Here is a 109,330-nt window from a genome sequence, read left to right as displayed (position 1 = left end):
GCGCAGGTCGCGCAGCACCAGGCCGGGCGGCGCGGCACGGTCGGCGGGCCGTGGCGCCGGGGCTGCATGATCGGCGCGCAGCTCGTCCAGCCGGCGCCAGGCGAGCGCCGCCAGCGCCCAGTCCTGCCAGGCCGCGGCCAGCCGCGCGACCGGCTGGGTCGCCATGCCGGCCAGCAGCATCGCGGCGATGACGCTGCCGGGGGAGGCCCGGTCCGCCAGGGCCAGCAGCACGCCGGCCACCACCACGGCGCCCTGGGTGAGGTGCGCGGTCAGGGCCATGAGTCCGCGCAGCGCCCGGGCTCGGGTCTCGGCGCGGTCGCTATCCTCCAGCAGCGTCGGCTGCGCCGCCTGCCAGCGCCGCGTGACGGCATCGAGCATGCCAAGCCCGCGCAGAAGGTCCGCCTGCCGCAGCCGGTCCTGCAACGTGGCGGCGTGATGCTGGCGGCCTGCCTCGGCGTCCTGCACCGGGCCGCGCGTGGTGCGGTCCAGCGCCAGGCCGAGCAGCGCCAGCACGATGCAGCCGAGGCCGACCACCAATGCATGGACCGGGTGCAGCAAGGCCAGGACCGTCAGCGCCACGGGCACGGCGGCGAGGTCCAGCAGGTCCGCCGGCGTTTCGCCGGCCAGGAAGCGCCGCAGCGTGGCGAGGTCGCGCAGCGCCGCGAGGCCCGGTGTGCTGCCGCCCGCCACCGCACTACGCAGCACCGCGTGGAGCGTCGCGGGCGCCGCCCGGTCCAGCACCGCATCCGCCAGGGCCGAGACCAGCGCGCCGCGCAGCACGCGCAGCGCGGCGGCCAGCGCCAGGGCCACGAGGAAGGCCAGCGACAGCACCGCCAGCGTGTCGAGGTTGCGGCCTTCCACCACGCCGTCGAAGACATGCATGGTCAGCAGCGGCAGGCCGAGCAGCGCCACCTGCCGCGCGACGGACAGCGCGAGCGCGAGGCCCGCCGCCTGGCGCGGGATGCCGGGAGGCAGGGCGCGGGTGGCGCTCATGCCGGCGCGGCCAGGGCACGGCGGCGTTCGGTGGCCAGGAGCTGGCCGGCCCGCAGCACCACCACGCGATCCGCCGCCGAAAGCAGCGCCGGGCGGTGCGAGGTCAGCAGAACGGCGGTGCCGCGAGAGGCCACCTCACGCAGCATTCGCACCAGCCCGGCCTCGCCCTCCGCCTCGAGGAAGGCGGAGGGCTCGTCCAGCACCAGCAGGCCGGGGTCGCGGTACAGCGCCCGCGCCAGGGCAATGCGCTGCCGCTGGCCGGCGGAGAATTGGGTGCCGACGGGGGTGGCGTAGCCCTGCGGCAGGGAGGCTACCATCGCATGCGCCTCCGCCAGCCGCGCCGCGCGCAGCACGGCGGGCAGGTCCGGCTCCTCGAGCCGCGCGATCGCCTCGGCCACCGTGCCGTCCGTCAGCAGCGGGTCCTGCGGCAGGTAGCCGGCATGGCGGGCGAGGCCAGTGCGCGCCCATTGCGCGGTGGCATGGCCATCGAGGGTGCAGATGCCGGCCGAGGGGCGGACCATGCCGAGCGCGATGCGCAGCAGCGTGGTCTTGCCGGACCCGGCGGCGCCGGCCAGCGCGACGATCTCGCCGGGGGAAACCTCCAGCACCACGTCGCGCAGCAAGGCACGCGCGGCGCCGGGATGGGCGAAGCTGACCCGGTCCAGCACCAGGCGTGGGGTCCGGCAGGGGTAGGCCAGGGTGGGGGTGGCCTCGGCCGCGCCGAGCGCCCCGAGCCGCAGCCAGGCCGCGCGCGCCGCGCCGGCTTCGTGCAGCGCGGCGCCGAGGCGGGCGAAGGGGGCGACGGCCTGCCCGGTGACCAGCATCGCCAGCACCATGCCGAATCCGACCGGCACATCCAGCGCCAGCAGCAGCGCGCCGACCACCAGCGCGCCCCCGGCGCCGAGCGCCTGCAGGCTGCCGAGGCCGGCCGCGATGCGCCGGGCGAGGGTTCGCGCCCGGCGCTGCGCGGCCTCGGCGGGCGCCGACCCGGCCTGCCAGCCGGCGACGAGGCGGTCGCCCATGCCCATCGCCGCCACCGCCTCGGCGCAGCGCAGCCCGTCGGCGACCTGGGCGGCGAGGCGCGCCTGCGCCGCCTCGGCCTCGACCAGGCCACGCCGGGTCAGGCGTTCGCCGAGCAGGCTCAGCAGAGCCGCGACGGTGCAGCAGGCCAGGGCCCAGGTGGCGAAGGCCCAGTGGAAGACCAGCAGCAGCAGGACCAGGACCGGCGCCAGCAGCGCATCGGCGAGGCCCGCCAGCAGCGGCCCGGTGACGGCGCGCCGCAGCGACTCCACATCCCGCAGCGCCTGGCCCGCCGCGCGATCCGCGCCGGGGTCCTGCCGCGCCGCCGCCCGCACCACCGGCCCGGCCAGGCGCCGCGCCAGGCGGTGGGAGACGGCGATCAGGCCGAGCGCGCGGAGATGCTCCAGCCCCAGCAGCAGCGCGACGACGAGGCCGAGGGCGATGGCAAGTCCGGCCAGGGTCCAGCCATTGCCGGTCGGCAGCACCAACTGCCAGATCGCCAGCTTGGCCGCGATGACGCCGAAGCCGGCCAGGCTGATCGCCAGCCCCAGCGCCAGGGCGAAGCGCGCCGCGGCCAGGATCTCCGCGCGCGCCAGCAGCGCCGGGCTTTCGGCAAGGGGGTCCGGGGGCGCGGCCATCACAGTGCCAGCAGCAGCGCGAAGCCGATCAGCGCGCCGAGGCTGACCAGCGCCAGCAGCGTTCCCAGCGCCACCTGCCAGGCATCCGGCCCGCGCGGCGCCGCCGGGGGCGGGGCTGGCAACCGGGCGAGGCGGTCGTCCAGCCGCGCCATCCAGGCTTCCAGGACTGCCAGCCGCTGTTCGGTATCGGGGGCCGCCTCGACCTCGGCGGGGACCACCGCCTGAAGCCGCGCCTCCAGCGCCCGCTGGCCCTGCACGAGCTGGTTGATGGCCTGGACGACCTGCGGATGCGGCGGCTCGGCGCGTCGTAGCGGTTGCAGCAGCACGGCGCCGCCGGACGCGGCGCGGGCAACCACCTGGAGGTCGGGCAGGCGCGCGGCCCAGGCCGGTTGCAGAGCGAAGCGGAAGCCGTGGGCGCCATCGCCGATGCCGGCCTGCATCAGGTCGCCGCGCGGGCGGTCGGCCGGCGCGACGGCGAGGATGCCGCCGTCCAGGCGCAGTTCCACCAGGACGCGGTGACGTGCCTCGCCCGGCTCGAAGGCCCAGCCGGAAATCTCCCCCGGGGCAATCGCCTCGACGCAGCCGCGGATCACCTGCACCGCGCGCGGATCAAGGGCCGCGTTCATGCGCGGGGGCCGGAACGGGCCGGGGAGGTGCGGCGGATCACGCCGCGAAGGTTAGTGTAAAAAACGCCCGGCTCAAATCGCGCCGGGCGCAAGTCGCGCGATCAGGGGTCTTCGCGCGTCAGCAGGCCTTCGAGGTAGGTGCCGTAGCCGCTGTTGCGCAGCGGCGCGGCGAGGGCGCGGAGCTGGTCGCCATCGATGAAGCCCATCCGCCAGGCGATTTCCTCCGGCGCTGCGACCTTCTGCCCGGTGCGCTTTTCGATGGCGCGGACGAATTCACCGGCCTCCAGCAGGCTGTCATGCGTGCCGGTATCCAGCCAGGCATAGCCGCGCCCGAGCCGGACCACCCGCAGCGAGCCCTCGTCCAGGTAGACCCGGTTGAGGTCGGTGATCTCCAGCTCGCCACGCGGCGAGGGTTCCAGCGCCTTGGACAGCGCCGCGGCGCGGCCGTCGTAGAAATAGAGCCCGGTCACCGCCCAGTCGGAGCGCGGCAGGGTCGGCTTCTCCTCGATGGTCAGCGCGCGGCTCTGGCCGTCGAACTCCACCACGCCGTAGCGGTGCGGGTCGGCGACGCGGTAGGCGAAGACGGTGGCGCCGCTTCCGGTGGCGTTGGCCTGCGCCTCCTTCATCCGTTCCTCCAGGTCGTGCCCGTGGAACAGATTGTCGCCGAGCACCAGCGCGCAGGGCTCGCCCCCGAGGAATTCATCGGCCAGGACGAAGGCATGGGCGATGCCGCGCGGCTTGTCCTGCTCGGCATATTCCAGCTTCAGGCCCCAGCGTTCGCCATCGCCCAGCAGGCGGCGGAACAGCGGCAGGTCGTGCGGCGTCGAGATGATCATGATCTCGCGGATGCCGGCCAGCATCAGCACCGACAGCGGGTAGTAGACCATCGGCTTGTCGAACACCGGCAGCAGCTGCTTCGAGACGGCGAGGGTCGCCGGATGCAGCCGCGTGCCCGAGCCGCCCGCCAGGACGATGCCCTTCATGCCGTAGTCTCCAGATCGTGTGGGGATATCAAGACGCCGGCCCGACCAGCGTGTCGAGGCAGGTGGCCAAGGATTGCCGCCAATCCGCCGGGGCGATGCCATGCACGGCGCCGATGCGGCTGCAGTCCAGACGGCCATCGGGCGGACGCACGGCGCGGGTCGGGAAATCCGCGGTGGTGATGGCGGTGACGCGGGGCCGCTTGTGGCCGCGCCGCGCCGCCTCGGCCACGATCGCCTCGGCGAAGCCGTGCCAGGTGGTGTGCGGCGCGCCGGTCAAGTGGAACAGGCCATGGGCGGCATCGCCCGCCGGTGCCGCCAGCAGCCGCGGCGCCATGTGGGCCACCGCCTCGGCCAGGTCGGCGGCGAAGGTCGGCGCGCCGTGCTGGTCGGCGACCACGCGCAGCTCGTCGCGCTCCGCCGCCAGGCGCAGCATGGTCTTCACGAAGTTCGCGCCGTCCGGGCTGCACACCCAGGCGGTCCGCAGCACCACGCTGCGCGGATTTGCGGCCAGCACCGCACGCTCGCCTTCCTCCTTGCTGCGGCCATAGACGCCGAGCGGGGAGGGGCTGTCCGTTTCCAGGTAGGGCGCGCCCTTGCGGCCGTCGAAGACGTAGTCGGTGGAGAAATGCACGAAGGGCGCGCCGTGGGCGGCGGCGGCGGCGGCCAGCCGCGCGGCGCCGGCGCAGTTCACCGCGAAGGCCAGCGCCTCCTGGTCCTCGGCGCGGTCGACCGCGGTGTAGGCGGCGGCGTTGACGACGAGGTCCGGGCGCGCCGCCTTCATGGCAGCGGCGACGGAGGCATCGTCCGTCAAATCCAGCTCCGGCGGTTCCAGTGCCGTGACCTCATGTCCCGCGAGCCGGCGCACCAGCGCCCGCGCCACCTGGCCCTCGCGGCCCGCGACCAGGACGCGCATCAGAAGGCCGGCCCGAGATCGGCGAGGCGCGGCGCGCGTCGGTCCTTGTCGGACAGCGTCGCGGCGGCCGGGTCGAAGCCCCAGTCGATGCCGAGCGCCGGGTCGTCCCAGGCCAGTGACCGGTCGCACTCCGGCGCGTAGAGGGCGGTGACCTTGTAGGCGACCTCGGTCTCCGGCTCCCGCGTGATGAATCCATGCGCGAAGCCCGGCGGCACCCAGAGCATCAGCCCGTTCTCGCCGGACAGTTCGGCCGCGACATGCTGGCCGAAGGTCGGCGAGGCGCGGCGCAGATCGACCGCGACGTCGAGGATGCGCCCGCGCAGGACGCGCACGAGCTTGCCCTGGGCGTGCGGGGGCGTCTGGAAATGCAGGCCGCGTACGGTGCCGACATGAACGGAGACGGATTGATTATCCTGCACGAATTCATCCGGAATGCCGACCGAAGCGAAGTCGCGGCGCGAATAGGTCTCGACGAAGGCGCCGCGGGCATCGGCGAAGCGCCGCACGGAGACCAGCAGCGGGCCCTCGATCGGCAGGGACTGGGACTCGACGTTTCCGGCGCGTCGGGTGGGGAACGGGGCGACCCGATCCGGCATGCAGTGTTCTCCGAGGGCGATGGCGCAGTGCGGGCTTCCTTAGTGCAGGCCGGGGCCCGGGCAAAGTGCACTAGACCGCGAGCGGCTCCGCCTCCGGCTCCCCGCCTGCCGCCAGCTTCTCCACCAGGTCGAGCTGGCGCGGCAGGCATCGGGTGCGAAGGTCGTAGCGGGCGATGATGTCGGCGCGCGCCGTCGCTGCCAGGGCGGCATGGCCGCCGGGGTCGGCCAGCACCGCCAGCACCTGGCGTGCCAGGGCATCCGGTTCGAAGAACGGCACCAGCAGGCCGTTGCGGCCGTGCTCGATCACCTCCGTCACTGGCGCGGTGTCGGAGCCGATGACGAGGGCGCCACAGGCCATCGCCTCCAGCATCGACCAGGACAGCACGAAGGGATAGGTCAGGTAGATGTGCGCCCGGGTGATCCGGAACAGGTTGTGCAGCTCGTCATGCGGCACGCGGCCGGTGAAGTGGATGCGGGACGGGTCCAGTTCGGTGCCGAGTTCGGCCAGCAGCTTCGCCTTCCAGTTCTCCGCGCCCTCCGGCTTCTTGCCGTAGGAGACGTCGTCGCCGCCGACGATGACGGTGTGCAGGTTCGGGCGCTCGCGTTGCAGCCGCGGCAGGGCGCGCATCATCGTGGGAAAGCCGCGATAGGGCTCCAGGTTGCGCGCGACGTAGGAGATCACTTCATCGCCACGGTCGAAGCGGCGGCCCTGCGGGGTGGTGAAGACGGAATGCGGGTCCGGCACGCAGCGCTGGGTGTCCACCCCCTCGTGCAGGCAGGTGATGCGGCGGCGCGCCCAGTCCGGGTAGCGGCTCCATTGCCAGCGGGTCGGGCTGAGGCCCCAGTCGGCGGCTTGCAGCGAGACGAGCTGCGTCGCGTTCAGCATCCGGATGCGCGCGGCATCGTCGAGGCCGACCGCCTGCGAGGGATCGAAGCCGAGGTCCTGGCCCACGGAATTGTAGTAGAACTCCCAGTAGAACAACGTCCGCGCCTGCGGGAAGACGTCCTTCAGGAACAGGCCCTCGCCCCAGCCGGGGTGGCAGACGATGATGTCCGGCCGCATGCCCTTGTCGCGCAGCTGGACCAGCCGGTTCGCCAGATGCTGCCCACGCCGCGTCGCAGCCTCCAGCGAGCGGAGGTAGCGGTGCGTCGCCTCCCCGGCGCCCTTCGGCGCGCCATAGGACAGGTATTCGACGCCGGGGGCGGCATGGCCGGGCTTCTCGCCGATCGCCCAGACCTTCACACCCGCGCGCTGCGCCAGCGCCGGCGCCAGGTGGGCCCACTGGCCGGGAAAGTTCTGGTGGATGAACAGGGCGCGCAACGGGCGGCGGGGCAGCAGCAGGGCCATCATGTCTCCGGGCCGGGAGGGGCCGGGTTTCGTTGCGGATCAGCCTGTGGGGCGGCGCCGTCCGGGTCAAGGCGCCACCCCGCCGGGCGGCCGCCGGGGTGGTCGGGCTGCCCGGCCGATGGCAGGCTGGGCGCCTCAATGGGAAGGAACGCGGCCATGGCCGACACTCGCCGGAAGCCGGAAGACCTGCGCAGCCATCGCTGGTTCGGCGCCGAGGATCTGCGTGCCTTCGGGCACCGGTCCCGCATGTTGCAGATGGGCTTTTCCGAAAGCGATTTCCGCGGCAAGCCGGTGATTGGCATCGTCAACACCTGGTCGGAGCTCAGCCCCTGCCATTTCCACTTCCGCACCCGGGCGGAGGAGGTGAAGCGCGGCGTCTGGCAGGCCGGCGGCTTCCCGGTGGAACTGCCGGCGCATCCGGTGACCGAGCAGTACATGAAGCCGACCAGCATGCTGTACCGCAACCTGCTGGCGATGGAGACGGAAGAACTCGCCCGCAGCCAGCCCTGCGACGGGCTGGTGCTGCTGGGTGGCTGCGACAAGACCCCGCCCGGCCTGGTGATGGGCGCGCTGTCCGCAGGCCTGCCCTTCATTTTCGTCCCCGCCGGGCCGATGAACAGCGGCAACTGGCGCGGAAAATCGCTGGGGTCGGGCTCGGATGCCTGGAAGTACCACGCGGAGCTGCGGGCGGGCACGATCAGCCAGGCGCAGTGGAAGGACATGGAGGGCGGCATGGCCCGGTCCTTCGGCACCTGCATGACCGCCGGCACCGCCGCCACCATGATGCTGGCCGTGGAGGCGATGGGCCTGACCCTGCCGGGTGCGAGTTCCATCCCCGCCGCGGACAGCGCGCATCCCCGGATGGCGACCGAATCGGGCAAGCGCATCGTCGAGATGGTGTGGACCGACCAGACCCCGGCCGCGCTGCTCACCCAGGGCAGCATCGACAATGCCGTGGCGGCGACCATGGCCTTCGGCGGGTCCACCAATGCCATCGTCCACATCATCGCCATGGCGCGCCGCGCCGGGCTGGAGCTGGACCTCGAGCGATTCGACGCGATCAGCCGCCGGGTGCCGCTGATCGCCAACCTGCGGCCGAATGGCGATACCTACCTGATGGCGGATTTCTTCTTCGCCGGCGGTTCGCGCGCCTTCCTGAACCGGCTGTCGCCGCACCTGGACCTGTCCGCGAGGACGGTATCCGGCGCGACGCTGGGCGAGGACATCGCGGATGCGGATGTTTTCAACGAGGAGATCATCCGCCCGCTGGACCGCCCGTTGCAGGCCGAAGGCGGGCTCGCGGTGCTGAAGGGTTCGCTGGCGCCGCGCGGTGCCGTCATCAAGACCAGCGCGGCCGACCCCAGGCTGCTGGTCCATACCGGGCCGGCGGTGGTGTTCGACACCTATGCGGACCTCAAGAAGCGCCTGGACGACCCGGATCTGGAGGTGACGGCCGACAGCGTGCTGGTGCTGCGCTCCTCCGGCCCGCAGGGCGGCCCGGGCATGCCGGAATGGGGCATGATGCCGATTCCGCAGAAGCTGCTGAAGCAGGGGGTGCGGGACATGGTGCGGCTGTCGGATGCGCGGATGTCCGGCACCAGCTACGGCACCTGCGTGCTGCATGTGGCGCCCGAGAGCCATGTCGGCGGGCCGCTGGCGCTGGTGCGGGATGGCGACCTGATTAGGCTCGACGTGCCGAACCGGACGCTGGACCTGCTGGTGGAACCGGCGGAGATGGAACGGCGCCGCGACGCCTGGGTGAAGCCGGCGACCCGCTACGCCCGCGGCTGGACCGCGCTGCACCTGGACCAGGTCAGCCAGGCGGATGAGGGCTGCGACCTGCGCTTCCTGGAGGCGGGGGCGCCCACGCCGGAGCCGGATATCTACTGAGGCACCTCACGCCCCTTGTTGATCACGCCGGCGCCGCGTGCGGGTCGGCGACGCCGGCCATCGCGTTGCGCGGGTTTTCCTGCTGCGCGATGCGGGACAGCAGGGACAGGGCGGCGGAGTAGTAGTCCGGGCTGCGGGCGATGCCGGGCAGCGGGCGTGCCACCCGGCCGTTGACCTCCGCGGCGGTGATCACCTCCGCCACCGCCTCGATGCCGGCGGGCGCGATGTAGGGGGAAAGCTGGCCGTTGCGCAGGTCCGTCCAGGCCGGGCGCGCGGCCATGTTGGGGTCGTTCCAGAACCGGGTGGCGGCGCGGAGCGCCGGTTCCGAGGTCATCCCCGCCCAGGCCAGGTGCAGCGGCACCCGCACCGCGTCGAAGGAAAAGCGGGCCGGCCAGCCGGCGGCGGGCTGCACGATGCCGGCCTGGCGGCCACGGCCGATCTCCACCCAGTCGGCCGGCAGGCCCCAGCGGCCGTAGCGCATGCCGCGCAGCATCTCGACCCCGTCGTCGATCAGGCGTCCCCAGGCGCGATCCGGCATGGCACGGGCCAGGGCACGCAGTGCGGGGAAGGCGTAGTAGGACGGGTTGGTCACCACGCGGTCGGCATGTTCGAAGCCGAAGGCACCCGGCAGCAGCACGGTGCGGCCATCCACCTCCACCACCAGCTCGCGCAGGATCACCTGCGCCATCGCCTGTGCCTCCCGCCGCCAGGCCGGCACCTGCCAGCGATCGGCGGCGCGCAGCAGCGCCCAGGCGATGTAGAGGTCGCCGTCGGTGGCGTTGTTGCGGTCCGCCACAGGGGTGGCGGCGGTGGGGATGAAGCGCCAGGCATGCAGGCCATCGGTGCGGCGCAGCCGGGTGCGGGTCCAGCGATGGATGCGCTCGAAGGCCTGGCGGTCGCCGAAGGATTCCGCGAACAGCATGCCGTAGCCCTGGCCCTCGCTGTGCGAGATGCCGGCATTGCCGGTATCGACCACGCGCCCCTCCGCGGTGACGAAGCGGGCCTGGAAGGCGCGCCATTCGGAGCCCGAATCCTGCACCGCGCGCATCGGCACGCTGGGCGCGGCCGGCTGCGGGTTGCGGGCGGCACTGCCCGCCGGCAGCAGGGCGAGCATCGCGCTCATGCCGCCGACCAGGCGCCGGCGCGTGGCGGAGGCCAGCGGCGCGGTGGGCTCCACCGGCGCGCCATATGGGTTGGTGCGCGACCGCGGTTCGGACCGGAGCAGGGATTCGGCGAGCATCGAGCAGTCTCCATCAGGGCCGCCTGGGGCAGGCGGGCGGGCGGCCGGTTGGGCACGTTCGGTGGGGATCGGCGGTGGGTGTGGGGGTGGCTCAGGCGCTGCGCAGCAGCAGGCGGGCGCGCAGGCCGCGGTCGGGCAGGGTCCAGACATCCAGCCGGCCGCCCTGGAGCGCGACCAGGCGGCGGGCGATCGCGATCCGGAGGCGCTGCTCGGTCTCCGCCACCTCCGGGCGACGCAGCGTCTGGGCGCTCGGGCGGATCACCAGGTCGAGCCGCGCCTGGCCGGCGCCGGCATCCACCGAAAGCTCCGCCGCGCCGGCGGGCAGCGCAGGCTGGCTGCCGGAGGCCTTCGCCGGGACGGGCTGCTGGCCGAGCGTCAGCGCGGCCAGCAGCGCCATGGCGCGCACCAGCCGAGGTCCGTCGAGGTTGAAGGCCGGATCGGCATCCGGCTGCAGGATGAGGCGCCGGCCGCACCGCAGCCCGAGGCCACCGAGGCCGGACGAGACCAGCCCGAGCAGCCCATGCGCCGAGATCGGCGTGCGCTGCGGCTGCGCCGTGCCGTCCTCCAGCTCGGCCAGGTCCATCAACTCGTCGAGCAGGGCCAGCAGGCCCGCGGCCTGGGTCGGGACGCCGCCGCCATTCGTGCGCGGGATGGCGCGCAGCAGGTCCCCGAGCGGGCCGCGCAGGTCCTGCGCCACCGCCTCCACGCCGTTGCCCGCGGCATCCACCCGCTGCGCCAGGGCGTGCAGCAGGGCCTCCGCCGCGCTGGCGGGATCGGCCGAGGTCGCGGCGGCCGGAGCGGCGGGCGCAGGCCCGGCGCGGCGGGAGGGGGCGCGGGCGAAGCGCGGCGGCGGCGCCGGGATCGGCGCCAGGGCCGCGGCGGAGGTCGGCCGGCGCGTCCAGGCGGCCGGGATGGCATTGCCGAGGATGCCACGGCGCAGCGCGGCGCGGGCCAGGGCGTCCTGCACCATCCGTGCCAGTTCGGCGCCGCGCATCGGCTTGTGCAGCATGCCGAAGGCGCCGATGCGCGCCGCCGCCATGCCCTGCGCGGCCGAGGCGTAGCCGGTGATCAGCACCACCTCCAGCGCCTGCGCCTCGGCCCGGCCGCGGAGCGCCGCTTCCGCCAGGGCGAGCCCATCCATGCCGGGCATGCGGATGTCGCTGACCAGGGTCGCGATCTCCGGCCGCCGGCGCAGCACCGCCAGCGCGGCCTCCGCCGATTCGCTCGGCAGCACGTTCAGGCCGCGGCGGCTGAGGTTCGCCACCAGTTCCGCCAGCACCTCGCCCTCGTCGTCGACCAGCAGCACCGAAAGGTCCGATGCGGTGGCCTGGACGATCTGCCGGGCGGGGCGCAGGGCGAGCGCGGGCGCCCCCAATGCGGGCGTCCCCGTGAGGAGCGATCGAACTACGCTGCCGTGGCCTGCCTGGATGTTCATGGTGCGGCTCTGTCTCGCTGGTCTCGTTCCGGGAACGAGGCGGAGGCCGGAGGTCCGGGCCGCCCCGTGGAAGCGGCCCAATGAATGAAAGGTTAACGCGTCGCCGTGTTGTCCCGATTGTTAGGGAAATCACTCGGAACGACGACAAACTGCGCTCGACGTCATCCTGCGTCCTCCGCTAGATGTCTTTGTCGTCGCGCGTCTCCAGCCTGGGAGACAGAAGCCGGCTTGGGAGACATGGCATGACGTTGCGGACGGTGGCCGCCCGCCCGGGTGCCACGGAAACTGCGCCGCGGGCCGAGGAGCCGGTGGGTATGGCCCGTCCGCAGGGCCCGCTCGTGCTGCTGGCCGATGACGAGCGCGAGCTGACGGACGAGATGGCGGCCTACCTGGCGCGCTACGGCCTGCGCACCGTCGTCGCCAATTCCTACACGGCCGCGCTGACCATCATCGAGACGCAGCAGCTGGATGCCATCATCCTGGACCAGCGGCTGGGCCCGGTGGACACGCTGCCGCATCTGCCGGAGCTGCGCGCGCTGACCAGCGCGCCCATCCTGGTCGTCACCGGGAACCGGGAGGAGACGGACCGGGTGCTGGGGCTGGAACTCGGCGCCGATGATTTCCTGGTGAAGCCGGTCTCGGGGCGGGAGCTGGTGGCGCGGCTGCGCGCGCGTATCCGGCGGCCCGCGGGCGCGCCGCCGGCGCCGCGGCGGGACCGCTGGCGGCTGATGCCGGTGGAACGCCGCCTGGTGCGGCCGGATGGCAGCCTGCTGGAGCTGACCGGGGCCGAGTTCGACCTGATGGCCGCACTCGCCGCCATGCCCGGCGAGGTCCAGACGCGGGAGGCGCTGACGCAGCAGGTGTTCCGGCGCAACTGGCGGCCGGGCGACCGCGCGGTGGACAATGCCGTGCTGCACCTGCGCCAGAAGCTGGCACCGGAACTCGGCGAGCGCTGCATCATCACCATCCGCCAGGTCGGCTATGTGTTCATCGGGTTCCCGACTGGCTGATAGGCGCGGGGCCCGGAGTTTGCTTATCCTGGGCGCATGATCGCGACGGATATCGGCTTTCTCCTCAACGGCCAGCCCCAAATGCTGCCGCCGGGGGTCTCTCCCACCACCACCCTGCTGGACTGGCTGCGTGGCGCGGCCGGCGGTCCGGGCCTCACCGGCACCAAGGAAGGCTGCGCGGAGGGGGATTGCGGGGCCTGCACCGTGGTGCTGGAGGAGGCGGACGGCACGCGCACCCCGGTCAATGCCTGCCTGACCCTGCTGGGGCAGGTTCATGGGCGCGCGATTCGCACCGTGGAGGGGCTGCGCGGGCCGGATGGCGCGCCGCACCCGATCCAGCGCGCCATGGCCGAGAGCGACGGCACGCAATGCGGCTTCTGCACGCCTGGCATCGTCATGACCGCCTGGGCGCATGCCCGAGAGGGCGGGGAGGTGCATGAGGCGCTGGCCGGCAATTTGTGCCGCTGCACCGGCTACCGGCCGATCCTGGAGGTCTTCGACGGGCTCGCCGACGACGCCGGGGCACCGCCGGCGTTGCCCGCGCCCGGCGCGGCGCGGTTCGAGGCGCCGGGGCAGGTCTTCCACCTGCCGGCAACGCTGGAGGAATTGCTGGCGCTGCGGGCGGCGCATCCGGACGCCTGGCTGCTGGCCGGCGGCACCGATCTCGGCCTGCGCGTGTCGGACCACCGCGAACGACCGGGCGCGGTCATCTGCCTGCTGAACGTCCCGGAATTGCACGCGATGCGCGCAACGCCGGCGGCGATCGAGGTCGGCGCGGCGGTGTCCTATGCACGGCTGCTGGCGCTGGCGCGGCAGGAGACAGGGTTCGCGCCGCTGGCCTCGCTGCTGGCGCGGCTGGGCTCGCGGCAGATTCGCGGGCTGGGCACGCTGGGCGGCAATCTCGGCACGGCGTCGCCCATCGGCGATGCGCTGCCGCCGCTGCTGGCGCTGGGGGCGGAGGTGGAACTGGCCTCGGTGCGGGGGCGGCGGCGGCTGGCGGTGCAGGATTTCCTGCTCGGCTACCGCCAGGCGGACCTGGCGGCGGATGAGGTGGTGGTCTCCGTCACCCTGCCGCGGCCGGGACCTGCGGACATCTTCGTCTGCGAGAAGGTCAGCAAGCGGCACGACCAGGACATCGCCACCGTCGGCGCCGCCTTCCTGATCCGCATGGCGGGCGACCGGGTGGCGGAGGCGCGGCTGGCCTTTGGCGGCGTCGGCCCCATGGCGCTACGGGCGCGGCGGGCGGAGGCGGCGCTGCTGGGCCACCGGCTGGATGCCGGCAGCATCGCGGATGCGGCGGAGGAACTGGCCGGCGAGATCCAGCCGCTGTCGGATTGGCGCGGCACCGCCGGATACCGCCTGCTCGTCGCGCAGGGCCTGCTGCGCCGCCTGCTGGTCCGCACCCGGCATCCGGGCCTGCCGGCGAGCCTGACGGAGTTGGCACAGTGAATGCCTTGGCCAAATCCGGCGCCGCGCTGCGCCATGACAGCGCGCTGAAGCACACCACCGGCGAGGCCCGCTTCGCCGATGACACGGCGGAGGCTGCCGGCACGCTGCACGCCGCACTGGTGCTGTCCACGGTGGCGCATGGCACGGTCACGTCGCTGGATGTCGCCGCGACGCGCGCCATGCCGGGTGTCGTCGCGATCCTCGGCCCGCGTGATATCCCCGGCGAGAACGACATCGCCGCCGCCGGGCGCGGCGAGCCGTTGTTCGCCGATCCGCTGGTGCAGTTCGCCGGCCAGCCCCTGGCCATGGTGGTCGCCACCAGCCGTGACGCCGCGCTGCTGGCGGCCGCCGCCGTGCGGGCCGAGGTCGCGCCGCTGGAGCCGGTACTGTCGATCGAGGCGGCGCTGGAGCGCCAGCACTACGTCGTCGCGCCGCAGACCATGCGCCAGGGCGATGCGGAAGCGGCCATCGCCGCGGCGCCGCGCCGGATGGAGGCGGAGTTCCGCGCCGGCGGGCAGGAGCATTTCTACCTGGAAGGCCACATCGCCGTCGCGACGCCGGGGGAGGATGGCGAGATCGCCGTGGTGTCCTCCACCCAGCACCCGTCGGAGGCGCAGCACATCGTCGCCCGCGTGCTCGGCGGTGCGTGCCACCGCGTCACCGTCACCTGCCGCCGGATGGGCGGCGGCTTCGGCGGCAAGGAGAGCAATGCGAGCTGGGTCGCCGCCGCCGCCGCGCTGGCCGCGCGCGCCACCGGGCGACCCGTAAAGCTGCGGCTGTCGCGGCGGGCGGACATGGTGGCGACGGGCAAGCGCCACCCGTTCCTGTACCGCTGGACCGCCGGCTTCGACGCGCAGGGCCGCATCCTGGGGCTGGAGGCGCTGCTGGCGGCGGATGGCGGCTGGTCGCTCGACATGTCCGGCGGCGTGGTGTTCCGCGCCATCACCCATGCGCTGAACTGCTGCGACGTGCCGGCCGTTGCGATCACCGGCTGCGCCGTGCGTACCAACACCGTCTCCCACACCGCCTTCCGCGGCTTCGGTGGGCCGCAGGGCGCGCTGCTGATGGAGGATGTGGTGCACCGCGTCGCCGCCGCCTGCGGCCTGCCGCCGGAGGTGGTGCGGGCGCGCAATTTTGCCGGCGCGCCGGGCAATGGGGATGCGACGCCCTATGGCCAGAAGCTGGAGGGCGACCTGATTGCCCGGGTCTGGGCGGAAGCTCGGGAAAGTTCAGAATGGGACCGGCGGCGCGGCGAGATCGCCGCCTTCAATGCCTCCCACCCGACGCTGCGGCGCGGGCTGGGCTCGATGGTGCTGGCCTTCGGCATCTCCTTCGGGATCATGCACCTGAACCAGGCCGGCGCGCTGGTGCATGTGTATTCGGATGGCTCGATCCGGCTGAACCATGGCGGCACGGAGATGGGGCAGGGGCTGTTCATCAAGGTGGCGCAGGTGGTGGCGGATGTGTTCGGCACCGGCATGGACCGCATCGCCATCACCGCGACCAGCACGGCGGAGGTGCCGAACACCGCGCCGACCGCGGCCAGCACCGGCAGCGACCTCAATGGCTGGGCGGCGCACAACGCCGCCACCACCATCCGCGACCGCATGGCGCAGGTCGCCGCCGCGCGCTTCGGCATCGCGCAGGAGGCCGTGGTGTTCGCCGAGGATCGCGTCTGGGCCGGCGATGTCGGCGGCAACCGCTTCCTCGAATTCGGCGAGCTGGCGCGGCTGTGCTTCCTGGAGCGGGTCTCGCTATCCTCGACCGGGTTCTACCGCACGCCGGACATCCACTGGGACCGTGAGGCGATGCGGGGCAACCCGTTCTTCTACTTCTCCTACGGCGCCGCCGTCTCCGAGGTGGTGGTGGACACGCTGACCGGGGAGCACCGGTGCCTCCGCACCGACATCGTGCAGGATTGCGGCCGCAGCCTGAACCCGTCAGTGGATCGCGGCCAGATCGAGGGGGCCTTCGTGCAGGGCATGGGCTGGCTGACCTGCGAGGAGCTGTGGTGGGATGCGGGCGGCCGGCTGCGCACGGTGGGGCCCTCCACCTACAAGATCCCGGGCTCCCGCGACGTGCCGCCGGTGTTCAACGTGCGGCTGCTGGAAGGCGCGCCGGCGCGGTCCGACACCATCTTCCGGTCCAAGGCGGTGGGCGAGCCGCCGCTGCTGCTGGCGATCAGCGTGGCGAATGCGCTGAAGGACGCGATCGGCGTGGAGGCGCTGGACCTGCCGGCGACGCCTGAACGCGTGTTGATGGCGCTGCATCGCCGGGGCTGACATGTGCACGGGGGAGAGCGCTATGCTCCGGAGAAAGCGTCTGGGAGCAAGCCATGTCAGCCGCCATTCGCGCCTTCTTCGACGAGCCGACCAACACCGTGTCCTACCTGGTCTGGGACCCCGCCACGAAGCACGGCGCGGTGGTGGACCCGGTGCTGGATTGGGACAACCGCAGCGGGGAGGCGGATATGTCCTCCGCCCGGAAGCTGCTCGAGGCCGCGGAGGCGGAAGGGCTGAAGCTGGACTGGGTGCTGGAGACCCATGTCCACGCCGACCACCTGACCGCGGCACCCTGGATCCGCCAGCATAGCGGCGCGCGGATCGGCATCGGGTCCGGGGTGAAGCAGGTGCAGACCATCTTCCGGCCGGTCTTCGGGCTGGAGGACATGGCGCCCGGCGGCGGCGATTTCGACCACCTGTTCGAGGATGGCGAGACCTTCCAGATCGGCGCGCTGAAGGTCGAGGTGATGCATGTGCCGGGGCACACGCCGGCCTGCGCGGCCTACCGGATCGGCGACGACATTTTCGTCGGCGACACGCTGTTCATGCACGACTACGGCACCGCCCGCGCCGATTTTCCGGGCGGCGACGCGCGCACGCTGTACCGGTCCATCCAGCGCCTGCTGGCGCTGCCGCCGGAGACGCGGCTGTGGATGTGCCACGACTACAAGGCGCCGGGCCGGGACCACTTCGCCTGGCAATCCACCGTGGCCGAGCAGCGCGCCCGCAACCCGCATGTGAAGGACGGCCAGACGGAGGAGGATTTCGTCGCCTTCCGCACCGCCCGCGACGCGAAGCTGGCGGCGCCGGCGCTGCTGCTGCCCTCGATCCAGGTCAACATCCGCGCTGGCCGCTTCCCGCAGGCGGAGGCGAACGGGGTGCGCTACCTGAAGATCCCCGTGAAGCCGAAGAGCGCCGAGGCTGCCGCCGGCCTGGCCTGACGAACTCTCTCCCCCCTGAAGCGGGGGGAGAGGGCTTTGCGGCCGGCTTGTCCTGACCGCATCCCCCGCCCATCCTGCCGGCTGATTCGGGGGAGGATGGGCGATGCAGATCGGCATGGTCGGGCTTGGGCGCATGGGCGGCAACCTGGTGCGGCGCCTGGCGCGCGCCGGCATCACCTGCACCGTCTGGGACCGCGACCCGGCCGCCGTCGCGGCGCTGGCCGCCGAGGGTGCGGAGGCCGCCACCGACCTCGCGGACCTGGTGGAACGCCTGCCGGAGCCGCGGACGGTCTGGGTGATGCTGCCCGCCGGCGCGGCGACGGAGGAGGCGATCGGACAGTTGGCGAACCTGCTGGCGCCGGGTGACGTCGCCATCGATGGCGGCAACGGGATGTGGAAGGACGCCATCCGCCGCGCCGCCGTGCTGCGCGATGTCGGCGTCGACATGCTGGATATCGGCACCTCCGGCGGCGTCTGGGGCCTGGCGCGCGGTTACTGCCTGATGATCGGCGGCCCGGCCGAGCAGGTCGAGCGGCTCGACCCCGTCTTCAAGGCGCTGGCGCCCGGGGAGGGTGCGGCACCGCCGACGCCGGGCCGCGACCCCGCCGCCGATCCGCGCCCGGCGCAGGGCTACATCCATTGCGGCGCGAACGGCGCCGGGCATTTCACCAAGATGGTCCACAACGCCGTCGAATACGGGATGATGCAGGCGATGGCGGAGGGGCTGGAACTGCTGCGCCAGGCCGACAGCGAGGTGGTGCCGGAGGAATTGCGCCTCAGCCTCGACGTGCCCGACATCACCGAGGCCTGGCGCCGCGGCTCCGTCGTCGCCTCCTGGCTGCTGGACCTGACGGCGCAGGCGCTGGCGGCGGATGGCGAGCTTTCCACCTATTCCGGCCGGGTCGGCGACAGCGGCGAGGGGCGCTGGGCGGTGCAGGCGGCGATCGAGAGCGCGGTGCCGGCGCCGGTGCTGTCGGCGGCGCTGTATTCGCGATTCCGCTCGCGGCAGGAAGCGCCCTTCGCGGACCGGTCGCTGTCGGCCATGCGCAATGCCTTCGGCGGGCATCTGGAGCCGAAATGACGGCGCTGGTTCTGGTGATGGGCGTCTCGGGGGCCGGCAAATCCACGGTAGGTCCGCTGATCGCGGCGGGGCTGGGGGTGGGCTTCGACGATGCGGATGACTTCCACCCGCCGGCCAACGTGGCGAAGATGTCGCGTGGCGAGCCGCTGGACGACGGCGACCGGGCGCCCTGGCTGGATGCCATCGGCGCGCACCTGGCGGCGCATCGCGGGCGTGGCTGCGTGGTGACCTGTTCCGCCCTGAAGCGCGCCTATCGCGACCGGCTGCGCGCCGCGGCGCCGGATCTGCGGCTGGTGTTCCTGCGCGGCGACCGGGAGTTGGTGGCCGCACGGCAGGCGGCGCGAGCCGGGCACTTCATGCCGGCGAGCCTGGTGGCCAGCCAGTTCGCGACGCTGGAAGCGCCAGATGCGGAGGAAGGCGCCATCGTGCTGGACGTGGCGGCGACGCCGCAGGCGCTGGCCGAGGCGGCGCTGGATCAGCTTGGTTGGGCGGCTCCGCCGCGGGTGCGGTAAGGCGCGAAGTCCTCCGGGTTCAGCGCGCCGACGCGGCGCAGCAGCGCCACCCAGGCGGCGAAGCCCTCCGGGATGGCGCTTTCGCGCCAGTTCTCGTCGGGCGCGTGGAAATCCTCGTCCGCCGTGGCGAAGGAGAACATCACCGTCTCCAGCCCCAGCACGCGCTGGACGATATCCGTCAGCGGCAGCGTCGCGCCCATGCGGACGCGGAGCGGCACGGTGCCGGTGGTCTCGGCCAGCGCGGCCTCTGCCGCCAGCAGCAGCGGGTGCGCGGGCGGCACGGCGGTGGCCTGGCTGCCCTCGCGATGCGTGCGGATTTCCAGCGTCGTGCGGGGCGGGCAGTGGGCGCGGAGATGCGCGGCGACGGCGGCCAGCACGCGCGCCGGGTCCTGCCCCGGGACCAGGCGCATCGACAGCTTCGCATGCGCCTCGGCCGGGATGACGGTCTTGCCGCCGGGGCCGGTGTAGCCGCCCCACATCCCGTTCACCTCCAGCGTCGGCTGGTGCCACAGCCGTTCCAGGAATTTTTCCGAGCTCAGCCCGCTGGACGTCGCGCCGATGGCTGCGTCGTGTGCGGCGACATCGTAGGGAATGGCGGCCAGCGCCGCGCGCTCGGCCTCGGTCGGGTCCGTCATGCCGTCGCGGAAGCCGGCGACGGCGATGCGGCCCTCGCCGTCGTGCAGCGTGGCGAGCAGGCGGGCCATGGCCTGCGCGGCATTCGCCACCACGCCACCATAGCGGCCGGAATGCAGGTCCTTCACCGCGCTGCGCAGCGACAGTTCCAGCCCGGTATTGCCGCGCGTCCCGATGGTGATGGTGGGCAGGTCGGCGCGCCAGCGGGCGCCATCGGCGGACAGCGCGGCGTCGGCGGCGAAATCCTCGCGGTGCTGGTCCAGGATTTGCGCGAGAGTCCTGGAGCCGACCTCCTCCTCGCCTTCCAGCAGCAGCGTGACGTTGCAGGGCAGGCGGCCTTCGACGGAAAGGAAGGCCCCGAGCGTCTCGATGGCGAGCAGCGATGGCCCCTTGTCGTCCGAAACGCCGCGCGCGTAGAGGCGGCCGTTGCGGGATGCCAGGGTGAAGGCGGGGGAGGTCCAGGCCGCGACCGGGTCCGGCGGCTGCACGTCGTAATGGCCATAGACCAGCAGCGTCGGCGCCTGCGGCCCGGCGCCGTGCCACCGCGCGGTGACGGCGGGATGGCCGCCGGCCCCAACTTCCCGCGCATCCTGGAAGCCGAGCGCCGTCAGCCGTGCCCGCCACCATCCCCGCGCCGCGGCCATGCCGGCGGCATAGGCCGGGTCGGTGGAGACGGAGGGGCAGGCGACCAACTCGCCCAACCGCGCGACGAAACCGGCGCGATCCGCCAGCAGGTGGTCCAGGACGGGGTCGGTCATGCCAGCAGCGCGGCGAAGGTTTCGGGGGATTGTTCGCGCTTGCCGGATTCGATCTCTGCGATCAGCGCACAGAGTTTTTCGGACATCGGCACCTGCACGCCCTTTTCCGCGGCGAGCGGCGGGATCAGGCCGATCTGCGCATCGGCTTCCGTCCTGCGCTTGCGGACGGCCAGGTCGCGCCAGATGCCGGAATGGGTTTTGGCACCGAGGGCGGTGAAATCGCGCAGCCAATGCACGATACTTTCGCCGGCCGCATCGGGCTGGCCTGGCGCGAAGGCCATCGGGTCGAAGCCGCCGAAGCCGCGCGGCGTGACGCCATGGGCCAGCGCGGTTGCCGCCACCTCCCGCCCCAGCGCCAGCCAGACCGGCATGCGGGCGGGGTCGGCGAAGTTTTCGGTCATGCTGTCGTGGTTCAGGGCGGTGGCGAACAGCATGGCGCCGTAGCTCATCTTGCCCCAGAGGTAGGACCAGATGTCGGGCGTCAGGATCGCGTCGGGCTCGAATTCGCGGGCGAGGGCGAACATCGCCTCCGTCCGCGGGCGGGTCACGCCGTCCAGCTCGCCGATCACCAGGGCGCTGCGGTTGCCGAACAGGATGTGGCCGGGGCCGTGCCAATCCGCGCCGAAATTGACGAAGCAGCCCATCACGCGCTCAGCGCCCAGCGCGCGGGAGAGGGCGATCTCGTTCAGGCCGTTCTGGGCGGAGAAGACGAAGCCGTCCGGCTTCAGGTGCGGCGCCAGCATCGGGATGGCGGCCGCGGTGGCCTGCGCCTTCACCGCCAGCACGATGCGGGAATAGGTGCCGGTGAGTTCGGCGGGCGTCACGGCCGGGATCATCTGGGTGAACTCGGTCACCGGGCCGGTGATGGCGAGGCCGGTGGTGCGGCAGGCCTCGACGTGGTCCGCCACGGTATCCACCAGCAGCACGTCGTGCCCGGCCCGCGCCCAATGCGCGCCGAGCGTGCCGCCGATGGCGCCGGCGCCCCAGATCAGGATCGGGTCGGCCATGGTCCCTCCAGCGCCTCGCGCGTCTCGGCGACGCCGGTGTCCCACAGCGCCTGCATGGTGGCATCGGGCAACTGCCACGGGCCGCCGAAGGACCCATCGCCGAGGATCGCCTTGCAGTCCGCGGGGCCGCCCGCCTTCATCAGCGCGATGTCGGGCTGCGGCTTGCGGCCCTCGGGCGCCGGCGCATGGGCGAGGCGGGTCCAGGGGTAGTTCTCGAACCAGTTGCCGTGGCTGGCGGAGGGATCGGCGGCGAGCGCGGCGGCCCAGGTGCGCGGCGTGTTGTACCAGTTGTGGAACTTCACGCTGAGGCCAGGCTGTTCCGCCATCATCTGCTGCGCCAGCGCGGCGACCGGCGCATTGCCGCCATGGCCGTTGACGATCAGCACCCGGCGGAAGCCGGCGCGGGCGACGCTGTCCACCAAATCCCGCATCACCGCCAGAAGGGTCTCCACGCGCAGCGAGATGCTGCCGGGAAAGGCGGCGAAGTATGGCGCCAGGCCGAAGGGCATCACCGGGAACACCGGCACGCCGAGCGGCGCGGCGGCTTCGCGCGCCACCCGTTCCGCCAGGATCGCATCCGTGCACAGCGAAAGCTGCGCGTGCTGTTCGGTGCTGCCCAGCGGCAGCACGCAGCGGTCATCGAGGCGCAGCCGCGCCTCGACGTCCTTCCAGTTGGACTCGGCGATGTTCATCAGCGTGTCGGCACGATGTCCATGGCCAGCGTGTCCTCATCCGTCCGCGCCCGCACCAGGTTCACCCGGTCCCGCCGCATCGCCCAGGCGCTGCCGACGGAGGTCAGCGGCATGCCGACGCGTTCGCGGGTGAACAGCGTGGCGATTTCCTGGAGAAGCTGCTCGCGCTTCTTCTCGTCGAGTTCCACGCCGGCGGCCTGGATCAGGCGGTCCATCTCCGGGTTGGAATAGCCGTGCCAGTTGAAGGCACCGAGGCGGAGCGCCGGGTTGTTGGTGTGGGCGTTGGACGAATAATAGTAGTTCGCCTCCCCGGTCAGCGTGCCCCAGCCGGCCATGATGTTCGAAAGCTCGCCACGCGCGCGGGCCGGGAAGATGACGGCGGCGGGCTGGCCTGCGGCCTGCACCTCGATGCCGATGCGGGCAAACATCTGGGCCAGCGCGGTGCCGACGCCGTTGTCACCGGGTAGGCGGTTGTTGGTGAAGTTCAGCACCATTCGGAAGCCGTTGGGGTAGCCGGCCTCGGTCAGTAGCGTGCGGGCGCGTGCCAAATTCGGCGTCGGGATCGGGATGGCCGGATTGAAGCCGAAGATGCCGGGCGTCACCATCTGGCCCTGCGGCGCGCCGAGGCCCTCCATGGCGATCTCGGCCAGCGCGCGCCGATCGATGGCGAGGTCCATCGCCTCCCGCACCCGGATGTCGCGGTAGGGGTTGGCGGCGAGGCGGGAGCCGTCCTTGGCCGTCACCTGCGGCGTGGTCTCGCGGTAGTCGAGCTGCAGGTTGAAGACATAGACGGTGTCCGCCTTCACCACCCGCAGCGCCCGGTCACGCTCCAGGGTGGAGACGTCGGCGGCGGGCACGCGCACGATCATGTCCACCTGGCCGGTGCGAAGCTGCGCCACGCGGGCGGCATCGTTCGGGATCTCGCGGCGGATGTGCCGCGCCCAGGGCTGCGCGCCGCCCCAGTAGGCGTCGTTGCGCTCCACCACGAACTGCTCCCGCGGGGTCCAGGAGACGAAGCGGTAGGGGCCGGTGCCGATGGCGGCGCGGCCGGTGTTGAAGGCCTCGTTGCTGGTCTCCGGCGTCAGGCCGGCGGTGGCGCGGGCGCTGGTGATGAAGACGCGGATGAAGTCGTTCGGCAGCGTGGGCGCCGGGCCATCCGTGATGACGTGCAGCGTGTGCGGGTCGACGATCCGCAAATCCTTCACGTTGCGGACGTAGATGCGCGTGGGGTTCGGGCCGGACAGCACCTGCATGCGGCGAATCGAGGCGACCACGTCCTCCGCCGTCATCGGGCTGCCGTCGTGGAAGGTGACGCCCTGGCGCAGCTTGAATTCCCAGGTGGTGGCATCCACCGGGCGCCAGCTTTCGGCGATGCCGGGCAGCAGTTGCAGGTTGTCGCCCGAGGTCACCAGCGTGTCGAAGACATGCTTCAGCGCCTCGGCATGGGTGCCGGTGGCGGTGAAGTGCGGGTCCACGCCCTCCGGCCCCGCGCGGACGCCGAGGTTGAGGGTCTGGCCAATGGCGGCGCCGGAGAGGAGGAACCCGGCGGTGGCCGCCAGGGCGAGGTTGCGGATGTTCTGGGTCATTGCGGGGTCCCCGATTTGAAGCGTCCTGTCCGGATCATGGTAGGAACGGCTTGCGTCCGCTGTCCATGCCCCGATAGTGGGGAGGAATGCTCGGCTTCATCATCCAGCGACTCCTGCAATCCGTCCTCGTCATGCTCGCCATGTCGGCGCTGGTCTTCGTTGGCGTCTACGCCATCGGCAACCCAATCGACGTGCTGATCTCACCGGATGCGACGCAGGACATCCGCGCCGATACCATTGCCCGGTATGGTCTCGACCTGCCGCTGTGGCAGCAGTATTTCGCCTTCGTCGGGCGGCTGCTGTCGGGCGATTTCGGGCGGTCCTTCGTGTTCGACATTCCGGTGCTGGAACTGGTCATGGCGCGGCTGCCGGCGACGCTGGAACTGGCGCTCGCCTCCGTGCTGATCGGCGCCTTCATCGGCATCCCTCTCGGCATCTATGCGGGCTACCGGCCGGAGGCGAAATCCTCCCGCGCCATCATGGCGGTCTCCGTGCTGGGGTTCTCGGTGCCGACCTTCTGGGTCGGGCTGCTGCTGATCCTGACCTTCGCGGTGAACCTCGGCTGGCTGCCGGCCGGCGACCGCGGGCCGGTGGTCGAGGTGTTCGGCGTCGGCTGGTCCTTCCTGACGGCGGAGGGGCTCACCTACCTGGTGCTGCCGGCGCTGAACCTGTCGCTGTTCAAGCTGGCCATGATGATCCGGCTGGCGCGCGCCGGGACGCGGGAGATCATGTTGACGGATACGGTGAAGTTCGCCCGCGCCGCCGGGCTTTCCGAGTTCACCATCCTGCGGCGGCACGTGCTGCGGCTGATCTCGATTCCGCTGGTCACGGTGTTCGGGCTGGAATTCGCCTCGACGCTCGCCTTCGCGGTGGTGACGGAGACGATCTTCTCCTGGCCGGGCGTGGGCAAGCTGATCATCGATTCCATCACATCGCTCGACCGGCCGGTGATGGTCGCCTACCTGGTGCTGGTCGCCTTCCTGTTCGTCACCATCAACCTGGTGGTCGATTTGTCCTATGCGCTGCTGGACCCGCGGCTGCGGCGGGGGCGCGCGGCGTGAGGGCTTTCTGGGGCGAGTACCGGGAGAACTGGGTCGCGGTCGTGGCGCTGGGCGTGGTGGTGCTGGTGGTGCTGGCGGCGCTGACGGCGCCCATCTTCGCGCCGCAGGACCCCTACGACCTGGCGATCCTGGACCTGATGGATGCGCGGCGGCCGCCGGGCTTCGTCGGCTCGGGCGAGTATGTGCACTGGCTCGGCACGGATGCGCAGGGGCGGGACCTGCTGTCGGCGATCCTGTACGGGCTGCGGATTTCCTTGCAGATGGGCTTGGTGGCGGGCGCGGTGGCGATGACGCTGGGCGCCACGCTGGGCATCCTGTCCGCGCATCTCGGCGGCTGGGTGGAGGCGCTGGTGATGCGGGTGGTGGACCTGCAGCTGTCCTTTCCGGCGATCCTGCTGGCGCTGGTACTGGTGGCGGTGCTGGGGCAGGGGAAGTCGCAGCTCATCATCGCGCTGGTCGCGGCGCAGTACGCCTACTTCGCCCGCACCGCCTACGGCGCCGCCACGGCGGAACGGCAGAAGGACTATGTCGAGGCCGCCTCCGCCACGCCGCTGCCGAGCTGGCGCGTGGTGCTGCGCCACATCCTGCCGAACTGCCTGCCGCCGCTGATCGTGGTCGGCACGGTGCAGGTGGCGAACGCGATCGCGCTGGAGGCGACGCTGTCCTTCCTCGGGCTGGGGTTGCCGCCGACGGAGCCTTCGCTCGGCATGCTGATCGCCAACGGCTTCCCCTACATGATGAACGGGCGAAGCTGGATCTCGGTATATCCGGGCATCGCGCTGATCCTGCTGATCGTCGCCATCAACATCGTCGGCGACCAGATCCGGGACCAGTTCAATCCCAGGCTTCGCAGATGAGCCCTCATGCGCCGGGCGGCCGCTCCGCGGCCTTGGCTGCGCGCCTACGCGCTGCTGCGCGAGTTGGAAACCCGCTCTGCGCGCGCCGGCCGCCATGCGGCCGGACGTCGGTCCTCCCTGCATGAGCGATGTGAACCTTCTCGAAGTGCGCGACCTGCGCACGCATTTCTTCACCCGCGCCGGCGTGTTGAAGGCGGTGGAGGGTGTGTCCTTCGACCTGGCGCGCGGGGAGATCCTCGGCCTGGTCGGCGAAAGCGGCTCGGGCAAATCCGTCACGGGATTCTCGCTGATCGGGCTGGTCGATCCGCCCGGCCGCATCGTCTCCGGCTCCATCCGCTTCGATGGGCGGGAACTGGTCGGGATGCCGCAGGGTGAGATGCGGACGCTGCGTGGCAAGCGAATCGCGATGGTGTTCCAGGACCCGGCGGCGACGCTGAACCCGGTGCTGACCATCGGCCAGCAGATGGCGCTCGCCGTGCGCGCGCATGGCGATGCCAGCGAGGCGGCGGCGCGGGACCTGGCGGCGCGGACCCTGGCCCGCGTCGGCATCCCGGACGCGGCGGCGCGGCTGGACGCCTATCCGCATGAATTCTCTGGCGGCATGCGCCAGCGCGTGGCGATCGCGACGGCACTGCTGCACGGGCCGGACTTGATCATCGCGGATGAGCCGACCACGGCGCTCGATGTCTCCATCCAGGCGCAGATCCTGGCGGAGATGCGCAAGCTGGCGAAGGAGACCGGCACGGCGCTGGTGTGGATCTCGCACGATCTCGCCACCGTCTCCTCGCTCGCGGACCGGGTGCTTGTGATGTATGCCGGGCGCATCGTGGAATCCGGCGCGGTGGGGCAGGTGCTGCGCGCGCCACGGCACCACTACACGCGCGGGCTGCTGGACAGCCTGCCGGCGACGGCGCGGCCGGGCGAGCGGCTGAACCAGATTCCGGGCACGACGCCATCCCTGCTGTCGCTGCCGCCCGGCTGCCCGTTCGCGCCGCGCTGCCCGCGTGCGGATGCCGTCTGTGCGACCGACCCGCCGGATGTCGTGACGGGCGACCGGCTGGTGCGGTGCCATCATCCGTTGGGGGAGGGGGCGTGAAGGTGGGCAGCGGGCGCTTCATGCGAGAAAGCCCCCCCTCACCCAACCCTCTCGCCCCCTTGGGGGGAGAGGGCTTTTCGGGTGGCGCGGAGGTGCTGGTGGCGGAGGGGGTGACCAAGCGGTTTGACCCACGGCTTTCGCTTGGCGACCGTATCGCGGCGGTCTTCGGCGCGGCGGTGGAAACCCGCGCGGTGCAGGCGGTGTCGGAGGTTTCGCTCTCCGTCACGGCGGGGGAAACGCTCGGCCTGGTGGGCGAAAGCGGCTGCGGGAAATCCACGCTCGGGCGGATGCTGGCCGGCATCATTGCGCCGACATCCGGGCGCGTGCTGGTCTCCGGCGTCGCGCCGATGGTCGGGCGGCACAAGGCGACGACGCGCATCCAGACAGTCTTCCAGGATCCCTTCGCCTCGCTGAACCCGCGCATGCGCATCGGCGAGACGATCGCCGAAGGCCCGGTGACGCATGGGCTGGTGACGCGCGCGGCGGCGCCGGCGCTGGTGGCGGATTGGCTGACGCGGGTCGGCCTGGACCCGGCCTTCGCCACGCGCTTCCCGCACCAGTTCTCCGGCGGCCAGCGCCAGCGGGTGGCCATCGCGCGGGCGCTGGCGATGCAGCCCGACATGCTGGTCTGCGACGAGCCGGTGGCCTCGCTCGATGTCTCGATCCAGGCGCAGATCCTGAACCTGTTCCTCGACCTGCGGCGCGACCTCGGCCTGACCTGCGTGTTCATCTCCCATGATCTGTCCGTGGTGCGGCATGTCGCGGATCGTGTCGCCATCATGTATCTCGGGCGCATCGTGGAATCGGGCGACACCGCGAAGGTGTATGCGGCGCCGCTTCATCCCTACACGCAGGGGCTGCTCGACAGCGTGCCGAAGCTGCGGCTGGACGCCGACGACATCGCGGATTTCAAGCCGATCGCGGGCGAGTTGCCCTCGCCACTGTCGCCACCTTCCGGCTGCGCCTTTCATCCGCGCTGCCCGAAAGCAACCGCGATCTGCCGAGAGGAACGCCCCCTGCTGACGCCGCGCGACGATGGCGCGCTGGTCGCCTGCCACCACGCGTGAAGCGCCCCGAAGCCGCCTGAAACCGAGTTGCGCCCGCTGCCTGTCTAGAATGTGCCGGCAGCAAGGGGCCGACCATGAGCGGAAGCACGCAGACCGCCACCGCGGATTTCACGCCGCCGGCGGAATCCAACGGCATCACGGACCTGATCAACAACAGCTCCAACGTCGGCAAGGAGGTCTCGCAGACCATCGCCTCCGAGACGATCTCCCGCCTGATCGAGCGCGGTGCCGGCACGGCCGGACGCGCCGGGCTTGGCGGCGCGGTGGGCGGCGGCGTCGGCGCGCTGGTGCAGCCGGCGGTGTGGGTCCTCGGCGGCAAGGCGCCGCAGCCGGGGGATATCGCGCTGTGGGGCCTGGGGACCGCCGTCTCGCTGCTCGGCGGCGCCATTGGCTCCGGCGCCACCGTGGTGACCGGCGCGGTGAAGGCGCTGGTCGAGGATCATGAGGACGGCATCATCGCGACCGCGGTGGCGAACGAACCGGCGCGCTACCGGCCCTTCATCCGGTCCGTCCGCAACTACGGTGCCTCCGGGCGGGGGATCGTCGCCATGACCATCGCCAACCATGGCGGGGTCACCTGGCGTGTCGGGCCGGCAACCTGGGTGTACATCACCGATGCCACCGGCAAGCTGGTCTGCGACTACCGACCGTCCTACGCCATGCAGATCTACGGCCCGGACCTGCCGCTGCGGATCGTCGACCGGCGCCACGGGGAAATCCGCTACCGCTGGTCCGCCCGCAACGGCAACATCCACGGCTGACCGGTCAGAAGTTCACCCGGTCGCCGCCCTTGAGCGACAGGATTTCCCTCGCCTCATCCGGCGTGGCGACGGCGAGGCCCAGGCCCTCGATGATCTGGCGCGCGCTGCGCACCTGTTCCGCGTTGCTCTGCGCCAGGCGACCCGGGCCGCCCCAAAGGCTGTCCTCCAGCCCGACACGGATGTTGCCGCCCATGGCCGCGGCCATCGCCGCGATCGGCAACTGGTTGCGGCCGGCGCCGAGCACGGACCAGCGGTAGTTGTCACCGAACAGCCGGTCCGCCGTGCGCTTCATGTGCATCACGTCCTCCGGATGCGCGCCGATGCCGCCCTGCAGGCCGAACACCGTCTGGACGAACAGGGGCGCCTTCACCAGCCCGGCGTCGAGGAAGTATTTCAGATTGTACAGGTGCGAGGTGTCGTAGCACTCGAACTCGAAGCGCGTGTTGTTCTCCGAGCACGTCGTGAGGAAGTACTCGATGTCGCCGAAGGTGTTGCGGAACAGGATGTCCTTGTTGGCGAGGTAGGGCTTCTCCCAGTCGTGCTGGAAATCCTTGAAGCGGTTCAGCATGCCGAACAGGCCGAAATTCATCGAACCCATGTTCAGCGAGGCCACTTCCGGCGCGAAGCTCGCCGCCGGCTTCACGCGCTGCTCGATGGTCATGGTCGGCGCGCCGCCGGTGGTGATGTTCACCACACAGTCGCTGCGCTGCTTGATGACGCGCAGGAACGGCGCGAAGGCCTCCGGCGACTGGTCCGGGCGGCCATCGGTCGGGTTGCGGGCGTGCAGGTGGACGATGGCCGCGCCGGCCTCCGCCGCGCCGATCGCGGCATCGGCGATCTGTTCCGCCGTGATCGGCAAATGCGGCGACATGCTCGGCGTGTGGATGGCGCCGGTCACCGCGCAGGTGATGATGACTTTGCGGGTCATGTCGTCTCGTTGTCCTGTTTCCGTTTATGGGCGGCAAGCGCGGCCAGCCTGGCATCGCGCCGGGCGCTGCGGGTGGTGATTTCCTCCCGCGCCGGGGTGCCACCCCATTCCTGCATGATCTGCGCGATGCCCTCCGCGCCGAACACGGAAGGCGCGGGCGGGGCGCCAGCGATGCGGGCGTAGAAGGCGGCGTAGCGGGCGCAGTAGTCCGGGATGCCGCCGGGCGCGTTCAGTTCGATGGTGGCGAAGGGGCCGAGGAAGGACCAGCGCAGGCCGAGGCCTTCCGCCACCGTGGTGTCCAGGTCCTGCGGCGAGACATAGCCTTCCTGCACCAGCCGGAACGCCTCCGCCAGCAGGGCGCCCTGCAGGCGGTTGAGGATGAAGCCCTCGATCTCCCGCTTCACGGTGATCGGCGCCTGGCCGATGCCGGCGAAGATGGCCCGCGCACGGTCGATGGTGGCCTGCGCGGTCCAGGGCGCGCCGGACAGCTCCACCACCGGGATCAGGTGCGGCGGGTTCACCGGGTGAGCCACCAGGCAGCGGGCGCGGCCGGCGAGCCCCTCGGTGAAGCTGGAACAGGGGATGGCGGAGGTGGAGGAGGCCAGGATGCAGTCCGGCGCCGCCAGGAAATCCAGCTCCGCGAAGATGGCGCGCTTGGTGGCGGCGTCCTCCGGCCCGTTTTCCTGCACGAAGGCGGCGCCATCCAGCGCCTGGGTCAGGCTGCCGGTGACAGCGATGCGCCGGGCGGCCGCTTCCGCGTTGTCGCACAGCCCGTGCCGCGCCAGTTCTGCCAGCCCCTGCGCGCAGAGCCGCGGCGCGGCTTCCAGCGCCGCCGGCACCGGGTCGTGCAGCGACACGTCCCACCCGGCGCGGGCGAAGATCATGGACCAGGCGCGGCCGATCAGTCCCGCGCCGACGATGGCGACCTTGCCTGTTTCTGCCATGGCCAATCCCCCGGTTGGGGGCAGGATAGGCTCCGGGCGGCGCGGCGCAATCCCGGGCTGCGTCTGGTCAACGTGCCCGGTCGAGCGCCTGCCACAGGCTGACGATCAACTGGCGCGCGGTCGCCTCATCCGTCGGTAGGCGCAGCAGGCGGCCGTCGCGGGCCACCAGGTGAACCTCCGCGCCCTGGTCGGAGGTCAGCAGGGAAGCAGCCACGAAATCGGAAACGCGAGCGGGATGGGCAGCGATCTGCGGCATCATCTGGGGTTGGCCCTCTTGCCTCGGCGCCGCAATTCTTGCGACCTGGGACTCCGGGCGCAGGGCGCCGGACCCGGGCAGCATGGCCCCGATCCGGTTGCCCCTTGATGAATCGCCGCGGCCTATTCGGCGGCCTGGCTCGCCTCGGCCGGCAGCAGCAGCGCCCGCAGGCGTGCCAGCATGGCGGCGGCCGGCTCCCCAAGCTCCTCCTCCGGCCCGGCCACATCGGTGACGCTGTGCAGGGCGCGGCGGCGGCTGTCGGCGTCCGGCAGCAGGGTGGCCAGCGTCTCGAAGGCTTCTTCCGGCGCCATTTCCACGATGACGGTCTGTTCCCGGATCAGCGCCTGGCGGGCGGAGGCGGTGAGCTGGGCGAAGGGCTCCTCCGTCGTCAGCAGCGCATTGGACTTCGCCAGCCGGCTGCGGCGGACACCACCGCGCGCCTTGGCAAGCAGGATCATCATCCGCACCACCGCCTCGGCGTAGCCACCCTCCGCCACCCGGTCCAGCGCGGCGCGCACATCGGGCGTCTCCGGCAGGTCCGCCACCGCTTCCACCGGCACGTCGGACGCCACGTTCAGCGCGGAGAGCGAGCCGTAGACGGCGTGGAAGGCGGTTTCCTGCATCTGGTCGCGCCAGTCGCGCCAGGCATCGATGGCGCGCTCCGTGCTGTCCGCCCAGGCGCGTTCCATCGCCATGAAGGGGTTGTCGGCGGCGACCGGCGCGCGGTTGGCCTTCACCAGCTCCGCCATGTGCGCCAGCGGCTTCATCGCCGGGTTGGCGTCGCTGACCATGTAGCGGCGCGCGCGCATCGGGTTCATCTGGCGCCGCATCTCGGCGCTTTCCTCGGTGACGAACTTGCGGATGATCGGACTCGCAAAAAGGTCGTACAGCATCTGGTTCATGGCGGAGATGCGGGCGACGGCCGGGAAGGCCTCGTTCTCCGCATCGCCGGAGACCTGGCGGATATCCGCCACGGTCTTCTCCACCAGCTCCACCTGGTAGCCCGCATTGAGGCCGCTGCCGGCGGTGCCGGTGATGCGCATCTCGTACAGGCCGGGCGCCACGGACTCGATCAGGTCGAGCGTGTTGGCGATCTCCGTGTGTTCCTTGTTCGCCACCTTGCCGGAGACGAAGATGCCGAGATGGCCGATATCGTCATGCACCAGGTAGACGATGGTCTGGCCGAGCGTCTTGATCTCCTGCTCGTCGCGATAGACGTCGGCAATCCAGCGCAGCGCCTGGCCGGGCGGGGTGATGTTGTCGCCGGCCGAGGCGAACACCACGATGGGCGACTTCACCGAGCGCATGTTGAAAGACGCGCCCTTGCCGGCCGAGACCTCGCCGCGGGCGAATTTGTCGCCGATGAACAGGTTCTCGACGATCCAACGGATCTCGTCGCGGGTCATCAGGAAGTAGCCGCCCCACCAGCGCTCGAATTCCAGGAAGCGCTCGGCCTCGGTGTCCACCTTCTCGTACAGGTTGTAGTACTTGCGGAACTTGGCGTTGCCGGGCGACAGGTTCTCGAAGTTCGAGACCAGGTTGGCGCCGTCGAAGGTGCCGTTGCCGAGGTCCGCCAGCAGCGCCGCGGGCCAGGACCCGCCGGCGAGGCCGCCGGTGTAGCGCATCGGGTTGCGGCCCTTCTCGCCGGCCCAGTAGGACAGGGGGGCGCCGTTGAGGACCAGCGGGCCGGTGAGTTCCGGCTCCGACGCACCGAGCATCATCACCGCCCAGCCGCCCTGGCAGTTGCCGATCACCACGGGGCGCTGGGCGTCGGGGTGCAACTCGTGGATCTTGCGCAGGAAGATCGCCTCGGCCTCGGTGATGTCGAGGATGGTCTGGCCGGGCTCCGGGTCGCGGAAGAAGATGACGAAGTAGACGGGGTGGCCGCGGCGCAGCGCCACGCCCACCTGGCTGTCCGACTTGAAGCCGCCGATGCCGGCGCCGTGGCCGGCGCGCGGGTCGATGATGACGAAGGGCCGCAGCTTCGGGTCGGGCTCCCGGAAGCCGGCGGGCGGCTTGATTCGGACCAGGGCGTAGTTGCAGCGGCGCGGCAGGTGGCGGCCATCCACCACCATGTCCCAGTCGAAGACCAGCACCGGCGGGCAGCCGGCTTTCTCATGCTCCACGAAGGCGTTGCCGGCCTGGCGCATGGTGTCCCAGAACAGGACCGAGCGCTGGCTGGCATCGACCGCATAGGCCATTGCGTCCGACATCAGCGCGAAGGGCGACCGGCCGAGGAAATCGGAGCCGGTCGGGCCGGCGCCGTCCAGGACCTTCGGCCCGATCGGCGGCGTCATCGCCGCGAACTGCCGGCGGGCGACCTCGCCCATGGCATTGGCCTGCTCCATGAAGCGGGTCAGGGTCTGGGCCATCATTTCGCGGGCAGGGGTTTCAGCATTCATCCCGGTCATCCTCGGATCGCCACGTCCTGTCTGGTCGCGGCCTCGCCATGGCAAAGGCGGCTGCAACGGCGGTGCAGCATATCTGGTTATGGTTGACGAGGCACGCAGGGAAAAGTTGCCCGGCGCGGGCGGCGCCTACTCCAGCCGCGCCCCGGCCGGCACCGCCATGCCGCGGCGGACCGCCGGACGCTCCCCCATCCGGGCGAACCAGGCGGCGAGGTGGGGGGTGGCGTCCAGGCTGCGTGCGGCCCAGCCATGCTTCGCGACCCAGGGGTAGGCGGCGATGTCGGCGATGCTGCACGGGCCGCCGGCCAGATGCGGCACCTCCGCCAGACGGGCATCGAGCAGGCGATAGACCCGGTCCACCAGCGCCGTGCTGTGCGCCCGCGCTGGCTCCGGCTTCTCCGGCGCCAGGTCGGTCCAGTGATGCGCCTGGCCGGTGAAGGGGCCGAGCGAGGTCAGGGCGACCATCAGCCAGGACAGCATGGCGGGTCGGTCCTCCCCCAGCAGGATGCCGTGGCGCTCGGCCAGGTGCAGCAGGATGGCGCCGCTTTCGGTGATGGCGCGGCCATCCTCCACCAGGATCGGGATCTTGCCGTAGGGGTTCAGCGCCAGGATCTCGGGCGCGAATTGCTGCCGGGCGCGGATGTTCACGCCGGTCACGGCGTAATCCAGCCCGCATTCCTCCAACATGATGGAGACGCGCTGGGAGTTGGGGGTTGCCCAGCCGTAGAAGTGCCGCATTGTTCGCCTCTCGTAATCACGTCGAGGATGCCAGAACGGCGATGCGCGTGCCATTCCGCCTGCTGCGATTCATCCTGGGGCACGAGTTGGCCGGGCGGCACCGGGCGGCGGCGCTGGGGCGGCTGCTGCGCTGGCAGGTCGGCGGGCGGCTGGGCGGGCTGCCCATGGTCGTGCCGCTGGTGGGGCCGACCCGCCTGGTGCTGCGCCGCGGCCTCTCCTCCGCCACCGCCGCCTGGTATGTCGGGCTGACGGATTTCCGCGAGATGGGGTTCTGCCTGCACCTGCTGCGGCCGGGCGATTTGATGGGCGATATCGGCGCCAATATCGGCGTCTATGCCGTGCTGGCGGCCGGCGTCTCGGGGGCCGGGGTGGTGGCGGTGGAACCCGCGGCGGCGACCCTGCCGCATCTGCACGACAACATCCGGCTGAACGATCTTTCCGGGCGGATCAGCGTGCTGCCGGTGGCGATGGGGGAGGCGCCGGGGCGGCTGCGGATCAGCGCCGGGCGCGGCGCCGCGAACCGGGTGCTGCGGGCAGGGGAGGCGGAGGCGGCCGAGGAGGTGGCGGTGACGACGCTCGATGCCGCCTTCGCCGGGCGGACTCCGATGCTGCTGAAGCTGGATGTCGAGGGGTTCGAGGCGCGCATCCTGGCCGGCGGCGCCCGTATCCTGGCGGACCCGGCGTTGCGGGCCGTCATCGTGGAGACCGCGGGCCATGCCAGCCGCTATGGCGAGGGGCCGGACGCCCCGCTGCGCCGGCATGGCTTCGCGCCCTTCGACTACGACCCGCGCCTTCGCGCCCTGACGCCTCGCGCGGGGCCGGGCGCGCCGAACACCCTTTACCTGCGGGACGCTGGCTTCTGCGCCCTGCGGGTGGCGGCAGCGCCACCCTTCGAAGTGTTCGGCGAGCGGTTCTGAGCCGCTCAGGCCGGCCGCTTCTCCCGCGCATTCCGCAGCAGGGCGATGCCGCGGTAGATGCCGTGCACCATCTTCGAATAGGGCAGCACCACGAACAGGGCGAGCACCAGCCCGAAATGCAGCGCCAGCATGAGGCCCATGGCGCCGGTGTGCCGCACCACCAGCAGCAACAGCCCGGTCGAGCCGATCAGGAACAGCAGGCCGAGCAGCGCGTATTCGCCGCCCATCAGCTTGCGGGCGACCGGTGCCGGGTCCGTGACGGTCTTCACCCAGATCAGCCCCGCCGTGCCGATGCACAGCAGCACGCCGCCCCAGGTGCCGAACTGCACCGGCAGCGACAGGAAGGCATGCGGCGAGTGCCAGCCGAAGACGTGGTGGTAGATGGCGCCGGTGCTGGTGGCGGCGAAGCACAGCATGAAGCCGAAGAACATCGCCTGGTGCAGCCAGCGCCGGTGTTGCGCGAAGCTGTCGTCCAGGTCGTTGCAGCCATGCCCGCCGCCGCCCAGGTTGCGCAGCGTGAGGATGTCCACGGTGGCATCCACCACCGGGGCCGGCTGGAAGGTGCCGCCCATGCCGCCGGTGCCGCGCCAGTAGCGCAGCGCGCCCATCGCCATGGCGAGGATCGCGAAGCCGAAGGTGCCGCCGGCCAGCAGGTTGATGAGCCAGAGCGGGATGATGCGGAAGAAGGCGCCGGTGCCGGTCTGCGCGGAGAACAGCACCTCCGGGTCGCGGATCGCCACCGTCAGCACCAGCGCCAGCGTCACCAGGATCGTGGTCGCGGCGACCAGCAGCGTGCCGTTGCGATCAAACAGGCGGCCCATGCCGGCCGGCCAGGCGTATTCGGCGTAGCTCTCCTGCCGCACCGTGGCGAAGGTCGCCGGGATGTTGATGCCGAAGGCGTGCGGCGGTGCGTACTGGCAGGCGTGGAAGCAGCCCTTGCAGTTGTGGCAGAGGTTCGCGAGGTGGGTCAGGTCCGCCTTCTCGAATTCGCGCCGCGCTGCCATGGCGGGGAAGACGGCGCAGTAGCCTTCGCAGTAGCGGCAGGCGTTGCAGACCGCCATCTGGCGGCGGGCATCCTGGTAGGCGTCCGATTCCAGCGGCGTCGTGCCGGCATCGACGGCCTCCTGCACCAGCAGGTCCAGCTTGCTCATCTCAGTTGCGGACATGGCGCGCGGCCTCCTCGCCGGCCAGCCGTCCGAAGACGGTGCCGAGGGTCATTCCGAAACCGGCGAGATAGCCCTGGCCGAGGATGTTCCCCGACATGATCTCGCCACTGGCAAAGATGTTGGCCGAGGGCTTGCCATCCGCCATCAGCACCCGCGCCCGGTCGTTCACCTTGACGCTGAGGAAGGTGAAGGTGATGCCGGGGCGCAGCGGGTAGGCGTAGAACGGCGGCTTCTCGATGCGCCGCGCCCAGTGGCTTTTGGGCGGCGTCAGGCCTTCGGTCCGGCAGTCGTCGGGCACCATCGGCGTGAAGGTGCCGGGGCGGACCGCGGCGTTGAAATCCGCCATCACCTTTTCCAGCTTCGCCGCGTCGTAGCCGGCCTGCGCCGCGATGCCGGCGATGCTGTCCGCCTTGAAGGGCGGATAGACGCTGGGCAGGAAATTCAGCACCGCCTGGCTGTCGGTGACGGCGAGTGCCGTCTGGCCCGGCTGCTGCGCGATCAGGCGGCCCCAGATGGCATAGCGCTTTGGCCAGACATCCTCACCCTCGTCGTAGAAGCGCTCCACGTCACGGTTCACCACCAGGGAGAACGGCACGCAGTCCAGCCGCATGGCCAGCCCGCCATCCTCCATCGGTGCGCGGGCGTCGTTCGCCACGGCGTGGAACTGCGTCGGGTCGCCTACCTGCTGCACGCCCTGCGCCAGCAGATCCTTCAGGATCGTGCCCTGGGCGTAGGGCGTGCCGCGGATCTGGAAGTTGTCGGCGGCATCGCCCCAATACTCGCGCAGCCAGTTGCGGTTGGCCTGGAAGCCGCCGCTCGCCGCGACCAGCGCCTTGAAGCGGATGCGCTGGGGGAAGCCACAATGCGAAACGATGGCCTCGCTGGCGAAGCCATCCTCCACCTCGATGTGCTGCACCTCGGTATCGGTCAGCGTGACGATGCCGAGCCGCCCCGCCTCACGGTACAGCGCGTTCACCAGCGCCTTGCCGCCGCCGAGGAAGAAGGCGTTGGTGCGGGACAGGGACAGGGTGCCGGACAGCGAGGGCTGGAACACCACGCCGCAGCTCGCCAGGAAATCCGGCGCGTGCTGGCTGGCCCGGATGCACATCCGCGCCAGATCCTCGTTGGTGCGGCCGCCGGTGACGCGGTTCAAATCGTCCCAGTATTCTTCCTCGAGGTAGCTGTCGGTCAGCACCTGGGTGGGGCCGGGATGCAGCGCGCGCAGGTTGCGGGTGTGCCGGGAATTGCCGCCGCGCATCGGCGGGGGCGACGCCTCGCAGAGGATCACCGAGGCGCCGGCCCGCCGTGCGGTGATGGCCGCGCAGAGCGCCGCGTTGCCGCCGCCGACCACCAGCACGTCGTAGACGCGGGCGAAATCCGGCATCTGTCCCATGTCTCCCGAAGCGGAAGCCGGTTGTATCCACTCGTATCCACTGATGTCCAGATGCGCGATGCGTGGTAGGGTCGCCCGCATGGACATGCCGCAGCCATCCAGGGACCTCGGCCAGGAAGCCTATGGCCGGATTCGCGCCGCGATCCGCGAGGGCACGCTGGCGCCCGGCCTGCGCCTGACGGAAACCGACCTCGCCGCCCGCTTCGGCGTCTCCCGCACCCCGGTCCGCCAGGCGATCGCCCGGCTGGAATCGGAAGGTCTGCTGACGCATGAGGCGCGTCGCGGCCTGACCGTGACCCGGCCGGACCACCAGCAGGTGGTCGAGCTGTATGTGATGCGGGAGGTGCTGGAAGGCGCCGCCGCGCGGCTCGCAGCCCAGCACGCCAGCCCGACCGAGATCGGCGCCATGGCGGAGCTGGTGGCGGGCGAGCCGGCGCTGTTCGCCGATGCGCGGGCCTTGGCGGAGACCAACCAGCGGCTGCACGGCCTGCTGTATCTGGCCGCCCACAACCGCTATTTGCTGCGCAGCCTGGAACAGCTTTCCGCCACCATGGCGCTGCTGCCCAGCCTGCTGACCGTCGCCGGCCGTGCCGAGGCCGCGCATGCGGAGCACCTGGCCATTCTCGCGGCCCTGCGCGCGCGGGATGGCGAGGCGGCGGAAGCGGCCTCCCGCGCCCATGCCCAGGCGGCGCAGCGGCATCGCCTGGCCTGGCTGGTGCGCACCGTTGGCGTTCCGTTTGCGGCACCGGGGGCCGACTGACCGCGGCCGCGCTGGCGGAACCCGAAGCCGGGCACCGAGTTGTTACGGCAACCAGGTCCAACGGGAGACACCAGATGAGCCGCGGCTTCCCCTCCATGACCGCCCTGCTGGGCGTCCTCGCCATCGCCGGCTACCAGAACCGCGACAAGATTTCGGAGATGCTGGCCGGTGCGACCGGCGGCAGCGGCGGCGCCGCACGCGCCCCGGGCCAGCCCGACCAGGGCGGCATCGGCAACATCCTCAGCGGCGGCCTGCGCGACCTGGTGGATCGCTTCCGCCAGACCGGGGATGGCGACACGGCGGATTCCTGGGTGGCGCAGGGTCCGAACCGCGAATTGGCGCCGGACCAGCTGGAACGCGCGGTGGGCGCCGACACGCTGGATGAGCTGGCGAAGCAGACCGGCCTGTCCCGCGCCGAAATCCTGGCCCGCCTGACGCGCGACCTGCCGGGCACGGTGGACCACTACACGCCGGATGGCCGCCTGCCAGGGTAATCGCCTCAGGCCATGCAGTCCTGCTTCTCCGTCGCCGGCGAATTCGGGCCGGACGTGGTGGCGCGACGCAGCAGGTCCTCCAGCGTCTGGGCGGCCAGCCTGGCCCGAACCGCCTCCGCCAGCTCCTGCCAGAGCGGGACCATGACCGCGGCGTGAAGCCGGCCCGGAAGGTCCTCCTCCAGCTCGGGCGGCTCGGTCACCGCCTCCACCACGTCCTTCAGACTGATGTGCCGCGGGCTTCGGGCGAGGCGGTAGCCGCCCCGCGGCCCGCGGATGCTGTCCAGCAGCCCGGCGCGTGACAGGGCCTGGAACACCGGCTCGATGCCGCGCCGCGCGGCGGACAGGCGCGCCGCGACCTCGGCGCCGGCCGTCACCTCCGGCCCGGGCCCGGCATGGAAGGCGACGTCGAGCATCACCGCGATGGCGGTCATGGCGCGGTCCTGGCGGATCAGCATCGTTGGTCGTGTCCTCCGGTTGAACCGCTTCTAATGGCGGCTCCCGAAGCATTCCAGCCCCGGCCACCGCCGGCCCGCACGGGCCCCGAGCAACGGAGCCGGGACACCTCCCGGCTCCGCGCCGATCGGCTCAGGCGGCCGTGCGCCGGCGACGACGCAGGGCGAGCATGCCCATCAGCCCGGCGCCGAACAGGGCGAGGGACGCCGGCTCCGGCACCGCCACGGCGCCGAGTTGGCCCACCGTGATCTCCCGCACCGTGTTCGCGCCGAAGCTGCCGAGGAAGGAGGCGGCGCCGGTCGCGAGGTCGATGGTGAACAGGCCCTGCGGCCCGAGGCCGCCGACGGCGTTGAGCAGGCTGGCATAGGCGATGCCGGTCTCCCCATCGATGTCGAAGCCGTTGCCGAAGCCGGTGCCCGGGCCGAACAGCTGGATGCCGAGCGAGCCCACGGTGGAGACCGCGCCGGCATTGGCCGGGTTGATCGTCACCAGGGAGGAGGTGGCGGCATCCAGGCCGTACAGCATGGTGCTGCCGACCATGCCGGCGACCTGGTTGGTGTAGGCGACCCCGGTGACGGTGGGGTTGGTGCCGGCATTCGGGTCACCGGGGGTGAAGGCGATCGGGCCATCGATGATGGTGGTGCCATCGATCGGGTTGACCCGCCGGTTCACGTCATTCGCGGTGGTGACGCGGATGCGGTCCACGGTGGGGTTGAAGGAGAACCCGACCTCGAAGGTGCCGCCGGGCAGCGGGACGCCGCTGCCGACGGAGGTGGCGGCACCGGTGACGGTGTTAACGTTGTAGAGCCCGCCGGACTGGCCGATGGCGAAAAGCTCGCCGGTGGCCGGGCGGAAGTCGATGCCGCGGATGGTGTCGTTGCCGATGCCGGTGATCTCCAGCGTATCTGTCACGTTGGACGGCGTGGCGGAATCGAAGCCCACCAGCGTGCGCTGGCCGACCACACCGACGATGGGCGCCGCCTGGGCCGGTGCGACCAGCAGAGCCAGCAGCCCTGCAACGGCGGCAAGTGGCCGGACAGGCCGAAGGTGCCAGCCTGAAATGTTCGGCTTCATCATGAACTCCTCGCTGTTCGTGGCAGCACGCCGCCAAAGGGACGCCGGCCGCCGCAGGGAGAAGTGCAAACAACGTGCCAGTAAATAACCCACTGAATCGAGGCGAAGGCCGGAGTCTATATTATGGAATGTAAGAAAATCCAACAGAAAAACCAATCTATTCTATGACCTGAAGCATTCCGGATGCAAATCATACATGTGAAGTTTTTGTTATGTCGGTGTCGATACGACAAGCGCGGTGCGCGGCGGTTGACCGCCCGCCCCGCCCCCCGGGTCAGGTCGCCAAACTGGTTCAGGCGGCTTCGGAGAACTGCAGCGCGGCCAGGCGCGCATACAGCCCGCCTTCCTGCACCAGCGCTTCATGCGTGCCGGTCGCGACGATGCGGCCGCCCTCCATCACCACGATCCGGTCCGCCTTGCGCACCGTGGAGAGGCGATGCGCCACCACCAGCGTGGTGCGGCCCTGCGACAATGCCTCGAGCGCAAGCTGCACGGACTGCTCGGATTCGGCATCCAGCGCGCTGGTCGCCTCGTCCAGCAGCAGGATCGGCGGATCGCGCAGGATGGCGCGGGCGATGGCGATGCGCTGGCGCTGGCCGCCCGAGAGCGTCACGCCACGGGCGCCGAGATGCGTCGCGTAGCCCTGCGGCAGGCGCTGGATGAATTCATCCGCCGCGGCGGCGCGTGCGGCGGCCTCGACCTCGGCATCGGTCGCATCCAGGCGTCCGTAGCGGATGTTCTCGGCGACGCTGGTGGAGAAGATGGCCGGGTCCTGCGGCACCAGGCCGAGCCGGCCGCGGAGATCCGCCGGGTCCAGCGCCGCGACATCGACGCCATCCACGGTGATGCGGCCCGCCTGCGGGTCGTAGAAGCGCAGCAGGAGCTGGAAGACGGAGGTCTTGCCGGCGCCGGAGGGGCCGACCAGGGCCACGGTCTCGCCCGGTTCCACGGTCAGCGAGAAGCCGTCCAGCGCCGACTGGTTGGGGCGCGTCGGGTAGGCGAAGCGCACCGCCTCGAAGGTCACGCGGCCCTGCGGCGGCTGCGGCAGGCGGGCGGGGGAGGTGGGGATCGCGATGTCGGATTGCGCGCCGAGCAGTTCCAGCAGCCGGTCGGCGGCCGCCGCGGCGCGCTGGATCTCGCCCCAAAGCTCGCTCATCGTCGCGCCGGAGGAGGCCAGCAGCACGGCGTAGAAGACAAATGCCGAAAGCTCGCCGCCGGTCATGCGGCCGGCCAGCACGTCGTGACCGCCGACCCACAGGCTGAAGGTGATGGCACCGAAGCCGCACAGGATCACCACCAGGATCAGCGCGGCGCGGGAGGCGATGCGGCGCAGGGCGGCGGTGACGGAGGCCTCGACCTCGCGGGAGAAGCGCCGGCGGTCCTCCGGCTCATGCGTGAAGGCCTGCACGATGCGCAGCCCGTTCAGCGCTTCCTCCGCCGTCGCCGCCAGGTCCGCCACGCGTTCCTGCGCCACCTTGGACAGGCGGCGTTCGCGGCGGCCGAATATCACCATGGGCACGATCACCAGCGGCAGCACCGCCAGCACGATGCCGGCCAGCTTGGCGCTGGTCGCCAGCAGCATGGCCAGCGCACCGAGGCCCGTCAGCGTGTTGCGCAGCCCCATGGAGATGGCGGAGCCGATCAGCGATTGCAGCAGCGAGACATCGGCCGTCATGCGCGACAGGATGTCGCCGGTGCGGGCGGTCTCGAAGAAGCTCGGCGACAGCGACAGCACGTGGTCGAAGACCCGGCGCCGCAGGTCGGCCGCCACCCGCTCGCCGAGCCAGGAGACCAGGTAGTACCGCGCGGCCGTGGCCAGGGCGAGAAGGGCGACGACCGACCCCATGAAGATCGCGGCCTGGTCCAGGGCTTCGGTGCTGGCCGAGAACCCCTCGTCGATCAGGCGCCGCAGCCCCTGGCCGAGGCCCAGCGTCAGCCCCGCCGCCGCCATCAGCGCAAGCCCCGCGGCCAGGGCGCGGGGCAGGTAGGGGCGGAGGTGCGGCAGCAGCAGCCGCAACGAGGCGACCGGCGGGCGGGGAGGGGCGGGTGTCACCACCCCATAGTCCGCCCGCCGCGGCCGCTTCGCAATGCGGCTATTGCATGAAGCCGGGCTCGAGCCAGCGCGGGATCATCAGCGCCATGTCCGGCCACAGGATCAGCAGCACCAGCACCCCGAACATCGGGACCAGCATGATCAGCACGTCCTTGAGCACGTCGATCAGCCGCAGGTTCGCGATGGAACAGCAGATCAGCAGGCACAGGCCATAGGGCGGCGTCACCAGGCCGAAGGCCAGGGCGACGATGCTGATCATGGCGAAGTGCACGGGATGGATGCCGGCTGCGGCGGCGATCGGCTGCAGGATGGTGCCGACGATGATGATGGCCGGGATGGCATCCAGGAAGCAGCCGACCACGAGGAAGGTGGCGGCGATGAAGAAGCCGGCGGCGATCGGCCCCATCTCCCAGGCCGAGACATTGGCCAGCAATGCCTGCGGGATCTGGTAGAAGGCCATCAGCCAGCCGAAGACGCTGGCGGTGCCGACGGCGAACAGCGTGATGGCGGCGAAGCGTCCGGTACGGCTGAACGCATCGTAGAGCGTGCGCAGGTCCATCTGGCGATAGACCAGCAGCGACAGCGCCAGGGCATACAGCACGGCGATGCAGGCGGCCTCGGTCGGCGTGAACCAGCCGAAGATCTTGCCGCCGATGATGATGAAGGGCGTCATCAGCGCCGGGATGGAGACCAGCAACCCGTAGCCGAGTTCGCCCCAGGTCGCCTTGGGGTAGGTCGGGTAGTTGCGGATCTTCGAATAGACGTGGACCGTGCCCATCTGCGACAGCGCCAGCAGCAGCCCCGGCAGGATGCCGGCCAGGAACAGCGCGCCGATCGAGGTGGTCAGCACGCCGCCCCACACGATCATCAGGATCGAGGGCGGGATCACCACCGCCAGCACGGCGGAGACGGCGGTGATGGCGACGGAGAAGCTGGGCGAATAGCCCTCCCGGATCTGCGCCTCGATGAAGACGCGGCCCTGGCTGGCGGCATCGGCGGTCGAACTGCCGGAGATGCCGGCGAAGAACACCGACAGCACCACGTTGATCTGCGCCAGGCCGCCCGGCAGGTGGCCGACCATGGCGCGCGAGAGCGTCACCAATCGGTCCGTGATGCCGCCCGCGGTCATCAGGTTGGCGGCCAGCAGGAAGAAGGGCACCGCCAGCAGGATGAAGGAGTTGAAGGAGTTGAAGGTCTCCTGCACCAGGATCATCGGCCAGAGGCGGTCTTCCAGGATGAAGGCCGGCAGGCAGGCGATGCCCAGCGAGATCGCAACCGGCACGCGCAGCGCCAGCAGGCTGAAGAAGATGCCGAACATGATCCACGCGGCTTCGCCGGTGGCCAACACATTGCCGCCCATCAGGACTCCGCCTTCTCGCCATGCAGCAGGATCTGCAGGTCGTCCCAGATACGCTCGCCGGCGAAGATGACCCAGCTGACACCGGCGATCGGCCAGGCGATGTGGATGATCCACAACGGCAGCTCGGCCAGCTCGCTGATCCGGAACCAGGCGGTGTCGGTGAATTCCCAGCCATAGACGATGAAGACATAGGCGAAGCCAAGCACGAACAGGGCCGACAGGATGTCCATCGCCGCCTTGGTGCGGCCGCGGAGATTGTTGAACAGGTCGACGTTGAAATGGGTCGCCTCGCGCACGCCGATCATGCTGCCGATCATGATCATCCAGACCAGCAGCAGGCGCGCCAGTTCCTCCGTCCAGATGTAGCGGGGTATGAAGTCCACGAAGCGGGCAAAGATCTGCATCGTCACCGGCAGGATGATGCCAACGACGGTCACCACCAGCAACACGTCCAGGATTTTCGCATAGATTTCGGTGATGCGGCGGAAGATGCCGCGCGCGCCCGGTGGCGGCATGCGGGTGGGTATCCTTGGTGCAGGTGGCCGCAGGAGGGGGCGGAGCGCCGGAAGGCGCCCCGCCCAAGAGGTCAGCGTAAGGTCAGGAAGTCAACGCGTTGATGGCGGAGAAGATGCCGGCGGCATCGATCTCCCGCGCGTATTCCGTCATGATCGGTTGCACGGCGGCGTTCATTTCCGCGCGCTGCGTGAAGGCGATCTTCTTCAGGCGGCCGGCCGATTCCAGCGCCGTGATCTTCTGCGCGTCCTCCGAGCTTTCGGCGTTCCGGCCGAACACGCCGGCCTCGCGGCCCGCGCGGCGCACCGCCTCCTGCAACTCGCGCGGCAGGCGGGACAGCGTCTGCGTGGAGAAGCACAGCGGGCGCACCGTGATGGCGTGCTGCGTCATGATCAGGTTCGGGCCGACTTCGTAGAAGCGCATCTGCTCGACGCCCGCGGCCTCGTTCTCGCCCGCCTCGATGACGTTGTTCTGGATGGCGTTGTAGACCTCGTTGTAGGCGATGACCTGGGGTGCCATGCCGATCGCCTGGAAGGTGCGCGACCAGATCGGGGCGCCCTGCACGCGGACGCGAAGCCCACGCAGTTCCGCCATGTTGGTGGCGGGGCGGGAGGAGAAGATGTTGCGCGTGCCGCCGCCGGCATAGCCGATCAGCGCGACGCGGGCGCGGCGCTCAACCTCGTCCGACACCGGCTTCAGCATGTCCCCGTCCAGCACCTTGTTCCAATGCGCGATGTCGCGGAACAGGAAGGGCGCGTCGATGAACGGCGCGGCGCGGCTGAAGGTGGACATATGCGCCGGGCTGACGATGGCGAAGTCGACGGCGCGGCCGGCCGACATGTACTCGAAATACTGCTTCTCAAGCCCGAGCGAGCTGTTCAGGTGCCAGACGAAGTTCACCGGGCGGCCGTAGTATTCCTGCACCTTGGTGGCGAAATGCTTCATCGCGCGGGTGAAGACGTGTTCCTCGTTGAACTGGCTGGCGCCGTTCAGCGTGATCGGCGCCTGGGCGCGGACGACATGCGGCGTGGCCAGCAGGCCGGTGGCGGCGGCGATGCCGCCGAGCAATGCGCGACGTTCCATGGACAAACTCCCCTTTGTTGCCGGACCACGGCCCGGATGACCGCGGGTTGTCTACACCGGACCGGCGGTGTTTGTGAACCGTCCAGTTACCCCGTCCAGCGCAGGATGTGCCGGGCGGCGAGGCAGGTCTCACCTTTCTGGTTCACGACTTCGCAGGCGGCCTCGGACCGGCCACGGGTGGCATCCACCGTGTCCACCCGGTAGTGCGCCGTCAGTGTATCGCCGATGAAGACCGGGCGGAGGAAGCGCACCCGGTCATAACCCAGCGACACCGGCACGCCCTCCGCCCCCGCGGCAATCGCCCGGTGCGCGATCTCCGAGGCGGTGGCGGACAGCAGGCCGAGCACCAGGGCGCCATGGGCGATGCGCTGGCCGAAGGCGGTGGTCGCGGCATAGCCGGCATCGACATGCAGCGGGTCGTGGTCGCCGGTGATCTCGGCGGTCAGCAGCAGGTCGCGTTCGGTGATGGTCTTGGTAAAGCGCGCCGCCGCGCCCGGCTCAACGCCCAGCTTCACGGCGCAAGCTCCGACAGGCGCGGGGAGCCGATGCGGCCGGGGCGCGCGGCGAGGAGGGCGGCCAGGCCCATGCGCTCGGGTGCGAACAGAAGCGGGTTCATTTCGCGCAGGTCCGGGGCGACGGCGGGCCGGAAGCCCATGCGGGCGATCACCTCCTCCGCCGTCAGCCCCGGCGCGATCTCGACCAGTTCCGGTCCCGATTCGCTCAGTTGGAACACCGCCTGTTCGGTCACGTACAGCACCGGCTGGCCGCGTTGCTGTGCGAAGCGGCCGGAGAAGGTCACCTGTTCCACCTGCGCCACCGCCTTCGGCTTGCCGCCGGCGGTCAGCGTGCCGCCGAAGATCACGCGCTTCGCATTCTGGCTGATGTTGATGAAGCCGCCCGGCCCGATGATGCGGCCGCCGAAGCGGGAGACGTTGACGTTGCCCGCCGCGTCGAATTCCGCGAAGGACAGGAAGGCGAGGTCGAGGCCGCCGCCATCGTAGAAGTCGAACTGGTAGGGCTGGTCCACCTGCGCGTCCGGGTTCATCGCGGCCCCGGCCTCCCCGCCGCTGGCCGGCGCGCCGCCGATGTTGCCCTGCTCGTTGGTCAGGCAGATGGCATCGAGGCAGCCTTCTTCCGCCGCCACGTTGGCGATGCCGGTGAAGATGCCGCTGCCGAGGTTGCAGATGGCGCCGGGGAACAGTTCCAGCGCGCCACGGCGGGCGACGACCTTGCGGGCGTCCTGCTTCAGCCTGGGAATGTCGTCCAGCGGGATGCGGAGTTCGCCGGAATAGGCGGTGGAATAGGGGGTGAGGTAGGTCTGTTCCTGGTCCGGCACCACCACCACCAGATCCACCAGGATGCCGGGAATCTTCACCATCTTCGGGTGCAGGCTGCCGCGGCGGGCCATGCGCTTCACCTGCACCACCACCAGGCCGCCGCAGCGCTTCGTGGCCTGTGCCTCGGACAGCATTTCCAGCGTCACCGCCTCCTGCTCCATGGAGACGTTGCCATCCTCATCCGCCGTGGTGCCGCGCAGGAAGGCGACATCGACGTGGTAGGGCTTGAAGAACAGCATCTCCTCGCCCCGCACCGTCTCCAGCGTCACCAGGTCCTCCTTGGCGGAGGGCGACTGCCGGCCGCCGCCGTGGCGCGGGTCGACGAAGCTGTGCAGGCCGGTCTTCGTGAACAGGCCCATGCGGCCGGCGGCCATCTCGCGCATCAGCTGGGACAGCGCGCCCTGGGGCAGGGACCAGGCCTCGATCTCGTCGGCCAGCGCCATGGCGCCGATCGGCGGGCTGTTGACGTAGCTGCCGGCGATGTTGCGGCGGAGCAGGCCCTTCTGGGCCAGGTGGCCGAGCCCCCGCGTGCCGCCATCGCCGACGCCCACGGGATGCAGCGCCGTCAGTCCGCGCGGCGCGGCCGTATCCCGGAAACGGTTGCCCAGCGCCTCCAGCAGCGCATCCGGCACGGCATGGCCGCCGCCGGAGCCGCCGATCAGCAGCGTATCGCCATCCCGCACCAGCGATGCCGCCTGTTGCGCCGTGACCCGTCGCATCCCGCCCGTTTCCTCATCCGTTCTTCGCGCTATCCTACCGATGCTGCGTGCGGGAGGGAACGGGATGGACGGCCAAGGGGACGGCGATGTGACGCTCGAAGTCGCCGAGGGGGTGGGCGTGCTAACGCTCGATCGGCCGGCGAAGCACAATGCCATCACCAACGGGATGGCGGCGCAGTTGGCCGCGCATGCGCAGGCGATCAACGCGGATGACGCGGTGCGGGCCGTGCTGCTGCGCGGCGCCGGCGACCGCGCCTTCTGCGCCGGCATGGACCTCCGCGCCATCGAGGCCTACCGCACCGCCTGGGATTTCCGGCACCGGCCGGACTATCCGGGCGCCGTGCGCGCCATCCGCAAGCCGGTGGTGGCCGCGATCAAGGGTTGGGCGCTGGGCGGCGGGTTCGAGCTGGCGATGGCCGCCGATATCCGCATTGCCGGCGACTCCAGCCGGATCGGCTTTCCGGAGGTGACGCGCGGCTGGGTCGGCGGCGGTGGCGCCTCCCAGATGCTGCCGCGCATCGCCGGCTTCGGCCAGGCGATGCGCCTGCTGCTGACCGGCGAGCAGATCGACGCCGTGGAGGCGCTGCGGCTGCGCCTGGTGGAGCAGATGGTGCCGGATGCGGCGGTGGAGGACACGGCGCGGGCGCTTTGCGCTCGGCTGGCGGCACTGTCGCCTGTGGCGGTGCAGGCGGTGAAGGCGGCGGTGCGGCAATCGCTGGAGGCGCCGCTGACGGCGGGCCTCGCCTATGAAAACGAGATGAACGTGCTGTGCCTGGCGGCGCTGCGAGAGGGAGCATCGCGATGATCGGCATTGGGGTGGTTGGCCTGGGGATGGCCACAAAGCCGCACATGCTGGCGATCCGGGACCTGCGCGCGGCGGGCGTGGCCCGACTGGTCGGCGGCTTCGCGCCCGGCGATGCGCGGCGGCAGGCCTTTGCGACGCAGTGGGACGCGCCCGTGTTCGGCAGCCTGGACGCATTGCTGGCCGCGCCGGGACTCGACCTGGTGCTGGTGCTGACGCCGCCGGGCGCGCATCTGCCGGTGGCGCGGGCGGCGGCGGCGGCGGGCAAGCACCTGCTGGTCGAGAAGCCGCTGGAACGCACGGCGGCCGAGGGTGCGGCGCTGGTGCAGGCGGCACGGGAGGCTGGCGTGGTGCTCGGCGTCGTGTTCCAGCATCGCTTCCGGCCGGCTGCGCTGCGGCTGAAGCAGGCGGTGGCGGGGGGCGAGCTCGGCACGCTGCTGTCGTGCTCGGCCAGCATCCGCTGGTGGCGCGATGCGGCCTATTTCGCGCAGCCGGGGCGCGGCATGCGCGCGCGCGATGGTGGCGGCGTGCTGCTGACCCAGGCAATCCACACGCTGGACCTGCTGCTGCACATCGCCGGGCCGCTTTCACGCGTCGGCGCGCTGGCGCGGACCAGCGGGCTGCGCGCGATCGACACGGAAGACATGGCAGCCGCTGCCTTGCAGTTCGCCAACGGCGCCATCGGCGTGCTGGATGCGACAACGGTGGCGGAGCCCGGCTACCCGGAGCGCATCGAGATCGCCGGCACCGGCGGCAGCGCATCCCTGGTGGCGGAGCGGCTGGAATTGCATGTGAAGGGCCGCGACGCCGAGATCGTGGAGGGCGCGATGGAAGGTGGCGGCGGGGCCGACCCCATGGCCTTCGACCACGGCCCGCACCGGACCATGATCGCGGAGGTCTGCGCCGCCATCACCGAGCGCCGCACGCCGATGAACGACGGCGCCACCGGACTGCCGGTGCTGCACGCCATCGAGGCGATCCTGCGCAGCGCCGAGCTAGGTGCCTTCGTCGACCTGTAGCGTGTGCACCATCAGGTCGTTCTCGCCCTTCTGCACGACCTCGCCGCGCTGGTTCGTCAGGTCGAAGCCCATGGTGACGATGCCGCGCGCCGGGTCCCGCGTCTGGCGCTTCGACAGCACGGTGATGCGCGCGGCGATGCGGTCGCCCACCAGGATCGGCCCGGCGAAGGACCAGCGCCAGGACAGCGAGACGATGGCGGCGAAGCGTGTCGGCGCACGGTTCTTCAACCCGTCGCACAGCGCGAGGCCCAGAAGGCCGTGCGCGACGCGGCCGGGGTAGCCGAGCTCGCGGGCGTAGTCGTCATCCATGTGGATGTCGAAGAAATCGCCGGTGAGTCCGGCGAAGGCGATGATGTGCGATTCCGTCACGGTGATGCCGCCGGTGTCGATGACCAGGCCGGGTTCCACGTGTTCGAAGCGCAGGAGTGCGGGGTCGATGTGCATGGTGGACCTTGTTGCTGAGTTGCGCCGTCCCCCTCACCCAACCCTCTCCCCCCGGTAGTGGGGGGGAGAGGGCTTCAGAGGCGGTGCAGGTGCAGGCCGCCGTCGATGTGGAAGGCGTCGCCGGTGGAGAAGGGCAGGGCGCCGCTGACCAGGGCGGCGATGGCGCGGCCGATATCCTCGGGCTCGCCCCAGCGGCGGATGGGCGACAGGCCGGCGGCGATGCGCGCCTCGTATTTCGCGGTGACCGGCGCCGTCATGTCGGTGCGAATCACGCCCGGGCGGATGTCGTAGACAGGGATGCCATCCTCCGCCAGGCGCACCGCGAAGCAGCGCGCCACCATGCTGACGGCGGTCTTGCTGGCGCTGTATTCGGTGCGGTCGGCGCTGACCAGCACGGCATTGGCGGAGGAGACGAAGACCAGCCCGCGCGGACCGCGCTGCGGTGCCTCCGCCGACAGCATCCGCCGCGCCACCTCCTGCGAGCAGAAGAACGGCGCGCGGGCGTTGATGTCCATGCAGCGGTCCCAGGATTCGCGGGACATCTCCAGCAAATCGCCGCGCTGCATGGCGCCGACGCCGGCATTGTTCACCAGCGCCTCCAGCCCGCCCCATTCGTCCCAGGCCCAGGCCACCATGCGCTGGACGTCGTCGAGGTCCGCGACGTCGCACAGCCGCCAGGCGAAGCGTCCACCGGCGCCCTGCACCGCGGCGGCGGTCTCGACGAAGCCGTCGTCGGCCAGGTCGCAGCCGAGCAGGTCGTAGCCTTTCTCGGCCAGCGCGACGCAGGCGGCGCGGCCGATGCCGCGGCGGGCGCCTGTCACCAGGGCGACGGGACGGCTCATGAAAGGATTTCCCGTGCCATGATGACCCTCTGGATCTGGTTGGTGCCTTCGTAGATCTGCGTGATCTTGGCGTCGCGATACAGGCGTTCCACCGTCACGCCGCGGATGTAGCCGGACCCGCCATGGATCTGCACGGCGTCCGCGGTGCGCGCCACGGCGGCGTCGCTCGCGAAGCATTTCGCCATGCTCGCCTCCAGCGTCACGCGGCGCCCCGCATCCATGCCCTGCGCCGCATCGCGCACCAGCAGGCGGGCGGCGTGGGCGTCCTTCGCCATGTCGGCGATCAGGAAGCGGATGGACTGCTGCTCGGCGATGGGCTTGCCGAACTGCACGCGCTGCTTCGCGTAGGACATGCTTTCCTCCAGCGCGCGTTGCAGGATGCCGAGCGCCAGGGCGGCGATGCCGATGCGGCCCTTGTCCAGCACCGACATCATCATGTGGAAGCCGCGCCCCTCCGGCCCCAGCAGCGCCGCCGCCGGCAGCCGCACGCCGGTGAAGCGCAGCCCGCCGACGGGCGAGGCGCGCTGGCCCATCTTGTGCTCGGCGCGCAGGCGCTCGACGCCCGGCGCGTTCAGGTCGACCAGCAGGATCGACATGCCGCGATGTCCCGCAGCCGTATCCGTGCGCGCCAGCACCGCGGCGAAATCCGCGCGCGGCGCCATGTGGATCCACATCTTTTCGCCGTCCAGCACCCAATCCGTCCCGTCGCGCCGCGCCGTGGTGCGCAGATTGGCGAGGTCCGACCCGGCCTCCGATTCGGTCAGCGCATAGGCGCAGGAGATGTCGTAGCGCAGCAGCGGCGCCAGGTAGCGCGCCCGCTGGTCCGGCGTGCCGTGTTCCGACAGCAGCGTGCCGAGCAACTCCACCAGGCCCACCTGGTCGGCGACGCTGGCATAGCCGCGGGACAGTTCCTCCATGACGATGGCATAGGCCTCGACGCCGGCCTCGGCGCCGCCCATCGCCTCCGGCACCGTCATGCCGAGCAGGCCGAGGCCGGCGAGCGCCCGGTAGATGTCGGCCGGGAAGCTTTCGCTGTCATCCAGTTCCGCGGCGCGCGGCGCCACCTCGGCATCGGCGAAGCGGCGCGCGGTGTCGCGCAGCGCCGCCAGGGTTTCCGTCTCGGCCACCCGTTTCCCCCACTCGGTGTTGCCGCATCCTGCCCCGTCAGGCGCGCCCCGGCCAGACCGCCCGCCGCACGCCGAGTGCGGTCACCACACCGTAGGAGGTGATGCCCAGCGCCACGCCGAGGAAATGCCCCTCGATCCCCATCCCAAGCGGCCCGGCCAGCAGCGCGCCACCGCCCACCGCCAGCGTCAGCCGGGACAGCGCGCCGACAACGGGATAGCCCATCCGCCCGGCGCCAAGACTGGCGAAATACAGAGCCATCCCCAGCCCGAAGCCGCCGAAGGCGAAGCCGACATACCCAAGGCCGCGCGCCGCGATGGCGACGACCGCCGGGTCGGCGCTGAACAGGGACGCCACCTGCACCGGCCACAGCGCCACCACCAGCCCCGCCACCCCGGTCAGCGCCAGGGCGAGCGCCGCCCCGGTCCAGGCCAGCGCGCGGGCCTCCGCCCAGTCGCCGGCGCCGGCGGCGCGGCCGACCAGGGCGGTCAGCGCGGAGCCGATGCCGAAGGCCGGCGGGATCATCAGGAATTCCAGCCGCGCCGAGATGCCATAGGCGGCGACGGCGACGGGGCCGTAGGCCGCCATCTGCGCCGTCACCAGGATGGTCGCGAGGTTCGCGACCACCGCCAGCCCGCTCGCCACCAGCCCGACCGACAGGATCTTCCCGAAGATGGCACCACGCGGACGCTGGCGCAGCAGCGGCACGAAGCCGGCGCCGCCGCGCAGCACCACCAGTCCCATGGCCAGCGTCGCCACCCAGAACACCAGCGCCTGCGCCAGGCCGAGCCCGGCGAGGCCCATGCCCAGCCCCTCCGCCAGCGCCCAGCCGGTGACCGGCAGCGCCAGCCAGGCCAGCACCAGCACGCGCGCCGCCAGCGCATGCCGCCCGCCGCCACGCAGCACGGAAGCCAGGGTGTTGGTCAGCCAGACCGGCACCGCGCCCAGCCCGAACAGCCACATGGCATAGGGCGCCGCCGCCTCCGCCGCCGCAGCGCCGCCGATGGCGCCGAAGATGGCGCGCGGAAACAGCCCCAGCGGGATGGCGAAGATCAGCCCGGCGGCGACCGCGATCAGCACGGAATGCAGCACCATGGCGGAGGCATCCTCCCGCCGCCCGCCGCCCAGCGCGCGGGCAATGGCGGACACCACGCCGCCGCCCATGGCGCCGGTCGACATCATCTGCATCAGCAGCACGAACGGCAGGGCGGTGGCCCAGCCCGCCAGCGCCGCGGTGCCCTGCCGCGCGGCGAGCCAGGTTTCCGCGAGCTGCCCCACCACCTGCAGCAGCGCGACCAGCGCGGTCGGCGCCGCCAGAACTCCGATCCGTCGCAGGCGGTCCAGCATCACGGGCGGCGTCTCCTCGGGCGGCCCTGCCATCCTGGCAGGGTCATGCTGCGCCGCGAAGCCGCAATGAATGGCTTGCTTGCCGCATTTTCCGAGTCGCCCGGCGTGTACGCCGGACCTGGAAATGCCTTAGCTGGGTTGCACCCCCGCCGCCTGCACCACCGGCGCCCAGCGCGCCGCCTCGGCCGCGACGAACTCGCCGATGCGCGCCGGCGGCAGGTCGCCGAGCGAGACGACGCCGATGCTTTCCAGCCGCGCCTTGATGGCGGCATCGGCCAGGCCCGCCTGCAATTCCGCGTTCAGTCGCGCCGCGATGGCCGGGTCCAGCCCGGCCGGGGCCGCCATGACGAACCAGTTGGTGGAGACCGCCTTGGGCCAGCCGGCCTGGACCAGCGTCGGCACCGCCGGCAGCGCCGAGACGCGCTCGGGCGAGGAGACCGCCAGCGCCTTCAGCGTGCCGGCCCGGATCGCGGCGGCATTGGCGCCGGAGGTATCCCACAGCGAGGTCGTGTTGCCGCCGAGCACGTTCTGCTGCGCCTCGGCCGCGCCACGGAAGGGCACGTGCAGCAGCTTCACCCCGGATTCCAGCGCCCACATCACCCCGGTGAGGTGGCCGACGGAGCCGACGCCGGAGGAGCCGAAGGACACGTCCTCCGCCCGTCGCGCCGCCATGGCGCGATAATCCTCCATCGTGTTCATCGGGCTGTCGCCCTTCACCGCGCAGACGATCGGCGCGCCGCCGAGCATGCTGACCCAGGAAAAGGCACGCTGCGGGTCGTAGGCCAGGTTGCGGAACAGCGAGGGCGCGACCGCCAGGGGGCCGGTGTTGGAGACCAGCAGCGTGTGCCCATCGGCAGTGGCGCGCGCGGCTTCCGCCGTGGCGACGGTGCCGCCGGCGCCGGGCTTGTTCTCCACCACGAAGGGCCGGCCGAAGGCGCGTTCCAGCCGTTCCGTCAGCGGCCGGATGATGAGGTCGCTGGTGCCGCCGGGGGCGTAGGGGTTGAGGATGCGGACAGGGCGGTTCGGCCACGGGGCCTGGGCGAGTGCGGGGGCGGCAAGCGGCGCGGCGATGGCGGCGGCGAGGATCTGGCGGCGGGTGGTCATCGGCGGTCTCCGGCTCAGGACTGCCCGCGCCGAAGCAAACCGCGTGCCGGGATGGCTCACCCGCGAAACAACCCTTCGATTTCCGGGGCGAAACCGGTGAGGGCGCGACTGCGTGTGGTGCGCGGCGCGCCGGGCGGCGCCAGGCCGACCATCGCCTCCGCCAGCCGCACCGCCGCCGCCGTGCCATCCACCAGCGGGACGGGCACGCGATGCGCGATGACGGGCGCGAGGCCGGCGAGCGGGCCGCCGGCCAGGATCACCACCTCCGCGCCGTCCTGCTCGACGGATTGCCGGCACAACTCCACCAGCAGCTCCGCCCGTTCTTCCGCCACCAGGCCGGGATCGCCGGCGAAGGCGGGGCCCATGCGGAAGCCGGCGCAGCGCGCGCCGAGGCCGTGATGCGCCAGGCAATCCTCGAACATCGGCCGCAGCGCCGCGGTGAAGGACACCACGCCGAAGCGGCGGCCGAGCATGGCGGCGGCGTGGAAGGCGGCCTCGCTGATGCCGAGCACGGGGACGTCCAGCAATTCCTTCGCGCCATCGAGGCCCGGGTCGCCGAAGCAGGCGATGATGGCGGCGTCGTAGCGGCCGCGATGCGCGGCCAGCGCCGCCAGCGTCGCGGGGCCGGCCACCAGCCAGTCCGCGCGGCTGACGATCAGCGGCAGTCCGAAGGGCGCGGAGACGGCCTGGATGACGGTGCCCGTCGAGGCCGCTTCCTGCGCCGCGGCACCGATGCGCGCGGTGACGCTGTCCGTGGTGTTGCTGTTGACGACGAGCAGCCTCACGCCGGAATCTCCTGCGTCAGCCAGTGCCGCGCGATGTCGCAGCGCCGCGCCACCCACACGTCATCGCGCCCCGCGACGTGGCGCAGCACGGCATCGAGGCCCGGCATCCGCGCCGGTCGGCCGATGATGCGGAGGTGCAGGCCGATGGAGAGCATGCGCGGTGCGCCTTCCGCCAGCAGCCAGTCGATGGCCGCGATGCAGTAGCGGGAAAAATCCTCGTGCTGGATGAAGCCGCCGCCGGGGGAGAAGCGCATGTCGTTGGTGTCGAAGGCGTAGGGCAGGCGGACATGCGCCGCGCCGTGCCGCCGCGGCAGGTCGTCGTCGTAATTGTCGCTGTCGTACAGGAAGCCACCCTCCTCCTGCAGCAGGCGGCGCGTGTTGACCGAGGACGCGCTGCGGGTGTGCCAGCCGACCGGGCGTTCGCCGGTGGCGTCGCGGATGGCGGCGACGGTCGCGGCGATCACGTTGCGCTCGGTGGCCTCCGGCATCCCGGCATGGCTTTCCCAGCGCCAGCCATGCGCGGAAATCTCGTGCCCGCGGGCATGCGGCGCGGCGGCCAGGACCGGCGTCGCGGCGACGGCGCGGCCGCAGCTTGAGAGCGTGGCCTTCACGCCATGCGCGTCGAAGGCATCCAGGATGCGCCACAGGCCGACGCGGCTGCCATAGGCGAAGTGGCTTTCCATGCAGGGGTCGGGGTGGCCCACCACCTCCTCCCGCGCCTCGTAGGTCGCCTCGTTGCGGGCATCGCCGGAGGTCAGCGACATCTCGGCGCCCTCCTCGACATTCACCACGAAGGACAGCGCCAGCTTTCGCCCATCCGGCCAGGTCGCGGGGCTGGCGGTGCCGGCGCGGCCGGCGAGGTCGCGCGACGAAGGGGGCATCCCGCCGGGCAGCATCAGGCGCCCCGGAACAGGGCGAAGCCCCAGGGCGTGAACTTCATCGGCAGGTGGTAGTGCAACGCCGGGTCGAAGACGGTGAAGCGGAACGGCACCTCGCCGAGGAAGGGCGGCGTGGCGGTGCCCGCGTAGAAGGCGCCGATCTGGAACAGCACCTCGTGCACGCCTGGGCGCACGCCCGCGCCGCGCGTCACCGGGTGATCCAGCGCGCCATCCGCGCCGAGCACACCCTCCGCCACCAGAACCGGCGCGGGGTCGAGGCGATGGATCGTCACACGCAGCCCACGCGCCGGCTGGCCGCTCGCCACATCCACCGCATGCAGGGAAATGCCGCCGGCCATGCTCATGCACCCTCCAGGCTGAACAGCCTTCCCCATTCCGCGCCAGGGCGCTCGGCGATGCCCGCCGCCGCCAGCCCGCCCCAGACCCCGAGCGCCGTCGCGTCCAGCAGCGGGATGCCGGTCTCGGCCTCCAGCGTTGCGGCCAGGGGGGCGGCGGCGCAGTTGGTGTTCCACATCACCACCGCCTGCACGCCGGGCTTCGCCACCTGCCGCACCAGCCCCGCGACGGCCTCGTAGCCGACCGTGGCATAGGTGAGGTTGTCGGTAATGCCGAGGCTGGCCTCCGCCACCATCTCGATCCCCTCCGCCGCCAGGCCGCGCGCGGCGCGCAGATTGTAGTCGCTTGTGTGCGGCCCGATCAGCGCGATCCGCGTCGCACCCAGCGCCGCCAGCGCGCGCAGCAGGGCGAGGCCGGAGGTGTCGCAGGGCAGGCCCGTTTCGGCCGTGACGCGCCGGACCAGCTCGCGGTCGTGCTCCAGGCCGATCACGGCGCCCTTGCTGGCGGACCAGACCAGCGCATCCGGCTTGGCATCCGCCAGGAGGTCGGCCGCGCCCAGCAGCGCCTCCCAGTCGTAGCTGTCGGGGAAGGGGTCCACGGCGCCGCGCTTGTCGACGCGGCTGAAGATCGGCACCACGCCGGGCAACCCGCGCAGCAGCGCCTGCGTCGTGCGTTCCACCACCGTATTCGCGGAAGGCAGGATGGTGGCGAGCAGGCGCGGGGCCGGGTGCATCAGGGTCGTGGCGTCGTGCATGCGCCGAGACTGGCGCGGCGCAGGCGGCACGGCAATTGCCTCGACCCGGGCATCCCGAGGGAATATGCCCATGCGCCGCCGCCATCTGCCACTTCTCGCGGCATTCGCCGCCTGCTCCGCCGGCACCGCCCTGGCGCAGCCCGCCTGGCCGAGCCGCCCGATCCGCATCATCGTCACCTTCCCACCCGGCGGATCGTCGGACATCGTGGCGCGCGTGCTGGCGGAGGTGCTGTCCCAGCGCCTGCCGCAGCGCGTCCTGGTCGAGAACAAGCCGGGCGCCGGCGGCACCCTGGGCGCGATCTACACCACGCAGCAGCCGGCCGATGGCTATACCCTGATGCTGTCCAACACCGCGCCGATCGTCACCAGCCCGCCGATCTACCCGACCGTCACCTACGACCCGGCGGGCGGCTTCAGCCACATCGCCTATATCGGCGCGACGCCGCTGGTCATCATGGTCAATCCTTCCAAGGTGCCGGCCACCGACCTCGCCGGCCTGGTCGCCTGGATCAAGTCGCAGCGCGTGCCGCCAGGCTATGGCAGTTCCGGCGCCGGCTCCGTCGCGCACATCTTCGGCGAGGCCTTCACCAAGCGCACCGGTGCCGAACTCACGCACGTTGCCTATCGCGGCAGCGCGCCGATGCAGGCGGACCTGCTCGGCGGTGCCATCCCGATGTCCTTTGACACGCTGCCGCAGAATGTCGAGCACATCCAGGCCGGGCGGCTGCGCGCCATCGCCATCACCGCGCCGGAGCGCCAGAAGATGGCGCCGGACGTGCCGACGACCGCGGAGGCCGGCTTCCCTGGGCTGCTGGCGGAGAACTGGCTCGGCCTGTCCGGCCCGCCCGGCCTGCCGCCCGCCATCCTGGCGCGGCTGCACGCCGAGGTGGAGGCCGCGCTGGCCGTGCCGCTGATGCGCAGCCGCCTGGATGAGCACGGCATCGCCACGCGCCGCATGTCGCAGCCCGACTTCGTCGCCTTCATCCGCGAGGAGGTCCGCGTGACCGGCGCGGCGGTCAAGGCGCTCGGCCTGACGCCCGGATGAGCCTGGCTCGCCCGCGCATCGTCGCCGTGCTGTTCGGACAGCCCGGCGCCGGTGCCTTCAACCGCGCCGGCGTTGAGGGCCTTGCCCGCGCGGCCGCGCTGCCGGTTGCCATCGAGACGGTGTGGGAGCCGGTGCCTTCCCGCCGCGCCGCCACGGTGGAAGCCGCCGCAGCGCGCGCCGAACTCGTCATCGCGCATGGCGGGCAGGGGGAACAGGCGGTGGCGGAGGTGGCGCCGGCCTTTCCAGACGTCGCCTTCGCCGTGACGCAGGGCCGCATCACCGGCCCCAACATCGCAGGCTTCGAGGTGTTGCAGGAGCAATCCGCCTTCCTCGCCGGCGCGCTGGCGGGCTGGTGGATGCGCGGGGCTGTCGCGGCGCATCTGTCCGGCGAGCCGGTGCCGCCCGGCCTGCGTGGCCGTGCCGGCTTCGCCGCCGGGCTGGCCCATGCGCGGCCGGAGGCGACGCTGCTGAGCGGCTTCTGCGGCAACCAGCACGACCCGGCACTTGCCGGGCACTGGACCACGGCGCAGGCGGCGGCGGGGGCGGAGGTGCAGTTCGCCATGCTCGATGGCGGCCGCCCCGGCGCCATCGCCGCCTGCCGCGCCGCCGGCATCCGCGCCATCGGCAATGTCCGCGACTGGACGGCGGAGGATGCGGTGTTCCTCGCCTCCGCCGTGGCCGACAATGGCGTGGCTATGGTGGCCGCCATCGAGGCCTTCCTCGCCGGCGGCTTGGCCGAACGCCGCATCGGGCTGGAGGCGCCGGAGGCGGTGCGGCTGGCGCTCGCTGGCGATGTGGCGCCGGACCTCGCCGCCCGGCTCGACGCCCTGCGCGGGAAAATCCTGTCGGGCGCCGTCAGGGTGCCGGAGGAATGGCCGGGGCAGGATTGGGCGCCGTAGCCGGTCGCGCCCGAAGCTCCGCCAGGATATCCGCGAGCAGGATTTCGCTTTTCGTCGGCGCCACCGGCTTCGCCTCCTGCGTCCGGCGGAAGCGGGACAGGATGCGCAGCAGCCAGAAGATCGCCATGGCGACGATCAGGAACTTGATGATGGCGTTGATGAAGCGCCCGACGGCCAGCACCGCCGCGCCGCTTTCGCGCGTCGCCTCCAGCGATGGCTGGCGATCGCCGCTGAGCACGACGAAGACGTTGGAGAAATCGATGCCGCCGATCATCAGCCCGACGATCGGGTTGATGAGGTCCTCGACCAGGCTGCCGACGATGGCGGTGAAGGCGGCGCCGATGACGATGCCGACGGCCAGGTCGATCACGCTGCCCCGCATGATGAAGGCCTTGAACTCGGTCAGCCAGGCCGGTTCATTCAACGTGATCGGTGATTTCATGGCGTGCTCCTGGAGGAGCGCGCAGCCTGTGGCGCCGCGCGGGGCGGCGCCACGCAATTCTCCTTGCGCGCGGCGTTATTCCGCGCCGCACCAGCCGGCGATCAGCGCCGCCACCACCGCCACGCCGCGGCGATAATCCGCCACGTCGACCCATTCGTCCCGGCCGCCATTCTGCGTCAGGTCGCCGCAGAGCGGGCCGAGCCCGACGCAGGGAATGCCCGACTGCACCATCGGGTTGCGGATGTCGGAGGAGGTGTGCAGCGGGTTGATCTCGGGCGCCGTGCCGGTGCCGCGCAGCACCGCCTCATGCGTGGCCAGCCACAGCGGATGGTCCAGCGGCACTTCGGCGCCGGTGACGCCGGACAGGAAGATGGTCTCGACCTCCAGCGCCGGATCGGCGGCGACCGCCTCCGCGATGGCGGCCTCGACCTCCGCCTGCACGTCGGCGAGCTTCTCGCCGGGCGGGAAGGACAGGGCGCAGGACAGCTGGACGGCCGGCGCGATGCGCGCGGCGCGGCCATCGCCGAGCGTCTTGAGGTCGCCGACCAGCAGGTTGGTGCTGCGCCCGACGGCGGCATCCAGCGCCGGGTGATGCACCCGCGCGCCACGCCGTGCATCCAGCGCGCGCAGCGCGGCGATCACGCCCATCGCCTTCTCGATCGGGTTCACCGCCAGATGCGCGAAGGCGGTGTGGCCCGGCTCCTGCGTCGGCGGCAGGCGGCCCTTGACGAGGATGCGGAACACGAGCTGGCCAGGTGCCAGCGCCTTCACCTCCCGCATCCCGATGCCCGATTCGGCCGGATGCAGGTACACCGCGGCATCGGCGGTGACGCCACCATGCAGCAGCGCGTGCACGCCACGGGCGTGGCGCTTGGATGGTGTGCTGGCCAGGATGACATCGCCCTTCGGCACCACGCCGGCGGCGAGCACCGCGCGCAGCGCCTCCACCATCGTGGCGCAGCCGGCCAGGTCGTCGGCCACGCCCCAGCCATGGATGCGGCCCTGGTCGATTTCGCCGGCCATCGGGTCGTGCAGCCACCCATGCTGCGGCTGAAACGCCTCGCCATCGGGGTGCGCGAAGAAGATCACGCTGCGGCCGCCGCCGCTGCCGGGGAAGCGGGCCAGCACGGCCTCCCGTTCCTCGGCCGCCATCGCGGATTCGCTGGCGAACTCCTCCCGCAGCACCACGCCGGCGGGGCTGTAGCGGCGGGTCTCGACGATGCAGCCGAGCTGCTCGCAGGCGGCGGCGATGCGTGCCTGCACCGCGGCCTCGCCGCCGGATTGCAGGCGGATCAGGTCGCGCAGGAAGCTGACCGCGGCCTCGCCGCCGGCCTCCGCCGCCTCATCCACGCGCGCCGCCACGGAAGTCATCGGGCCGTCCATCGTGCTTCGTCCTGTCGTCGAGGGGCGCCAACTTAGCCACTATGGGCGGCAGGGCAATGACCAGCGCGTATACATCAAGCGACTGAAGTTGCAGGGCTTGCCTCGCCGCCGGGCCTGCGGCCATCTGGCGCGGGCCTGGCGGGAGACGAGCGGATGATGCGGCTGGTGATCGGCGGCAAGTGGTCCTCCACCTGGACCATGCGCGGCTGGCTGGCGTGCCGGCTTTCCGGCCTGCCCTTCGAGGCCGAGACGCTGTTCCTCTCGCGCGAAGGCAGCAAGGCGCAACTGGCGGAAGCCTCGCCGACCGGCCTCATCCCCATCCTGCATGATGGCGATTTCGCGGTGACGGACACGCTGGCGATCGCGGAGTACCTGTGGGAACGCGCGCCGGGCTGCGACATCTGGCCGGGCGACCTGCGCGCCCGCACCGCCGCCCGCAGCTCCGCGGCCGAGATGCACGCGCATTTCGTGGAACTGCGCGCGGCGCTGCCGATGAACCTGGTGAAGCGCTGGCCGATCGCGAATGGCGTGCCCTCCAACGTCAAGCTGCTTGGCCGGCCGGGCGTCGCGCCGCAGGTGGCGCGGGTGCAGGAAAGCTGGCGGCTGACGCGCGCGGCCTGGGGGCAGGGCGGCCCCTATCTGTTCGGCGCGCGCTTCAACTTCGCCGATGCGATGTGGGCGCCGATGGCCAGCCGCTTCCGCACCTACTCGGTGCCCCTGGCGCCCGATGCCCAGGCCTATGCGGAGGCCGTGCTGGCGCATCCGCTGGTGGCCGAGTGGGTCGCGGGCGCCGAGGCGCAGGCGCGCGAGATCGGCTGGGAGGCCTGCGCCGCCTTTCCGTAGACGGTCGCGTTCATCCGACCCTGGCGCCGGAAATCCGCACCGCCTCCCCCCATTTCGTCCGCTCCGACCGGATATGCTGCTCAAGCTGCCGTGCCGTGCCGCCGCGCGGCACGGCGCCGAGGCGCAGCAGGCGCTGACGCATCCCGGGCGTGGCCAGCGCCCCGTTCGTGGCCGCGTTCAGCAGCAGCACCGCTTCCTCGCTGACGCCGGCCGGGTAGACGAAGCAGATCCAGGAGACGTAGTCGAAATCCGCGACGCCGGCTTCCTGCACCGTCGGTACCTCCGGCAGTCCGGGCCAGCGTTCCGAGGTGGTCACCGCCAGGGCGCGCGCCAGGCCACCTGAGACGAAGCCGATGGAGCTGGTGATGCTTTCCACCGCGAACTCCACATGGCCGCCTGACAACGCCTCCAGCGAGGGGGCGGCGCCGCGGAAGGCGACGTGCTGGGGTTGGGCGACGGCGAGGCGGGACTTCAGCACCTCCATCGTCAGGTGACCGGCGCTGCCGGCGCCGGCGCTGGAATAGTTCAGCCGCTCCCCGCTGCGGATTGCGGTGACCAGGTCGGCCAGGCTGCGCTCCGGTCGCCGGGCGGAAGCCAGGACCAGAAGCGGGTTGCTGGCGACCAGGGCCACCGGGATGAAGGCGACCTCCGGGTTGAACGGCATGCTGGGATACAGGAAGGGGTTCACCACCAGCGGGCCGGGCGCGGAGATCAGGAAGGTGTGGCCATCCGGCTCGCTGCGCGCCACCGCCTCCGCGCCCACATTGCCGCCGGCGCCGCTGCGGTTCTCGACCAGGATGGTGGTGCCGAGCAGCGGCTCCATCTCCCACGCCAGCAGCCGGGCCAGCACGTCCAGCGCGCCGCCGGGCGCGAAGGGCACGATGAGGCGCATCGGCCGGTCCGGCAGCCAGGTCACCTGCGCGCCGGCCAGGCTGGGGGCGGCGAGACCCGCCGCGAGAAGGCTGCGCCGCCGCATGCCTCAGTCCAGCCGCGTTGCCGCCGTGATGGCCGGGCCGAGGTTCAGCGCGCCCTCCAGCCGGTAGCCCAGGTTCAGCCCGCTGCGCCGCACCCAGACCTGCTTCAGGTCGAACAGCGGCACGCTGCACCCGGCTTCCAGCACCTTGCGTTGCGCCGTCGCCCAGAGCGCCATCTGCTTCGCCGTGTCGGGCTCGGCGCGGGCGGCGTCGATCTCGGCATCCGCCGCGCTGCAATGGGCGAAGTTCAGCGACATGGTCGGCTGACCGGGTGCGCTGCGGGAATGGTAGAACTGGCTGAGGTAGCTGTCCGCCACCGGAAACCGCGCGGCGCCGTAGAAGGTCATCTGCGACAAATCTTGCCGGATGCGCGCGTGGTAGGTGGCGTGCTCCACCACATCCATGTCGAGCGTGATGCCGGCCCGGCGAAGCTGCGCCTGGATCACCTCCATGATCGGCAACTGCGCGGAGTTGGAGGAGACGACGGCGCGGATGGTGACGCCGTTGGCATGGCCCGCCTCCGCCAGCAACGCGCGGGCGCGGGCCGGGTCGGGGGCATAGCGCGGCACCTCCTGGGTCGCGCCGAGGTAGCCGGGTGGCACCGGGCTCGGCCAGGGCGTCGCCACGTCCAGGCCCACGAAGCGGGCGATGGCTGGCGCGTCCACCGCGTGCTGCACGGCGCGGCGCACCCGCGCATCGTCCAGCGGCGCGCTGCGGCTGCTGATCAGCAGGGTGCGGAACTCGCCGGGGGAGAAGACCTCGACCACCGTGTTCGGATGCGCCCGCATGCGCTCCACCCAGCGCTGTTCGCGGCGGCCGATGATCAGGTCCAGCTCGCCGGCGGTATAGGCCAGTTCGCGCGTCGCGTCGGAGGTGATGAAGCGCAGGTCGATGGCGCGGATCGCCGGGCGGCCACGCCAATGCGCGTCATGCGCCACCATCCGCGCCGCGCCGCCGCCGGCGCGCTCCATCCGGAACGGGCCGGTGCCCGGCGCCTGCCCACCCGTGTCGGCGCGGCGGGAGACGATCATGCCGCCATGGTAGTTGGCGAACAGCCCGAGCGCGCCGGCCACCGCCTGCCGCAGCGTCACCCGCACGGTCATCGGGTCCAGCATCTCGATTTCGGTGACCGGGGAGAAGTCCCCGGCGAAGCCGCTGCGGGCGCGGTCGGCGGCACGGCGGAGCGAGAACACCACGTCCTCCGCGCCGAGCGGCTGGCCGTCGTGAAAGCGCACGCCGGGGCGCAGGTGGAAGGTGTAGCTGAGGCCGTCCTCGCTGCGGGTGAAGCGCTCCGCCAGGTCCGGCTCGATCTGCGCCGGGTCGGCCGAGCCCGGCGGGAAGCGCACCAACCCGTCATAGGCCCAGGACAGAGGTGCCTTGTCCTGCGTGGCACTGGCGCGGTGCGGGTCCGTCGTGCCCATGTCCTGCGCGATCAGGCCGACGCGGAGGGTCTGTGCTTCCGCCGGTCCGGCTGCCGGAAGCGCCAGGAGCAAGGCGGTGGCGATGATGGTGCGGCGCATTCTGCGGTCCTTCCGGGGCATCCCGTCTTGCAGGATGGGGCGGCAGGGGTCAGGCTCGCAACATGTATGACGTGGCGATCATCGGCGGCGGCATGGTCGGCTCCGCCATCGGCTTCGGCTGCGCGGAACGAGGCGCGCGCGTCGCGGTGCTGGATGAGGGCGACGTGGCGCTGCGCGCGGCGCGCGGCAATTTCGGGCTGGTCTGGTCGCAGTCCAAGGGCGACGGCATGCCGGCCTATGCCGAATGGACGCGTCGCAGCGTGGATCTCTGGCCGGCGCTGGCGGAGCGGGTTTCGGGCCATGCCGGGCGGGACACGCAGTACCGCGCCGTCGGCGGCCTGACCTTCTGCCTCGGCGAGGCCGAGTACGAGACCCGGAAAACCTTCGTGCAGCGCATGCACAACCAGGGCCAGCACGGCCTGCGGATGCTGGACCGCGCGGAGCTGCGCGACCTGATGCCGGATTGCCCGCTGGGGCCGGAGGTGCTCGGCGCCAGTTTCCAGCCGGCGGATGGCCATGTGGACCCGCTGACCCTGCTGCGCGGCCTGCAGGCGGGGATGCGGAAGGCCGGCGGGGCGCACCTGCCCGGCGCCGCGGTGCGGGCGATCGAGCCGGTGGCCGGCGGGTACCGGATCGACCGGGAGGACGGCACGGAGGTCGCGGCGCGGCGCATCGTCATTGCGGCGGGGGTGATGACGACGCGCCTGGCGGCGATGGTCGGGCTCGACGTGCCGGTGCGGCCGGTGCGCGGCCAGAACATCGTCACGGAGCGTCTGGCGCCGCTGCTGCCGCTGCCGGCCAGCGCCATCCGCCAGACCGGCGACGGCACCATCCAGATCGGCGTCACCAGCGAGGATGACGGCAGCTTCGCGACCGGCACCAGCACCGATGCGCTGGCGCGCATGGCGGCCCGCGCCTTGCGGGTGCTGCCGGTGCTGGCGCAGGCGCGGATGGTGCGCGGCTGGGCGGCGCTGCGGCCGATGACGCCGGATGGCTTCCCCGCCTATGCCGAAAGCCCGACCCATCCTGGCGCCTTCGTTGCCACCTGCCATTCCGGCGTGACGCTCGCCGCCGTGCATGCCGGGACGCTGGCGGAGGCAATTCTCGCCGGCGCGCTGCCGGAGGCGGCCCGCGACCTGCATCCCGCCCGCTTCCTCGGAGTCCCGCATGTTCCGGCGCAGTGAGCCGACCGACTGCACCATCACCTGGGAAGGCCAGGCGCTGCCGGCGCGGGCGGGCGAAAGCCTGGCCGTGGCGCTGCTGGCGGCCGGCGTCACCGCGTTCCGCGAAACCCCGGTCAGCGGCAGCCCGCGCGGGCCGCTCTGCCTGATGGGCGCGTGTTTCGACTGCCTGGTGGTGGTGGAGGGCGCCCAGAATGTGCAGGCCTGCCTGGTGCCGGTGGTGCCCGGCCTGCGCGCCGGGATGCAGCGCGGCGCCCGCGGCTTCGAGGATGACGCGGCATGAGCATCGAGGCGGAGTGGACGGCCGAACAGGCGGCGCCGCTGAAGGCCGGCGGCAGCGTGGACCTGCTGGTGCTCGGCGCCGGGCCGGCCGGCCTGGCGGCGGCGACCGAGGCGCGGTCGCATGGCATGAAGGTGCTGGTGCTGGACGAGAACGCGGCGCCGGGCGGGCAGGTGCATCGCGGAGTGGAATCGCGGCCCGCGAAGGACGACCAGGACAAGGACGGCGCGAAGCTGGTTGCCGCCTTCCGCGCCTCCGGCGCCGAATTCCGGCCCGGCGCCACCCTCTGGGCGGTCGACGCGGGCGGCAAGGTGTTCTGGTCCGAAGCGGGCGCGGCCCGCAGCGTCACCGCCGGCCGCATCATCCTGGCCGCGGGCGCCACGGAACGGCCGCTGCCGATCCCGGGCTGGACCCTGCCGGGCGTCATGGGCATCGGCGCCGCACAGATCGCGCTGAAGACGGCGGGGCTGGTACCGGAGGGCGCCGTTTGGCTGGCCGGGCAGGGGCCGTTGCTGTGGTTGTACGCGGTGCAGGCGCTGGCCAAGGGCGGGCGGATCGCGGGAATCGTGGATCTTTCGCCGGCGGGCGGCCTGCGGCGGGCCATGCCGTTCCTGACCCGCGCGCTGAAGGCGCCGGAATACCTGTTGCGGGGCCTGCTGTGGCAGCGGCGGGTGAAGCGGGCCGGCGTGCAGGTCATCCCGGCGCGGGACATCCGCGCGGAAGGCGAGGGCCGGCTCACCCACATCCTCATCGACGGCGTCGCGCATCCGGCCGACCTGCTGCTGCTGCATGATGGCGTGGTGCCGAACACGCAGGTCACCCGCGCCATCGCCGGGCTGAAACATGGCTGGGACCCGGTGCAGCGCTGCTGGCGGCCGGGCCTCGACCTCTGGGGAAATACCTCGGCCGAGGGCGTCATGGTGGCGGGCGATTCGGGCGGCATCGGCGGTGCCCGCGCCGCGGCCCTGTCCGGTCGCATCGCGGCGCTGGAGGCGGCGCGCGCGCTTGGCCGCATCACCACGGATGAACGCGACGGTCGCGCCGGCCCGCTGCGCCTGCTGCGCGACCGGCAACTGGCGCCGCGCCCCTTCCTCGACGCCATGTTCCCGCCGCTGCCCGAGGCCGCCATCCCCGACGAGACCATCCTCTGCCGCTGCGAGGAGGTGACGGCCGGCCGGGTGCGGGAGGCGGTGGGGCTCGGCTGCCTCGGCGCCAACCAGACCAAGGCATTTACACGTGCCGGCATGGGGCCGTGCCAGGGGCGCGTCTGCGGGCCGGCGGTGCATGGCGTGATCGCGGCGGCGCGCGGCGTGGACCCGGGCGAGGTCGACCCGTTCCGCACCCGCTTCCCGACCAAGCCGCTGACGCTGGGCGAGCTTGCGGCGCTGGCGGGATGAGGGGCGCGCGCGACGAAAGCCCTCTCCCCCCACCGGGGGGAGAGGGCTCTAAGCCGGGCTTCGAGAGTTGGTCGTGAGTCGGGCGGTGGTGATCGGCGGCGGGCTGCACGGGCTGTCCACCGCCCTGCACCTGGCCCGGACGCCGGGCTGGCAGGTGACCTTGCTGGAACGCCGGCATGTCGGGCGCCATTCCAGCGGCGTGAATGCCGGCGGAGTGCGACGGCTCGGCCGGGCGCTGCCGGAGATTGCGCTGTCGGTGGTGGCGGCGGAGATGTGGCACGGCATCGTGGCGCTGGTCGGCGACGATTGCGGGTTCCGCGCCACCGGCCAGGTGAAGGTGGCGGAAAGCGCCGCCGACATGGCGCGGAACGAGGCCCGCGTCGCGCAGGTCCGCGCGCTGGGCTGGTCGCATGAGGAGGTGGTGGACCAGGCGGAGGTCCGCCGACTGCTGCCGGCCGTCTCCCCGCACGTCGTCGGCGCCATCGTGACGCGGGACGATGGCTCGGCCGACCCGATGCGCACCGTCATGGCCTTCCGCGCCGCCGCCGAGCGGGCGGGGGTGGAGATCAGGGAAGGGGTCGCCGTCACTGGCCTGGAGCGCACGGCGGATGGCACCATCACCGTCCACACCGACCAGGGCGACTTCCCCGCCGAGCGCGTCGCCAACTGCGCCGGCGCCTGGGCGCCAGACCTGGCCGCGCTGGCCGGGGAGGTGATTCCCTGCGGCACCAAGGCCAGCATGATGATCGTGACGGAGCGCCTGCCGCCCTTCGTCGAGCCCACCGTGGGCGCGACGGCCCGCGCCCTGTCCTTCAAGCAGACGGCCTCCGGCACCGTCGTCATCGGCGGCGGCCACCAGGGGCTGAACGACCGGGCGGCGGAGACCTCCTCCGTCGTCTTCGGCAACCTCGCCTTCGCCGCCCGCATCGCCGCCGAGATTTTTCCGTGCGTGGCGGGCGCCCGCATCGTCCGCAGCTGGACCGGGACGGAGGCGCGGCCGCCGGACGACATGCCCGTCATCGGCGAAAGCCGCACCCTGCCGGGCCTGTTCCACTCCTTCGGCTTCTCCGGCCATGGCTTCCAGCTCTGCCCCGCGGCAGGCGCCGCGGTCGCCGAGTTGATGGCGCGCGGCGCCACGAACCTGCCGGTTGCGGCCTTCAGCCAGGATCGCTTTGCCGTTCCGGCTTGATGCCGGGCGCCGGCTGGCGCAGTTTCGCAGGCGATGACGACACCCGCGCTCGAACTGGTTGGACTCCGCACCGAATTCCGCATCGGCGGCACGTGGCACCCGGCGGTGCGCGACCTGTCGCTGACCCTGATGCGGGACGAGACGCTGGCCCTGGTCGGCGAGAGCGGCTGCGGCAAATCCGTCACCGCGCTGTCCGTCATGGGCCTGGTGCAGCCGCCCTTCGGACGGGTCCATGCCGGGCGCATCCTGCTGGATGGCCGCGACCTGGCAGGGCTGTCCGACCAGGCGCTGGAATCGGTGCGGGGCGACCGCATGGCGATGATCTTCCAGGAGCCGATGACCAGCCTGAACCCGGTGATGACCGTGGGCGACCAGGTGGCCGAGGCCTTGCGAATCCATCGCGGCCTGGATCGCAAGGCGGCGCGCGCCAAGGCGCTGACCCTGTTCGAGGAGGTGAAGATCCCCTCGCCGGCGCAGCGGCTGGACGAGTATCCGCACCAATTCTCCGGCGGCATGCGCCAGCGCGTGATGATCGCGATCGCGCTGGCCTGCGAGCCCGCCGTGCTCCTGGCCGATGAGCCCACCACGGCGCTGGACGTGACGATCCAGGCGCAGGTGCTCGGCCTGCTGGCGGATCTGCAGAAGAAGCACGGCATGGCGGTGCTCTTCATCACGCACAATCTCGGCGTGGTGGCGCAGATCGCGGACCGGGTGGCGGTGATGTATGCCGGGGAGATCGTGGAGCAGGGGCCGGTCGCCGCCATCTTCGACAGGCCCCAGCACCCCTATACCCGCGCGCTGTTCTCCGCGATTCCGCGGCTCGACCAGCCCGGCCAGGCGCTGTCCGCCATTCCCGGCCGGGTGCCGCCGCTCGACGCCATGCCCGCCGGCTGCCGCTTCGCGCCGCGTTGCCCGATGGCGCAGGCGGGGTGCGAGCGGGAACAGGTCCTGGCGGAGGTTTCGGCGGCGCATGCGGCGCGCTGCCATGTCGCGACGGGGGAATTGCTGCATGCCTGAACGCGCGCGGCCCTGCGCCCCCCTCACCCAACCCTCTCCCCCCACGGGGGGGAGAGGGCTTAGCTCCCTCTCCCCCCCGTTGGGGGAGAGGGCCGGGGTGACGGGGGCTTTCCGACCTCTCCACGGCGAGGCACCTCATGCTTGACCCCGTCGGCCGCGTCGCCATGATCACCGGCGCCTCGCGCGGCATCGGCCGGGAAGTGCTGCGGCGCCTGCATGGCTCCGGATGGCTTGTCAGCGCCGGCATCCGCAGCGCCGGCAAGCTCGCGGCCGGGCCGGACCTGATGCTGCATCGCTGGGACGCGGAAGCCGAGGGCAGCGCGGAAGCCTGGGTCGCCGCCACCATGGCCCGCTTCGGCCGCATCGACGCGGTGATCAACGCCGCCGGCATCAATCCCGTCGCCCGGCTGCTGGATGCGGACGAGACGGCGATGGACCGGCAGTGGCAGGTCAACGCTAAGGCGCCGCTGCGCGTCATCCGTGCCGCCTGGCCGCACCTGGTGGCGGGCGGGGAGGGGCGGGTGGTGAACATCGCCTCCCTGTCCGGCAAGCGCGTCGCCAACGAGAATCTCGGTTATGCGATGAGCAAGTTCGCCGTCGTGGCGCTGACGCAGGAGGTGCGGCGGCTGGGCTGGGAACACGGCATCCGCGCCACCGCGCTGTGTCCCGGCTTCGTGGCGACGGAGATGACGGCGCAGGCCAGGTTCCCGCGCGAGGCGATGAGCCGGCCGGAGGATGTGGCCGCCCTGGTGGAAACGGTGCTGCGCCTGCCCAATACCGCCAGCGTCGGCGAATTGCGGGTGAACTGCCGGTTCGAGGCGCTGCTGTGACGGCGGTTCGCCTGCTTGACCAGGACCGGCCCGTCCTCACTTTCACCGTCGATGGCATGGAACTGGCCGCACGCGCCGGGGACACGCTGTTGACGGCGATGCTGACGGCAGGTCTCGGCCATGTGCGGACCAGCGAATTCGGCGATGGCGGCCGCACCGGCTTCTGCTGGATGGGCGCCTGCCAGGATTGCTGGGTGCATGTGGTGGGTAACGGCATCCGCCGTGCCTGTACGACATTGGTGGAACCCGGGCTCGAGGTGATCAGGCGATGAAGGTGGTTGTGGTGGGTGCCGGCCCGGCGGGAATCCGCGCGGTGGAACAACTCGTGCGATCCGGCGTCACGCCGATCTGGATCGAGGAAGGCCCCGATGGTGGCGGCCGCGTCACCCAGCGCCCGCCCTCCGGCTTCACCCGCACCAACGCCCAGCTGTATGGCGCCGATGCCGGCCGCGCCAAGCGGCAGCATGCGACGCTGGATGCGCTGAAGGCGCGCACGGATTGGCGGCCTGACACGCTGGTCTGGAACATCCGCCCCGGCGATCGCGTGCTGCACACGCTGGCCAACGGCGCGGCGCAGGGCGAGGTGACCTATGACGCGCTGATCCTCTGCACCGGCGCCATGGACCGCGTGCTGCCGCTGCCGGGCTGGACCTTGCCGAACGTGACGACGCTTGGCGGTGCGCAGGTGGCGTTGAAGTCGCAGGGCGTCGGCATCGGCTCCAAGCCCGTGCTGATCGGCACCGGGCCGCTGCTGTGGCTGACGGCGCTGCAATACGCCAAGGCGGGCGCCAAGCCGGTGCTGGTGCTGGACACCACGGACATCATCACCAAGGCCCGCTTCGGCGCCGGCATGCTGTGGAACGCGCCGACGCTGCTGCGCGGCATGGGCATGTACGCCTCGTTGAAGGCGCGCGGCGTGCGGATGGCGGAGGATGCGACGCCGCTGGCGATCGAGGGTGTGGACGGCGTCACCGCCGTGCACTGGCGCGACGCGGCGTGGAAGGAGCATGTGACACCCTGCGATGCGGTGGCACTCGGCTGGGGCCTGAAGCCGGAGGCGCAGTTGGCAGACCTCGCCGGCGTGCCCTTCGACTATGACGACACGCAGCAGAACTGGGTGCCGCGCGCGGATGCCGCAGGACGGACTCCGGTGGAGGGCGTGTTCCTGGCCGGTGACGGCGCGGGGATCGGTGGGGCGGAGGTCGCGGAACTGGCGGGCGCGCGGGCCGGGCTGGCGGTGCTGGCCGATGCGCACCTGCCGTCCGACGCCGCGCTGACGAAGCACATCGATGGTCGCCTGCGCACGGAACGCCGCTTCCGGCGCGCGCTGGAGCAGGCCTTCCCCTATCCCGCGCGCCTCGCCGCGCGGATGGAGGACAGCACGCCGCTGTGCCGCTGCGAGGTGATCACGGCCGGCGACCTGCGCCGTGCCGCCGCGGAGGAGGCGCCTGAGCTGAATCGCGCCAAGGCGTTCTCCCGCATCGGCATGGGCCGCTGCCAGGGCCGGCTGTGCGGCCCGCCCGCGGCGGTTGTGCTGGCCAATGCGCTGGGCGTGGAGGTCGAGGAGGTAGGCCGCCTGCGTGGGCAGCCGCCGGTGAAGCCGGTGCCCGTCGCCCAGGTTGGCTGATGCCGGCCCCATGATGCGGTCCTGTGATGTCCTGATCGTCGGCGGCGGCGGGGCAGGGTGCTCCGCCGCGCTGCACCTGGCGCTGCGCGGCGTGCGGGTGGTGCTGCTGGAACGCGGCCTGGTCGGCGGCCAGGCGACCGGCGTGAACTATGGCGGCGTGCGCCAGCAGGGCCGCGACCCGGCCGGGCTGCCGCTGGCCCGTAAGTCGCGCGAAATCTGGTCGCGCATCACTGAACTGACCGGCAGCGATGTGGAGTTCGACGCTTGCGGCCACCTCAAGCTGGCGCGCACGCCGGATGAGGAGGCGGAGCTGCTGCGCTGGAACGCGCTGGCCGCGGAGCACGGCCTGCGACCGCGCATGATCGGCCGCAACGCCATCCGCGCGGAAAACCCCTTCTTCAGCGACCAGGTCATCGCCGGCAGCCTGCTGGAGGAGGATGGCAGCGCCAATCCGCGCCTGCTGGCCCCCGCCCTGGCCCGCGCCGCGCGCGCGGCCGGCGCGGAGATCCGGGAAAACCATGCGGTCACGGACCTCCACCATGACGGCAGCAACTTCGTTCTGACCGCCGGCGGGCAGTCCTTCACCGCGCCCTGGCTGCTGAACTGCGCAGGCTACTGGGGTGGCGAGATCGCCCGCCGCTTCGGCGAGGAGGTGCCGATCACCAAGCTGCATCCGAACATGCTGGTGACGGAGCCGCTGCCCTACTTCCTGCGCCACAGCCTCGGCGTGGTCGGCGGCAATTTGTACCTGCGGCAGATTCCGCGCGGCAACATCATCTTCGGCGGCGGCCATGGCGAAAGCGACGACGCCATCCGCGTCACCCGTCCGCGCCCGGATGCCGCCTTCGGCGCCATGCAGCGCGCCGTCGGCGTGATCCCCCGCCTGGCGGAGGCCATGGTGATCCGCAGCTGGACCGGCACGGACGGCATGCTCCCGGACCACTTCCCGGTGCTTGGTCCATCGCAGACCACGCCCGGCCTGATCCACGCCTTCGGCTTTTGCGGCGAGGGCTTCCAGACCGGGCCGGGCGTCGGCGTGGTGCTGTCCGAGCTGGTCATGGACGGGGCGACGGACGTGCCGTTGGACGCCTTCGCGATTGGTCGCTTCACGGACGCCCCCGTAACAGGCTAGGCTCCGCGCAAGGTCCAACGGGGAAGATTTTTTCATGCGCGGATTTCGAGCGGCGTTGCTGGGCAGCGCCTTGGCCATTGCGTCGGTCTTCGGTGCGCAGGCGCAGGCCCCGGCCGGCCCGACGCTGCGCGTCGGCATGGCGGCGCAGGATGTCGGGCGTCTCGACCCGCACTTCGCCGTCTCCACCATCGATCGTGTCGTGGTCGCCTGGATGTTCAACGGGCTGGTGCGCTTCAAGCCCGGCTCCATCAACCCGGCCGAGATCGAGCCGGACCTGGCCGAGCGCTGGGAGAGCAGCGCCGACGGCAAGACCTGGACCTTCCACCTGCGCCGCGGCGTTCGCTTCCACGGCAACTACGGCGAGCTGACCGCGGAGGATGTCGTATTCTCCCTGCGCAAGTCGGGCACCGCCGCGACCAGCGCCTTCGCCGCCGACTACCGCGCGATCGAGAGCATCGAGGCGGTGGACCCGCACACGGTGCGCATCGTGCTGCGGGAAAACATCCCGAGCATGCTCGGGATCCTGACGAACTACTCCGGCGGCTACATCGTCTCGAAGCGCGCGGTGGAGGAGCGGGGCGACAATTTCGTGCGTTCCCCGATCGGCACCGGCCCCTTCGCGCTGGATCGCGTGACGCCGAACCAGTCGGCGGAACTCGTGGCCCATGCCGGCTACTTCCGCGGTGCGCCGCAGCTTGGCCGCATCAGCTATCGCTTCATCCCCTCCGACGCCTCCCGCGACCTGGCGTTCCAGAACCGTGAGCTGGACCTGAACTACGGCCGCGCCGACCAGACCTGGGTGAACCGCACCCGGCAGGTGCCGAACACGGTGGTGGACGTGTTCGAGCCGGGTGAACTCGCGATCCTGAACCTCAACACGCAGCAGCCGCCCTTCAACGACATCCGCATCCGCCAGGCGCTGGCGCATGCGGTGAACCGGGCGGAACTGGTGCGCTTCCGCGGCCAGGACGTGGCGCGCGAGGGCCAGTCCCTGGTGCCGCGCGGCTATCTCGGCTTCAGCAACGAGAACGGGCTGCTGCCGGCCGATCCGGCGCGGGCGCGGGCGCTGCTGGCGGAAGCCGGGCATCCCAACGGCATCACCATCCGCGTGATCCACACGCAGTTGCCGGAGATGCTGAACATGATGCAGGTGGTGCAGCAGCAGCTGCGCCGGTCCGGCATCACGCTGGACCTGCAGGTGGTGGAACACGCGACCTTCCACCAGCAGATCCGCCAGGATTTGTCACCGCTGGTCTACTACGCGGCGGCCCGTTTCCCGGTGGCGGACATCTACCTGACGCAGTTCTTCCATGGCCGCTCGCGCGTCCGCACGCCGACCGCGGTGACGAACTTCTCGCATTGCGACCAGGCGGACCAGCAGATCGATGCCGCGCGGGTCAGCACGGATGTGGAGGCGCAGAAGCGCCTGTGGGCGGAGGCGCAGCGCATCCTGGTGCAGAATGTCTGCGGCGTGCCGCTGATCGAGACGCTGCTGGTCTTCGCCCGCCGCGACAACCTGGACTACGGGTATGAGTTAAAGGGCTCGATGAGCCTCGGCCCGCTGATCACTGAGGCGACGCGGCTGCGGTGAGAAAACCCTCACCCCATCCCTCTCCCGCAGGCGGGAGAGGGGGCGAGGCGCGCTAGATGACCGGCTTCGTCCTGCGGCGGCTGCTGGCCGCCGTGCCGACGCTGATCGCGGTGCTGACGCTGGTCTTCATCATCGTCCGCATCGTGCCCGGCGACCCGGCGCTGGTGATCCTGGGTGACCAGGCGACGCCGGAGGCGATCGCGGCGCTGCGCACGCGGCTGGGGCTCGATCGCTCGCTCTGGGCGCAGTATCTCAGCTTCATCGGAAGCGCGCTGATGGGTGATTTCGGCGTGTCGATGGTCACCGGCCGTTCCATCACGGCGGAGGTCGCGGCGGTGCTGCCGCATACGCTGGACCTCACCATCGCCTCGATGATCTTCGGCGTCGTCGTCGGCGTGCCGGTCGGCATCTGGGCGGCGCTGAACCGCAACGGCGTGGTCGACGTGGCGGCGCGCATCCTGTCGCTGATAGGTTTGTCCTTCCCGGTGTTCGTGTCGGGTATCTTCCTGCTGCTGGCCTTCTCCCTGCACTGGCGCTGGTTTCCCGTCATCGGCGGGTCGGACCTGTCCGACTACGGCGACCGGCTGCACAAGCTGGTGCTGCCCACGATCGCGCTTGGCCTCATCATGGCGGCCTACATCACCCGGGTGACGCGCAGCGCCATGCTGCAATCCCTGGGCGAGGACTACATCCGCACCGCGCGCGCCAAGGGCGTGCCGTGGCGCCGCGTGGTCTGGGTGCACGGGCTGCGCAACGCCTCGCTGCCGATCGTCACCGTGGTCGGGCTGTATGTCGGCATCCTGCTCGGCAATTCCGTGCTGACCGAGATCGTCTTCAACCGGCCCGGCCTCGGCAAGATCATCGTCGGCGCGCTGAACCAACGCGACTACACGATGCTGCAGGGGCTGATGGTGATCTACTGCTTCCTCATCGTCGTGGTGAACCTGATCACGGACCTGCTCTATGGCGTCATCGACCCACGGGTGAAGGCGGAATGAGCATCAGCTCCGAAATCGTGGCGCCGCCGCCGCCCTCCGGCTGGAAGCGGGCGCTCAGCAAGGCGCGCAGCAACCCGACCACGGCGGTCGGCGCCGTGATCTGCCTGCTGATCATGGCGGCTGCCATCTTCGCCCCCTGGCTCGCGCCCTACGACCCGGCGGAACAGGACATCTTCAACCGCCTGCAATCGCCGGGCGGCGACTACCTGCTGGGCACGGACCAGTTCGGCCGGGACATCCTGTCCCGCCTGATGTGGGGCGCGCGCATCTCGCTGATCGTCTCGCTCGGCGCCATCTTTGCCGCGGCCATCATCGGCGGCGCCATCGGCCTGGTGTCGGGCTACATCGGCGGCAAGTTCGACCTGTTCGTGATGCAGGTGATGGACGTGCTGCTGTCCTTCCCCTCGCTGATCCTCGGCCTGATCGTCGTGGCGCTGCTGGGGCCGGAACTGGTCAATTTGGTCGTCGCCATCGCGCTGACGGCCATCGCGCCCTTCGCCCGCGTCGCCCGCGCGCCGACCCTGGCGCTGAAGGAACGCGCCTTCGTCGAGGCCGGCCGCGCGCTGGGATTCTCCCACACCCGCGTGTTGTTCCGCCACATCCTGCCGAACATCATGTCGGAGGTGATGGTGATGGGCACGCTGTGGCTCGCCACCGCCGTGCGCGTCGAAGCCTCCCTGTCCTTCATCGGCCTCGGCGTGAAGCCGCCGACGGCGACCTGGGGCGGCATGACGCGGGATGGGTTCGAGAACATCCTGGACGCGCCCTGGCTCGCCATCTTCCCAGGTCTCGCCATCCTGTTCCTGGTGCTCGGCCTGAACATGGTGGGCGACGGGTTGCGCGACGCCACCGACCCAAAGCTGCGCAATGAGTGAACCCGTATTGGTCGTGGACGGCCTGCGAAAGCACTTCGTCTCGAAGAAGGGGTTTCCCACGCCACGCACCGTCCGCGTGCGCGCGGTGGAGGACATCTCCTTCACCATCAACGCCGGCGAGGCCTTCGGGCTGGTCGGCGAATCCGGCTGCGGCAAATCCACCGCCGCCCGCGCCCTGCTGCGCCTGATCGAGCCGGATGCCGGCACCGTCACCTGGAAGGGGGAGAATGTGCTGGCCGCGCGCGGTGCCGCCCTGAAGGCGCTGCGCCGGCGCATGCAGATCGTGTTCCAGGACCCGTACTCCTCGCTCGACCCGCGGCAATCGATCGGCGATGCGCTGATGGAACCCATGCGCGTGCATGGCCTCGCCGTGGGCAAGGAAGCGCGCCGCCGCGCCGGCGCCCTGCTGGAGGAAGTCGGCCTGCCGCCGGCGGCGCTCGACCGCTTTCCGCACGAATTCAGCGGCGGCCAGCGCCAGCGCATCGGCATCGCCCGCGCGCTGACGGTGGAGCCGGAACTGATCGTGGCGGATGAGCCCGTCTCGGCGCTGGATGTGTCGGTGCAGGCGCAGGTGCTGCTGCTGATGCAGGACCTCCGCAAGCGGCGCGGCCTGGCCTTCCTGTTCGTCAGCCACGACCTGTCCGTGGTGCGCTGGTTCTGCGACCGGGTCGCCGTGATGTATCTCGGGCGCATCGTGGAGGAAGGGCCGGCCGGGCGCGTCCTGGCCAACCCGATGCACCCCTACGCCCAGATGCTGCGCGACGCCTCGCCCATTCCGGACCCGTCGCGGCGTGGCGTGCTGCCGCGCATCATCGGCGAAATCCCGAGCGCCGCGAACCCGCCGCCAGGTTGCCCCTTCCACCCGCGCTGCGTCCACGCCATGCCGCATTGCGCGCGCGAGCTGCCGCGCTGGACCGTGGCGCCGGGCGAGAACCAGGGCGGCGTGGCCTGCCACCTGCACGGCTGATGTGGGATGTGGTGGTGGCCGGCGCCGGCGCGGCCGGGCTGGTCGCGGCGTTGGCGGCGGCGGATCGCGGGCGGCGGGTGCTGCTGCTGGAACGTGACGCCGCGACGCCCAGCACCCTGGCCCTGTCCGGCGGCCTGATCGCCGCGGCCGGCACCCGCTGGCAGGAGGAGCCCGACTCGCCCGCGCTGTTCGCCGCCGATATCCGCGCCAAGTCTGGCGATGCGGTCGACCCGCTGCTGCTGGAGGCGGTGACCCACGGCGCGGCGGAGGCGCTGGCCTTCCTCGACCCGATCCTGCCGCTGCACCTGCACACGGGCTTGCGCTGGCCGGGCCATTCCGCCATGCGGCTGCACGCCACGCCAGCCGAATCCGGCGCGGAATTGCAGGCGCTGCTGCGGCAGGCGGTGGCACGGCATCCCGGCATCGCATTCCGCGACGGAGTCGCCGTGACGGCGCTGCTGCCCGGCGTTGCCGGTGTCGAAGCGGATGGGCGGATCGAGGCCGGCGCCGTGATCCTGGCCACCGGCGGCTTCGGCGGCGCGCCGGACCTGGTCGCGCGTTTCTGCCCGGAGGCCGCGGCGGCGGTGCATGTCGGCGGCACGCTCAGCGATGGCGCCGCGCTCCGCTGGGCGGAGGCATTGGGCGCGGAATTCCGCTGCCTGGACTCCTGGCAGGGCCAGCCGCATGTCTCGCCGCATCTGGTGGGGCGGGAAAGGCCGCGCTTCGGCGGCGCGCTGCCGGCGCTCGGCGCCATCCTGGTGAACCGCCTCGGCCGCCGCTTCGTGGCGGAGGATATGGGGCCATCGGAGCTCACGCCGCATCTGCTGGCGCAGCCGGGCGGTACCGCGGTGGAGATCTGGGGCGAGGCGGCGCATCGGGCGGCGCTGGCCGGCGGCCCGTTCCGGCACGCCGTGGCCTGTGGGGCAGTGGCGGCATGCGCGGATGTGCCCGCCCTTGCCGCGCGCTTCGCGCTGCCGCCGGCGGCGCTGGCCGAGACCCTGGCCGCGATGGGCCGCCAGCCTGACGGCTTCGGCCGCCAATCCTGGGGCCACCCATTGGTGCCACCCTTCTACGCGGCGGAGGTCACCGGCGCCCTGGCCCATACCCAGGGTGGCGTGCGGGTGGATGGCGCGGGGCGGGTGCTCCGGCCGGATGCCACCGCCATTCCGCGCCTGTTCGCGGCGGGTGGCGTCGCCTGCGGCGTCTCAGGCCATGGCGCGGCAGGCTACGTGCCGGGGAACGGGCTGGCGCAGTCCTTCGCGCTCGGCGTCCGCGCGGGGCGCGCGGCATGATGCCCAGCCCCTGCACCGGGGCCTGCCTGCTGGACCCGCGCACCGGCTTGTGCCGCGGCTGTGGCCGCAGCGGCGACGAGATCTCGGCCTGGCCCTATCTGCCCGAGGCCGCGCAGCGCGCGTTGCTGTCGGCGCTGCCGGCCCGCATGGCGAGCCGGCCGCCTTTCAAGCCCGTCAGGCGGCCGTGATGCCGAAGCGGCGGATGATCTCGGCGTAGCGCGCCGCATCGTCCCGGATCGCCGCCTGCAGCGCCTCCGGCGCCTCGTCGGTCGGCTCGACGCCCAGGCCCGCCAGGCGCTCGGCGATGTCCGGCCGCTTCACCGCGGCCCGGCTGGCGGCGTTCAGCCGGGCGATGATGGCGGGGTCGGTGCCGGCGGGCGCCAGCAGCCCGTGCCAGCCGACGGCGGACATCCCGGCGAAGCCGACCTCACGCAGGGTCGGCACATCCGGCAGGGCGGCGGCCCGCGCCTCCGGGCTGACGAACAGACCGCGCAGCCGGCCGGAGCGGACATGGTCGGTCACCGCGCCGATGTTGATCATCACGCCCTGGAGCTGCCCGCCCAGCAGATCGTTCAGCGCCAGCGCGCCGCCGCGATAGGGCACATGCGTCCAGCGGGAATCGGCGGCGCGCAAGAGCTGTTCCACCAGCAGATGCGCCAACTGCCCGTGGCCCGGCGTGCCCACGGCCGGGGGCTGGCGGCGGCTGGCGGCGAACCAGGCGGCGAAATCGGCCGCCGGATCATCGGCGCGCACCACCAGGATCTGCGGCACGCGGACGGTGCGGTGGATGGCGGCGAAGCCCAGCGGGTCGAAGCCCAGGCGCGGCGTCAGCGTCCCGGTGATGGACAGCGTATCGGCGCCGGCCAGCAGCGTGTGCCCATCCGCCGCCGCGCGCGCCGCCGCGGCATAGCCGATGTTGGAGCCGCCGCCGGCCAGGTTCTCCACCTGCACCGTCTGGCCGAGGATGTCCGTCAGGGCGCGGGCCGAATGCCGCGCGACGATGTCCTGGCTGCCGCCGGGCGCCACCGGCACGATCAGGCGGATGGGGCGGTCCGACTGGGCGCGGGCGAGGCCCGGGGTCGCGAGAAGGCCGGCGGACATGGCGAGGAGGCGGCGGCGTGGGAGGGTCATGTTCAGGTCCTGGTGCTGGCGAAGGGCGCCGGCCAGAACGGAGAATGGATTTCCTTAGAACCTCACGCAAGAAGGCCGAAAAAGAAAGATTTCCTTTCTACTGGGCACTAATCCCCGGAGAAGGTCGTCTTCAGCAGGCCCGGCAGCGTGGAACCTTCGCGCAGCAGGACGAGCAGCGCGGCCGCCTCGGGCTTGCCCAGCACCGGCTCCGCCAGTTCGCGGAACTTCGCGGCAAGCTCCGCATCGGTCAGCGGCGCGTCGGGGTCGCCCTTGCGGGTCGGCTGGTAGTGCTCCAGCACCCCTCCATCCGCCAGCTCCACCCGCAGCCGCGCCGCGCGCCGCGCCGGGTAGTCCTGCGCCAAAGCGGGGTCGAGGCTGACGGTGACCTTCGGCATCACGGCGCGAATGCGCGGGTCCGCCAGGCTTTCGGGCGTGAAGGCGGCCAGCCGCACGCCACCCAGCACCAGCAGGGCGCCCATGCAGTATTGCGCGCTGAACCGCGCCTGCTGCTCGGTCGCAACCTCGGGCCGGTCGCAGACATCCTTGGTGGCGCTGTAGCCGCCGAGGTGGATTTTCACGATATCGTCCGCCGTGAAGCCGTGCGTGTCCTGCAACGCGGCGAGGCCATCAAGACCCGGGAAGATGTGGCCGCAGCAGCCGTGGTTCTTGAAGGTCATGCCGGTGATGGCGAAGGTCTCGTCCAGCCCGGCCAGCGCCTTGTCCCACTTGCCGGTGTCCTCGCTGGTCGCCGCGGCGAATCCCACCGGGCCGTGCAGCACGTCGAGCGCCCCGGTCACCCCCGCCGAGGCCGCCAGCGCCGCCAGCGCGCCCGCTTCCGCCGCATGTCCCGGATGCAGCGGCTTGCTCATGCCCTCCCCGCGGAAGGCCTGTTGCAGCCCGCCGGCCATGGTGGCGGCGGTGGCGATTGCGTGCGCCATGCGGGTCTCGTCCAGGCCGAGCACCACGCCGACCGCGGCCGCGGCGCCGAAGGTGCCGACGGTGCCGGTGGTGTGCCAGTAGCGGTAGTGGCTCGGCTGGATGGCGAGTCCGATGCGGCAGCCCACCTCGTAGCCCGCGGTGATGGCCCGCAGCAGCAAATCCATGTCGCCGCCATGCGCCTGGGCGGCGGCCAGCGCGGCGGGGATGGTCGGGCAGCCAGGGTGGTAGCCGGCGTCCCGGTAGATGTCGTCGAATTCCACCGTGTGGCTGGCCGTCGCGTTCAGCAGCGCGGCGTGGCGCAGCGCCCCGGCGTGGCCATCGACGTAGCAGATGGCGCGCCCGGTGCCGCGCTGATCGGCCAGCACCTTCGCCATCAGGCTGGCCGGCGGCTGGGAGCAGCCGGGCAGCAGGGCGGCGAACCAGTCCACCAGGGCGCGACGGGCGCGGTGCGCGACATCGGCCGGCATTGGCCGGTGGCGCCAGTTCGCGGCGTGCCCGGCGAGGCGGATCAGCGGGTTGTCCATGGCGAAGTCCTCCTGCGGCAGCCTAGTCCGCCGGGGCCGCGCCTCCTACCCGCCCGGCTATCCCCCCGCCTGGGCCGCCAGCCGCCGGTACCGCTCCCGCGCCGCTTCCAAATGCTGGCGCATGGCAGCGCGGGCAGCCGCCGGATCGCCGGCGGCGATGGCCTCCGCCACCAGGCGGTGCTCGGCGCGGACCTGCGCCAGGTATTGCCGGCGCTCCGCCTCGCTGCGTTCCACCAGACCAAGGGCGCGGCGCGGGATGGCGTGGCGGCCGAGCACTTCCAGGAAGCGCAGGAAATGCGGGTTGCCGGTCGCCAGGAAGATGGCGCGATGCAGCGCGAAATCCGCCTCCGCCGCATCGCCGCCGGCGGAGACCGCGGCATCGAAGGTGGCCTCGGCCTCGGAGATCAGCGCCAGGGCGGCCTCGCTGCGGCGTTCGGCGGCGAGGCCGGCGGCCTCCACCTCCAGCGCCAGGCGCAGCTCCAGCACCTGGATGACCTGTTGCAGCCCCTCGGCCTCGCTGGGCGTGAGGCGGAAGATGCCCTCGCCGGGTCGTTCGTTGACGAAGGCGCCGACGCCCTGGCGGGTGAAGACCAGTCCTTCCGCCCGCAAGGCCGCCACGGCCTCCCGCACCACGGTGCGGCTGACGCCGGCTTCCCGCATCAGGTCCTGTTCGGTCGGCAGGCGGGCGCCGGGGGCAAGGCGGCCGGAGCGGATTTCCTCGGCCAGCCGATGCACCAGCGCGCCGGTGAGGTTGGCGGCGGGGCGCAGCGGCGACATGCCGATGTCGCGGCGCATCATGGTTCGGCCGTCCTGGGGGGCGAGGCGATACAGGTCATCATATGACCTGACAACGGTAGGGCGCCCCGCCCTCGGCGTCAACGCGACCGCTTCAGGCGACAGCCTCGGCGCCGACTCCCGCCTCGGCGGCCGGGATCAGCCGGTTCTCGAACCACAGCGCCGCGGCCACGGCGGACATGGCGCGGCCGTCATGGCCGACGCCGGCCACCGGCACCAGCCGCCAGTTGCACGCCACGCCGCGCCGCGCCGCCGCCGCCTGTCCGGCCGCCAGGTAATTGTGGGCGCGCGCGAAGCGGTGCGGGCCCTGCGCCAGGGCGGCGGGCTGCGAGGGCAGGGAGGGGCCGTCCGTCTCGATATCCTGGTCGCCGGCCAGGATGGTCATCGGGTAGGCGAGCAGCGCCAGCAACTCGGCCTCGCCCAGCCCGATGCCGCCCAGGCCTTCCGGAAAATCCCGATCCAGCACCGGCAGCGTGTACCAGCCGGGATTGCCGATGGTGGCGGCCTCGATCAGGTCATGCGGCTGGGTGGACAGCAGCCGGTGGCCGAACTGCCCGCCGGCCGAATGGCCGAACAGAAAGGCCTTCGGCCGCGTCGTCACCCCTGCCGCGCGCAGCGCCGCGAAGATGCGCAGCGGAATGCCATAGGCCCAGGAGTCGCGCGGGCGCAGCTTGCCGGCATCATCCAGCACCAGGCCGTTGTTGTAGTGCTCGGCCTGCGGCCAGGCCTCCTTGCCGTAGGTGGTGGCGACGATGAGCAGGCCGTGGCGGTCCGCCGCCGGAATCCAGAAGTCGCGATAGTCGTCGCCGTTGCGCAGCATGCCGTGCTGCACCAGCACCACCGGGCTGTCGGGCCGGTGGCCGGCCGGCCGGTAGCATTCCAGCGTCAGCGGCCGGGACAGGTCGCAGGCGGCATCCGCCCACGGGATGGCGATGCGGCCAGTGGCGCGGAAGGCCTGGGCGAGGGGGGTCATTGCGGGCGGATCTCCTGCGCCAGGGTCTGCTGGTCCATCCGCCCGTCATAGGCCAGGCCGCGCCGGAAGGCCCAGGCGGCGCTCTCGAAATGCAGCGGCAGGATCGGCATCTCCTCCAGCCCGATGCGGGAGGCTTCGCGCAGCAGTCGGCCGCGTTCCGCCTCCTCCATCGTGGTCAGCGCCTGCACCGCGGCGGCATCGAAGGCCGCGTTGGACCAGTTGCCGTAGTTGCTGCCGCCGATGCCGCGGTCCCGGTTGGTGGTGGTCATCCAGGTGCGGAAGAACAGCAGGGTCTCCTCCGCGCTCGCGGCCCAGCCGCCCATGGGGACGGAGAATTCGCGGCGCGCGCGGCGACCGAAGAAGACGTTGGAGGGCATCGCATCCACTTCCGTCCGTACGCCGATGCGGGACCAGTACTGGCCCACCGCCTGGATGATCCGGGCGTCGTTGACGTAGCGGTTGTTGGTGGCGTGCAGAGTCAGGGCGAAGCCGTTGGCGTGCCCGGCTTCGGCCAGCAGGGCGCGGGCGCGGGCCGGGTCGTAGGGCAGGGTGGGCAGGCCGGGCAGGGTGCCGAACATCCCCTCCGGCAGGAACTGCGTGGCGGGCAAGGCGAGGCCATCCATGATCCGGTCGGCGATCGCCTTGCGGTCGATCGCCAGCGACAGCGCCTGGCGCACCCTTGCATCGCGCAGCGGGTTCGGCGCCGCGCCGCCATTGACGAAGGGCGCCGGCTCGCGCTGGTCGAGTTGCAGGAAGATCAGCCGGGTGGTGGGGGAGACCGCCAGCCGCACCGCGTCATTGCTGCGCAGGCGGGGGATGTCGCCGGTCGCGGGCGCCTCCACCACGTCATGGTCGCCGGCCAGCAGCCCGGCCAGGCGCGGCCCGGCGGCGGTGACCGGTTGCAGCCGGACCTCGGCCCAATGCGGCTTCGGGCCCCAATAGGTGTCGTTGCGCGACAACTCCGTCACGCCGCTGCGGCCGAAGCTTCGCATGCGGAAGGGGCCGGTGCCGATGGCGGCGGAGCCATCGTTGAACTGCGCCAGGGTCGGCCAGGGCTGGCCGGCGCCGGCGCAATTGTCGGCGACGCTGAAGGCGATGGGGCGCGCCGCCACCAGGTTCGAGGGAATGATCCGCAGGCTGGACAGATCCGCCGGCAGCAGCGGCTCCGGCTCCCGCGTCCCGATCACCACCGTGTTGGGCCCTTCTGCCTCCACCCGCGTCAGGCGGCGGACGAAGGAGGAGTAGCTGACCGCGAGTTCCGATTCGTTGTTCAGGATGCGGCAGAAGGAGAACACGACATCGGCCGCGGTGAAGGGGTGGCCGTTGTGGAACGTCACCCCTTGCCGCAACTGGAACACCCAGGTGGTGTCGTCGCGGCGCGACCAGGACACCGCCAGCGATGGCCCCGCCTTCAGCCGGGCATCGAGCGAGACTAGCGATTCGAAGACGTGGTTGTGCAGCGTGGAGTTCGGCGCCGCGGCGTATTGCTGCGGGTCGGCGGAGGTCGGCTCCGCCGCCATGGCGATGCGCAGCGTCTGGGCCTGGGCGGACTGTGCCCCGAGGGCAAGGCAGGCGATGCCTGCCAAAAGACTGCGTTTCATACCGGTGCACCCCAAGGTCGGCGGTCACCATGCCGCCAATGCGGGCCCAGTCAAAGCCGGCGCCCCGCTGCGCGGCATGGCGGCAGCGGATTGCGCGTGCTGGTTGAGGTGGAGTGTGGCCTTCGGCCGGACTCAGGCCGGGCCGGGGTCTCGCCGGAACACCGCCGCAAGGTCCCGTCGCGCCCCGCTGCCGTAGCGTGCGTGGCGTGCGGAGCCGGGCAGTGTCGCCCATTCGCGCGCCTGCCGCCGCAGCGCGCGGGGCAGGCTGGCAATCAGTTTTTCGTTCTGGTCCTGGGCCGAGTCGATGGCCGTAAGCGTGGCGGCAGTGATGTCGGTGAGGGAGATGAGGCGGAGACCCAGGTTCCGACCCTGCGTGGCCAGCATGGCCTGGTAGTCGCGCACGGACCAGCCGGTTCCGGCCGAGATCGACAGGATCCCCCCGGGGCGCAGGACGCGCGCCGCCTCCGCCAGGAAGGGGGCCGCGCCGATATTCGTCAGCGAACCGACACCCGCGGCCAGGTCGAAGGACTGGTCGGGCAGCGGCAGCGCATGGCCGCCGCAGCGGAGCAGCCGGATGTTCGGCACGCCGCGCACCCGCCGCCGGGCCGCGGCGATGCCGGCGAAGGAACAGTCGACGCCGGTGATCATCGCCTCCGGCCACAGCGCCGCGGCGTAGATCAGCCCGCCACCGCTGCCGCAGCCGATATCCAGCACCCGCCGGGGCGGTGGGCCGCCTTCACCCGGGTGCGTGTGCAGCACGTAGTGGTACAGGTTTGCACTGGCTTCCTGGAGGGGCAGCGCCTCCACCGGCAGGAAGCCGGGCAGCAGCGGCAGGTAGCCGCTGTTGAAGAAGCCGCTGCGCGCCACGGTCGGCACCAGGAACGCCGCTTCGTAGATGGCGCGGTTCAGCAGGCGCCCAAGCTGGGCCGGAAGGCGGCGGCGCAGCAGGTCCAGCGGCGTCTGGGCAGGCGCAAGGCCCGCCTGCGAGGCTTCCGACATATCGGCATCCAGCGGAGATCACGTTCCGCTGAGCCTAGACCATACGATGCAAATGTGAACCGGATCGAAACCAGAATAAATTGCCGGGCGGCCGCCCGGTGCTACGTCACCCGGAAGTTGCCGAATTGCCACGGATCGGTTGCATCCAGCGCCTCGGGGAACAGCACGCCGCGCTCCTGCAGCGGCGTCCAGTCGGAATAGACTCCGACGACATCGCCGAGATAGGGCGCGCAGATCTCCAGCACGCGGGCGTGGTCGATCTCGTCCGATTCCACCAGGCCCTGCCGCGGGTTCTCCATTGCCCAGATCACGCCGGCCAGCACCGCGGCCGTGACCTGCAGCGACGTCGCGTTGTTGTGCGGCGCGGCGGCCCGGGCCTGGTCGATGGTGAGGCGCGAGCCATACCAGTAGGCGCCCTTGGCGTGGCCCATCAGCAGCACGCCGAGTTCGTCCATGCCCTGCGTGATCTCATCCGTCATCAGCCGCTTCTCCGGCTGCATCTGCCAGTTCTTGCCGGCGAGTTCATGCACGGACAGCACCGCGTCGTCGCAGGGGTGGTAGGCGTAGTGCGCGGTGGGGCGGTAGGTGACGGCGCCGGTGGCATCGCGCAGCGTGTAGTAGTCCGTCAGCGAGATCGACTCGTTGTGGGTGATGAGGAAGCCGTGCATCGGCCCCTCCAGCGGCGTCCAGGTGCGGACGCGGGTGGAGGCGCCGGGGCGCATCAGGTAGATCGCGGCATCGCAGCCGAAGCCGTGGCGGTGGCCATCGGCCGGCAGCGCCTTCTCATGGCTGCCCCAGCCGAGTTCCGCCGGCTGGCAGCCCTCGCCGACGAAGCCATCGACCGACCAGGTGTTGACGAATTCGCCCGGCTGCTTCGGCCGGTCGGCCACCTGTGTGTCGCGCTCCGCGATGTGGATGACCTTCACGCCGAGCCCGGCCGCGATGCGCGCCCAGGCCGCGCGGTCGGAGGCCGGCGGCGGCGAGGCGACGGGCGCGCCGGTGTCGCGTGCGATGTCCAGCAGCGCCTGCTTCACGAAGTGGCTGACCAGGCCGGGATTGGCGCCATGCGCCGTGACACTGGTCGGCCCGCCGCGCATCTCCTCGCGCAGCGCCACCGCGGCCTCCCGCATCGCGTAGTTGGAGCGCTGCGAGGGCGTCAGGGAGGTGTCCGTGTAGCCGCCGGCCCAGGGCTCCACCACCGTGTCCAGGTAAAGCACATCCAGCTTCCGGCACAGCTTCATCAGCTCCACCGAGGACACGTCCACCGACAGGTTCAGCAGGAAGTCGCCCTTCGCCAGCAGCGGCGAGAGCAGTTCCTCGAAATTCTCGCGCGTGGCGGCCTGCAGGATGAAGCGGATGCCGTATTCGGCGGCCACGTCCTGCCCGCGCTCCTCCGCCGTGACGATGGTGATGCGGTCCCGGGGCAGGTCGATGTGCCGCAGGATCAGCGGCAGCACGCCCTGGCCGATCGAGCCGAAGCCGAGGATGACGAGACGACCGGCAAAGGCGACATGCTTCATCTGGATGGTTCCTTGAGCAACTGGAATCCCTCTCCCCCCACAGAGGGGAGAGCGTTGGGTGAGGGGGGGCAGCGGGGATCACGGGCGCGCTTGTCGCCTGCACGTCCCCCTCACCCAACCCTCTCCCCCATGAGCGGGGGAGAGGGCTCGTCAGGCCGCCAGGGCGTAGCCCGGCGTCTCCAGCAGCGGAAGATCGGCCACCTCCACCATGCCCGCGCGGTCGAAACCGTTGAAGGCGGTGCGCAGGCAGGCGCCATACGCGCCGAGCTGGCCGATCTCGATCCAATCCCCCTCCTGCGCATCGCCGGGCAGCAGGAAGGGGCCTTCCATGCGGTCCGCGGTGTCGCAGGTCGGGCCGAAGAAGCTGAACGGCACCAGCGCAGCCTCGCTCGGCCGCATCAGCTTCACCGGGAAGCGGAAGCCAGGCGCGCCGGCATCGGACAGCGCGCCATAGACGCCGTCGTTGATGAACAGCATCCCGTCCCGCCGCGCCTGCACCTGCACGACGATGGAGGCACCGCCCGCCACCAGCGCGCGGCCCGGCTCCGCCCACAGCTCCACCCCCGGAAGGTCGGCCTGCGCGAAGGCAGTGCCGATGGCGTCCATGAAGGCGGAGAGCGGCGGCGGCACGACATCCGGATAGGCCACCGGAAAGCCGCCGCCGACATCCAGAACCTCCACCTTCACGCCGGAGTCATGGATCACGGACGCCGCCAGCGCGATGGCGCGGGCATAGGCGGCCGGGTCCAGGCACTGCGAGCCGACATGGAAGGACACTCCGAGCTTGCCGGCATGTGGCCGCGCCGCGCGCAGCAGCGCCACCGCCTCCACGGGCTCGGCGCCGAATTTCCCGGAAAGGTCATAGACGGCGCTGCCCTTCGGCAGGCCGAGCCGGATGATGAGGTTCAGCCCCTCGCCCCCCGTCTCCTCCAGGATCTTGGCCAGTTCGGCGGCCGAATCCAGCACGAAGTCGCGTACGCCATGCTCGAAGAACGCCTCGCGGATCGCGCCGCGCGCCTTCACCGGGTGCATGAAATGGATCTTGGCATCCGGGAACATGCTGCGAACCAGGCGCACTTCGCCCGCCGAGGCGCAGTCGAAATGGCGCAGGCCGCCATTCCACAGCGCGCGCAGCACGGTGGGATCCGGGTTGCACTTCACCGCATACATGACCGTGCCGGGGAAGGCGCCGAGGAAGGTGGCGCCCGTCGCCGCGATGGTGGCCGGCCGCAGGCAGTGCAGCGGGGCTTCCGGGCGCAGGGCGGCGACGACGCCGGCGACATTGCGCGGCAGGTCCACATTCGGGCGGCGGAGCGGCGCGACGGCGCCGCGGAAGCGAAGGTCGGTCATGCAGGCAACCCTCCCGGGGCTGGGGGTGAAGTCATTTGGCCCGCCGCCGCGCCACGGCCCCCAGGGAGCAGGCGCGGCGGCGGGAAGGAGGGAACCGGGGCCGGACCGGCGCGCACCCTGGCACCCTGCGCGGCACGCCACCCGCCAGAAAGCGGGAGGACGGAACGCGGAGGATGGAGCCGCCTCCACGGGGCACCGGCCAGGGCCCTCGGGCCGGCAGGTGCCGCGCGTTGCGGTTCGGGCGCTGTTACGCGGAAAGTGGCGGGAGAGGTCCCGGCTTCGCGCGGCGGCGATCAGGCGACACAGGCGGTTCCCTCGAACCTTCCGGCCCCAAGCGGCGGGACCGGCGTGAACAAGAGACGCGTCCCGTCGTTGCTTGTGCCTCCGAAGTCGGAGGCTCGCGGCACGTGCGATGGCGTCGGGTCTGCGCGGCGAAGCAACCTTGCCTCGTCACGGCCGGATAAATAGCGGCCGACGCTGCGAAGTGCAAGGGGTTTTTCTGGCGATCTCCACGATTGTCACGTGGGCCGCGCTGCACCACGCGACATCGGCCGGAAAGCTTTCAGTCGCGGCAGAGGTATTCCCAGACGATCGCCGCCGCCGCCAGCGCCGTGATCTCCCCCTGGTCGTAGGCCGGCGCCACCTCCACCACGTCCATGCCACGGAAATCGAGCCCGCCCAGCCGGCGCAGCACCGCCTGCGCCTGCCAGCTTGCCAGTCCTCCGATCTCCGGCGTGCCGGTGCCGGGCGCGAAGGCGGGGTCCAGCGCGTCGATGTCGAAGGACAGGTAGCAAGGTGCGGCGCCCAGCACCTGGCGCACCCGTGCCGCCACCGCCGCCGGCCCCGATTCGTGAAAATCCTGCGCCGTCACCACCGTCACGCCCTGGCCCAAGGTCCAGTCCCACACATCCCGCTGCACCGGCGAGCGGATGCCGAGCTGGATCATCCGGCGCGGGTCCACCAGCCCCTCCCGGATCGCGTGGTAGAAGACGGAACCATGCGCGTAGGCCTGGCCGAAATTATCCGCCCAGGTGTCGACATGCGCATCGAACACCAGCAGCCCGAGCGGTGCGCCGAGGCGCTTCGACAGCGCCCGCAGCAGCGGCAGCGTCACGCCATGCTCGCCGCCGAGCGTGACCAGATGTTCGACCTGCGCCGCCTGGGCCTCGATCAGCGCCAGGCTGCCCGGGATGTCGCCCAGTGCCAGCGCGAAATCGCCGACATCGGCCAGCGGCAGCGTCGCCGGATCCACCCAGCTTCCGGGATGCGCGCCATCCACCAGCATGCGCGACGCCGCCCGGATGGCCCGCGGCCCGTCCCGCGTGCCGGCACGGTTGGTGGTGCCGATATCCATCGGGATTCCGGCGATGGCGATGCCGCCCGCGGCATCGCGCCGCGACACGCCGAGGAAACCGGGCGGGGTGGCGTAGGTGGGCGTTCCGGCCATGCGGGAAGGGTCCTTGCGTCTGCCGCGCGCAACCGCGCCGCTATGTTGTAACCGAATGAAGGGTGCGGGTTGAGACGGCGTCACCGGCGCCTGAGATCAAGCCCATGCCCCATGACGGTCACGACCACGTCTTCACCGGCGACGATCCCGCCTTCCGCCGGGTCCTTTGGATCATCATCGGCCTGAATGCCGCGATGTTCGTGGTGGAGTTCACCGCGGGCGCGATCTCCGGCTCCCTCGCATTGCAGGCGGACAGCCTGGATTTCGCCATGGATGCCGCGACCTACGGCCTGTCGCTCGCCGTCATCGGGCTGGCGCCGGCGACGCGGGCGCGGGCCGCGCTGCTGAAGGCGGCCTCGCTCGGCCTGATCGCGGCCTGGGTGCTGGGCGCCGCGCTGTGGCGCGTCTTCGTGGTGGAGGTGCCGGAGCCCATCACAATGGGCGCCATCGCCATCGCCGCCTTCCTGGCCAATGTGGCGTCTGTCCTGCTGCTGTGGCGGTGGCGGGAGGGGGATGCGAACATCCGATCCGTCTGGCTGTGCAGCCGCAACGACGCGCTGGGCAACCTGCTGGTGCTGGCCGCAGCGGCCGGCGTCTTCGGCACCGGCTCGCGCTGGCCCGACCTGGCCGTTGCCGCCTTCATGTCGGCGCTGTTCCTGCAGACCGCGATCCTGACCGCCCGCCGCGCGATGGAAGAACTGCGCGGGCGGGACAGCCATGCGGGCCACGCCCATTGAGCGTGGGCGCGGCTTGATTGACCCTCCCGGTGCCGCCCCCTACAGCGGGCGCGGGATCGAGGGACCGCTCGCATGCGCCTGCAAGGCAAATCCGCCATCGTCACCGGCGCCGCCTCCGGCTTCGGGGAGGGCATCGCCCGCCGCTTCGCCGCCGAAGGCGCCTGGGTGATCTGCGCCGACCGCGACCTGGCGGGCGCCACGCGCGTGGCGGCCGAGATCGGCGGTACGCCGGTGGGCGGCGACGTCTCGGTGGAGGCCGATGTGCAGGCGCTGGTGGCCAAGGCGGTGGAGGAGTTCGGCGGCCTCGACATCGTCGTGAACAATGCCGGCACCACCCACCGCAACAAGCCGATCCTGGAGGTGTCCGAGGACGAGTTCGACCTGGTCTACGCGACCAACGTGAAGTCGATCTTCTGGATGGTGCGGGCCGCGGTGCCGGTGATGCAGCGGCAGGGCCGCGGCGGGTCGATCATCAACATCTCCTCCACCGCCGGGCAGCGCCCGCGGCCGGGGCTGACCTGGTATAATTCCACCAAGGGCGCGGTGAACACCGCGACGCAGGCGATGGCGCAGGAATTCGCCAGGGACAACATCCGTGTCAATGCGGTCTGCCCGGTGATCGGCGCGACCGGGCTGCTGGAGCAGTTCATGGGCGGCCCGGACACGCCGGAGCTGCGGGCGCGCTTCGTCGCATCGGTGCCGCTCGGCCGCATGTCCACGCCCGCCGATATCGCCAATGCCTGCGTCTGGCTCGGCGAGGATGCCTCCAGCTTCATCACCGGCATCCTGCTGCCGGTGGACGGAGGGCGCAGCGCATGACGGAGGCCGTCTCCCCGGCCGATGCCGGGCGCCCGCTCAACATCATGTCGATCCAGTCCTGGGTCAGCTACGGCCATGTCGGCAACGCCTCCGCCGTGTTTCCGCTGCAGCGGCTGGGGGCGGAGGTCTGGGCGCTGAACACGGTGCAGTTCTCCAACCATACCGGCTACGGCGCCTGGCGCGGCCAGGTCTTCCCGAGTGAGCTGATCGAGGAACTCGTGCTCGGAATCGCCGAGCGTGGCGCGCTGGAGCGCTGCGATGCCGTGCTGTCCGGCTACATGGGGGACGCGGCGACGGGTGCCGCGATCCTTTCGGCGGTGGGGCGGGTGAAGGCGGCCAATCCGGCGGCGATGTATTGCTGCGACCCGGTGATCGGCGATGTCGGCCGCGGCGTCTTCGTGCGCCCCGGCATCCCGGAATTCATGCGCGACCGCGGCGTGCCGGCCGCCGACATCCTGACGCCGAACCAGTTCGAGCTGGAATGGCTGACCGGGCAGACCGTCACCTCGCTGGACGATGCCAAGGCCGCGGTTTCTGCGTTGCAGGCGAAGGGGCCGCGCTGCGTGCTGGTGACCTCGCTGCGGGTCGAGGACACGCCGGCGGATGCCATGGACCTGCTGGTGGGGGAGGGCGGGCAGTTTCACCGCATCCGCACGCCGCTGCTGCCGCTGAACGTCAACGGCGCCGGCGATGCCATCGCGGCGCTGTTCCTGTTCCACCGGCTGCGCTGGGGCGAGCCTTCCGTGGCGCTGTCGGCGGCGGCCTCCAGCATCTACGGCCTGCTGCGCCGCACGGCGGAGGCCGGGTCGCGGGAGATCCTGACGGTGGCCGCGCAGGACGAGTTCGTCACGCCGTCCCGCGTCTTCCGGGCCAGCGCCTGCTGAGGCCCTGGCTGGGGCATCGGCTGGCGCGCGACGCAACGAATTTACGCCTGCCGCGTTGATCTCCACGAACCGTGGAGGAAATTGGCCATGATATCGTCACGACGCCTGGTGTTCGGCGCCGCCTGTGCCGCACTGCTGGCCCCGGTCCTGGCCCAACCCGCCGCCGCGCAGAGCATCGGCGACGTCCTGCGCCAGTTCCAGGGTGGCGATACCGATGAGCAGCGCCGGCGCGACGACGAGGCGCGCCGCGAACAACGCGAACGGGAGCGCGAGGCCTTCGAGCGTGGCCGCGAGCGGGGCGAGCGGGAACGCGAGCGTGGTGAGCGGGGCCGTAGCGAGCGGGAACGGGGCGAGCCGGATTGGCGCGGCGATCGCGACGACGATCGCGGCCGGTCGCGCGCCCTGCGGGAGCGGGAGCGCGAGCTTGAGGACCAGCAGCGCCGCCTGGCGGACCAGCAGCGCCGCATCGAGGAGGAGCGGCGGCGGCTGCGTTGAGCGGCTTCCGTCAGCCTTCGACGATCGCCACGTCCAGCAGCCGTTCGATCACCTCAGGCTCCTGCGCGCCTGCGATGGCGTGCCGGCCCTGCACCACGAAGCAGGGCACGCCGTTGATGCCGAGGCGGTGGGCGCGCAGATTGTCCGCATGAACCCCCTCGGCCTCTGCCGCGCCGGCCAGCAGGCGGCGCGTCGCCGTTGGGTCCATGCCCAGGCTGGCGGCGATGCCGACCAGCACGGCGAGGTCGCCGATGTCCTGTCCGTCGCAGAAATAGCCTTGGAACAGCGCGTCCACCGCATCGGCGGCGACGCCATGCCGGTCCGCCAGCCGCACCAGGCGGTGCGCGTCGAGCGAGGGCGGGACGCGGCGAATGCGGTCGAACTGGAAGACAACCCCTTCGCCACGGCCGAGATCGGCAATCGTGCCATGCAGCCGTCTTGCCCGGTCCTCGCCGCCGAACTTGCGGATGATGTAGTCGGCCCGCGCGACGCCGCCGGGAGCGATGTCCGGGTTCAGAAGGAAGGGGCGCCAGGAAATGTCGGCGGCGATGTCAGGCCGCGCCCGCAGCGCCCGCCGCAGCCGGCGGGTGCCGAGGAAGCACCAGGGACAGACCAGGTCGAACACCACCTCGATGTTCAGGCGGGCGCGGGGCGGGGCAAGGACGTTCACGCAGCCACGATAGCACCCAACCCGCGCGGGAGTCAGGCCGCCTGTTGCGCCGCCGCTTCGGACCCTTGGCCGGCGACCTGCATGACCATTGCGAGCAACGCGTAGGCGGATTCCCACGCATCCTGCACCGCGGGTGTGAAGGCGTCTCCGAGCCCCTCGGCCAGCGTCAGCAGCAGGGCCTGCCCGACGGTGTCGTAATGCTGCCGCTGCACGCCGTAGCCGGCATGGCGCGCCCCGAGGGCCGAGACCGCCGGCAACAACCGGTCCGGCACCCGCAGATGCGCGACGACGAAGCCGATGGCCTGCATCAGCTTGCGTCCCTGCGACGACAGGTCCGCGGGGAACATCGGCCGCAGCGAGGGGTCCAGTTCGAAAAGTCTGCGGTAGAAGATCGCCGCGGCGGGTTCGGCTATGGGCGCGACCAGGCGGTGGCTTGCCTCGATGTGGCTGATCTGGGCGGCGTTCATGGCATGTGGACCCTGCATCGGCTGCGGGGATTGTGCCGAGGTGATGTTTCAGGCCGGTGGCGTGGCGTTTCGCCTTCGTTGCGCCGAGGCAATGCGCGCCTGCCAGAGGCACAGCAGTGGCGTGACGACCAGCTCCATGACCAGCGCCGCCGCCATCGGTCCGCCCGGCCATCCTTGAACCGGCAGGCCCAGCAGTCGCGAAAGGCCACCGACCACCACGATCGCGGTCAGCAGCCTGAACCGGGCGGCGCGCCGCGGCAGGGCGGGGATGGTGCTCCAGAAGCCGAGACCAATGCCAAGCAGCAGGCCGGAGAGGTAGCGGAAGTGGCTGTCCCCGGCGGCCTCACCCGGCATCCCGCCCACCAGCATCGGTCCCAGCACCACGCCAGCACCGCCTGCCAGGACCGGCACGCAACCGCCGACTGCAACCGCAAGCTGTAGGATGCGGAGTTCGTGCGAGGCTGTCGATGCGCTCAACCGAAACCTACCAGCGGACAAGCGGATCGTAGGGCTGCACCTGCTGCGGCGGGTCCAGCGCTGCGCGTACGACGTCGCCCAGTCCCAGCACGACCGCGCCCAGGGCCAGGACGGCCGCGAATACCAGCGCGGTTCGCGTCAGGCGCTTTCTCCGAAGCTGATCGGGCCGATCCATGAGCGCAACCTATGATAGTCATCTGGCCTCGTCCAGCCAAGCTTCGCAGCGTAGACTATATGCCATGTCAGGCCCGTTGTGACCTTCAAGCCGGCTGCAGGGCTACCAGGGCATGGCTCGCCGCATCCCGGGTCGCCACAAGGGCCGCCAGCATGGCGCCGGCCTGCTTCACGGCGCCCGGCTCGCTCGCATCCAGGTCGGCCACCTGTTCCTCGGCGTGGCCGACTCCGGCGGACAACTGCTCGCGCAGTTCATCCAATCGCTCGCGGATGTCGGTCGGATCGTGCTCCGGTTCCGCCAGCCACTCGCCGGCGATCACCTCCACCTCCCGCGCCATGCGGCCAGGCGTGGCGCCCTTTCCGGCCAGCGCCAGGATGCGGGCGAGCGCGGCATCGACCGGGCGCACCGGCCGTGGCTTGCGTGCAGCCATGTTCCTCTACCTCTCAGGGACTCGCCAGGAGGCAGCACTGTAGCACATTCCACTTTTGTTCCAAGGCACGTTTCACGCAACGCGCCTCGGACGCGACCCTCAGGGTCTTGCGTCGAGCTTGCCGAAGGTGGTCTCCAGCAGGCTGCGCAGCTTGTTCGCGGCCCCCTGCCAGGCCTCCGGCAGCGTGCCCGCCTGATGGGTCACGGCCAGTGGCGCCAGGCCGGCCGGCCGCGCTTCCATCATGCAGCGCTTGTCGCCCTCGCCGCCCTTGCCGGCGTTGACGTCGTTCAGATGCACCTCGATGCGTGTCACCCGGCCCTCGAAGCGGCCGAGCACATGCTCGATATGCGCCTCCACCTTGGCCGCCAGCCCCTCCGTCGTGCTGAGGCTGTCGTTGGAATTGACCTGGATCTGCATTGCGTTTCCCGTAGCGTTGTCAGCCCCGCCAACGCGAGGCGGGGCCGACGGGTTGCGGTTCAGGCGTCCGGATGCGGGTTCTCGGCAAAAAAGCGCCGCATCTCGGCGGAGGCATCCGGTCCGCTTGCGTCTGTGTAGCTGCCCGCGGCATCGCCGCCCGACCAGGCATGGCCGCCGCCATGCACCACCCATTGCTCCAGCACCGCGCGGCCGGCGGCATCGGTGTGGCGGGTGCGGGTGAAGGCGTGTCCGCCCGGCACCTGGCCGCGCAGCGTCTCCGCCCGCAGCGATGTGGCGCTGCGCGCCTGGGCGATCACCTGGTCGCCATTCACGGGATGCACGGTGGAGTCCCGGTCGGCATGGAAGACGATGGTCGGCACCGCCCGCCCGCCGGCCGTGGCCAGCCCCGCCGCACCGCCGCGCATCGCCGCGAAGGCGCTCGGCACGTCGCGCGCCGCGCCGCAGGCGAGCCCGGAATGCACGCCGATGGCGGCGAACAGCTCGGGATAGGCCGCGCCCATGATGGCTGCCTGGGCGCCGCCGGCGGACAGGCCGGCGACATGCACCCGGCGCGGGTCCACCGCATGGTCGCGCAGGATCTGCCGGGTGATGCCGGCGATGATCGCAGGCTCGCCGCGGTCCCGCTGCTGGTCCTCCGGGTTGAACCAGTTCCAGCAGCGCTGGGCGTTGGCGGACGCGGTCTGCTCGGGGTAGGCGACCAGGCAGGCATCCGCCTCGGCCAGCGCGTTCATGCGGGTGCCGGCGGCGAAGTCGTCCGGGGACTGGGTGCAGCCATGCAGCATGACGATCAGCGGCACCGGCCCGGCGGGCAGGCTGGCGGGGATGTACAGCTTGTAGGCGCGGCTGCCGCCGGGGCCGGCGAAGGTCTGCGTCACGAACCGCGCGCCCGGCGGCATGGGCGGCGGCGCGGCCGGCTGGTTGCGATGCAGGCCGCGCTTCAGGCGCTCCATGAAGCCGGTGGTGGATGGCGGCGCCACGGCATCCGGCTCCACGTCGAAGATGCGGCCGGACGGGGCATGGCGAGGGCGCGGCGCCGCTGGTTCCGGCGGCGTGCCCGCGAAGCCGCCCCGCAGCAGCGCCATCGCGTCCTGCAGCTTGCCTTCGCGCGTCAGGCGGGTGGCCTCGGCCATCCCCGGCGGGAAGTTGAACTTGATCACTACGGTATTCCTTGAGTCAGCGCAGCCGGTCGGCGAGCGCGGATTTGACGGTGGGGCTCGCCTGCAACGCGCCCAGCACGGAAAGGGAGGCGATGGTCGCGCGCGCCAATTCCGGCGACACGTCGGCGGCGATGCTGGCCAGGCCCAGCACCCGGATATGCAGCACCTCGCCCCGCGCCTGAGCGGCTTCGAGGTCGGCGCGCGTGAAGTGCCGCATCCCGAGGTCGAGGCTGCGCCGCGCCACGGATTGGCGGGTCGCCTCCGCATGGCGTTCCACCTGGTTGCGGATGGCGGTGCGGATGAAGTCGGTGCGGTTCGAGTAGAAACCGTCCTGCACCAGCAGGTCGATATGGCCGAGGTCGACGTAGCCGAGGTTGATGGTGATCTTCTCGCTGTCGCCGCCGGCCCGGACCGGGATCATGCCGCTCATTTCCATCCATCCGCCATCCACGTGGATGGTAGATGGATGGTTATGCGCCGGCTTCAACAGCCAGGGCGATCACGCGCGCGGCATGGCGCCGGGCGCGCTTGGCAGGTCCGGCAATCTGGCGGAAGCTTTCCGACCAGGCATCGGAGGATCATCCATGGCGCGGCGCGGATTGCAGTTCGGCATCTTCCTGGCGCCGTTCCACCGGCTCGGCGACAACCCGACGCTGGCGATTTCCCGCGACATCGAGATGATCGAGCTGCTCGACCGCCTCGGCTACGACGAGGCCTGGATCGGCGAGCATCATTCGGCGGGGTGGGAGACCATCGCCTCTCCGGAGCTGATCATCGCCGCGGCCGCGGAGCGCACCAAGCACATCCGCCTCGGCTCCGGCGTCACCAGCCTGCCCTACCACCACCCCTTCCTGGTGGCGCAGCGCTTCGTGCAGCTGGACCACATGACGCGCGGGCGGGTGATGCTGGGCTGCGGGCCGGGCGCGCTGGTGTCGGACGCCTACATGCTCGGCATCGAGCCTTCGACGCAGCGGCGGCGGATGGATGAGTCGCTGGAGGCCATCATGGCCCTGCTGCGCTGCGATGGCCCCGTCACCCGCAAGACGGACTGGTTCGAGATGCATGAGGCGCGGCTGCATTTGCGCCCCTACAGCGACCCGCACTTCCCGATCGCGGTCGCCAGCACCCTGACGCCCGCGGGGCCGGCCACGGCGGGGAGGCACGGCGTCGGCATCCTGTCGCTCGGCGCCGGCATGCCCGGTGGGCCCTCCGCTTTGCCCGGCCAGTGGCGCATCGCGGAGGAGGAAGCGCAAAAGCACGGCAAGACCATGAACCGCCGCGACTGGCGCATGGTGATGAACGTGCATGTGGCCGAGACCGACGAAATCGCCCTGGAACAGGTCCGCATCGGCGAGCGGGCGGAGACCGTGACCTATTTCGAGGATGCGCTCGGCCGCCCGCCTGGCCGGTCGCAGGACCCGCTGACCGATGGCGTGAAGGCCGGCACCACCCTGGTCGGCTCACCGGACACGGTGGCGCGCGGCATCCAGAACCTCATCGAGGCCAGCGGCGGCTTCGGCGGCTTCCTGTTCCGCGCGCATGACTGGGCGGACCGGGAGCAGACCTGGCGCAGCTACGAGCTGTTCGCGCGCTGGGTGATGCCGCGCTTCCAGGACTCGCTCGGCACGGTGGAGGCCTCGCACGCCTGGGCGGTGGAGAACCGCAAGACCATCTTCAGCCCGAACGTCGCGGCGCTGCGCAAGGCCTTCACCGACCACGGCCAGGCGGTGCCGGAGTCCTTCGATGCGCGTGCTTCCGGCGCCCGCGACATCACGCCGGCCGCCGGGGAGTAGCCGCTCAGACGGCCTGCGACATCTCGCGTTCCGTCGCGTCCTCCTCCAACCCGTCCAGCACCGCAACCTCATCGGCGGAGGCGCCGAGCTTCCGCCAATCCTCGGTCTTGGGCACCACGCCCTGGTAGGAGGCGAGCTGCACCAGCGGCAGGTGCGGCGCCGACAGCCCGATGGGTTCCGCCCCCGCTTCGTGCCGCGCCACCGCGTCCAGAAGGATGCGGCGGAACTGGATCACGGCGATGTCGCTGGCGCCGAGGCGTTCGCTGGTGCGGTCGGAAATCGCGCCCATGCTCTCCCACATCGCGATGTCCTGGTTCGGGATGCCCGGGATGCCGGTGAAGTTGCCGTCCTTCATCGCCGCGCGGTCCTGCAGGTAGTCGTTGTGGGCGAAACGCTTGATCGGCCGGAAATCCTCGTCGAGGTCGACGCCCACCTGCATCACGCAGAACCTGCGCCACGCCTCCGTCTCGATGCCGCCACCCTTGTCGTTCCAGGCGATGAAGTGGAAGTACGACGAGGTGTCGTCCTTCGGCACGATGACGGAGGCGACGTTGTAGGAGGCGTTGGGCGGGATCAACGCGATGAAGGGCGCGACATAGGTGGTGATGCGGACATAGTCATGCGTCGCCGCCTGGGTGATCGGCCGGCGGATCGCGGCGTAGCGCATGCCGTAGTTCGTCACCTGCACCTGGATGCGCGGGTTCTTGTCCGTGGACGGCCGCACCCAATGCGTCTCCAGCGCCTGCGCCTCGCCGCGCGCCGGCTTCATGTCGCTGGAATGCAGCGAGGAGGAATGCGCCGAATCGATCTGCCCCTCCATGATCTGCGCCCAGTTGCAGGGCAGGTCGACGCGCATGATGGCGATCCGCGTGTCCGGCGTCGGCGCCCAGGGTGGCGGCTCGAAGTCCGGCATCAGGGCGGGGTCGCCCATGTAGGTCCAGACGAAGCCGCCGGCCTCCCGCACCGGATAGGCCTTGTGCTTCACACGCTCCGCGAAGCCGCTCTCGCGCGGTTCGGAGGGCATGTCGATGACGTTGCCCTCCACGTCGAATTTCCAGCCATGGTACAGGCAGCGCAGCCCGCAATCCTCGTTGCGGCCGAAGGCCAGGGACGCCTTGCGGTGCGGGCAGAACTCGCCGAGCACGCCGAGGCGACCCTCGCTGTCGCGGAAGGCGACCAGCTTCTCGCCGAGCAGGGTCAGGCGGATCGGCTTGCCGTCGGGTTCGGCCAGTTGCTCGGACAGGGCGGCGGGAATCCAGTGGCGGCGCATCAGGCGTCCCATCGGGGCATCGCCCTCGACGCGGGTCAGCGTCTCGTTCTCCTGGGCCGTGAGCATGGTGATCCCTCCGAAACCGGCCGCATGAAGTTAGGGGTCTAAGCACTTCCTGTCCATCTTGCGGCGGCTTGCTTAGCTTTCTAAGAGTTGGCCATGCGAGTGGAATCCCCCATGCCCCCCAACCTGCTGCGCCTGCGCGTCACCCGGTGCGAGCCTGCGGCGCAGGGCATCCAGCTTTTCGAGCTGCGCGACCCGGATGGCGCGGAACTGCCGCCCTTCACCGCGGGCGCGCATCTGTCCGTCCGTGTGCCGGGCGGGGCGCTGCGCAACTACTCGCTGTGCAATGATTGCGTCGAGCGCGACCGCTACGTCATCGCCGTGAAGCGCGACGCGGCCGGGCGCGGCGGGTCGGTCAGCCTGGTCGATGGCGTGGTGCAGGGCGCGGTGCTGGAAGTGTCGCAACCGCGCAACCTGTTCGAGCTTGATGCGCGCGCGCCGTCCTACATCTTCGTCGCCGGCGGCATCGGCATCACGCCGATCCTGTCCATGGTCCATGCCGCACGCCGCGCCGGCAAGCCGTTCCGGCTGTTCTACCTGACGCGCAACGCCGCCGGCACGGCCTTCCACGCGGAGCTTTCCGGTGCCGCCGACATCATCCTGCACCACGACGAAGGCGTGCCGGAGAATGCCTACGACCTCTGGCCGGTCTTCGAGGAGCCGACCCGCGCGCACATCTACTGCTGCGGCCCGCGCCCGCTGATGGATGCGGTGCGCGACATGACCGGGCACTGGCCTGACAAGGCCGTGCATTTCGAGGATTTCGGATCGGACCGGGTTCGCCCGCGCGCCGACGACACGCCCTTCCAGATCCAGCTCGGCCGCGACGGCGCGGTGCTGGAGGTGCCGGTCGGCGTGACGATCCTGGAGGTTCTGCGCGCACACGGCCGCACCGCGCCATCCTCCTGCGAAAGCGGCACCTGCGGCACCTGCCGCACCGGCTACCTGGCCGGCGAGGTGGACCATCGCGACCTGGTGCTGACGCCGGCGGAGCGGCGCCGCGCGCTGATGGTCTGCGTCTCCCGCGCCAGATCCGGGACGCTGGTGCTGGACCTCTGATGGACCGGATCCGCCTCGGCGTCGCCGGCCTCGGCCGCGCCTTCATGCTGATGCTGCCGACCCTGGTGCAGCACCCGCGCGTGAAGCTGGTGGCGGCGACCGATCCGCGCGCCGATGCGCTGGACCGCTTCCGCGCCGACTTCGCGGGCGCCCGCACGCATCCCAGCGTCGAGGCGCTGTGCGACGATCCGGGCGTCGATGCCGTCTACATCGCCACGCCGCACCAGTTCCATCTCGCCCATGTCCAGGCCGCCGCCGCGCGTCGAAAGCATGTGCTGGTGGAAAAGCCGTTGGCGCTGGGCCTGGCCGAGGCGCAGGCGATGGTCGCGGCCGCGCGGGCATGGGGTATCCACCTGCTGGTCGGCCACAGCCATTCCTTCGACGCGCCCTACCTCCACACCCACGACCTTATCCGATCGGGTGCCTACGGCGCACTGCGCATGATCACCGCGCTGAACTTCACCGACTACCTCTACCGCCCGCGCCGGCCGGAGGAGCTGGACACCGCGCAGGGCGGCGGCGCCGTCTTCTCCCAGGCGCCGCACCAGGTGGAGATCGCGCGGCTGCTGGCGGACCGCCCGGCGCGATCCGTTCGCGCCAGCACCGGCGTGTGGGACCGGGCGCGCGGGACGGAGGGCGCCTATGCCGCCTTCCTCGACTTCGGGGAGGGGCTGGCGGCCTCGCTCACCTATTCCGGCCATGGCCACTTCGACACCGACGCCCTCATGGGCTGGACCGGCGAGATGGGCGTGCCGCGCGACCCGGACCGGCACGGCGAAGCGCGTGCGGCGCTGGCGCGCCTCGCCTCGCCCGCCGAGGAAGCGGCGCTGAAGACCCGCCGGGCCTATGGCGCGGCGCTGGGCGCGGAGGCGGCGCGGCGCGCGCCACCACCGCCGGCACACAACCATTTCGGGCTGTTCATCGCCTCCTGCGAGGGCGCCGACCTGCGCCCGATGCCGGATGGCGTGATGATCCACGGCGATGCTGAGCGCCGCTTCGAGAAGCTGCCGCCCCCTGTCGTCGCGCGGGCGGAGGTGATCGACGAACTGTGGGAGGCCATCGCCCTCGGCCGCCCGCCCTGGCACAGCGGGGATTCGGGGCTGGCGACGCTGGAAATCTGCCTCGGCATCCTCGACTCCGCGCGCCAGGGCCGCGAAATTCCGCTGCACCACCAGGGAGGCCCCGCCGCATGCCGCTGATCCGCATCGAGGCCGCGCAGGATGCGGCCTCCGGCAAGTACTACCTCGAGATCTACAAGCCGCATGACGCGGCCTCGCCCTACGTCACGACGCAGCCGCGCTACCAGACCGCCGCGGCGGCGGAGAACGACATCATCGCCATCCTGGCCGCCGCCGCCAGCACGGCCAAGGGAGGCTGAGCGCATGGCAAGGCTGCCGCTTTCGCTCGCCATCGGCGACTACGACCGTATCCGTCCGCTGGTGGATGGCAGCGTGCAGATCGATGGCGTGGACCCGGTGTTTTCCATCCTCGACCCCGAGGAGATCTTCTTCCGCGCCTTCCGCTACGCCGATTTCGACATCTGCGAATTGTCGCTGAGCAGCTTCACCGTGAAGACGGCGGCCGGGACCAGCCCCTATGTCGGCATCCCGGTGTTCCCGTCCCGCGCCTTCCGCCACACCTCCGTCTACATCCGCACGGATCGCGGCATCACGCGGCCGGAGGATCTGCGCGGGCGTCGCATCGGCGTGCCGGAATACCAGCTCACCGCCAATGTCTGGGTGCGCGCGATCCTGGAGGAGGATTACGGCGTCCGCCCCGCCGACATCACCTGGGTGCGCGGCGGCTATGAGGATCCGGCGCGGGAGGAGAAGATCGCGCTGTCGCTGCCCGCCGATGTGCGGCTCGAAAGCCTGCCGCCGGGCGCCACCATTTCCTCCGCGCTGGCCGACGGCACGCTGGATGCCGTGATCGGCCCGCGCGCGCCGTCCTGCTTCGAGCGCGGCCATCCGCAGGTCGGGCGGCTGTGGGCGGACCCGATCGCGGCGGCGTCCGAGTGGTACGGTCGGACGAAGATGTTCCCCATCATGCACCTGCTCGGCATCCGCCGTGACCTGGCGGAGCGCCACCCCTACCTGGTCGGCGCGCTGGCCAAGGCCTTCGAGCAGTCCAAGGCCGTGGCGATGGCGAAGCTGTCCAACACCGCCGCCACCAAGGTCACGCTGCCCTTCGTGGAGGAACAGCTGGCGCGTGCCCGCGCGCTGATGGGCGAGGATTTCTGGTCCTACGGCCTGGCGCCGAACCGCCACGTGCTGGAGGCCTTCCTGCGCGCCCACCACGCCCAGGGCCTGTCCTCCCGCCTGCTGCGGCCCGAAGACCTGTTCCACCCCGCCTCACTCGAAAGTTTTCGGCTGTGACCGCACGTCTCGTCTTCTTCGAAAGCTGGGTGGATGCGGCGGCGGAGCGTGTGCTTTCCGCGCAACCGGAAATCGAGGTGCAGCGCCTGCGCTACGCCGATCCGCGCGCGGTGAACGATGCGGCGATGGCGCGGGCGCATGGCTACCAGGTGCAGTCGCGCACCGAGTTGCGCGAGCCCTGGCTCGGCGACGCCGCGCTGCTGGCGCGCAGCCCGAACCTGCTGGCAATGAGTTCCACCGGCGCGGGCTACGACTACATCGACGTCGAGGCCTGCACCAAGGCCGGCGTCATCGTCTGCCACCAGTCCGGCACCAACACGGAGGCGGTGGCGGAACACGCGCTCGGCCTGATCCTGGCGCTGTCAAAGCGCATCGGGCTGGCCGACAAGGCGATGCGGCGGCCGGGCGTGATCGACCGCTTCGCGCTGCAGGGCAACGATATCCGCGGCAAGACCGTGGGGCTGGTCGGGCTGGGCGCCATCGGCACGCGGGTGGCCGGCCTGTGCGGCACGCTGTTCGGCATGCGGGTGCTGGCCTGTGATCCGTATCTGAGCGCGGCGCAAGTTGCCGCACGCGGGGCGGAGAAGGTCGAACTGCCGGAATTGCTGCGACACTCCGACTTCGTCTCCGTCCACTGCCCGCGCAACGCGGAGACGCTGGGCCTGTTCGACGCGGCGCAGTTCGCGCAGATGAAGCCCACCGCCTTCTTCCTCAACACCGCCCGCGGCGGCATCCATGACGAAGCGGCGCTGGCCGAAGCTCTGGCGGCCAGCCGCATCGCCGGCGCCGGCGTCGACGTCTTCCTGCACGAGCCGCCTCCGCACGACCATCCGCTGATGGCGTTCGACAACGTGCTGCTGACGCCGCACACCGCCGGCATCACCGCGGAATCGCTGCACGACATGGCCGTGGGCGCCGCCGAGCAATGGGTTTCGTTGTTCGCCGGACGCGTGCCGCCGCGGCTGGTGAACCCGGAAGCTTGGCCGGCCTACAGCGCGCGCTTCCGGCGCATCCTCGGCACGCCGCCGGACCCGCTGCCTTGATGGCAGGCCCGGCCGCGAAGCTGGCCTTCGAGGACAGCATCGGCTTCCTGGTGCGCGACCTGAACCGCGCCATCCAGCGCGACCTGCAATCCCGCATCGCCGTCCACGGCGTGCCGCCCGGCGCCTGGTATTTCCTGCGCGTGCTGTGGGAGGAAGACGGCCTGACCCAGCGCGAGTTGGCGCAGCGCGTCGGCATGCGGGAGCCGACGGCGGTGATCGCATTGCGCGGCATGGAAACCGCCGGCTGGCTGCGCCGGGAGCGCAGTGCCGAGGATCGCCGCAAGGTCCACCTGTTCCTGACGGAGACAGGTCATGCGCTGCGGGAGGTGCTGATGCCTGCGGCCCATGCCGTAAATGCGTGCGCGGGGCAGGGGGTGGACGTGTCGGCCTTCATCGCCCTGCTGCGGCAGGTGCGCGCGAACTTCGCGGCGGGGGAGCCGGGCTGAAACGGTTGACCCCACGGCGGCACAGATGGTTCGCTTGGCGAGATGATCGGAGCCAGTCCGCGCAATGTCCGCAGGTGGCACATTCCAAACGGATCTGGCGGCATGACCGCCTTCCTGGCGCAGCTGCTGGCGACGATGGCGTTGCCACTGCCGATCCTGTTCGGCTTATGCGCCGCCGGTCTCCTGCGCCCGCTGCCCTGGGGGATGCTGGCGGGCGCCTCTGCCTCCGGCTTTGGCCTGTTCGTCGGCTACCTCGGATCGCATACCCTGACCAAGCAGGGCAGGGCCCGACCCCCCATCGCATTCTGGCAGGAACTTCCAGTCTGGGCCGCTGCCAGTGCCCTGTGGGTGGTGCTGTTCTTCCTGCTTTTTCGCGCCTTTGCCTGGGCCCTGGCCCGCCTGCCACCGGCACCCGGTCCGCCGCCGCCCAACTAGGCGCTTTCCTCCAGCGCCAGCAGGGCAAAGCTCGCAAGCCAATGCGCGCCCATATAGTGGCCGTCGAGATGTGGCATCGCCGCCTCCAGATGTGCGGCCGCCGTCGCCTCCAGGCGCGCGATGCGCGGGTCACCCGCCGACAGGGTCGCCGCAAGCCGCCGCCAGCACCAGGCACGGGACAGGTTCAGCCCATCCAGGTGCACGATGCGCCCGTCGCTGCGGTCCGAGACCCGTGCCGGCGTGAACAGGCTGGCCGGTTCGCCTCGATGCAGCCGTGGCAGGAAGCCGTCGAACCAGGGCGCGAAGCGGGCTGGCGGCAGCAGCCGGGCCATGCAGGCGGCCTCGACCAGGGCCGGGGAGAGAAAATCCTCGCCGGAGGGCTCCCAGGCCTGGCAATCCGCGTCGGCGCCGTACCAGCGCCAGGCGGTCTCCCGCAGCAGGTCGAACAGCACCGGGTCGCGGGGCGCGGCCCAGTCAGCAGCCAGCAGCAGCGCGAAGGCCGTGTTGCCGTGCACGCCGGCCCGCACCGGATAGTCCGCGCGCGGCAGGTGGGCGTGGAAGCGGGCGGCGAAGTCGCCGGCCAGCGGCGCGAGGGCCGCATCCCAGGCGGTGCCGGCCAGTTCCGAATGCAGCTTCAGCAGCCAGGCCCAGCCATAGGGCCGCTCGAAACCGCGGGCGGAGGGGCTGGCGAGGTAGGCGCGCTCCGCCGCGATGTTGCCGGCCGTGAAGGCTGCGTCCAACCGGGCCGATATGGCGGCAGCGCCGGCCAGGGTGGGGAAGCGCCGCAGCAGGCGGGCCAGCAGCCAATGGGCATGGACGCAGGAATGCCAGTCGAAGCTGCCATGGAAGGCCGGATGCAGCGCCGAGGGTCGGCGCAAATCCTCCGGCCCGTTCAACACGTGGTCCAGCTTCTGTGGCCATTCCTGGCCGACATGGCTCAGCGCGATCCGCGCCAGCGCCTCTGCCTGGTCCAGGACTAACGGCATGGCGGCAAAATGAATGTTTTTCTCCGGCGGGCGGCCTGCACGCGCATCTCCATCTCCGATCGGCCGTCACGGTGGAAGCCAAGCGGCGCGGCCATGCGTGCCGAGCATGCACGACCCGATGGCAGCCGGAAATGCCCGCCACACCCCCGCTGGAATCGGCTTTCGGAATACCCTTATCGTCCGGCGAACCTGCTTCGCGAGGACATGCCATGACCATCCAGCTTGGCCAGATCGCCCCGGACTTCGAGGCGGAGACCACCCACGGCACGCTTCGCTTCCATGAATGGCTCTCCAATTCCTGGGGCGTGCTGTTCAGTCACCCGAAGGACTTCACCCCGGTCTGCACCACCGAACTCGGCGAGACGGCTCGGCTGAAGCCGGAATTCGACCGGCGCGGCGTCAAGGTCATCGGCCTGTCCGTGGACACCCTGGACCGCCATGCAGGGTGGGAGGCGGATATCGCCGATACCCAGGGCCATGCGGTGAACTTCCCGATGATCGCCGACCCGGACAAGAAGGTGTCGGCGCTGTACGGCATGGTGCATCCGGAGGCCGATCCCTCCATCACCGTCCGCACCGTCTTCGTCATCGACCCGGCCAAGAAGGTGCGGCTGTTCATGGTCTATCCGCCCAGCACCGGCCGCAACTTCGACGAGATTCTCCGGGTGATCGACAGCCTGCAGGCGACGGACGGCCAGAAGGTGGCGACCCCCGTCAACTGGCGCCCGGGCCAGCGCGCCATCATCCCGCCCTCGATCCCGGATGAGCAGGCCAAGGCGCTGTTCCCGCAGGGGTGGGAGGCGGAGCGGCCCTATCTCCGTTGGGTCGAGACGAAGGCCTGAGCCCGGTGGACCAGCACATCGCCGATGGCTTCTGGGGCGCCGTCGGCAACACGCCGCTGATCCGCCTCAGGCGGGCCTCGGAGGCGACCGGCTGCGAAATCCTCGGCAAGGCCGAGTTCATGAACCCCGGCGGCAGCGTGAAGGACCGCGCCGCGCTGGGCATCCTGAAGGACGCGATGGCGCGCGGCCTGCTGGTGCCGGGCCAGCCGGGCACCATCGTGGAGGGCACCGCCGGCAACACCGGCATCGGCATCGCGCTGGCTGCCAATGCCATGGGTTGGCGCAGCGTGATCGTGGTGCCGGAGACGCAGTCGCGGGAAAAGCTGGACTATCTGCGGATGATCGGCGCCGACCTGCGCGCGATCCCGGCCAAGCCCTACAGCGACCCCGGCAACTACGTCCACTTCTCCCGCCGCCTGGCGGAGGAGATGGGCGCCGTGTGGGCGAACCAGTTCGACAACCTGGCCAATGCCTCCGTGCATGAGGCGACCACCGGGCCGGAAATCTGGGATCAGACCGGCGGTGCCGTGGATGCCTTCACCTGCGCCTGCGGCACCGGCGGCACCCTGGCCGGCGTCGCCCGCGCACTGAAATCCCGCAAGCCTGGCGTGCGGATCGTGCTCGCCGATCCGGGCGGCAGCGGGCTGCTGGACTGGGTGAAGACCGGCACGCCCAGGGCCGAGGGCGGGTCCATCACCGAGGGCATCGGCCAGGCCGCCCGCGCACCGGGCAACCTCGCCCAGGCCCGCGACCTGATCGACGATGCCATCCGTGTCGAGGACCCCGAGATGCTGCAACAGGTCTTCGACCTGCAATTGCACGAGGGGATCTCGGTCGGCGGCAGCGCCGGGCTGAACGTGGCGGCGGCCATCCGCGTCGCCCGCGACCTCGGGCCGGGGCACACCGTGGTGACCATCCTGTGCGACGGCGCCGCGCGCTACCAGTCCAAGCTGTTCAACCCGTCCTTCCTGCGCGAACGCGGCCTGCCGGCGCCGCCCTGGCTGGAGTGAACCTGCCATGCGCCTGGAAATCATCGAACTCGCCCGCACCATCCGCGCGCGCGACCCGGCGCGGCCGAGCTGGGTGGAGGCCATGCTGTGCTACGCCGGGCTGCACGCCGTGCTGTGGCACCGGCTGTCCCACGCGCTGTGGCAGTTGGGCCTGCCGGCCGCGGCGCGCTTCTCCTCCCACCTGGCGCGCTGGCTGACCGGCATCGAGATCCACCCCGGCGCCAGGCTCGGCCGGCGCCTGTTCATCGACCACGGCATGGGCGTGGTGATCGGCGAGACGGCGGAGGTGGGTGACGACGTGCTGATCTACCACGGCGTGACCCTCGGCGGCCTGTCCGGCCAGCCCGGCAAGCGCCACCCGACGCTGGAGGACCAGGTGACGGTGGGCGCCGGCGCGCAGGTGCTAGGCCCCATCCGCATCGGGCGTGGGGCGCGGGTCGGCGCCAATGCCGTGGTGGTGGCGCCGGTGCCGGCGGGCTGCACCGTCGTCGGCATCCCGGCGCGGCCACCACGCGGCCAGCCCTGCCAGGACCCCTCCATCGGCTACGGCCTCGGCGGCATCGACGAGGACCCTGTGGGCGAGCAGATTTCGCAGCTTCGCGCGGAACTCGCCACGCTGCGGTCCGAGATGGCGGCCTTGCGGGCGAACCAGCGGGAGGGGGTCTAGATCCCGCGGCACCGATAGACGACACAACCCTTCATGCAGGCGGCCATCCATGCTACAACTGGAGGTAGCGATCCGCTGAGGGGTGCTGCTGCGTGAACATCAACCCGTCTCACGACCTGGATCCCGATCGGACAAGCCCCGATCAGACAAGCGTCGTGTCGGGCCTCTCGCACATCCTGCCGGCCACCGTGATCGCGGATCGCTACGAACTCCGGGATCTCATCGGCAGCGGTGCGGGAGGCCGGGTCTTCGAGGCCTATGACCGCAGTCTCGGCCGCCTGGTCGCGTTGAAGCTCATGCCGGTGGAGGCGGCGGATTTGCAGGAAGCCGCCGAGCGGTTCCGGCGCTTCCGGTTCGAAGCCCAGGCGGTGTCGCGGCTGTCGCACCCGAACATCATCACCGTGCATGATTTCGGCCAGACCGGCGGGCATACCTGGATCGTCATGCAGCTCGTCATCGGGGAAACGCTCAAGGAGACGCTTCGGCAGCAGGGTCCGCTGCCCGTCGCGGAGGCGGTGCGCCTCATCACCGCCCTGCTCGACGCGCTCGACGTCGCGCATGGGCGCGGCATCGTTCATCGGGACGTCAAGCCAGCCAACATCCTGATCGAAATCAGCGCGACCCAGGCGAATGGCGAGCTGCGCCTCTCGGATTTCGGCATCGCGCGCATGTCGAACGACCAGCAGGGGGCCGGCGGCGACATGATCGGGACGCCATCGGTGATGGCGCCGGAGCAGGTGCGTGGCGAGGCCGGCGATGCGCGGATCGACATCTGGGCCGCGGGCGTCATTCTCTACGAGATGCTGGTGGGGGAACGGCCGTTCCAAGGCGCGCCTCCGGCCTTGTTCCACAGGATCGAGACGGTAACGCCCACGCCGCCGACCAGCCTGCGGGCCGACCTTCCACCCGGCTTCGACGCCGTGATCGCGCGGGCCCTGGCCAAGCGGCCCGAGGATCGCTTTGCCTCGGCACAGGAAATGGCGGAAGCGGTCCGCGCTGCACTCGGGATGGACCTTCCAGCCGGAGAAGCCCTGGCGGATGGACCAGCCACGCCGGCCAAAACGTCTCCACCCGCGCCCGTCGCGGGCAAGGGCGGGACGTTGTCCGGAGTTGGGGCGCGGGCACCCATCGTCTTCCTGGCCGGGATGCTGCTCGGCCTGGTGCTTGGCGGGTTGCTGGGATTGCTTGCCAGCCAAGCCTGAACGGCGGCCAGGCAACACCCGCGGTCGCTATCGGCGGGCTGCCCGGCGCTGAATATCCGGAACGTCGTCAGGATCCAAATGCATCCGTGCATCGGCCGCGA

The 109,330-nt window shown here is 71.4% G+C and carries 111 protein-coding genes (1 of these 111 cut by a window edge); 51 read left to right on the top strand and 60 right to left on the bottom strand.

Annotation, left to right across the window (positions count from 1 at the left end; genetic code table 11):
- From ACFHPP_RS13255 to ACFHPP_RS13225, 7 genes are all read right to left on the bottom strand, one after another.
- Positions 1-993 carry the 5' portion of an ATP-binding cassette domain-containing protein gene (locus tag ACFHPP_RS13255; RefSeq protein WP_437163725.1) on the bottom strand. It extends 618 nt beyond the left edge of the window, so only the first 993 of its 1,611 coding nucleotides appear in the window; the start codon lies at positions 991-993; its stop codon lies beyond the left edge, outside the window.
- On the bottom strand, positions 990-2,651 hold the full coding sequence (locus tag ACFHPP_RS13250; protein ID WP_437163724.1) for an ATP-binding cassette domain-containing protein: 1,662 nt from the start codon (positions 2,649-2,651) through the stop codon (positions 990-992). The genes ACFHPP_RS13255 and ACFHPP_RS13250 overlap by 4 nt, the downstream gene beginning before the upstream one ends.
- Positions 2,651-3,277 carry a hypothetical protein gene (locus ACFHPP_RS13245; RefSeq protein ID WP_437163723.1) on the bottom strand — a complete coding sequence of 209 codons (627 nt, stop codon included), beginning with the start codon at positions 3,275-3,277 and terminating at the stop codon, positions 2,651-2,653. The genes ACFHPP_RS13250 and ACFHPP_RS13245 overlap by 1 nt, the downstream gene beginning before the upstream one ends.
- A gap of 101 nt (positions 3,278-3,378) precedes the next feature.
- Positions 3,379-4,260: a glucose-1-phosphate thymidylyltransferase RfbA gene (gene rfbA, locus ACFHPP_RS13240; protein WP_437163722.1), complete on the bottom strand. Its 882-nt coding sequence runs from the start codon at positions 4,258-4,260 to the stop codon at positions 3,379-3,381.
- 28 nt (positions 4,261-4,288) lie between these two features.
- On the bottom strand, positions 4,289-5,173 hold the full coding sequence (rfbD, locus tag ACFHPP_RS13235) for a dTDP-4-dehydrorhamnose reductase (protein ID WP_430672336.1): 885 nt from the start codon (positions 5,171-5,173) through the stop codon (positions 4,289-4,291).
- A complete protein-coding gene (gene rfbC / locus ACFHPP_RS13230) occupies positions 5,173-5,769 on the bottom strand; it encodes a dTDP-4-dehydrorhamnose 3,5-epimerase (protein ID WP_437163721.1) in 597 nt (198 codons plus the stop codon). Before rfbC ends, rfbD begins: the two co-directional genes overlap by 1 nt.
- A gap of 70 nt (positions 5,770-5,839) precedes the next feature.
- Positions 5,840-7,120 carry a glycosyltransferase family 4 protein gene (locus ACFHPP_RS13225; protein ID WP_437163720.1) on the bottom strand — a complete coding sequence of 427 codons (1,281 nt, stop codon included), beginning with the start codon at positions 7,118-7,120 and terminating at the stop codon, positions 5,840-5,842.
- Between the two features lie 153 nt (positions 7,121-7,273).
- Between ACFHPP_RS13225 and araD the strand changes: the two genes are divergently transcribed.
- The gene (gene araD, locus ACFHPP_RS13220) at positions 7,274-9,007 is read left to right on the top strand and encodes an L-arabinonate dehydratase (RefSeq protein WP_437163719.1); all 1,734 of its coding nucleotides are present in this window, start codon (positions 7,274-7,276) and stop codon (positions 9,005-9,007) included.
- A gap of 22 nt (positions 9,008-9,029) precedes the next feature.
- Here araD and ACFHPP_RS13215 read toward each other — a convergent pair whose 3' ends face one another.
- Together ACFHPP_RS13215 and ACFHPP_RS13210 are read right to left on the bottom strand one after the other, a co-directional pair.
- Complete coding sequence (locus ACFHPP_RS13215; RefSeq protein WP_437163718.1) at positions 9,030-10,247, bottom strand: glycosyl hydrolase family 8; 1,218 nt, start codon at positions 10,245-10,247, stop codon at positions 9,030-9,032.
- 91 nt (positions 10,248-10,338) lie between these two features.
- On the bottom strand, positions 10,339-11,682 hold the full coding sequence (locus ACFHPP_RS13210; protein WP_437163717.1) for a response regulator: 1,344 nt from the start codon (positions 11,680-11,682) through the stop codon (positions 10,339-10,341).
- A gap of 314 nt (positions 11,683-11,996) precedes the next feature.
- Between ACFHPP_RS13210 and ACFHPP_RS13205 the strand changes: the two genes are divergently transcribed.
- The 6 genes from ACFHPP_RS13205 to ACFHPP_RS13180 all read left to right on the top strand — a co-directional run bounded on the left by ACFHPP_RS13205 (position 11,997) and on the right by ACFHPP_RS13180 (position 18,957).
- A complete protein-coding gene (locus tag ACFHPP_RS13205; protein WP_437163716.1) occupies positions 11,997-12,692 on the top strand; it encodes a response regulator transcription factor in 696 nt (231 codons plus the stop codon).
- 36 nt (positions 12,693-12,728) lie between these two features.
- Positions 12,729-14,141, top strand: coding sequence for a xanthine dehydrogenase small subunit (locus ACFHPP_RS13200; protein ID WP_437163715.1), 1,413 nt, complete (start codon positions 12,729-12,731; stop codon positions 14,139-14,141).
- Positions 14,138-16,423 (top strand): xanthine dehydrogenase molybdopterin binding subunit, encoded by a 2,286-nt coding sequence (xdhB, locus tag ACFHPP_RS13195; RefSeq protein ID WP_437163714.1) that lies wholly within the window; start codon positions 14,138-14,140, stop codon positions 16,421-16,423. Before ACFHPP_RS13200 ends, xdhB begins: the two co-directional genes overlap by 4 nt.
- A gap of 53 nt (positions 16,424-16,476) precedes the next feature.
- Complete coding sequence (locus ACFHPP_RS13190; RefSeq protein ID WP_437163713.1) at positions 16,477-17,364, top strand: MBL fold metallo-hydrolase; 888 nt, start codon at positions 16,477-16,479, stop codon at positions 17,362-17,364.
- 103 nt (positions 17,365-17,467) lie between these two features.
- On the top strand, positions 17,468-18,445 hold the full coding sequence (gene gnd, locus ACFHPP_RS13185) for a phosphogluconate dehydrogenase (NAD(+)-dependent, decarboxylating) (RefSeq protein ID WP_437163712.1): 978 nt from the start codon (positions 17,468-17,470) through the stop codon (positions 18,443-18,445).
- Positions 18,442-18,957: a gluconokinase gene (locus ACFHPP_RS13180; RefSeq protein WP_437163711.1), complete on the top strand. Its 516-nt coding sequence runs from the start codon at positions 18,442-18,444 to the stop codon at positions 18,955-18,957. The genes gnd and ACFHPP_RS13180 overlap by 4 nt, the downstream gene beginning before the upstream one ends.
- Here the strand turns inward: ACFHPP_RS13180 and ACFHPP_RS13175 are convergent.
- From ACFHPP_RS13175 to ACFHPP_RS13160, 4 genes are read right to left on the bottom strand one after another with little or no spacing between them, the layout of a single operon-like run.
- The gene (locus tag ACFHPP_RS13175; protein ID WP_437163710.1) at positions 18,921-20,348 is read right to left on the bottom strand and encodes a M20/M25/M40 family metallo-hydrolase; all 1,428 of its coding nucleotides are present in this window, start codon (positions 20,346-20,348) and stop codon (positions 18,921-18,923) included. The two genes, ACFHPP_RS13180 and ACFHPP_RS13175, sit on opposite strands and share 37 nt — an antisense overlap.
- Positions 20,345-21,355, bottom strand: coding sequence for a ketopantoate reductase family protein (locus ACFHPP_RS13170; RefSeq protein ID WP_437163709.1), 1,011 nt, complete (start codon positions 21,353-21,355; stop codon positions 20,345-20,347). The genes ACFHPP_RS13175 and ACFHPP_RS13170 overlap by 4 nt, the downstream gene beginning before the upstream one ends.
- Positions 21,337-22,047 carry a creatininase family protein gene (locus ACFHPP_RS13165; protein ID WP_437163708.1) on the bottom strand — a complete coding sequence of 237 codons (711 nt, stop codon included), beginning with the start codon at positions 22,045-22,047 and terminating at the stop codon, positions 21,337-21,339. The genes ACFHPP_RS13170 and ACFHPP_RS13165 overlap by 19 nt, the downstream gene beginning before the upstream one ends.
- A complete protein-coding gene (locus tag ACFHPP_RS13160) occupies positions 22,047-23,633 on the bottom strand; it encodes an ABC transporter substrate-binding protein (protein ID WP_437163707.1) in 1,587 nt (528 codons plus the stop codon). Before ACFHPP_RS13160 ends, ACFHPP_RS13165 begins: the two co-directional genes overlap by 1 nt.
- A gap of 86 nt (positions 23,634-23,719) precedes the next feature.
- Here ACFHPP_RS13160 and ACFHPP_RS13155 point away from each other — a divergent pair, with 86 nt between their 5' ends.
- The 5 genes from ACFHPP_RS13155 (at position 23,720) to ACFHPP_RS13135 (ending at position 28,475) form a co-directional block, all read left to right on the top strand.
- On the top strand, positions 23,720-24,694 hold the full coding sequence (locus ACFHPP_RS13155; RefSeq protein WP_437163706.1) for an ABC transporter permease: 975 nt from the start codon (positions 23,720-23,722) through the stop codon (positions 24,692-24,694).
- Positions 24,691-25,551 carry an ABC transporter permease gene (locus tag ACFHPP_RS13150; RefSeq protein WP_437163705.1) on the top strand — a complete coding sequence of 287 codons (861 nt, stop codon included), beginning with the start codon at positions 24,691-24,693 and terminating at the stop codon, positions 25,549-25,551. The genes ACFHPP_RS13155 and ACFHPP_RS13150 overlap by 4 nt, the downstream gene beginning before the upstream one ends.
- Positions 25,552-25,672: 121 nt before the next feature.
- Positions 25,673-26,647, top strand: coding sequence for an ABC transporter ATP-binding protein (locus ACFHPP_RS13145; RefSeq protein ID WP_437163704.1), 975 nt, complete (start codon positions 25,673-25,675; stop codon positions 26,645-26,647).
- A 20-nt stretch (positions 26,648-26,667) separates the two neighbouring features.
- Positions 26,668-27,714: an ABC transporter ATP-binding protein gene (locus ACFHPP_RS13140; protein WP_437163703.1), complete on the top strand. Its 1,047-nt coding sequence runs from the start codon at positions 26,668-26,670 to the stop codon at positions 27,712-27,714.
- A gap of 74 nt (positions 27,715-27,788) precedes the next feature.
- On the top strand, positions 27,789-28,475 hold the full coding sequence (locus ACFHPP_RS13135; RefSeq protein ID WP_437163702.1) for a hypothetical protein: 687 nt from the start codon (positions 27,789-27,791) through the stop codon (positions 28,473-28,475).
- A 4-nt stretch (positions 28,476-28,479) separates the two neighbouring features.
- On the opposite strand, the gene ACFHPP_RS13130 is transcribed toward ACFHPP_RS13135, so the two are convergent.
- The 5 genes from ACFHPP_RS13130 to ACFHPP_RS13110 all read right to left on the bottom strand — a co-directional run bounded on the left by ACFHPP_RS13130 (position 28,480) and on the right by ACFHPP_RS13110 (position 33,749).
- Positions 28,480-29,403, bottom strand: a complete 924-nt coding sequence (locus ACFHPP_RS13130; RefSeq protein WP_437163701.1) for a 3-keto-5-aminohexanoate cleavage protein — start codon at positions 29,401-29,403, stop codon at positions 28,480-28,482.
- A complete protein-coding gene (locus tag ACFHPP_RS13125) occupies positions 29,400-30,347 on the bottom strand; it encodes a 3-hydroxyacyl-CoA dehydrogenase (RefSeq protein WP_437163700.1) in 948 nt (315 codons plus the stop codon). Before ACFHPP_RS13125 ends, ACFHPP_RS13130 begins: the two co-directional genes overlap by 4 nt.
- A gap of 67 nt (positions 30,348-30,414) precedes the next feature.
- A complete protein-coding gene (locus ACFHPP_RS13120) occupies positions 30,415-30,606 on the bottom strand; it encodes a hypothetical protein (protein WP_430667483.1) in 192 nt (63 codons plus the stop codon).
- Positions 30,607-30,725: 119 nt separating this feature from the next.
- Positions 30,726-33,005 carry a DUF3141 domain-containing protein gene (locus ACFHPP_RS13115; protein WP_437163699.1) on the bottom strand — a complete coding sequence of 760 codons (2,280 nt, stop codon included), beginning with the start codon at positions 33,003-33,005 and terminating at the stop codon, positions 30,726-30,728.
- Positions 33,006-33,140: 135 nt separating this feature from the next.
- A complete protein-coding gene (locus tag ACFHPP_RS13110; RefSeq protein ID WP_437163698.1) occupies positions 33,141-33,749 on the bottom strand; it encodes a glutathione S-transferase family protein in 609 nt (202 codons plus the stop codon).
- A 41-nt stretch (positions 33,750-33,790) separates the two neighbouring features.
- Between ACFHPP_RS13110 and ACFHPP_RS13105 the strand changes: the two genes are divergently transcribed.
- Complete coding sequence (locus ACFHPP_RS13105; RefSeq protein ID WP_437163697.1) at positions 33,791-34,666, top strand: FkbM family methyltransferase; 876 nt, start codon at positions 33,791-33,793, stop codon at positions 34,664-34,666.
- 5 nt (positions 34,667-34,671) lie between these two features.
- On the opposite strand, the gene tcuB is transcribed toward ACFHPP_RS13105, so the two are convergent.
- Together tcuB and tcuA are read right to left on the bottom strand one after the other, a co-directional pair.
- A complete protein-coding gene (tcuB, locus tag ACFHPP_RS13100; RefSeq protein WP_437163696.1) occupies positions 34,672-35,832 on the bottom strand; it encodes a tricarballylate utilization 4Fe-4S protein TcuB in 1,161 nt (386 codons plus the stop codon).
- Positions 35,819-37,216, bottom strand: a complete 1,398-nt coding sequence (tcuA, locus tag ACFHPP_RS13095) for an FAD-dependent tricarballylate dehydrogenase TcuA (protein ID WP_437163695.1) — start codon at positions 37,214-37,216, stop codon at positions 35,819-35,821. The genes tcuB and tcuA overlap by 14 nt, the downstream gene beginning before the upstream one ends.
- Positions 37,217-37,304: 88 nt before the next feature.
- Between tcuA and ACFHPP_RS13090 the strand changes: the two genes are divergently transcribed.
- Entirely contained in the window at positions 37,305-37,985 is a 681-nt protein-coding gene (locus ACFHPP_RS13090) for a GntR family transcriptional regulator (RefSeq protein WP_437163694.1), read from the top strand.
- 74 nt (positions 37,986-38,059) lie between these two features.
- Positions 38,060-38,479, top strand: coding sequence for a YidB family protein (locus ACFHPP_RS13085; protein ID WP_437163693.1), 420 nt, complete (start codon positions 38,060-38,062; stop codon positions 38,477-38,479).
- Between the two features lie 5 nt (positions 38,480-38,484).
- On the opposite strand, the gene ACFHPP_RS13080 is transcribed toward ACFHPP_RS13085, so the two are convergent.
- From ACFHPP_RS13080 to ACFHPP_RS13045, 8 genes are all read right to left on the bottom strand, one after another.
- Positions 38,485-38,934: an RrF2 family transcriptional regulator gene (locus ACFHPP_RS13080; RefSeq protein WP_437163692.1), complete on the bottom strand. Its 450-nt coding sequence runs from the start codon at positions 38,932-38,934 to the stop codon at positions 38,485-38,487.
- A 130-nt stretch (positions 38,935-39,064) separates the two neighbouring features.
- The gene (locus ACFHPP_RS13075; protein ID WP_437163691.1) at positions 39,065-40,009 is read right to left on the bottom strand and encodes a DUF4394 domain-containing protein; all 945 of its coding nucleotides are present in this window, start codon (positions 40,007-40,009) and stop codon (positions 39,065-39,067) included.
- A gap of 289 nt (positions 40,010-40,298) precedes the next feature.
- Positions 40,299-42,059 carry an ABC transporter transmembrane domain-containing protein gene (locus tag ACFHPP_RS13070; RefSeq protein WP_437163690.1) on the bottom strand — a complete coding sequence of 587 codons (1,761 nt, stop codon included), beginning with the start codon at positions 42,057-42,059 and terminating at the stop codon, positions 40,299-40,301.
- A gap of 40 nt (positions 42,060-42,099) precedes the next feature.
- A complete protein-coding gene (locus ACFHPP_RS13065; RefSeq protein ID WP_437163689.1) occupies positions 42,100-43,419 on the bottom strand; it encodes a TRAP transporter large permease in 1,320 nt (439 codons plus the stop codon).
- On the bottom strand, positions 43,419-43,934 hold the full coding sequence (locus tag ACFHPP_RS13060) for a TRAP transporter small permease (protein WP_437163688.1): 516 nt from the start codon (positions 43,932-43,934) through the stop codon (positions 43,419-43,421). Before ACFHPP_RS13060 ends, ACFHPP_RS13065 begins: the two co-directional genes overlap by 1 nt.
- An 82-nt stretch (positions 43,935-44,016) precedes the next feature.
- The gene (locus tag ACFHPP_RS13055; RefSeq protein WP_437163687.1) at positions 44,017-45,015 is read right to left on the bottom strand and encodes a TRAP transporter substrate-binding protein; all 999 of its coding nucleotides are present in this window, start codon (positions 45,013-45,015) and stop codon (positions 44,017-44,019) included.
- 86 nt (positions 45,016-45,101) lie between these two features.
- Positions 45,102-45,530 carry a MaoC family dehydratase gene (locus ACFHPP_RS13050; RefSeq protein ID WP_437163686.1) on the bottom strand — a complete coding sequence of 143 codons (429 nt, stop codon included), beginning with the start codon at positions 45,528-45,530 and terminating at the stop codon, positions 45,102-45,104.
- Complete coding sequence (locus ACFHPP_RS13045; RefSeq protein ID WP_437163685.1) at positions 45,527-47,071, bottom strand: acyl CoA:acetate/3-ketoacid CoA transferase; 1,545 nt, start codon at positions 47,069-47,071, stop codon at positions 45,527-45,529. Before ACFHPP_RS13045 ends, ACFHPP_RS13050 begins: the two co-directional genes overlap by 4 nt.
- Before the next feature lie 64 nt (positions 47,072-47,135).
- On the opposite strand from ACFHPP_RS13045, the gene ACFHPP_RS13040 reads away from it, so the two are divergent.
- Positions 47,136-47,876 (top strand): enoyl-CoA hydratase/isomerase family protein, encoded by a 741-nt coding sequence (locus ACFHPP_RS13040; protein ID WP_437163684.1) that lies wholly within the window; start codon positions 47,136-47,138, stop codon positions 47,874-47,876.
- Entirely contained in the window at positions 47,873-48,892 is a 1,020-nt protein-coding gene (locus tag ACFHPP_RS13035; protein WP_437163683.1) for a Gfo/Idh/MocA family protein, read from the top strand. Before ACFHPP_RS13040 ends, ACFHPP_RS13035 begins: the two co-directional genes overlap by 4 nt.
- Here the strand turns inward: ACFHPP_RS13035 and ACFHPP_RS13030 are convergent.
- The 9 genes from ACFHPP_RS13030 to ACFHPP_RS12990 all read right to left on the bottom strand — a co-directional run bounded on the left by ACFHPP_RS13030 (position 48,869) and on the right by ACFHPP_RS12990 (position 56,528).
- Positions 48,869-49,336: a MaoC family dehydratase gene (locus ACFHPP_RS13030; protein ID WP_437163682.1), complete on the bottom strand. Its 468-nt coding sequence runs from the start codon at positions 49,334-49,336 to the stop codon at positions 48,869-48,871. The genes ACFHPP_RS13035 and ACFHPP_RS13030 overlap by 24 nt on opposite strands.
- Before the next feature lie 74 nt (positions 49,337-49,410).
- Positions 49,411-50,178: a 3-ketoacyl-ACP reductase gene (locus tag ACFHPP_RS13025; RefSeq protein ID WP_437163681.1), complete on the bottom strand. Its 768-nt coding sequence runs from the start codon at positions 50,176-50,178 to the stop codon at positions 49,411-49,413.
- Positions 50,175-51,305: an acyl-CoA dehydrogenase family protein gene (locus tag ACFHPP_RS13020; protein WP_437163680.1), complete on the bottom strand. Its 1,131-nt coding sequence runs from the start codon at positions 51,303-51,305 to the stop codon at positions 50,175-50,177. The genes ACFHPP_RS13025 and ACFHPP_RS13020 overlap by 4 nt, the downstream gene beginning before the upstream one ends.
- A 37-nt stretch (positions 51,306-51,342) precedes the next feature.
- Entirely contained in the window at positions 51,343-52,683 is a 1,341-nt protein-coding gene (locus ACFHPP_RS13015; protein ID WP_437163679.1) for an MATE family efflux transporter, read from the bottom strand.
- A 96-nt stretch (positions 52,684-52,779) separates the two neighbouring features.
- Positions 52,780-53,754: a Bug family tripartite tricarboxylate transporter substrate binding protein gene (locus tag ACFHPP_RS13010; protein ID WP_437163678.1), complete on the bottom strand. Its 975-nt coding sequence runs from the start codon at positions 53,752-53,754 to the stop codon at positions 52,780-52,782.
- A gap of 56 nt (positions 53,755-53,810) precedes the next feature.
- On the bottom strand, positions 53,811-54,539 hold the full coding sequence (locus tag ACFHPP_RS13005; protein WP_437163677.1) for an aspartate/glutamate racemase family protein: 729 nt from the start codon (positions 54,537-54,539) through the stop codon (positions 53,811-53,813).
- Complete coding sequence (locus ACFHPP_RS13000; RefSeq protein WP_437163676.1) at positions 54,536-55,435, bottom strand: polysaccharide deacetylase family protein; 900 nt, start codon at positions 55,433-55,435, stop codon at positions 54,536-54,538. Before ACFHPP_RS13000 ends, ACFHPP_RS13005 begins: the two co-directional genes overlap by 4 nt.
- On the bottom strand, positions 55,435-55,782 hold the full coding sequence (locus tag ACFHPP_RS12995; protein ID WP_437163675.1) for a hydroxyisourate hydrolase: 348 nt from the start codon (positions 55,780-55,782) through the stop codon (positions 55,435-55,437). Before ACFHPP_RS12995 ends, ACFHPP_RS13000 begins: the two co-directional genes overlap by 1 nt.
- Complete coding sequence (locus ACFHPP_RS12990; protein ID WP_437163674.1) at positions 55,779-56,528, bottom strand: maleate cis-trans isomerase family protein; 750 nt, start codon at positions 56,526-56,528, stop codon at positions 55,779-55,781. The genes ACFHPP_RS12995 and ACFHPP_RS12990 overlap by 4 nt, the downstream gene beginning before the upstream one ends.
- Before the next feature lie 70 nt (positions 56,529-56,598).
- Between ACFHPP_RS12990 and ACFHPP_RS12985 the strand changes: the two genes are divergently transcribed.
- Entirely contained in the window at positions 56,599-57,573 is a 975-nt protein-coding gene (locus tag ACFHPP_RS12985; protein ID WP_437163673.1) for a Bug family tripartite tricarboxylate transporter substrate binding protein, read from the top strand.
- Positions 57,570-58,472: a BMP family ABC transporter substrate-binding protein gene (locus ACFHPP_RS12980; protein WP_437163672.1), complete on the top strand. Its 903-nt coding sequence runs from the start codon at positions 57,570-57,572 to the stop codon at positions 58,470-58,472. The genes ACFHPP_RS12985 and ACFHPP_RS12980 overlap by 4 nt, the downstream gene beginning before the upstream one ends.
- Here the strand turns inward: ACFHPP_RS12980 and mscL are convergent.
- Positions 58,429-58,914, bottom strand: a complete 486-nt coding sequence (mscL, locus tag ACFHPP_RS12975) for a large conductance mechanosensitive channel protein MscL (protein ID WP_437163671.1) — start codon at positions 58,912-58,914, stop codon at positions 58,429-58,431. The two genes, ACFHPP_RS12980 and mscL, sit on opposite strands and share 44 nt — an antisense overlap.
- 75 nt (positions 58,915-58,989) lie before the next feature.
- The gene (locus ACFHPP_RS12970; RefSeq protein ID WP_437163670.1) at positions 58,990-60,297 is read right to left on the bottom strand and encodes a M20 family metallopeptidase; all 1,308 of its coding nucleotides are present in this window, start codon (positions 60,295-60,297) and stop codon (positions 58,990-58,992) included.
- Between the two features lie 153 nt (positions 60,298-60,450).
- On the opposite strand from ACFHPP_RS12970, the gene ACFHPP_RS12965 reads away from it, so the two are divergent.
- Entirely contained in the window at positions 60,451-61,140 is a 690-nt protein-coding gene (locus ACFHPP_RS12965; RefSeq protein ID WP_437163669.1) for a glutathione S-transferase N-terminal domain-containing protein, read from the top strand.
- Between the two features lie 10 nt (positions 61,141-61,150).
- Here the strand turns inward: ACFHPP_RS12965 and ACFHPP_RS12960 are convergent, their stop codons facing one another.
- Both ACFHPP_RS12960 and ACFHPP_RS12955 read right to left on the bottom strand, forming a co-directional pair.
- Positions 61,151-62,116, bottom strand: coding sequence for a Bug family tripartite tricarboxylate transporter substrate binding protein (locus ACFHPP_RS12960; RefSeq protein WP_437163668.1), 966 nt, complete (start codon positions 62,114-62,116; stop codon positions 61,151-61,153).
- Between the two features lie 3 nt (positions 62,117-62,119).
- A complete protein-coding gene (locus ACFHPP_RS12955; RefSeq protein ID WP_437163667.1) occupies positions 62,120-63,634 on the bottom strand; it encodes an ABC transporter substrate-binding protein in 1,515 nt (504 codons plus the stop codon).
- A gap of 62 nt (positions 63,635-63,696) precedes the next feature.
- Here ACFHPP_RS12955 and ACFHPP_RS12950 point away from each other — a divergent pair, with 62 nt between their 5' ends.
- The 15 genes from ACFHPP_RS12950 (at position 63,697) to ACFHPP_RS12880 (ending at position 78,198) form a co-directional block, all read left to right on the top strand.
- Complete coding sequence (locus ACFHPP_RS12950) at positions 63,697-64,818, top strand: NAD(P)/FAD-dependent oxidoreductase (protein ID WP_437163666.1); 1,122 nt, start codon at positions 63,697-63,699, stop codon at positions 64,816-64,818.
- Positions 64,802-65,098, top strand: a complete 297-nt coding sequence (locus tag ACFHPP_RS12945; protein ID WP_437163665.1) for a (2Fe-2S)-binding protein — start codon at positions 64,802-64,804, stop codon at positions 65,096-65,098. The genes ACFHPP_RS12950 and ACFHPP_RS12945 overlap by 17 nt, the downstream gene beginning before the upstream one ends.
- Positions 65,095-66,492, top strand: coding sequence for an NAD(P)/FAD-dependent oxidoreductase (locus ACFHPP_RS12940; RefSeq protein WP_437163664.1), 1,398 nt, complete (start codon positions 65,095-65,097; stop codon positions 66,490-66,492). Before ACFHPP_RS12945 ends, ACFHPP_RS12940 begins: the two co-directional genes overlap by 4 nt.
- 73 nt (positions 66,493-66,565) lie before the next feature.
- Complete coding sequence (locus tag ACFHPP_RS12935) at positions 66,566-67,681, top strand: NAD(P)/FAD-dependent oxidoreductase (protein WP_437163663.1); 1,116 nt, start codon at positions 66,566-66,568, stop codon at positions 67,679-67,681.
- A gap of 33 nt (positions 67,682-67,714) precedes the next feature.
- Positions 67,715-68,698: an ABC transporter ATP-binding protein gene (locus ACFHPP_RS12930; protein WP_437163662.1), complete on the top strand. Its 984-nt coding sequence runs from the start codon at positions 67,715-67,717 to the stop codon at positions 68,696-68,698.
- 137 nt (positions 68,699-68,835) lie between these two features.
- A complete protein-coding gene (locus tag ACFHPP_RS12925; protein WP_437163661.1) occupies positions 68,836-69,528 on the top strand; it encodes an SDR family NAD(P)-dependent oxidoreductase in 693 nt (230 codons plus the stop codon).
- The gene (locus ACFHPP_RS12920; RefSeq protein WP_437163660.1) at positions 69,525-69,800 is read left to right on the top strand and encodes a (2Fe-2S)-binding protein; all 276 of its coding nucleotides are present in this window, start codon (positions 69,525-69,527) and stop codon (positions 69,798-69,800) included. The genes ACFHPP_RS12925 and ACFHPP_RS12920 overlap by 4 nt, the downstream gene beginning before the upstream one ends.
- Entirely contained in the window at positions 69,797-71,155 is a 1,359-nt protein-coding gene (locus tag ACFHPP_RS12915) for an FAD-dependent oxidoreductase (protein WP_437163659.1), read from the top strand. The genes ACFHPP_RS12920 and ACFHPP_RS12915 overlap by 4 nt, the downstream gene beginning before the upstream one ends.
- A 10-nt stretch (positions 71,156-71,165) precedes the next feature.
- A complete protein-coding gene (locus ACFHPP_RS12910) occupies positions 71,166-72,287 on the top strand; it encodes an NAD(P)/FAD-dependent oxidoreductase (RefSeq protein WP_437163658.1) in 1,122 nt (373 codons plus the stop codon).
- A gap of 34 nt (positions 72,288-72,321) precedes the next feature.
- Positions 72,322-73,878: an ABC transporter substrate-binding protein gene (locus tag ACFHPP_RS12905; RefSeq protein WP_437163657.1), complete on the top strand. Its 1,557-nt coding sequence runs from the start codon at positions 72,322-72,324 to the stop codon at positions 73,876-73,878.
- Positions 73,879-73,934: 56 nt separating this feature from the next.
- Positions 73,935-74,876, top strand: coding sequence for an ABC transporter permease (locus tag ACFHPP_RS12900; RefSeq protein WP_437163656.1), 942 nt, complete (start codon positions 73,935-73,937; stop codon positions 74,874-74,876).
- Positions 74,873-75,751 (top strand): ABC transporter permease, encoded by an 879-nt coding sequence (locus ACFHPP_RS12895; RefSeq protein ID WP_437163655.1) that lies wholly within the window; start codon positions 74,873-74,875, stop codon positions 75,749-75,751. The genes ACFHPP_RS12900 and ACFHPP_RS12895 overlap by 4 nt, the downstream gene beginning before the upstream one ends.
- Positions 75,752-75,764: 13 nt before the next feature.
- Positions 75,765-76,718: an ABC transporter ATP-binding protein gene (locus tag ACFHPP_RS12890; RefSeq protein WP_437163654.1), complete on the top strand. Its 954-nt coding sequence runs from the start codon at positions 75,765-75,767 to the stop codon at positions 76,716-76,718.
- 14 nt (positions 76,719-76,732) lie between these two features.
- Positions 76,733-78,010: an FAD-dependent oxidoreductase gene (locus ACFHPP_RS12885; RefSeq protein WP_437163653.1), complete on the top strand. Its 1,278-nt coding sequence runs from the start codon at positions 76,733-76,735 to the stop codon at positions 78,008-78,010.
- Entirely contained in the window at positions 78,007-78,198 is a 192-nt protein-coding gene (locus ACFHPP_RS12880; protein WP_437163652.1) for a DUF1289 domain-containing protein, read from the top strand. The genes ACFHPP_RS12885 and ACFHPP_RS12880 overlap by 4 nt, the downstream gene beginning before the upstream one ends.
- Here the strand turns inward: ACFHPP_RS12880 and ACFHPP_RS12875 are convergent.
- From ACFHPP_RS12875 to speB, 9 genes are all read right to left on the bottom strand, one after another.
- Positions 78,185-79,141 carry a Bug family tripartite tricarboxylate transporter substrate binding protein gene (locus ACFHPP_RS12875; protein WP_437163651.1) on the bottom strand — a complete coding sequence of 319 codons (957 nt, stop codon included), beginning with the start codon at positions 79,139-79,141 and terminating at the stop codon, positions 78,185-78,187. The two genes, ACFHPP_RS12880 and ACFHPP_RS12875, sit on opposite strands and share 14 nt — an antisense overlap.
- Positions 79,142-79,248: 107 nt before the next feature.
- Positions 79,249-80,604: an MmgE/PrpD family protein gene (locus ACFHPP_RS12870; protein WP_437163650.1), complete on the bottom strand. Its 1,356-nt coding sequence runs from the start codon at positions 80,602-80,604 to the stop codon at positions 79,249-79,251.
- Positions 80,605-80,661: 57 nt separating this feature from the next.
- The gene (locus ACFHPP_RS12865) at positions 80,662-81,402 is read right to left on the bottom strand and encodes a FadR/GntR family transcriptional regulator (RefSeq protein ID WP_437163649.1); all 741 of its coding nucleotides are present in this window, start codon (positions 81,400-81,402) and stop codon (positions 80,662-80,664) included.
- A 91-nt stretch (positions 81,403-81,493) separates the two neighbouring features.
- Positions 81,494-82,372, bottom strand: coding sequence for an alpha/beta hydrolase (locus ACFHPP_RS12860; protein WP_437163648.1), 879 nt, complete (start codon positions 82,370-82,372; stop codon positions 81,494-81,496).
- Positions 82,369-83,973, bottom strand: coding sequence for an ABC transporter substrate-binding protein (locus ACFHPP_RS12855; protein WP_437163647.1), 1,605 nt, complete (start codon positions 83,971-83,973; stop codon positions 82,369-82,371). Before ACFHPP_RS12855 ends, ACFHPP_RS12860 begins: the two co-directional genes overlap by 4 nt.
- Before the next feature lie 132 nt (positions 83,974-84,105).
- Complete coding sequence (locus ACFHPP_RS12850) at positions 84,106-84,972, bottom strand: class I SAM-dependent methyltransferase (RefSeq protein ID WP_437163646.1); 867 nt, start codon at positions 84,970-84,972, stop codon at positions 84,106-84,108.
- A gap of 101 nt (positions 84,973-85,073) precedes the next feature.
- Positions 85,074-86,492: a homospermidine synthase gene (locus ACFHPP_RS12845; protein WP_437163645.1), complete on the bottom strand. Its 1,419-nt coding sequence runs from the start codon at positions 86,490-86,492 to the stop codon at positions 85,074-85,076.
- Between the two features lie 150 nt (positions 86,493-86,642).
- Positions 86,643-87,842 (bottom strand): type III PLP-dependent enzyme, encoded by a 1,200-nt coding sequence (locus tag ACFHPP_RS12840; protein WP_437163644.1) that lies wholly within the window; start codon positions 87,840-87,842, stop codon positions 86,643-86,645.
- A gap of 562 nt (positions 87,843-88,404) precedes the next feature.
- Positions 88,405-89,289 (bottom strand): agmatinase, encoded by an 885-nt coding sequence (gene speB, locus ACFHPP_RS12835; RefSeq protein ID WP_437163643.1) that lies wholly within the window; start codon positions 89,287-89,289, stop codon positions 88,405-88,407.
- A gap of 104 nt (positions 89,290-89,393) precedes the next feature.
- Between speB and ACFHPP_RS12830 the strand changes: the two genes are divergently transcribed.
- The 4 genes from ACFHPP_RS12830 (at position 89,394) to ACFHPP_RS12815 (ending at position 92,224) form a co-directional block, all read left to right on the top strand.
- Positions 89,394-90,026 (top strand): cation transporter, encoded by a 633-nt coding sequence (locus ACFHPP_RS12830; RefSeq protein ID WP_437163642.1) that lies wholly within the window; start codon positions 89,394-89,396, stop codon positions 90,024-90,026.
- A 72-nt stretch (positions 90,027-90,098) separates the two neighbouring features.
- On the top strand, positions 90,099-90,845 hold the full coding sequence (locus tag ACFHPP_RS12825) for an SDR family oxidoreductase (RefSeq protein ID WP_437163641.1): 747 nt from the start codon (positions 90,099-90,101) through the stop codon (positions 90,843-90,845).
- Positions 90,842-91,729, top strand: coding sequence for a pyridoxal kinase PdxY (pdxY, locus tag ACFHPP_RS12820; protein WP_437163640.1), 888 nt, complete (start codon positions 90,842-90,844; stop codon positions 91,727-91,729). The genes ACFHPP_RS12825 and pdxY overlap by 4 nt, the downstream gene beginning before the upstream one ends.
- An 87-nt stretch (positions 91,730-91,816) precedes the next feature.
- Entirely contained in the window at positions 91,817-92,224 is a 408-nt protein-coding gene (locus ACFHPP_RS12815) for a hypothetical protein (RefSeq protein ID WP_437163639.1), read from the top strand.
- Between the two features lie 10 nt (positions 92,225-92,234).
- Here ACFHPP_RS12815 and ACFHPP_RS12810 read toward each other — a convergent pair whose 3' ends face one another.
- From ACFHPP_RS12810 to ACFHPP_RS12775, 8 genes are all read right to left on the bottom strand, one after another.
- A complete protein-coding gene (locus tag ACFHPP_RS12810; RefSeq protein WP_437163638.1) occupies positions 92,235-92,894 on the bottom strand; it encodes a DsbA family oxidoreductase in 660 nt (219 codons plus the stop codon).
- Positions 92,895-92,926: 32 nt separating this feature from the next.
- Complete coding sequence (locus ACFHPP_RS12805; RefSeq protein WP_437163637.1) at positions 92,927-93,361, bottom strand: globin family protein; 435 nt, start codon at positions 93,359-93,361, stop codon at positions 92,927-92,929.
- Positions 93,362-93,409: 48 nt separating this feature from the next.
- Positions 93,410-93,838: a DUF4345 domain-containing protein gene (locus ACFHPP_RS12800; RefSeq protein ID WP_437163636.1), complete on the bottom strand. Its 429-nt coding sequence runs from the start codon at positions 93,836-93,838 to the stop codon at positions 93,410-93,412.
- Between the two features lie 7 nt (positions 93,839-93,845).
- A complete protein-coding gene (locus tag ACFHPP_RS12795) occupies positions 93,846-94,013 on the bottom strand; it encodes a hypothetical protein (RefSeq protein ID WP_437163635.1) in 168 nt (55 codons plus the stop codon).
- An 85-nt stretch (positions 94,014-94,098) separates the two neighbouring features.
- Entirely contained in the window at positions 94,099-94,443 is a 345-nt protein-coding gene (locus ACFHPP_RS12790) for a hypothetical protein (protein ID WP_437163634.1), read from the bottom strand.
- Between the two features lie 99 nt (positions 94,444-94,542).
- Entirely contained in the window at positions 94,543-94,860 is a 318-nt protein-coding gene (locus ACFHPP_RS12785) for a hypothetical protein (RefSeq protein WP_437163633.1), read from the bottom strand.
- 59 nt (positions 94,861-94,919) lie between these two features.
- Entirely contained in the window at positions 94,920-96,038 is a 1,119-nt protein-coding gene (locus tag ACFHPP_RS12780; protein WP_437163632.1) for an extracellular catalytic domain type 1 short-chain-length polyhydroxyalkanoate depolymerase, read from the bottom strand.
- A 16-nt stretch (positions 96,039-96,054) separates the two neighbouring features.
- Positions 96,055-96,468 carry a CopG family transcriptional regulator gene (locus tag ACFHPP_RS12775; protein WP_437163631.1) on the bottom strand — a complete coding sequence of 138 codons (414 nt, stop codon included), beginning with the start codon at positions 96,466-96,468 and terminating at the stop codon, positions 96,055-96,057.
- 154 nt (positions 96,469-96,622) lie between these two features.
- On the opposite strand from ACFHPP_RS12775, the gene ACFHPP_RS12770 reads away from it, so the two are divergent.
- Positions 96,623-97,831 carry an LLM class flavin-dependent oxidoreductase gene (locus ACFHPP_RS12770; protein WP_437163630.1) on the top strand — a complete coding sequence of 403 codons (1,209 nt, stop codon included), beginning with the start codon at positions 96,623-96,625 and terminating at the stop codon, positions 97,829-97,831.
- A 4-nt stretch (positions 97,832-97,835) separates the two neighbouring features.
- On the opposite strand, the gene ACFHPP_RS12765 is transcribed toward ACFHPP_RS12770, so the two are convergent.
- Positions 97,836-99,167 (bottom strand): Rieske 2Fe-2S domain-containing protein, encoded by a 1,332-nt coding sequence (locus ACFHPP_RS12765; RefSeq protein ID WP_437163629.1) that lies wholly within the window; start codon positions 99,165-99,167, stop codon positions 97,836-97,838.
- Between the two features lie 111 nt (positions 99,168-99,278).
- Between ACFHPP_RS12765 and ACFHPP_RS12760 the strand changes: the two genes are divergently transcribed.
- The 7 genes from ACFHPP_RS12760 to ACFHPP_RS12730 all read left to right on the top strand — a co-directional run bounded on the left by ACFHPP_RS12760 (position 99,279) and on the right by ACFHPP_RS12730 (position 104,522).
- Positions 99,279-100,223: a PDR/VanB family oxidoreductase gene (locus ACFHPP_RS12760; RefSeq protein WP_437163628.1), complete on the top strand. Its 945-nt coding sequence runs from the start codon at positions 99,279-99,281 to the stop codon at positions 100,221-100,223.
- Positions 100,223-101,422, top strand: coding sequence for a Gfo/Idh/MocA family protein (locus tag ACFHPP_RS12755; protein WP_437163627.1), 1,200 nt, complete (start codon positions 100,223-100,225; stop codon positions 101,420-101,422). Before ACFHPP_RS12760 ends, ACFHPP_RS12755 begins: the two co-directional genes overlap by 1 nt.
- Positions 101,413-101,601 carry a hypothetical protein gene (locus ACFHPP_RS12750; RefSeq protein ID WP_437163626.1) on the top strand — a complete coding sequence of 63 codons (189 nt, stop codon included), beginning with the start codon at positions 101,413-101,415 and terminating at the stop codon, positions 101,599-101,601. Before ACFHPP_RS12755 ends, ACFHPP_RS12750 begins: the two co-directional genes overlap by 10 nt.
- A 4-nt stretch (positions 101,602-101,605) precedes the next feature.
- On the top strand, positions 101,606-102,598 hold the full coding sequence (locus ACFHPP_RS12745; RefSeq protein ID WP_437163625.1) for an ABC transporter substrate-binding protein: 993 nt from the start codon (positions 101,606-101,608) through the stop codon (positions 102,596-102,598).
- Positions 102,595-103,641 (top strand): hydroxyacid dehydrogenase, encoded by a 1,047-nt coding sequence (locus ACFHPP_RS12740; protein WP_437163624.1) that lies wholly within the window; start codon positions 102,595-102,597, stop codon positions 103,639-103,641. The genes ACFHPP_RS12745 and ACFHPP_RS12740 overlap by 4 nt, the downstream gene beginning before the upstream one ends.
- Positions 103,641-104,087 (top strand): MarR family winged helix-turn-helix transcriptional regulator, encoded by a 447-nt coding sequence (locus tag ACFHPP_RS12735; RefSeq protein ID WP_437163623.1) that lies wholly within the window; start codon positions 103,641-103,643, stop codon positions 104,085-104,087. Before ACFHPP_RS12740 ends, ACFHPP_RS12735 begins: the two co-directional genes overlap by 1 nt.
- 102 nt (positions 104,088-104,189) lie before the next feature.
- Entirely contained in the window at positions 104,190-104,522 is a 333-nt protein-coding gene (locus ACFHPP_RS12730; RefSeq protein WP_437163622.1) for a hypothetical protein, read from the top strand.
- Here ACFHPP_RS12730 and ACFHPP_RS12725 read toward each other — a convergent pair.
- Positions 104,519-105,508 carry a DUF2891 domain-containing protein gene (locus ACFHPP_RS12725; RefSeq protein ID WP_437163621.1) on the bottom strand — a complete coding sequence of 330 codons (990 nt, stop codon included), beginning with the start codon at positions 105,506-105,508 and terminating at the stop codon, positions 104,519-104,521. The two genes, ACFHPP_RS12730 and ACFHPP_RS12725, sit on opposite strands and share 4 nt — an antisense overlap.
- 209 nt (positions 105,509-105,717) lie before the next feature.
- Here ACFHPP_RS12725 and ACFHPP_RS12720 point away from each other — a divergent pair, with 209 nt between their 5' ends.
- The 4 genes from ACFHPP_RS12720 (at position 105,718) to ACFHPP_RS12705 (ending at position 109,229) form a co-directional block, all read left to right on the top strand.
- Positions 105,718-106,350: a peroxiredoxin gene (locus tag ACFHPP_RS12720; RefSeq protein WP_437163620.1), complete on the top strand. Its 633-nt coding sequence runs from the start codon at positions 105,718-105,720 to the stop codon at positions 106,348-106,350.
- A 5-nt stretch (positions 106,351-106,355) separates the two neighbouring features.
- A complete protein-coding gene (locus ACFHPP_RS12715; RefSeq protein ID WP_437163619.1) occupies positions 106,356-107,360 on the top strand; it encodes a cysteine synthase A in 1,005 nt (334 codons plus the stop codon).
- Between the two features lie 7 nt (positions 107,361-107,367).
- Entirely contained in the window at positions 107,368-108,027 is a 660-nt protein-coding gene (gene cysE, locus ACFHPP_RS12710) for a serine O-acetyltransferase (protein WP_437163618.1), read from the top strand.
- A 155-nt stretch (positions 108,028-108,182) separates the two neighbouring features.
- Entirely contained in the window at positions 108,183-109,229 is a 1,047-nt protein-coding gene (locus ACFHPP_RS12705) for a serine/threonine-protein kinase (RefSeq protein WP_437163617.1), read from the top strand.
- Positions 109,230-109,330 lie beyond the last annotated feature (101 nt).

Source organism: Falsiroseomonas sp. E2-1-a20 (assembly GCF_051433195.1).
Classification (GTDB): Bacteria; Pseudomonadota; Alphaproteobacteria; order Acetobacterales; family Acetobacteraceae; genus Falsiroseomonas.
Note: the sequence above shows the minus strand (reverse complement) of the source record. Positions and strands in the feature narration are given on the sequence as shown.

Excerpts from the sequence above, each read along its gene's own strand:
- ACFHPP_RS13140 (WP_437163703.1), top strand. The coding sequence starts at position 26,668 with ATGCGAGAAAGCCCCCCCTCACCCAACCCTCTCGCCCCCTTGGGGGGA.
- ACFHPP_RS12900 (WP_437163656.1), top strand. The coding sequence starts at position 73,935 with ATGACCGGCTTCGTCCTGCGGCGGCTGCTGGCCGCCGTGCCGACGCTG.
- ACFHPP_RS13215 (WP_437163718.1), bottom strand. The coding sequence starts at position 10,247 with ATGCTCGCCGAATCCCTGCTCCGGTCCGAACCGCGGTCGCGCACCAAC.
- ACFHPP_RS12745 (WP_437163625.1), top strand. The coding sequence starts at position 101,606 with ATGGCAAGGCTGCCGCTTTCGCTCGCCATCGGCGACTACGACCGTATC.
- ACFHPP_RS12855 (WP_437163647.1), bottom strand. The coding sequence starts at position 83,973 with ATGAAACGCAGTCTTTTGGCAGGCATCGCCTGCCTTGCCCTCGGGGCA.
- ACFHPP_RS13030 (WP_437163682.1), bottom strand. The coding sequence starts at position 49,336 with ATGCACATCGACCCCGCACTCCTGCGCTTCGAACACGTGGAACCCGGC.
- ACFHPP_RS13010 (WP_437163678.1), bottom strand. The coding sequence starts at position 53,754 with ATGACCACCCGCCGCCAGATCCTCGCCGCCGCCATCGCCGCGCCGCTT.
- ACFHPP_RS12985 (WP_437163673.1), top strand. The coding sequence starts at position 56,599 with ATGCGCCGCCGCCATCTGCCACTTCTCGCGGCATTCGCCGCCTGCTCC.
- ACFHPP_RS12750 (WP_437163626.1), top strand. The coding sequence starts at position 101,413 with ATGCCGCTGATCCGCATCGAGGCCGCGCAGGATGCGGCCTCCGGCAAG.
- ACFHPP_RS13225 (WP_437163720.1), bottom strand. The coding sequence starts at position 7,120 with ATGATGGCCCTGCTGCTGCCCCGCCGCCCGTTGCGCGCCCTGTTCATC.
- ACFHPP_RS13085 (WP_437163693.1), top strand. The coding sequence starts at position 38,060 with ATGAGCCGCGGCTTCCCCTCCATGACCGCCCTGCTGGGCGTCCTCGCC.
- ACFHPP_RS13040 (WP_437163684.1), top strand. The coding sequence starts at position 47,136 with ATGGACGGCCAAGGGGACGGCGATGTGACGCTCGAAGTCGCCGAGGGG.
- araD (WP_437163719.1), top strand. The coding sequence starts at position 7,274 with ATGGCCGACACTCGCCGGAAGCCGGAAGACCTGCGCAGCCATCGCTGG.
- ACFHPP_RS13160 (WP_437163707.1), bottom strand. The coding sequence starts at position 23,633 with ATGACCCAGAACATCCGCAACCTCGCCCTGGCGGCCACCGCCGGGTTC.
- ACFHPP_RS12955 (WP_437163667.1), bottom strand. The coding sequence starts at position 63,634 with ATGCGCCGCACCATCATCGCCACCGCCTTGCTCCTGGCGCTTCCGGCA.
- ACFHPP_RS12735 (WP_437163623.1), top strand. The coding sequence starts at position 103,641 with ATGGCAGGCCCGGCCGCGAAGCTGGCCTTCGAGGACAGCATCGGCTTC.
- ACFHPP_RS13245 (WP_437163723.1), bottom strand. The coding sequence starts at position 3,277 with ATGAACGCGGCCCTTGATCCGCGCGCGGTGCAGGTGATCCGCGGCTGC.
- ACFHPP_RS13190 (WP_437163713.1), top strand. The coding sequence starts at position 16,477 with ATGTCAGCCGCCATTCGCGCCTTCTTCGACGAGCCGACCAACACCGTG.
- ACFHPP_RS13105 (WP_437163697.1), top strand. The coding sequence starts at position 33,791 with ATGCGCGTGCCATTCCGCCTGCTGCGATTCATCCTGGGGCACGAGTTG.
- ACFHPP_RS12815 (WP_437163639.1), top strand. The coding sequence starts at position 91,817 with ATGATATCGTCACGACGCCTGGTGTTCGGCGCCGCCTGTGCCGCACTG.
- ACFHPP_RS12865 (WP_437163649.1), bottom strand. The coding sequence starts at position 81,402 with ATGATGCGCCGCGACATCGGCATGTCGCCGCTGCGCCCCGCCGCCAAC.
- ACFHPP_RS12940 (WP_437163664.1), top strand. The coding sequence starts at position 65,095 with ATGAGCATCGAGGCGGAGTGGACGGCCGAACAGGCGGCGCCGCTGAAG.
- ACFHPP_RS13015 (WP_437163679.1), bottom strand. The coding sequence starts at position 52,683 with ATGGCAGGGCCGCCCGAGGAGACGCCGCCCGTGATGCTGGACCGCCTG.
- ACFHPP_RS12785 (WP_437163633.1), bottom strand. The coding sequence starts at position 94,860 with ATGCAGATCCAGGTCAATTCCAACGACAGCCTCAGCACGACGGAGGGG.
- ACFHPP_RS13170 (WP_437163709.1), bottom strand. The coding sequence starts at position 21,355 with ATGGCCGACCCGATCCTGATCTGGGGCGCCGGCGCCATCGGCGGCACG.
- ACFHPP_RS13145 (WP_437163704.1), top strand. The coding sequence starts at position 25,673 with ATGAGCGATGTGAACCTTCTCGAAGTGCGCGACCTGCGCACGCATTTC.
- ACFHPP_RS13060 (WP_437163688.1), bottom strand. The coding sequence starts at position 43,934 with ATGCCGCCACCGGGCGCGCGCGGCATCTTCCGCCGCATCACCGAAATC.
- ACFHPP_RS12860 (WP_437163648.1), bottom strand. The coding sequence starts at position 82,372 with ATGACCCCCCTCGCCCAGGCCTTCCGCGCCACTGGCCGCATCGCCATC.
- ACFHPP_RS12960 (WP_437163668.1), bottom strand. The coding sequence starts at position 62,116 with ATGCGGCGGCGCAGCCTTCTCGCGGCGGGTCTCGCCGCCCCCAGCCTG.
- ACFHPP_RS13075 (WP_437163691.1), bottom strand. The coding sequence starts at position 40,009 with ATGATGAAGCCGAACATTTCAGGCTGGCACCTTCGGCCTGTCCGGCCA.
- ACFHPP_RS12770 (WP_437163630.1), top strand. The coding sequence starts at position 96,623 with ATGGCGCGGCGCGGATTGCAGTTCGGCATCTTCCTGGCGCCGTTCCAC.
- ACFHPP_RS13055 (WP_437163687.1), bottom strand. The coding sequence starts at position 45,015 with ATGGAACGTCGCGCATTGCTCGGCGGCATCGCCGCCGCCACCGGCCTG.
- ACFHPP_RS12850 (WP_437163646.1), bottom strand. The coding sequence starts at position 84,972 with ATGTCGGAAGCCTCGCAGGCGGGCCTTGCGCCTGCCCAGACGCCGCTG.
- ACFHPP_RS12795 (WP_437163635.1), bottom strand. The coding sequence starts at position 94,013 with ATGGATCGGCCCGATCAGCTTCGGAGAAAGCGCCTGACGCGAACCGCG.
- ACFHPP_RS12805 (WP_437163637.1), bottom strand. The coding sequence starts at position 93,361 with ATGAACGCCGCCCAGATCAGCCACATCGAGGCAAGCCACCGCCTGGTC.
- ACFHPP_RS13200 (WP_437163715.1), top strand. The coding sequence starts at position 12,729 with ATGATCGCGACGGATATCGGCTTTCTCCTCAACGGCCAGCCCCAAATG.
- ACFHPP_RS13090 (WP_437163694.1), top strand. The coding sequence starts at position 37,305 with ATGGACATGCCGCAGCCATCCAGGGACCTCGGCCAGGAAGCCTATGGC.
- rfbD (WP_430672336.1), bottom strand. The coding sequence starts at position 5,173 with ATGCGCGTCCTGGTCGCGGGCCGCGAGGGCCAGGTGGCGCGGGCGCTG.
- ACFHPP_RS12980 (WP_437163672.1), top strand. The coding sequence starts at position 57,570 with ATGAGCCTGGCTCGCCCGCGCATCGTCGCCGTGCTGTTCGGACAGCCC.
- ACFHPP_RS12755 (WP_437163627.1), top strand. The coding sequence starts at position 100,223 with ATGGACCGGATCCGCCTCGGCGTCGCCGGCCTCGGCCGCGCCTTCATG.
- ACFHPP_RS13025 (WP_437163681.1), bottom strand. The coding sequence starts at position 50,178 with ATGAGCCGTCCCGTCGCCCTGGTGACAGGCGCCCGCCGCGGCATCGGC.
- ACFHPP_RS12880 (WP_437163652.1), top strand. The coding sequence starts at position 78,007 with ATGATGCCCAGCCCCTGCACCGGGGCCTGCCTGCTGGACCCGCGCACC.
- ACFHPP_RS13180 (WP_437163711.1), top strand. The coding sequence starts at position 18,442 with ATGACGGCGCTGGTTCTGGTGATGGGCGTCTCGGGGGCCGGCAAATCC.
- ACFHPP_RS12930 (WP_437163662.1), top strand. The coding sequence starts at position 67,715 with ATGACGACACCCGCGCTCGAACTGGTTGGACTCCGCACCGAATTCCGC.
- ACFHPP_RS13035 (WP_437163683.1), top strand. The coding sequence starts at position 47,873 with ATGATCGGCATTGGGGTGGTTGGCCTGGGGATGGCCACAAAGCCGCAC.
- cysE (WP_437163618.1), top strand. The coding sequence starts at position 107,368 with ATGCGCCTGGAAATCATCGAACTCGCCCGCACCATCCGCGCGCGCGAC.
- ACFHPP_RS12965 (WP_437163669.1), top strand. The coding sequence starts at position 60,451 with ATGATGCGGCTGGTGATCGGCGGCAAGTGGTCCTCCACCTGGACCATG.
- tcuA (WP_437163695.1), bottom strand. The coding sequence starts at position 37,216 with ATGCCGGATTTCGCCCGCGTCTACGACGTGCTGGTGGTCGGCGGCGGC.
- ACFHPP_RS13115 (WP_437163699.1), bottom strand. The coding sequence starts at position 33,005 with ATGAATGCTGAAACCCCTGCCCGCGAAATGATGGCCCAGACCCTGACC.
- ACFHPP_RS13165 (WP_437163708.1), bottom strand. The coding sequence starts at position 22,047 with ATGAACATCGCCGAGTCCAACTGGAAGGACGTCGAGGCGCGGCTGCGC.
- ACFHPP_RS12875 (WP_437163651.1), bottom strand. The coding sequence starts at position 79,141 with ATGACCCTCCCACGCCGCCGCCTCCTCGCCATGTCCGCCGGCCTTCTC.
- ACFHPP_RS12825 (WP_437163641.1), top strand. The coding sequence starts at position 90,099 with ATGCGCCTGCAAGGCAAATCCGCCATCGTCACCGGCGCCGCCTCCGGC.
- ACFHPP_RS12995 (WP_437163675.1), bottom strand. The coding sequence starts at position 55,782 with ATGAGCATGGCCGGCGGCATTTCCCTGCATGCGGTGGATGTGGCGAGC.
- rfbA (WP_437163722.1), bottom strand. The coding sequence starts at position 4,260 with ATGAAGGGCATCGTCCTGGCGGGCGGCTCGGGCACGCGGCTGCATCCG.
- ACFHPP_RS13155 (WP_437163706.1), top strand. The coding sequence starts at position 23,720 with ATGCTCGGCTTCATCATCCAGCGACTCCTGCAATCCGTCCTCGTCATG.
- ACFHPP_RS12945 (WP_437163665.1), top strand. The coding sequence starts at position 64,802 with ATGTTCCGGCGCAGTGAGCCGACCGACTGCACCATCACCTGGGAAGGC.
- ACFHPP_RS13110 (WP_437163698.1), bottom strand. The coding sequence starts at position 33,749 with ATGCGGCACTTCTACGGCTGGGCAACCCCCAACTCCCAGCGCGTCTCC.
- rfbC (WP_437163721.1), bottom strand. The coding sequence starts at position 5,769 with ATGCCGGATCGGGTCGCCCCGTTCCCCACCCGACGCGCCGGAAACGTC.
- ACFHPP_RS12950 (WP_437163666.1), top strand. The coding sequence starts at position 63,697 with ATGTATGACGTGGCGATCATCGGCGGCGGCATGGTCGGCTCCGCCATC.
- speB (WP_437163643.1), bottom strand. The coding sequence starts at position 89,289 with ATGGCCGGAACGCCCACCTACGCCACCCCGCCCGGTTTCCTCGGCGTG.
- ACFHPP_RS13250 (WP_437163724.1), bottom strand. The coding sequence starts at position 2,651 with ATGGCCGCGCCCCCGGACCCCCTTGCCGAAAGCCCGGCGCTGCTGGCG.
- ACFHPP_RS13045 (WP_437163685.1), bottom strand. The coding sequence starts at position 47,071 with ATGCGACGGGTCACGGCGCAACAGGCGGCATCGCTGGTGCGGGATGGC.
- ACFHPP_RS12720 (WP_437163620.1), top strand. The coding sequence starts at position 105,718 with ATGACCATCCAGCTTGGCCAGATCGCCCCGGACTTCGAGGCGGAGACC.
- ACFHPP_RS13125 (WP_437163700.1), bottom strand. The coding sequence starts at position 30,347 with ATGGCAGAAACAGGCAAGGTCGCCATCGTCGGCGCGGGACTGATCGGC.
- ACFHPP_RS12925 (WP_437163661.1), top strand. The coding sequence starts at position 68,836 with ATGCTTGACCCCGTCGGCCGCGTCGCCATGATCACCGGCGCCTCGCGC.
- ACFHPP_RS12765 (WP_437163629.1), bottom strand. The coding sequence starts at position 99,167 with ATGCTCACGGCCCAGGAGAACGAGACGCTGACCCGCGTCGAGGGCGAT.
- ACFHPP_RS12870 (WP_437163650.1), bottom strand. The coding sequence starts at position 80,604 with ATGGACAACCCGCTGATCCGCCTCGCCGGGCACGCCGCGAACTGGCGC.
- ACFHPP_RS13175 (WP_437163710.1), bottom strand. The coding sequence starts at position 20,348 with ATGACCGACCCCGTCCTGGACCACCTGCTGGCGGATCGCGCCGGTTTC.
- ACFHPP_RS12905 (WP_437163657.1), top strand. The coding sequence starts at position 72,322 with ATGCGCGGATTTCGAGCGGCGTTGCTGGGCAGCGCCTTGGCCATTGCG.
- ACFHPP_RS12915 (WP_437163659.1), top strand. The coding sequence starts at position 69,797 with ATGAAGGTGGTTGTGGTGGGTGCCGGCCCGGCGGGAATCCGCGCGGTG.
- ACFHPP_RS12830 (WP_437163642.1), top strand. The coding sequence starts at position 89,394 with ATGCCCCATGACGGTCACGACCACGTCTTCACCGGCGACGATCCCGCC.
- ACFHPP_RS13080 (WP_437163692.1), bottom strand. The coding sequence starts at position 38,934 with ATGCTGATCCGCCAGGACCGCGCCATGACCGCCATCGCGGTGATGCTC.
- ACFHPP_RS12760 (WP_437163628.1), top strand. The coding sequence starts at position 99,279 with ATGCCCCCCAACCTGCTGCGCCTGCGCGTCACCCGGTGCGAGCCTGCG.
- gnd (WP_437163712.1), top strand. The coding sequence starts at position 17,468 with ATGCAGATCGGCATGGTCGGGCTTGGGCGCATGGGCGGCAACCTGGTG.
- ACFHPP_RS13205 (WP_437163716.1), top strand. The coding sequence starts at position 11,997 with ATGGCCCGTCCGCAGGGCCCGCTCGTGCTGCTGGCCGATGACGAGCGC.
- ACFHPP_RS13130 (WP_437163701.1), bottom strand. The coding sequence starts at position 29,403 with ATGACCCGCAAAGTCATCATCACCTGCGCGGTGACCGGCGCCATCCAC.
- pdxY (WP_437163640.1), top strand. The coding sequence starts at position 90,842 with ATGACGGAGGCCGTCTCCCCGGCCGATGCCGGGCGCCCGCTCAACATC.
- ACFHPP_RS12725 (WP_437163621.1), bottom strand. The coding sequence starts at position 105,508 with ATGCCGTTAGTCCTGGACCAGGCAGAGGCGCTGGCGCGGATCGCGCTG.
- ACFHPP_RS12970 (WP_437163670.1), bottom strand. The coding sequence starts at position 60,297 with ATGGACGGCCCGATGACTTCCGTGGCGGCGCGCGTGGATGAGGCGGCG.
- ACFHPP_RS12895 (WP_437163655.1), top strand. The coding sequence starts at position 74,873 with ATGAGCATCAGCTCCGAAATCGTGGCGCCGCCGCCGCCCTCCGGCTGG.
- ACFHPP_RS12840 (WP_437163644.1), bottom strand. The coding sequence starts at position 87,842 with ATGACCGACCTTCGCTTCCGCGGCGCCGTCGCGCCGCTCCGCCGCCCG.
- ACFHPP_RS12845 (WP_437163645.1), bottom strand. The coding sequence starts at position 86,492 with ATGAAGCATGTCGCCTTTGCCGGTCGTCTCGTCATCCTCGGCTTCGGC.
- ACFHPP_RS13135 (WP_437163702.1), top strand. The coding sequence starts at position 27,789 with ATGAGCGGAAGCACGCAGACCGCCACCGCGGATTTCACGCCGCCGGCG.
- ACFHPP_RS13120 (WP_430667483.1), bottom strand. The coding sequence starts at position 30,606 with ATGATGCCGCAGATCGCTGCCCATCCCGCTCGCGTTTCCGATTTCGTG.
- ACFHPP_RS13000 (WP_437163676.1), bottom strand. The coding sequence starts at position 55,435 with ATGCTGCCCGGCGGGATGCCCCCTTCGTCGCGCGACCTCGCCGGCCGC.
- tcuB (WP_437163696.1), bottom strand. The coding sequence starts at position 35,832 with ATGTCCGCAACTGAGATGAGCAAGCTGGACCTGCTGGTGCAGGAGGCC.
- mscL (WP_437163671.1), bottom strand. The coding sequence starts at position 58,914 with ATGAAATCACCGATCACGTTGAATGAACCGGCCTGGCTGACCGAGTTC.
- ACFHPP_RS13065 (WP_437163689.1), bottom strand. The coding sequence starts at position 43,419 with ATGGGCGGCAATGTGTTGGCCACCGGCGAAGCCGCGTGGATCATGTTC.
- ACFHPP_RS12730 (WP_437163622.1), top strand. The coding sequence starts at position 104,190 with ATGACCGCCTTCCTGGCGCAGCTGCTGGCGACGATGGCGTTGCCACTG.
- ACFHPP_RS12775 (WP_437163631.1), bottom strand. The coding sequence starts at position 96,468 with ATGAGCGGCATGATCCCGGTCCGGGCCGGCGGCGACAGCGAGAAGATC.
- ACFHPP_RS12910 (WP_437163658.1), top strand. The coding sequence starts at position 71,166 with ATGATGCGGTCCTGTGATGTCCTGATCGTCGGCGGCGGCGGGGCAGGG.
- ACFHPP_RS13210 (WP_437163717.1), bottom strand. The coding sequence starts at position 11,682 with ATGAACATCCAGGCAGGCCACGGCAGCGTAGTTCGATCGCTCCTCACG.
- ACFHPP_RS12790 (WP_437163634.1), bottom strand. The coding sequence starts at position 94,443 with ATGGCTGCACGCAAGCCACGGCCGGTGCGCCCGGTCGATGCCGCGCTC.
- ACFHPP_RS12990 (WP_437163674.1), bottom strand. The coding sequence starts at position 56,528 with ATGCACGACGCCACGACCCTGATGCACCCGGCCCCGCGCCTGCTCGCC.